Origin of the sequence: Streptomyces sp. NPDC047971 (assembly GCF_040653355.1) — a bacterium.
Taxonomy (GTDB): Bacteria; Actinomycetota; Actinomycetes; order Streptomycetales; family Streptomycetaceae; genus Streptomyces.
Genome location: NZ_JBEZNW010000001.1, coordinates 225,675 through 341,017, shown reverse-complemented (window position 1 = coordinate 341,017; position 115,343 = coordinate 225,675). Strand labels below are relative to the sequence as shown.

General features: G+C 72.7%; 85 protein-coding genes, 1 tRNA gene and 2 pseudogenes (1 of these 88 only partly in view). 39 read left to right on the top strand and 49 right to left on the bottom strand.

Features of this window, described 5'->3' with window-relative positions:
• The 4 genes in view from AB0D99_RS01460 to AB0D99_RS01445 are tightly spaced (at most 4 nt apart) and all read right to left on the bottom strand, a layout consistent with a single transcriptional unit that may run on beyond the window.
• Positions 1-400, bottom strand: partial view of an FAD-binding oxidoreductase gene (locus AB0D99_RS01460; protein WP_362355585.1) — the start only. The gene continues 941 nt to the left of window position 1, outside the view; only the first 400 of its 1,341 coding nucleotides appear in the window; it begins with the start codon at positions 398-400; the stop codon falls past the left edge of the window.
• A complete protein-coding gene (locus AB0D99_RS01455; protein ID WP_362355583.1) occupies positions 397-1,101 on the bottom strand; it encodes a transporter in 705 nt (234 codons plus the stop codon). Before AB0D99_RS01455 ends, AB0D99_RS01460 begins: the two co-directional genes overlap by 4 nt.
• Positions 1,102-1,105: 4 nt before the next feature.
• Entirely contained in the window at positions 1,106-1,702 is a 597-nt protein-coding gene (locus AB0D99_RS01450) for a TetR/AcrR family transcriptional regulator (protein ID WP_362355581.1), read from the bottom strand.
• Entirely contained in the window at positions 1,699-2,970 is a 1,272-nt protein-coding gene (locus AB0D99_RS01445) for a saccharopine dehydrogenase NADP-binding domain-containing protein (RefSeq protein WP_362355579.1), read from the bottom strand. Before AB0D99_RS01445 ends, AB0D99_RS01450 begins: the two co-directional genes overlap by 4 nt.
• A 224-nt stretch (positions 2,971-3,194) precedes the next feature.
• Between AB0D99_RS01445 and AB0D99_RS01440 the strand changes: the two genes are divergently transcribed.
• Complete coding sequence (locus AB0D99_RS01440; protein WP_362355576.1) at positions 3,195-4,550, top strand: NAD(P)/FAD-dependent oxidoreductase; 1,356 nt, start codon at positions 3,195-3,197, stop codon at positions 4,548-4,550.
• A gap of 88 nt (positions 4,551-4,638) precedes the next feature.
• On the opposite strand, the gene AB0D99_RS01435 is transcribed toward AB0D99_RS01440, so the two are convergent.
• The 8 genes and pseudogenes from AB0D99_RS01435 to AB0D99_RS01400 all read right to left on the bottom strand — a co-directional run bounded on the left by AB0D99_RS01435 (position 4,639) and on the right by AB0D99_RS01400 (position 14,407).
• On the bottom strand, positions 4,639-5,532 hold the full coding sequence (locus AB0D99_RS01435) for an MBL fold metallo-hydrolase (protein WP_362355574.1): 894 nt from the start codon (positions 5,530-5,532) through the stop codon (positions 4,639-4,641).
• A gap of 55 nt (positions 5,533-5,587) precedes the next feature.
• Positions 5,588-7,303 (bottom strand): aldehyde dehydrogenase family protein, encoded by a 1,716-nt coding sequence (locus AB0D99_RS01430; protein ID WP_362355571.1) that lies wholly within the window; start codon positions 7,301-7,303, stop codon positions 5,588-5,590.
• Positions 7,300-8,856 (bottom strand): GMC family oxidoreductase N-terminal domain-containing protein, encoded by a 1,557-nt coding sequence (locus AB0D99_RS01425; protein ID WP_362355569.1) that lies wholly within the window; start codon positions 8,854-8,856, stop codon positions 7,300-7,302. The genes AB0D99_RS01430 and AB0D99_RS01425 overlap by 4 nt, the downstream gene beginning before the upstream one ends.
• Entirely contained in the window at positions 8,853-9,785 is a 933-nt protein-coding gene (locus AB0D99_RS01420; RefSeq protein WP_362355567.1) for an alpha/beta fold hydrolase, read from the bottom strand. The genes AB0D99_RS01425 and AB0D99_RS01420 overlap by 4 nt, the downstream gene beginning before the upstream one ends.
• Positions 9,782-11,302, bottom strand: a complete 1,521-nt coding sequence (locus AB0D99_RS01415) for an NAD(P)/FAD-dependent oxidoreductase (RefSeq protein WP_362355565.1) — start codon at positions 11,300-11,302, stop codon at positions 9,782-9,784. The genes AB0D99_RS01420 and AB0D99_RS01415 overlap by 4 nt, the downstream gene beginning before the upstream one ends.
• A 77-nt stretch (positions 11,303-11,379) precedes the next feature.
• Positions 11,380-12,585, bottom strand: a pseudogene (locus AB0D99_RS01410) (acyl-CoA dehydrogenase family protein); the annotation flags it as partial.
• A gap of 2 nt (positions 12,586-12,587) precedes the next feature.
• A complete protein-coding gene (locus tag AB0D99_RS01405; protein WP_362355563.1) occupies positions 12,588-13,631 on the bottom strand; it encodes a phosphotransferase family protein in 1,044 nt (347 codons plus the stop codon).
• Complete coding sequence (locus tag AB0D99_RS01400; protein ID WP_362355560.1) at positions 13,631-14,407, bottom strand: SDR family oxidoreductase; 777 nt, start codon at positions 14,405-14,407, stop codon at positions 13,631-13,633. The genes AB0D99_RS01405 and AB0D99_RS01400 overlap by 1 nt, the downstream gene beginning before the upstream one ends.
• Positions 14,408-14,542: 135 nt before the next feature.
• On the opposite strand from AB0D99_RS01400, the gene AB0D99_RS01395 reads away from it, so the two are divergent.
• On the top strand, positions 14,543-15,175 hold the full coding sequence (locus tag AB0D99_RS01395; RefSeq protein WP_362355558.1) for a TetR/AcrR family transcriptional regulator: 633 nt from the start codon (positions 14,543-14,545) through the stop codon (positions 15,173-15,175).
• Positions 15,176-15,242: 67 nt separating this feature from the next.
• Here the strand turns inward: AB0D99_RS01395 and AB0D99_RS01390 are convergent, their stop codons facing one another.
• Together AB0D99_RS01390 and AB0D99_RS01385 are read right to left on the bottom strand one after the other, a co-directional pair.
• The gene (locus AB0D99_RS01390) at positions 15,243-16,778 is read right to left on the bottom strand and encodes an AMP-binding protein (RefSeq protein WP_362355555.1); all 1,536 of its coding nucleotides are present in this window, start codon (positions 16,776-16,778) and stop codon (positions 15,243-15,245) included.
• 135 nt (positions 16,779-16,913) lie between these two features.
• Positions 16,914-18,164, bottom strand: a complete 1,251-nt coding sequence (locus AB0D99_RS01385; RefSeq protein WP_362355553.1) for a saccharopine dehydrogenase NADP-binding domain-containing protein — start codon at positions 18,162-18,164, stop codon at positions 16,914-16,916.
• Between the two features lie 397 nt (positions 18,165-18,561).
• Between AB0D99_RS01385 and AB0D99_RS01380 the strand changes: the two genes are divergently transcribed.
• From AB0D99_RS01380 to AB0D99_RS01365, 4 genes are all read left to right on the top strand, one after another.
• Positions 18,562-19,536, top strand: a complete 975-nt coding sequence (locus AB0D99_RS01380) for a nitronate monooxygenase (protein WP_362355551.1) — start codon at positions 18,562-18,564, stop codon at positions 19,534-19,536.
• Between the two features lie 43 nt (positions 19,537-19,579).
• Positions 19,580-20,467, top strand: coding sequence for a crotonase/enoyl-CoA hydratase family protein (locus tag AB0D99_RS01375; protein WP_362355549.1), 888 nt, complete (start codon positions 19,580-19,582; stop codon positions 20,465-20,467).
• 254 nt (positions 20,468-20,721) lie between these two features.
• Entirely contained in the window at positions 20,722-21,012 is a 291-nt protein-coding gene (locus tag AB0D99_RS01370; RefSeq protein ID WP_362355547.1) for a hypothetical protein, read from the top strand.
• Positions 21,009-22,607, top strand: coding sequence for a transporter (locus tag AB0D99_RS01365; RefSeq protein WP_362355545.1), 1,599 nt, complete (start codon positions 21,009-21,011; stop codon positions 22,605-22,607). Before AB0D99_RS01370 ends, AB0D99_RS01365 begins: the two co-directional genes overlap by 4 nt.
• 47 nt (positions 22,608-22,654) lie before the next feature.
• Here AB0D99_RS01365 and AB0D99_RS01360 read toward each other — a convergent pair whose 3' ends face one another.
• Positions 22,655-22,963 carry a hypothetical protein gene (locus tag AB0D99_RS01360; RefSeq protein ID WP_362355543.1) on the bottom strand — a complete coding sequence of 103 codons (309 nt, stop codon included), beginning with the start codon at positions 22,961-22,963 and terminating at the stop codon, positions 22,655-22,657.
• Positions 22,964-23,103: 140 nt separating this feature from the next.
• On the opposite strand from AB0D99_RS01360, the gene AB0D99_RS01355 reads away from it, so the two are divergent.
• A complete protein-coding gene (locus AB0D99_RS01355; RefSeq protein ID WP_362355541.1) occupies positions 23,104-23,247 on the top strand; it encodes a hypothetical protein in 144 nt (47 codons plus the stop codon).
• A 50-nt stretch (positions 23,248-23,297) separates the two neighbouring features.
• Here AB0D99_RS01355 and AB0D99_RS01350 read toward each other — a convergent pair whose 3' ends face one another.
• Complete coding sequence (locus AB0D99_RS01350; protein WP_362355539.1) at positions 23,298-24,077, bottom strand: MerR family transcriptional regulator; 780 nt, start codon at positions 24,075-24,077, stop codon at positions 23,298-23,300.
• A gap of 307 nt (positions 24,078-24,384) precedes the next feature.
• Here AB0D99_RS01350 and AB0D99_RS01345 point away from each other — a divergent pair, with 307 nt between their 5' ends.
• The 8 genes from AB0D99_RS01345 to AB0D99_RS01310 all read left to right on the top strand — a co-directional run bounded on the left by AB0D99_RS01345 (position 24,385) and on the right by AB0D99_RS01310 (position 35,012).
• Positions 24,385-25,605 carry a saccharopine dehydrogenase C-terminal domain-containing protein gene (locus AB0D99_RS01345; protein ID WP_362355537.1) on the top strand — a complete coding sequence of 407 codons (1,221 nt, stop codon included), beginning with the start codon at positions 24,385-24,387 and terminating at the stop codon, positions 25,603-25,605.
• Positions 25,606-25,698: 93 nt separating this feature from the next.
• Positions 25,699-27,207 (top strand): APC family permease, encoded by a 1,509-nt coding sequence (locus AB0D99_RS01340; RefSeq protein ID WP_362355535.1) that lies wholly within the window; start codon positions 25,699-25,701, stop codon positions 27,205-27,207.
• A gap of 1 nt (position 27,208) precedes the next feature.
• Positions 27,209-27,625, top strand: coding sequence for a universal stress protein (locus tag AB0D99_RS01335; protein ID WP_362355533.1), 417 nt, complete (start codon positions 27,209-27,211; stop codon positions 27,623-27,625).
• A 254-nt stretch (positions 27,626-27,879) separates the two neighbouring features.
• Positions 27,880-29,289, top strand: a complete 1,410-nt coding sequence (locus tag AB0D99_RS01330; protein ID WP_362355531.1) for a family 2B encapsulin nanocompartment shell protein — start codon at positions 27,880-27,882, stop codon at positions 29,287-29,289.
• Between the two features lie 98 nt (positions 29,290-29,387).
• The gene (locus tag AB0D99_RS01325; protein ID WP_362355528.1) at positions 29,388-30,665 is read left to right on the top strand and encodes a family 2 encapsulin nanocompartment cargo protein terpene cyclase; all 1,278 of its coding nucleotides are present in this window, start codon (positions 29,388-29,390) and stop codon (positions 30,663-30,665) included.
• 14 nt (positions 30,666-30,679) lie between these two features.
• Complete coding sequence (locus AB0D99_RS01320; protein ID WP_362355526.1) at positions 30,680-31,564, top strand: geranyl diphosphate 2-C-methyltransferase; 885 nt, start codon at positions 30,680-30,682, stop codon at positions 31,562-31,564.
• 222 nt (positions 31,565-31,786) lie between these two features.
• On the top strand, positions 31,787-33,109 hold the full coding sequence (locus AB0D99_RS01315; RefSeq protein ID WP_362355524.1) for a cytochrome P450: 1,323 nt from the start codon (positions 31,787-31,789) through the stop codon (positions 33,107-33,109).
• A 79-nt stretch (positions 33,110-33,188) separates the two neighbouring features.
• Complete coding sequence (locus tag AB0D99_RS01310) at positions 33,189-35,012, top strand: ABC transporter ATP-binding protein (protein WP_362355522.1); 1,824 nt, start codon at positions 33,189-33,191, stop codon at positions 35,010-35,012.
• 21 nt (positions 35,013-35,033) lie between these two features.
• Here AB0D99_RS01310 and AB0D99_RS01305 read toward each other — a convergent pair whose 3' ends face one another.
• The 4 genes from AB0D99_RS01305 to AB0D99_RS01290 form a co-directional block, all read right to left on the bottom strand.
• The gene (locus AB0D99_RS01305) at positions 35,034-35,831 is read right to left on the bottom strand and encodes a hypothetical protein (RefSeq protein WP_362355520.1); all 798 of its coding nucleotides are present in this window, start codon (positions 35,829-35,831) and stop codon (positions 35,034-35,036) included.
• 199 nt (positions 35,832-36,030) lie between these two features.
• On the bottom strand, positions 36,031-37,092 hold the full coding sequence (locus tag AB0D99_RS01300; RefSeq protein WP_362355518.1) for a serine protease: 1,062 nt from the start codon (positions 37,090-37,092) through the stop codon (positions 36,031-36,033).
• A gap of 53 nt (positions 37,093-37,145) precedes the next feature.
• A complete protein-coding gene (locus AB0D99_RS01295; RefSeq protein WP_362355517.1) occupies positions 37,146-42,749 on the bottom strand; it encodes a trypsin-like peptidase domain-containing protein in 5,604 nt (1,867 codons plus the stop codon).
• Positions 42,750-42,883: 134 nt separating this feature from the next.
• Positions 42,884-43,780 (bottom strand): DNA/RNA non-specific endonuclease, encoded by an 897-nt coding sequence (locus AB0D99_RS01290; protein ID WP_362355515.1) that lies wholly within the window; start codon positions 43,778-43,780, stop codon positions 42,884-42,886.
• A 105-nt stretch (positions 43,781-43,885) separates the two neighbouring features.
• Here AB0D99_RS01290 and AB0D99_RS01285 point away from each other — a divergent pair, with 105 nt between their 5' ends.
• Positions 43,886-44,698 carry a caspase family protein gene (locus AB0D99_RS01285; protein WP_362355513.1) on the top strand — a complete coding sequence of 271 codons (813 nt, stop codon included), beginning with the start codon at positions 43,886-43,888 and terminating at the stop codon, positions 44,696-44,698.
• 22 nt (positions 44,699-44,720) lie between these two features.
• On the opposite strand, the gene AB0D99_RS01280 is transcribed toward AB0D99_RS01285, so the two are convergent.
• The 6 genes from AB0D99_RS01280 to AB0D99_RS01255 form a co-directional block, all read right to left on the bottom strand.
• Entirely contained in the window at positions 44,721-47,729 is a 3,009-nt protein-coding gene (locus tag AB0D99_RS01280) for an AAA family ATPase (RefSeq protein ID WP_362355511.1), read from the bottom strand.
• 204 nt (positions 47,730-47,933) lie between these two features.
• Positions 47,934-49,631 carry a S8 family serine peptidase gene (locus tag AB0D99_RS01275; protein WP_362356033.1) on the bottom strand — a complete coding sequence of 566 codons (1,698 nt, stop codon included), beginning with the start codon at positions 49,629-49,631 and terminating at the stop codon, positions 47,934-47,936.
• An 865-nt stretch (positions 49,632-50,496) separates the two neighbouring features.
• Positions 50,497-51,366 carry a GNAT family N-acetyltransferase gene (locus tag AB0D99_RS01270; RefSeq protein WP_362355509.1) on the bottom strand — a complete coding sequence of 290 codons (870 nt, stop codon included), beginning with the start codon at positions 51,364-51,366 and terminating at the stop codon, positions 50,497-50,499.
• Between the two features lie 361 nt (positions 51,367-51,727).
• On the bottom strand, positions 51,728-52,633 hold the full coding sequence (locus AB0D99_RS01265; RefSeq protein ID WP_362355507.1) for a hypothetical protein: 906 nt from the start codon (positions 52,631-52,633) through the stop codon (positions 51,728-51,730).
• Complete coding sequence (locus AB0D99_RS01260; RefSeq protein WP_362355505.1) at positions 52,630-53,637, bottom strand: SPFH domain-containing protein; 1,008 nt, start codon at positions 53,635-53,637, stop codon at positions 52,630-52,632. Before AB0D99_RS01260 ends, AB0D99_RS01265 begins: the two co-directional genes overlap by 4 nt.
• 52 nt (positions 53,638-53,689) lie before the next feature.
• On the bottom strand, positions 53,690-54,346 hold the full coding sequence (locus AB0D99_RS01255) for a MerR family transcriptional regulator (RefSeq protein WP_362356031.1): 657 nt from the start codon (positions 54,344-54,346) through the stop codon (positions 53,690-53,692).
• A gap of 115 nt (positions 54,347-54,461) precedes the next feature.
• Between AB0D99_RS01255 and AB0D99_RS01250 the strand changes: the two genes are divergently transcribed.
• Positions 54,462-55,079 (top strand): DUF4188 domain-containing protein, encoded by a 618-nt coding sequence (locus AB0D99_RS01250; protein ID WP_362355503.1) that lies wholly within the window; start codon positions 54,462-54,464, stop codon positions 55,077-55,079.
• Positions 55,080-55,100: 21 nt separating this feature from the next.
• On the opposite strand, the gene AB0D99_RS01245 is transcribed toward AB0D99_RS01250, so the two are convergent.
• Together AB0D99_RS01245 and AB0D99_RS01240 are read right to left on the bottom strand one after the other, a co-directional pair.
• Entirely contained in the window at positions 55,101-56,273 is a 1,173-nt protein-coding gene (locus AB0D99_RS01245; RefSeq protein WP_362355501.1) for a DMT family transporter, read from the bottom strand.
• A 386-nt stretch (positions 56,274-56,659) separates the two neighbouring features.
• A pseudogene (locus AB0D99_RS01240) lies at positions 56,660-57,388 on the bottom strand (phosphatase PAP2 family protein); the annotation flags it as partial.
• 148 nt (positions 57,389-57,536) lie between these two features.
• Here AB0D99_RS01240 and AB0D99_RS01235 point away from each other — a divergent pair.
• The 3 genes from AB0D99_RS01235 (at position 57,537) to AB0D99_RS01225 (ending at position 59,879) form a co-directional block, all read left to right on the top strand.
• Positions 57,537-58,151 (top strand): TetR/AcrR family transcriptional regulator, encoded by a 615-nt coding sequence (locus tag AB0D99_RS01235; RefSeq protein WP_362355499.1) that lies wholly within the window; start codon positions 57,537-57,539, stop codon positions 58,149-58,151.
• A gap of 29 nt (positions 58,152-58,180) precedes the next feature.
• On the top strand, positions 58,181-58,555 hold the full coding sequence (locus tag AB0D99_RS01230) for a DUF488 family protein (protein WP_362355497.1): 375 nt from the start codon (positions 58,181-58,183) through the stop codon (positions 58,553-58,555).
• A 73-nt stretch (positions 58,556-58,628) separates the two neighbouring features.
• Complete coding sequence (locus tag AB0D99_RS01225) at positions 58,629-59,879, top strand: cytochrome P450 (protein WP_362355495.1); 1,251 nt, start codon at positions 58,629-58,631, stop codon at positions 59,877-59,879.
• 16 nt (positions 59,880-59,895) lie between these two features.
• Here the strand turns inward: AB0D99_RS01225 and AB0D99_RS01220 are convergent, their stop codons facing one another.
• Entirely contained in the window at positions 59,896-60,366 is a 471-nt protein-coding gene (locus tag AB0D99_RS01220) for a DUF309 domain-containing protein (RefSeq protein ID WP_362355493.1), read from the bottom strand.
• 138 nt (positions 60,367-60,504) lie between these two features.
• Here AB0D99_RS01220 and AB0D99_RS01215 point away from each other — a divergent pair.
• Positions 60,505-60,578, top strand: a tRNA-Pro gene (locus AB0D99_RS01215).
• A 101-nt stretch (positions 60,579-60,679) separates the two neighbouring features.
• Here the strand turns inward: AB0D99_RS01215 and AB0D99_RS01210 are convergent.
• The 5 genes from AB0D99_RS01210 to AB0D99_RS01190 form a co-directional block, all read right to left on the bottom strand.
• Positions 60,680-63,268 carry a SpoIIE family protein phosphatase gene (locus AB0D99_RS01210; protein WP_362355491.1) on the bottom strand — a complete coding sequence of 863 codons (2,589 nt, stop codon included), beginning with the start codon at positions 63,266-63,268 and terminating at the stop codon, positions 60,680-60,682.
• Positions 63,269-63,508: 240 nt separating this feature from the next.
• The gene (locus AB0D99_RS01205) at positions 63,509-65,953 is read right to left on the bottom strand and encodes a SpoIIE family protein phosphatase (RefSeq protein WP_362355489.1); all 2,445 of its coding nucleotides are present in this window, start codon (positions 65,951-65,953) and stop codon (positions 63,509-63,511) included.
• Positions 65,950-68,064, bottom strand: coding sequence for a SpoIIE family protein phosphatase (locus tag AB0D99_RS01200; RefSeq protein WP_362355487.1), 2,115 nt, complete (start codon positions 68,062-68,064; stop codon positions 65,950-65,952). The genes AB0D99_RS01205 and AB0D99_RS01200 overlap by 4 nt, the downstream gene beginning before the upstream one ends.
• A 243-nt stretch (positions 68,065-68,307) precedes the next feature.
• Entirely contained in the window at positions 68,308-69,219 is a 912-nt protein-coding gene (locus AB0D99_RS01195; RefSeq protein WP_362355484.1) for an oxidoreductase, read from the bottom strand.
• Between the two features lie 136 nt (positions 69,220-69,355).
• A complete protein-coding gene (locus AB0D99_RS01190) occupies positions 69,356-70,846 on the bottom strand; it encodes an MFS transporter (protein WP_362355481.1) in 1,491 nt (496 codons plus the stop codon).
• Between the two features lie 185 nt (positions 70,847-71,031).
• On the opposite strand from AB0D99_RS01190, the gene AB0D99_RS01185 reads away from it, so the two are divergent.
• From AB0D99_RS01185 to AB0D99_RS01170, 4 genes are all read left to right on the top strand, one after another.
• Positions 71,032-71,472: a MarR family transcriptional regulator gene (locus AB0D99_RS01185; protein WP_362355478.1), complete on the top strand. Its 441-nt coding sequence runs from the start codon at positions 71,032-71,034 to the stop codon at positions 71,470-71,472.
• Between the two features lie 152 nt (positions 71,473-71,624).
• Complete coding sequence (locus AB0D99_RS01180; protein WP_362355475.1) at positions 71,625-72,713, top strand: substrate-binding domain-containing protein; 1,089 nt, start codon at positions 71,625-71,627, stop codon at positions 72,711-72,713.
• A gap of 42 nt (positions 72,714-72,755) precedes the next feature.
• Positions 72,756-73,535 (top strand): ATP-binding cassette domain-containing protein, encoded by a 780-nt coding sequence (locus tag AB0D99_RS01175; RefSeq protein ID WP_362355472.1) that lies wholly within the window; start codon positions 72,756-72,758, stop codon positions 73,533-73,535.
• Positions 73,532-74,809, top strand: coding sequence for a sugar ABC transporter permease (locus AB0D99_RS01170; RefSeq protein WP_362355469.1), 1,278 nt, complete (start codon positions 73,532-73,534; stop codon positions 74,807-74,809). The genes AB0D99_RS01175 and AB0D99_RS01170 overlap by 4 nt, the downstream gene beginning before the upstream one ends.
• A gap of 154 nt (positions 74,810-74,963) precedes the next feature.
• Here the strand turns inward: AB0D99_RS01170 and AB0D99_RS01165 are convergent, their stop codons facing one another.
• From AB0D99_RS01165 to AB0D99_RS01155, 3 genes are all read right to left on the bottom strand, one after another.
• Positions 74,964-78,449 carry a DUF4132 domain-containing protein gene (locus AB0D99_RS01165; RefSeq protein ID WP_362355466.1) on the bottom strand — a complete coding sequence of 1,162 codons (3,486 nt, stop codon included), beginning with the start codon at positions 78,447-78,449 and terminating at the stop codon, positions 74,964-74,966.
• A 77-nt stretch (positions 78,450-78,526) separates the two neighbouring features.
• Positions 78,527-79,453 (bottom strand): ketopantoate reductase family protein, encoded by a 927-nt coding sequence (locus AB0D99_RS01160; protein ID WP_362355463.1) that lies wholly within the window; start codon positions 79,451-79,453, stop codon positions 78,527-78,529.
• Entirely contained in the window at positions 79,450-80,013 is a 564-nt protein-coding gene (locus AB0D99_RS01155) for a helix-turn-helix domain-containing protein (protein WP_362355460.1), read from the bottom strand. The genes AB0D99_RS01160 and AB0D99_RS01155 overlap by 4 nt, the downstream gene beginning before the upstream one ends.
• 67 nt (positions 80,014-80,080) lie before the next feature.
• Between AB0D99_RS01155 and AB0D99_RS01150 the strand changes: the two genes are divergently transcribed.
• The 4 genes from AB0D99_RS01150 (at position 80,081) to AB0D99_RS01135 (ending at position 84,909) form a co-directional block, all read left to right on the top strand.
• Positions 80,081-81,328, top strand: coding sequence for an ROK family transcriptional regulator (locus AB0D99_RS01150; protein WP_362355457.1), 1,248 nt, complete (start codon positions 80,081-80,083; stop codon positions 81,326-81,328).
• 259 nt (positions 81,329-81,587) lie between these two features.
• Entirely contained in the window at positions 81,588-83,057 is a 1,470-nt protein-coding gene (locus AB0D99_RS01145) for an ABC transporter permease (protein ID WP_362355454.1), read from the top strand.
• 43 nt (positions 83,058-83,100) lie between these two features.
• On the top strand, positions 83,101-83,811 hold the full coding sequence (locus AB0D99_RS01140) for an ABC transporter ATP-binding protein (RefSeq protein ID WP_362355451.1): 711 nt from the start codon (positions 83,101-83,103) through the stop codon (positions 83,809-83,811).
• A 375-nt stretch (positions 83,812-84,186) separates the two neighbouring features.
• Positions 84,187-84,909, top strand: coding sequence for a CDP-alcohol phosphatidyltransferase family protein (locus AB0D99_RS01135; RefSeq protein WP_362355448.1), 723 nt, complete (start codon positions 84,187-84,189; stop codon positions 84,907-84,909).
• On the opposite strand, the gene AB0D99_RS01130 is transcribed toward AB0D99_RS01135, so the two are convergent.
• The gene (locus AB0D99_RS01130; protein WP_362355445.1) at positions 84,890-85,372 is read right to left on the bottom strand and encodes an adenylyltransferase/cytidyltransferase family protein; all 483 of its coding nucleotides are present in this window, start codon (positions 85,370-85,372) and stop codon (positions 84,890-84,892) included. The two genes, AB0D99_RS01135 and AB0D99_RS01130, sit on opposite strands and share 20 nt — an antisense overlap.
• Positions 85,373-85,565: 193 nt before the next feature.
• Between AB0D99_RS01130 and AB0D99_RS01125 the strand changes: the two genes are divergently transcribed.
• From AB0D99_RS01125 to AB0D99_RS01115, 3 genes are read left to right on the top strand one after another with little or no spacing between them, the layout of a single operon-like run.
• Positions 85,566-86,771 carry a glycosyltransferase family 4 protein gene (locus AB0D99_RS01125; RefSeq protein ID WP_362356029.1) on the top strand — a complete coding sequence of 402 codons (1,206 nt, stop codon included), beginning with the start codon at positions 85,566-85,568 and terminating at the stop codon, positions 86,769-86,771.
• Positions 86,768-88,498, top strand: a complete 1,731-nt coding sequence (locus AB0D99_RS01120; protein WP_362355442.1) for a lipopolysaccharide biosynthesis protein — start codon at positions 86,768-86,770, stop codon at positions 88,496-88,498. The genes AB0D99_RS01125 and AB0D99_RS01120 overlap by 4 nt, the downstream gene beginning before the upstream one ends.
• Positions 88,495-89,736 (top strand): hypothetical protein, encoded by a 1,242-nt coding sequence (locus AB0D99_RS01115; protein WP_362355439.1) that lies wholly within the window; start codon positions 88,495-88,497, stop codon positions 89,734-89,736. The genes AB0D99_RS01120 and AB0D99_RS01115 overlap by 4 nt, the downstream gene beginning before the upstream one ends.
• On the opposite strand, the gene AB0D99_RS01110 is transcribed toward AB0D99_RS01115, so the two are convergent.
• The gene (locus tag AB0D99_RS01110; protein ID WP_362355436.1) at positions 89,709-91,214 is read right to left on the bottom strand and encodes a hypothetical protein; all 1,506 of its coding nucleotides are present in this window, start codon (positions 91,212-91,214) and stop codon (positions 89,709-89,711) included. The two genes, AB0D99_RS01115 and AB0D99_RS01110, sit on opposite strands and share 28 nt — an antisense overlap.
• 159 nt (positions 91,215-91,373) lie before the next feature.
• Between AB0D99_RS01110 and AB0D99_RS01105 the strand changes: the two genes are divergently transcribed.
• Positions 91,374-91,910 carry a WcaF family extracellular polysaccharide biosynthesis acetyltransferase gene (locus AB0D99_RS01105; protein ID WP_362355433.1) on the top strand — a complete coding sequence of 179 codons (537 nt, stop codon included), beginning with the start codon at positions 91,374-91,376 and terminating at the stop codon, positions 91,908-91,910.
• 5 nt (positions 91,911-91,915) lie between these two features.
• On the top strand, positions 91,916-93,049 hold the full coding sequence (locus AB0D99_RS01100; RefSeq protein ID WP_362356027.1) for a glycosyltransferase: 1,134 nt from the start codon (positions 91,916-91,918) through the stop codon (positions 93,047-93,049).
• Here AB0D99_RS01100 and AB0D99_RS01095 read toward each other — a convergent pair.
• The 3 genes from AB0D99_RS01095 to gmd all read right to left on the bottom strand — a co-directional run bounded on the left by AB0D99_RS01095 (position 93,028) and on the right by gmd (position 97,720).
• Positions 93,028-93,708, bottom strand: coding sequence for a hypothetical protein (locus AB0D99_RS01095; RefSeq protein WP_362355430.1), 681 nt, complete (start codon positions 93,706-93,708; stop codon positions 93,028-93,030). The genes AB0D99_RS01100 and AB0D99_RS01095 overlap by 22 nt on opposite strands.
• A gap of 79 nt (positions 93,709-93,787) precedes the next feature.
• Positions 93,788-96,508 (bottom strand): LamG-like jellyroll fold domain-containing protein, encoded by a 2,721-nt coding sequence (locus AB0D99_RS01090; RefSeq protein ID WP_362355427.1) that lies wholly within the window; start codon positions 96,506-96,508, stop codon positions 93,788-93,790.
• 198 nt (positions 96,509-96,706) lie between these two features.
• On the bottom strand, positions 96,707-97,720 hold the full coding sequence (gene gmd / locus AB0D99_RS01085) for a GDP-mannose 4,6-dehydratase (RefSeq protein ID WP_362355424.1): 1,014 nt from the start codon (positions 97,718-97,720) through the stop codon (positions 96,707-96,709).
• A 125-nt stretch (positions 97,721-97,845) separates the two neighbouring features.
• Between gmd and AB0D99_RS01080 the strand changes: the two genes are divergently transcribed.
• Complete coding sequence (locus tag AB0D99_RS01080) at positions 97,846-98,811, top strand: GDP-L-fucose synthase (RefSeq protein WP_362355421.1); 966 nt, start codon at positions 97,846-97,848, stop codon at positions 98,809-98,811.
• Positions 98,812-98,830: 19 nt separating this feature from the next.
• Here AB0D99_RS01080 and AB0D99_RS01075 read toward each other — a convergent pair whose 3' ends face one another.
• A complete protein-coding gene (locus AB0D99_RS01075; RefSeq protein ID WP_362355418.1) occupies positions 98,831-100,252 on the bottom strand; it encodes a sugar transferase in 1,422 nt (473 codons plus the stop codon).
• Between the two features lie 698 nt (positions 100,253-100,950).
• Here AB0D99_RS01075 and AB0D99_RS01070 point away from each other — a divergent pair.
• Together AB0D99_RS01070 and AB0D99_RS01065 are read left to right on the top strand one after the other, a co-directional pair.
• The gene (locus AB0D99_RS01070) at positions 100,951-102,480 is read left to right on the top strand and encodes a glycoside hydrolase family 71 protein (RefSeq protein ID WP_362355416.1); all 1,530 of its coding nucleotides are present in this window, start codon (positions 100,951-100,953) and stop codon (positions 102,478-102,480) included.
• A gap of 54 nt (positions 102,481-102,534) precedes the next feature.
• A complete protein-coding gene (locus tag AB0D99_RS01065) occupies positions 102,535-103,005 on the top strand; it encodes a hypothetical protein (protein WP_362355413.1) in 471 nt (156 codons plus the stop codon).
• A gap of 4 nt (positions 103,006-103,009) precedes the next feature.
• Here the strand turns inward: AB0D99_RS01065 and AB0D99_RS01060 are convergent, their stop codons facing one another.
• Positions 103,010-103,432: a DUF350 domain-containing protein gene (locus tag AB0D99_RS01060; RefSeq protein WP_362355410.1), complete on the bottom strand. Its 423-nt coding sequence runs from the start codon at positions 103,430-103,432 to the stop codon at positions 103,010-103,012.
• 187 nt (positions 103,433-103,619) lie between these two features.
• Between AB0D99_RS01060 and AB0D99_RS01055 the strand changes: the two genes are divergently transcribed.
• Positions 103,620-104,150, top strand: coding sequence for a DoxX family membrane protein (locus AB0D99_RS01055; RefSeq protein ID WP_362355407.1), 531 nt, complete (start codon positions 103,620-103,622; stop codon positions 104,148-104,150).
• Positions 104,151-104,396: 246 nt separating this feature from the next.
• Here the strand turns inward: AB0D99_RS01055 and AB0D99_RS01050 are convergent, their stop codons facing one another.
• Complete coding sequence (locus tag AB0D99_RS01050) at positions 104,397-105,551, bottom strand: peptidoglycan recognition protein (protein WP_362355404.1); 1,155 nt, start codon at positions 105,549-105,551, stop codon at positions 104,397-104,399.
• A 461-nt stretch (positions 105,552-106,012) separates the two neighbouring features.
• On the opposite strand from AB0D99_RS01050, the gene AB0D99_RS01045 reads away from it, so the two are divergent.
• On the top strand, positions 106,013-110,200 hold the full coding sequence (locus AB0D99_RS01045) for a bifunctional nitrate reductase/sulfite reductase flavoprotein subunit alpha (RefSeq protein ID WP_362355401.1): 4,188 nt from the start codon (positions 106,013-106,015) through the stop codon (positions 110,198-110,200).
• Between the two features lie 96 nt (positions 110,201-110,296).
• Here AB0D99_RS01045 and AB0D99_RS01040 read toward each other — a convergent pair whose 3' ends face one another.
• From AB0D99_RS01040 to AB0D99_RS01025, 4 genes are all read right to left on the bottom strand, one after another.
• Positions 110,297-110,692: a helix-turn-helix transcriptional regulator gene (locus AB0D99_RS01040; RefSeq protein WP_362355398.1), complete on the bottom strand. Its 396-nt coding sequence runs from the start codon at positions 110,690-110,692 to the stop codon at positions 110,297-110,299.
• Between the two features lie 118 nt (positions 110,693-110,810).
• Positions 110,811-111,314, bottom strand: a complete 504-nt coding sequence (locus AB0D99_RS01035; RefSeq protein ID WP_362355395.1) for a molybdopterin-dependent oxidoreductase — start codon at positions 111,312-111,314, stop codon at positions 110,811-110,813.
• A 133-nt stretch (positions 111,315-111,447) separates the two neighbouring features.
• Positions 111,448-114,255 (bottom strand): molybdopterin-dependent oxidoreductase, encoded by a 2,808-nt coding sequence (locus tag AB0D99_RS01030; RefSeq protein WP_362355392.1) that lies wholly within the window; start codon positions 114,253-114,255, stop codon positions 111,448-111,450.
• Positions 114,252-115,076 (bottom strand): FAD binding domain-containing protein, encoded by an 825-nt coding sequence (locus AB0D99_RS01025; RefSeq protein WP_362355389.1) that lies wholly within the window; start codon positions 115,074-115,076, stop codon positions 114,252-114,254. Before AB0D99_RS01025 ends, AB0D99_RS01030 begins: the two co-directional genes overlap by 4 nt.
• Between the last annotated feature and the right edge of the window lie 267 nt (positions 115,077-115,343).

The following is a 115,343-nucleotide window of genomic DNA, read 5'->3' as shown; positions in this document are numbered from 1 at the left end:
GTGAGACGGCGGCGAAGCAGTTGCCCACGGGCTCGTAGTCGCAGTCGATGTCATGGGTGTCGATGAGGTCTTCGACGTAGCGGGCGGCGTTCTCGGAGAGCCGCACCATCCCGGGCATCCTCCCGCGGTACAGCAGGTTCAGGAGCTGGAGGTCGCCGCCGGGAGCACTGGCCAACTGCCCGGCGTTGCGGGAGCTGGAACCGTACCCGCAGAACTCCGCTTCGAGGAGCACCACGTCCCGGCCGCGTTCGGCCAGCCGCAGGGCGGTCGCCATACCGCCGAGACCGCCACCGACGACAGCGACGTCGCAGGTGAGGTCCTCCTTCAGTGGCGGGAGGATGTCGGCCGGCGGATCGACCCATCCGCTGAAGGTGGAGCGCTCCACTCGGTCGGTCCTCACCTGGACTCCTCTCCCGCAGTGCTCAGCGAGGTCGGGACGGGCACGGTGCCCGTCGTTCGGTCGTGCCGGTCCAGGGCCCGGTACGCGAAGAAATACACGAACATCTGGGTGCCCCAGGTCGCCAGCGCGGCGGTGGCGAAGATCGTGCGGTGCGCGTCGTCGCCGGGAAGCGGGAAGAAGTCGTAGGTGACCGCGATGACGGCTCCCGCCACGGTCGCGAGCCCCGCCCAGACGGCCGGACCTCTGGCGCCCGCGTTCCACACCCGCCACGCGAAGTAGATCAGGAACGGGGTGGTGAGGGCGTTGACCGTGACGAAGAAGATCGCCGGGCCCAGGTGGAACGCGTGGCCCCCGAACCCGCTGAAATAGAGGCCGGCCACGGTGGCCAGGGCGAACGCCGCGATGTCGGCGACCGGAGACGGCTTGTACCGATGGGTCACCCGCAGCAGGCCCATGACCAGGATGAGGGTGATCCCCACCCCTCGGGAGAACGTGTCGAAGAAGAACACGAGGCGGGCCTGCGGGTCGGCCTCGTCCCCACCGCGGAGCGCCCAGACCAGGAAGTTGACGCCCGAGGTGCCGACGATCATCCATTCCAGGCCGAGCAGGTGGTTGCGGTACCGCCGGAGGAACCTCCAGCCGCAGAAGAAGCCCGCGAAGATCATCCATAGATCGGCTGCTATGAAGAGCGCGCTCTTCATGGTCTCAACTCCCCCCGTACAGCGCCGAGAACCAGATGTTGTAGAGCACGTCGACGACGCGCTGCACCTCCGGATGCGGCTCCTTCGAGAACGCCTGGGTCAGATAGCGCTCGTCCATCCAGACGAGGGCGCGGGCCGTCTCCTCGACATCGAGATCCGCCTTGATCAGCCCGGCGGCCTGGTCGGCGGCGATGCGCGTGACGGTCGCGTCGATGAATCGCTGGACCAGGGCGTTGTAGGCGGCCTCGACCGTGTCGTCGCTGCCGGCCGCTTCCGAGAGCGCCCGGAGCACGGGGCCGTGCTTCGCGTAGACCTCGGCCAGGCCCCGGAACGCCGACTTGGCGTCGTTGGTCAGGTCGACACCCACCAGCCAGCGGTCGATCATCCCGCTGAGCTCGAGGCCGATCTTCTCGACGACGCGCAGTGCCAGGTCGTGACGGTCGCGGAAGTGGACATAGAAGGCCGGTCGTTTGAGCCCGGTCCGGCTCATGACCGCGTCCACCGTCATCTTGCGGAACGGCCGCTCGCGGAGGAACGCCTCCGCCGCGGCGAGGATCTCGCGCTCCGACTCCTTCGGGTCGTGCTTGGGCCGACGGCTCATGACCGCACCGCCTCGACGACCTGGTCGAGCGACGAGGCGCGGCCGGTCCGCGCCAGTGCCGCGTAGAACTCCTCCGGCTTCGCCCAGTCCTCCGGCGCGAGGACGCCCGCCAGGTCGCCCAGCTCGTCGAGCGCGAGCACCATGAACGCCGCGGTCGCCGATCCGGTCCCCGCCGCCATGCTCGTCCACGGCGTGCCCGGCCCGCTGACCGGGACGCGGCGAACCGAGGTGACCTGCCTTCCGTCGCGCCTGCCGGTCACCTTCACGTAGTTGATCCCGCGGAAGTCGGGGTGCTTCTTGCGTGCCGCGGCCGCGAAGTACCTCAGTACGTCACCCACGGCGATCTCACCCCGGCGGATCGAGCCCCACAGCCCCGCGAGGGCGTGCCGCCACACCTTCGGCGAGCCCGACCTGTCGGTGATGACGGCGTTGACGAAGTCGATGGCCTCATCCATCGAGATCCTGCCTTCCTCCACCGCGACGGCGACACCGCGCATGACCCCGCTGACCGGCGGCGGGTCGAGCGCTCCCAGGACACGGATGCGGTCCGCGCCGGGCCATCGCCGCGGCATGGTCACCGCTTCCGGATGGGCGCACTCGTACAGCCGGTACGCGGAGCCGAACGAACCGCCCAGGTCGAACACATCTGATTCCACGAACGTCTGGTGCGTGACCTCCCGTCCGTTCTCCCAGGTCCGGCACGGTCCGGCGAAGCCCCGGATCGCGTGATCGAGCACGGCGCGCCCGAACTCGACCGGACCCTCGTCGCCGGTCGCCCAGCCCACGTCGATCCGGTCGACGGTGTCCATGTCGCGGGCCGCGTCGGCGGCCATCACATTGGTGAGGCCGGGGGACGCGCCGCAACCGACGAAGATCGGAACGCCGGCTGCCTTCGCCGCCCCGTCCATCTCCAAGGCCGCCCGCGTGCTGGCTTCGTCGTCGTCGAGATCGAGGTAGGGAATCCCCTTCTCGATACACGCCTCCATGACCGGTTCCGCCGTGCGGATGTACGGCCCGGCACCCAGTACGACGAGGGCGGCACCCTCGATGGCCGTACGAAGGGCGACCCCGTCGAACAGGTCGAAGGACCCGGAGCTCGCCGACCCGGGGGGCAGGCTCGCGACCAGTGCGTCAAGGGCGTCGGGCCGGATGTCGTACAGCTCCAGCTGCCATTCCGCTTCTCCGGCGGCTTCGGCGAAACGCTCGATCGCGACCCGACACATGTCACCGGCCGCGCCGATGAAGACAATCCGTTTCTGCGTCGTCATGGGGCGAGGCTAGGTCCGTACTTACACGGAGTCAATGACATCGTGTAAGTGACTGCGATTGCTCGTGCGCCCAGGAGTGGCCGGTGGCCGGGGGCTGTCGTGGGGCGCAACGGCTACGGTATTCTCGAAGTCGATTCGAATTCGAGAGTAGAGGCGACGCCGTGGCGAGAGGCACCGTTCGCACGTCGCCCGCGATGACAGACAGGCAGAAGGAGTCGCGAGTGATGGCCGCAGCGCACGATGGGGACGAGAAGACCTGCGACGTCGTGGTGGTCGGCGCGGGGATGTCGGGTCTGATGGCGGCCACGACCCTCGCGGACAAGGCCGATGTCGTGGTCCTGGAGGCGGAGGACCGGCCGGGCGGACGCGTCGAGACCGTCCGCAAGGGCGCGTACTGGATCAACGTCGGGACCCAGTTCACCGAGGGGACCGGGCCGTTGATCGACGCCCTCCACCGGCACGGCGTCGAGATGGGATCCCTGGCCGACACGAGCGTGGCGCTCTTCCTCAACGGCGTGCTGGTCGACGCGTCCGACCCCTTCGCCCTCATGTTCCGCACGCGCATGAGCTTCATGGACCGGGTCGGCCTGGCGCTGGTCGGTGCCCGCGTCCTCTCCGCGGCTCCCTTCCTGGAGTCGGAGAGCCGCCTCGCGAAGAAGGTGCGGGCCAGGCTCGACAAGCGGCTCGCGTCGGACCTCCTGCGCGGTGTCCGCTCCGAGTCGACCCGGGCCGTGGTCCGCTCCTGGTCGGCCCAGTGGATGGGGTGCGAGCCGGAGGAGACGGCCGCGACCCAGCTCGTGGTGTCGATCGGAATCGCCCTGACGGACCCGGCGAAGGTGCCGAACTTCGCCCTGCCGGTCGGCGGCAACCAGACCCTGACCGACACCCTGGCCGCGGACCTCGGCCCACGCCTTCGGCTCGGGTCGACCGTCCGGTCCGTCGAGAAGAGCGGGGACGGGGTCGTCGTGGAGTACGTCGACGCGGGCGGCCCGGCGCGGATACGCGCCCGACGCGCCATCGTCTCGGTTCCCGGCGACATCGCCTCGCGGATCCTTCCCGGGCTTCCGCGGACGCACCGTGAGGCTTTCGACGACATCCACTACGGCCGGTACGTGATCGTCGGCTTCTTCACCGAAGAGGAGGGACCTCAGCCCTGGGACGGTCTCCTCGGCGTATCCACGCCGCAGCTCTCCTTCCAGGCGATGTTCAACCACGCGGCCGCCCTGCGCAAGAGCGGCCCCCGGAAGCCGGGCGGCGCGCTGGCCTGCTTCGCCGGCGGCGCGTCGGCCGACGCCTTGTTCGAGCTCTCCGACGAGGAGATCGTCGCGCGGTTCTCCCAGGACCTGATCTCGGTCTACCCCCAGCTCGACGGGAAGCTGGGGGAGGCGACCGTGCGACGCCACCACCGTGTGGTGCCGTTCTGGGCACCCCGCGGGCGGGAGTCGTTGCCGACGCTGCGCGACCCCCTCGGACCGATCCACCTGGCCGGCGACTACCAGCTCGACATGCCGTCGCTCGCCGACGCGGCGACATCGGGCGAGAACGCGGCGAAGGCGGTTCTCGCGAGCCTGGGACGCTGAGCCCGGGGCCGCCAGGCACACACGGACGTGCGGCGGGCCGCCCTCTCCAGCGGGAGAAGGGCGGCCCGCCGCACGTCCGTCCCCTGCGCTACGTGGCGCGGAACCGCCCTGGTTCGACCTCCAGGACCTGGCCCGAGCCGACCAGCCGGTCCAGATGCCGCGCCGCTGTCCGGCGCTCCACGGGCAGCACCTGGGGGCCTTCGACATGAGGGCGGTAGACCAGGCGGTGACCGGCGATCTCGTCGACGGTCCGCGGCTCGGCGAGGAACGCCAGAAGGGTCGCGTCGCGCCGGGCCGTCACGCCGGCGAAGGCGTCGAGGCGTTCGGCGAACTCGGCGGCGCCCTCGATCACCCCCTTCTGGTGGGCCGTGCCGTACCAGCGGGCGTCGATCTCACGGCAGCGGCGCATCGACGCCTCGAAGTCGGTGAGGCTGCTGCCGACATCCCCGTAGTAGGGGCCGAACGACGTCAGGTCGATGTCCGCCACGAACAGGAATCCGTCCGGCTCGATCAGGAAGCCGCAGTGGCCCGCCGTGTGGCCGGGCAGGTGCACGACGGTCACCGTGCGGCCACCGAGGTCGAAGACGGTGCCGTCCTCGAAACCCGTGGCCTCCGTCCGGTCCCGGACGTGGAAGCGCTCGCGCAGCATCCGCTCGGTCTGCGCGGCGGAGTCCGGAGGGAGGCCGAACCCCTCGACCATGGCCGCGCGGGATCGCAGCGCGGCCAGGTCCCTCACGTGGACGTGGACGGGGACCTCGTACTCGCCGAGACCGGCGACGTGGTCCTCGTGGGCGTGGCTCACGAGGACCACGTCGGCGGCCGGCGCGGTGCCGACGAGCGACAGCGACGGGTCGACGACCAGCGTCTCTGCGGAGCCGCGGACGAGCACCGAGTTGGCGTGGGGATAGGCGCCGCGCTCCGCGCCGACCAGCACGGTGACGCCGCCGCCGTACCCCGTCTCCGTGAATCCGGTGCTGGGCAACGTGCGAACTCCTTCGTGTGCGCGGACGACGGAACGCCGCGTCCGGTGGCGGGCGTCAGCCGCGCAGCGCGGAGGCGAAGATCCTCGGCAGCGCGGTCCATCGGGGCTCGGCGGCGAAGTCGGCGAGGAGACGACCCGTGGTGGCCGCGGTGCGGTTGGTCACGAACCACGGGGGCTTCGGGGACAGCGTCATCCTGCCATGGAGCAGGGCCCGGGGCGCGGGATGGAACGGGCCCCGCACGACGGTGCGTTCCGGGCCGTCCAGCAGCAGCGCGTTGTGCACGACGCCGATGCCGCTCTGCACGTCGTCCACGGTGTGGCCGGGGAAGGCGCCCCAGGGGGCCGTCGCGGTGAGATAGCCGACCCCGGTCCACGCGTTCAACGCGATCGTTCCGTAGCGGAGTTCGGCGATGGCCTCCTCCAGCGCGGGGCCGAGCACGGCGATCGTGCCCGGGTGCGCGATCAGGTTCGCGCCGAGCGTGCCGGTGAGGTCCTCGTTCGCCGTGCGGACCGCCGCGGCGAGGAACTCGCGGGCGTCGCCGGGGAGCTCCAGGACCGCCAGGACGGGGGAGAAGGACTCGACGGTCAGGGCCGGTCCTGGCGCCGCCGGGTCGAGTCCCGTGATGAGCACACGGCCCGCGCCGACGCGCTCGGCGCCTTCGTACGCGTCGAGCGCCCGGGCGACCCGGTCGTCGCTGCCCGGATAGTACGCGGGGCGGGCGGGAGCGTCGGCCAGAGCGGCGCGCAGATGGGCCAGGAAGCGGTCCTTCTGCGGCCAGTCGGAGCTGACCAGCACCACCTGGCTCGCCACGCAGTTGTAGCCGCCGTTGTGCAGCTTCTGCGTCGCGACGTGCTCGGCCTGGTAGCGCAGGTCGGCCTCGGACCAGCCGCCCGGCAGCACGATCGTCGGGGAGACTCCGCCCAGTTCGCTCGTGACCGGCTTGTCGAGCAGCGGTGTCCCGGCCCTCTTCCGCGCGGCGCCCTCCTCGCCGGTGCCGAAGACGATCGCGTCGTGGGTCGCGGCGCTTCCCGTCATGTGGACATGGGCGACCTTCGGGTGCCGCACGAGGTGCGCGCCGACGTCGGCGCCGCCGGTGAGGATCCGGACCGCGCCGAGTTCGATCAGCGGCGCGAGGACCTCGCCGAAGACGGCGAGCAGCCCGTCCGTGACCGGGTTGAGCTTCAGGGCCACCACGCGGTTGTTCGCGTACAGCTCGTAGAGCACGTCCAGGATCGGGATCGAGGTGATGTTTCCCGCGCCGAGCACGACACCCACACCGGCCGTCTCGGCCGGGCGCCGGAGCGCCAGGCCGGCGCGGTCGGCCACCGTCCGCCTCGTGACGCCGGGCGGCATCCACACCTCGGCGCTGAAGCCGTTCAGCAGAAGGAGGTCCCAGACGCTGTGCGGCAGGACGCGGACCGTGACGCGGTCGCCGGGCGCCCGGCCGAAGGAGAACCCGTCGACGGGGCTGCGGCTCTCCTCCAGGGCCTCGATGCTCGCGGCGAGCGCGCCCAGGCCGGTCAGCACCGGATACGGGCCGGTGATCCACTCCTCGCCCACCAGCGGACCGTCCTCCGCGAGCCCCTTGTACGCGGCGGCGGCGCGCACCCACGCCTCCGCCCGCGCGGCGGTCGCCGCCCGCATCCGCTCCAGCAGTTCGCGTCGCTTCGCGCGGTCGCAGGCGGCCCAGGCCGCCTCGCCGCGGACCAGTTCCTCGACGGCACGGTCGATCTCCCGCACGCGATCGGAGGAGGGCGCGGACGTCGTCATCGGACGCCCCCCTTGATGAGGTCGGCCGCCTTCTCCGCGGCCATGACGGTGGGGGCGTTGGTGTTGCCCCGCGGCACCGACGGGAAGACGGAGGCGTCGACGACCCGCAGGCCCGCCACGTCGTACACCCGCAGCTCGGGGTCGACCACCGTGCCGATCGCACACGTCGACGTCGGGTGGAACAAGGTCTGCCCGGAGCGCCGCGCCCAGTCGAGAAGGCCGGCGTCGGAGGACGATTCCGGTACGTCGAAGGGCTCCGTGACCAGGTCGGCCACCGCCGGCCGCGCGGCGATCTCCAGGGCGATCCGGATGCCGGCGACAAGGGCGGCCCGGTCCTCGGCCGTCGTCAGGTAGTTGTGCACGATCCGCGGCGCCGCGTCGGGGCGCGGCGAGCGGAGAGTCACCGCGCCGCGGCTCGTCGGGGCGAGAACGCACGGGCCGAAGGAGAAGCCGTGCCCGGTGGGCGCGCCGAGTCCCTCCTGGTGGAAGAGGACGGGAGCGGCGTGGAACTGCACGTCCGGGGCTTCCAGTTCGGGACGGCTGCGGAAGAACCCGCCCGCCTCGCCGACGTTGGACGTCAGCGGGCCGCGGCCCTCGCCCTGCAGCAGCGCCGCGTTCTCCGGGGTCGCCGCACCGAGCAGGGACTCGGCGTCCGTACGGAAGTTGAGCAGGGTCATGTAGTGGTCCTGCAGGCCCTGTCCGACCGGCAGGTCGCGGACGACGCCGATCCCGAGGGCGGACAGGGCGGCGGCCGGTCCGACACCGGAGAGCATCAGCAGCTTCGGGGACTCGTACGCCCCCGCGGAGAGGATCACCTCCCGCTCGGCCCGGACGAGCTCGACCCCTCCGCCCCGTTCGATCTCGACCCCCGTCGCCCGGCCGCCCTCGATCACCACGCGGTGGGCGCGGGCCGAGGACAGCACGGTCAGGTTCGGGCGGTCGAGGGCGGGGTGCAGATAGGCGACGGCGGCGCTGCACCGCAGTCCGCCGCGCTGCGTCACCTGGTAGCGTCCGACGCCGTCCTGCGTGGGGCCGTTGAAGTCGTCGTTGGCCTTGTGCCCGGCCTGCTCGGCCGCGCGCACGAAGGCGGAGGCGAGCGGATGCCCGGACCTGCCGTCGCTGACCGTCAGCGGCCCGCCCACCCCGTGGTAGAGGTCCTCGCCGCGCTCGTTGTCCTCCGCGCGCCGGAAATACGGCAGCACGTCCGAGTACGACCAGCCGGTGGCTCCGGCCGCGGCCCAGCCGTCGTAGTCGGCGCGGTTGCCCCGGATGTAGATCATCGCGTTGATCGAGCTGGAGCCGCCGAACACCTTGCCCCGGGGCAGATACGTCCGCCGTCCGCCGATGCCCGGTTCCGGGTCGGAGTCCAGGTCCCAGTCCAGGCCGGACTTGAAGAGCTGCGGGAACGCCGCCGGGACGTGGATCTCCTGCGCGGTGTCGGGGCCGCCGGCCTCGATCAGCGCGACCCGCGCGCCGGGGTCCTCCGAGAGCCGCGCCGCGAGCACGCAGCCCGCGGATCCGGCGCCGACGATGACGTAGTCGTACATGTTCATCCCGTCCCTTGAATGAGGAATCCGTGGTGACCCAGGACCCGCGTGAGGAAGTCGAGCTGGTCGGCGAGGGCGCGCCGCTGTCCCGGTCCCGCGTAGACGTCCAGATGGTCCACGGGGTACTCGTGCAGCTCCGCCCGCCGCCCGGCCTTGCGGGCGGTCTGGCGCGCCGCGCCGGGTGGTGCGATGCGGTCCTCCGTGCCGATCTGCACGAGGATCGGGCAGGGCAGACGGCCGACGAAGGCGGTGGGCCGGTTGAGACCGACCTTCAGGGCCGCGCGGGCGCGCACCTCGTTGCGGAAGGTGGGGCCGGCGAACGACGCGCAGATCTCCCGCGCGCGCGGGATCCCCATCATCGCCGGCTCGCCCGGTTCGGCGACGACGGGGAGGTGGTGCGGGGGCCGCGCGGTGACGGCGCGGGCGGCGTCACGCAGCCCGTGCCCGGCCAGGCGCAGCAGCCGGCCGACCCCGGCGCGGCGCACGACGTGGGCGAGCGAGGCGAGGCCGTCGGTCACGGGCGTCAGGGAGACCACCGCCGCGACCCGCGCGTCCTGGGCGGCGACGACGAGGGCGTGCCCGCCCGCGTACGACACGCCCCACAGCGCGATCCGGGCCGGGTCGACGCCGGGCAGCCGCCGGGCGGCCGCGAGGGCCGCGTGGTAGTCCTGCCGCTGGCGCCGGACGGAGACGTCCTGGCGGTGCCTCCCGCCGGAGTCCCCGAAGCCGCGGTAGTCGAAGACGAGCGTGTCGATCCCCGCCTCGGCGAAGCCTTCGGCGTAGTTCAGCAGGCCGCTGTCGCGGGTGCCGCCGAAGCCGTGCGCCATGACCACGCAGGGCCGTCCGCCGGGACCGGCCAGGGAGTCGTTCGTGGCCGGCACGTGCCAGGCGGCGCAGCGGACGCCCCGGCTGACGAAGGTGATGTCGCGCCTCATCCCGCCGCCCCCGGACGCGACCCCGACGCCACCGGGCCAAGGGAGGTGAACCGGAGCGCGCCGTCCTCGACCGGCCCCTCGCGCAGCCGCTCGACGTCCCGCTCGTACGCCATCTCCACCGTCCACGGGCCGCTGGTTCCCGCCCTGGGGAACTCCCCGATGCCCCGCAGGACGTAGTTCGAGCTCAAGTCCATGTACGGCACCCGCGCGGCGGCCGGGTCGTCGTGGACGGCTTCGAAGGTGTCGTGTCCGTGGGCGTCCATGTGGTCGAGGAGCCGGCAGAAGTGCTCGCAGACCAGGTCGACCTTGAGCGTCCAGGAGAGGTTGGTGTAGCCGAGGGCGAAGACGAGGTTCGGTACGCCGGAGAGCATCATCGCCTTGTACGCCATGGTGTCCGAGGGCCTCGTCTCGCGGCCGTCGACGGTCAGCCGGATCTTGCCGAAGGGCGCCATGGCGAGTCCGGTCGCGGTGACGACGACGTCTCCGGTCAGCTCCTGGCCCGACCTCAACCGGATGCCGGTCCTGGTGAACCGGTCGACGTGGTCGGTCACGACCGAGGCCCGCCCGGCCGAGATCGCCTTGAACAGATCGCCGTCCGGCACCACGCACAGCCGCTGGTCCCAGGGGTCGTACCGCGGTGTGAAGTGGGTGGCGACATCGAAGTGGCGGGGGAGTTGCCGGCGGACGCCGGCGATGAGCAGCCTGCGCATCAGCTTCGGCATGCGCCGGCTGGCCTTGTAGACGCCCCGCGTGACCATGATGTTCTTGCGCCGGACGATCCGGTGCGCCCGCCGGTGGCCGACCAGTCTCCGCAGCGCGACGGCCACGGAGTCGTGCGCCGGGACCGAGAACACATAGCTCGGTGAACGCTGCAGCATCGTCACGTGGCCGGCCGTGCGTGCCATCGAAGGGATGAGGGTGACGGCCGTGGCGCCGCTGCCGATGACGATGACGCGCTTGCCGGCGTAGTCGAGGTCCGCGGGCCAGTGCTGGGGATGGACCACGGTGCCGGCGAACTCCTCGATGCCGGTGAACTCCGGTGTGAATCCGGCGTCGTGGTCGTACATGCCCGTGCCGAGGAACAGGAAGCGTGCGGTGAAGCGCGCCTTCTTCCGGCTGCCGGGCTGGTGGGCGGTGACGGTCCACCGTCCTGTCGCGGAGGAGAACTCCGCGCCGACGACCCGGTGCCCGAACCGGATGTGCCGGGCCAGCCCGTGCTCGGCGACCGTCTGCCGCAGGTAGTCGAGGATGAGGTGTCCGTCGGCGATCGACTTGCGGTGGGTCCACGGCCTGAAGCCGTAGCCGAAGGTGGGCATGTCGGAGTCGGAGCGGATGCCGGGGTAACGGAACAGGTCCCAGGTGCCGCCGACCGCGTCGCGGCCCTCCAGGATCACGAAGGACGTGCCCGGGCGGCGGGTCGTGAGCTGGGCGGCGGCGCCGACGCCCGAGATCCCGGCGCCGATGATCAACACGTCGACGTCGGTGGGAGTGGTCCGGCTTGTGGTCGTGTGGGTCACGGGTGGCTCCTGGCCGCGGTGGGGAGGGGCTGTGAGGGGTCGGCGCCCGCCGGTCGGCCGCCGCCGGCCGCCGACCGGCGCCTCAGCTCGGCGCGGGCGAGGGCGTTCCTGTGCGCCTCGTCGGGGCCGTCGGCGAAGCGCAGGGAGCGGATGCCGGCGAAGGCGCGGGCGAGCGGGAAGTCCTGGGACAGACCGCCGGCCCCGTGGATCTGGATGGCCTTGTCGAGGATCCACTGGACCGTCCGGGGCGTGGCGATCTTGATGGCCTGGATCTCGGTGTGGGCACCCTTGTTGCCGACGGTGTCCATCAGCCAGGCGGTCTTGAGGACGAGGAGGCGCAGCTGCTCGATCCGCACCCGGGATTCGGCGATCCACTCGCGGATCACGCCCTGGCGGGCGAGCGGCTTGCCGAAGGCGACCCGTTCCTCGGCGCGGGCGCACATCAGCTCGATGGCCCGCTCGGCGACGCCGATGAAGCGCATGCAGTGGTGGATGCGTCCCGGGCCGAGGCGGGCCTGCGCGATCGTGAATCCGTCGCCCTCCCCGCCGATGAGGTTCGCTGCCGGGACCCGTACGTCGTGGAAGACCATCTCGGCGTGGCCGCCGTGGTCGTGGTCGTCGTATCCGAAGACCTCCATGGCCCGCCTGATCTCGAGGCCGGGGGTGTCGCGGGGGACGAGGATCATCGACTGCCGCCGGTGCCGGTCGGCCTCGGGGTCGGTCCGGCCCATGACGACGAAGACCCGGGCGTTGGGGTTCATCGCTCCGGTGATCCACCACTTGCGGCCGTTGATCACGTACTCGTCGCCGTGGCGGACGATCGAGGTGGCGATGTTGGTGGCGTCCGAGGAGGCGACGTCCGGTTCCGTCATCGCGAACGCGGAGCGGATCTCCCCGGCGAGGAGCGGCTCCAGCCACTCCTTGCGCTGGGCCTCGGTGCCGAACATGGACAGGACTTCCATGTTGCCGGTGTCCGGCGCCGCGCAGTTGAGGGCGGCGGGCGCGAGCTCCGGGGAGCGGCCGGTGATCTCGGCGAGGGGCGCGTACTGCAGGTTGGTGAGGCCGGCGCCCTCCTCGCCGGGGAGGAAGAGGTTCCAGAGGCCACGGCGGCGGGCCTCGGCCCGGAGATCGCCGAGCACCGGGACCGAGTCCCAGGCCCATCGGTCGTCGAGGGCTGCCAGCTGCCGGTGGAACACGGTCTCGGCCGGGTGGATGTGACTCCACATCAGGTCGTGCAGGTTCTCGCGCAGCAGTTCGGTGCGGGGGTCGAAGGCGAAGTGCATGATCAGTGTTCCTTGAGTGCGGCGAGTCCGGCGTCGAGCAGTGGATGGATCGCCTCGCCGATGCGGTCGAAGCCGGGGCCGACCGTCTGCCCGCTCAGATGGCGGAAGTGGATGCCTTCGAGGATCGCGGCGAGTTTGAAGGCGGCGAGGCCGAGGTGGAAGCCGAGGCCGCCGAGGTCGCGTCCGCCGCGGGCGGCGTAACGGGCGATGATCTCCGCCTCGTTCAGGAATCCGGGCGCGTCGCCGGCGTCGGGGGCGACCTCCGGACCGACCAGTCGGGCGAGCCGGGTGTAGAGCAGCATCAGCGCCAGGTCGGTGACCGGGTCGCCGACGGTGGCCATCTCCCAGTCGATGACGGCGCGCGGCCGGTCGTCCCGGTCGACCAGGACGTTGTCGAGCCGGAAGTCGCCGTGGACGACGCCGGGGCGGGCGGCCGCGTCCATCGCGGGTGCGCGTGACTCCAGTTCGGCGTGGAGCGTGACGGCGGCCGGCAGGTCGCGGGTGTACGAGGCGGCCATCTGCTTGCGCCAGCGCGCCACCTGCCGGCCGAGGAATCCCTCGGGGCGGCCGAAGCCGCCGAGCCCGACGGCACCCGGCTCGACCGTGTGCAGGTCGGCGAGGGTGTCCACCAGCGCGCCGGAGATCCGCCGCACCCGCGCGGGGCCGAGGGGAGCCAGGTCCGCGGCCGTGCGGTACGGCCGGCCGTCGACCGCTTCCATGACGTAGAACTCGGCGCCGAGGACGCCGGTGTCGAGACAGAGGCCGTGCAGTCGTGGCACCGGGACCGGGGTGTCGGCGAGCGCGGCCATCACCGCGTACTCGCGTCCCATGTCGTGGGCGGTGGCCAGCACGTGGCCCAGGGGCGGCCGGCGCAGGATCCAGGAGGACTCGCCGTCGGTGAGACGGTACGTCAGATTCGACTTGCCGCCGGTGATCAGGGTGGCCGACAGCGTGCCGACCCGGGCCGTCGGCACGGTCTCGGCGAACCAGGGAAGAAGCCGGGCGAGGTCGAGCCCCGGGGTCGTGTCCGCCTCGCGCGCTCCCATCAGGCACCGCCCGCGGCCGCGAGACCGCCGTCGACGACCAGGGTGCGCCCGGTCATCCAGGCTGCGTCCCCGGAGAGCAGGAACGCCACCACCCCGGCGATGTCGTCGGGGGCTCCGAGCCGCGCCAGCGGATACTCCGCCGCCACCGCGTCCTCCCGTCCCTCGTAGAGAGCGGCGGCGAACCTCGTCTTCACCACGGCCGGCGCGACCGCGTTGACCCGGACGCGCGGGCTCGTCTCGACGGCCAGTTCCTTGGTGAGATGCATCAGCATCGCCTTGCTGGCGCCGTACATCCCGATGCCGGGCTCGGGCCGGATGCCGCTCAGCGAGGCCACGTTGACGACCGCGCCGCCGTGTCCCGACATCCACGCCCGGTAGGTCTTCTGGGCCCATGACAGCGCGGAGAGGACGTTGACCTCGACGATGTCGCGGGCCACCTCGGGATCGAGTTCCATCAGCGGCCCGTACACCGGGTTGATCCCGGTGTTGTTGACCAGCAGGTCGGCGCCGCCGAAGGTGTCGAGTGCCCGGGCGATCACCTCGTCCTGGTGGACGGTGTCCGCCGCGTGACCGGCGACGCCGAGCGCGTGGCCGGGGCCGCCGAGCGTGGCGACGGCCGCGGCCAGGGCGTCCGGCCTGCGTCCGGTGATCACCACCTTCGCGCCCTCGGCGACCAGGCGCTGGGCGATCGCGAGTCCGATGCCCCGGCTGGCGCCCGTGATGATCGCGGTCCGTCCCGCGAATCTCTCGGCCATGACGTCCGACCTCTGGGCCATGGGCTTCTCCGTTCCGTTCGGCTCGCCTGCGTCCGTAATCGATTTCGATTCGACTTCGAGTTTATGAGGTGTTCAGGGTGTGTCAATACGTGACGAGGGGGAAGGTCGGGTCGCGAACTGATACGATCTCGAATCGTGTTCGATAAAAATGCGACAAGCCGGACCCCGGCCCGCCCGGCCGCCCAGCGTCGTGGGCTGGAGCGCAGGAAGGCGATCCTCGACGCCGCCGAGACCCTGCTCGCCGAGCAGGGCTACGAGGCCGCCACCCTGAAGGCGACCGGCGAGCGCGCCGGCATCCCGATCGCCTCGATGTACCACTACTTCGCCGACCGGTACCAGGTCGACGCCGAGCTGCTGCAGCGACACCTGAACGAGCTGGACCGGCTGATCGGCGCCACGCTGGCCGAACCCAGGGCGCGGACGCTGCGCGAAGCCGTCGACATCATGATCGACCTGCTCCTCGACTACCTCCGCCGCCACCGCAGCTGCACGGAGCTGTGGTTCGCGGGTCGTCACGCCACGCTCGACGAGATGGTGCGCGCCTTCGACGAGGCCCAGGCCGAGCGGCTCTGGCGCCACCTCGTCGAGCAGCGCCTGCTCTCGGCCGACACGCCCCTGCTCCCCCTGCTCCTCGCCTTCGAGATCGGCACCCGGCTCTTCGACATCGCCTTCCGGCGCTCGCCCGCCGGGGACGAGGCCACCATCGACGAAGCGCGCCGCCTGGTCACCGCGTACCTGGAGACGTACGTCTCCGAGGGCACGCGGTGACGGCGCCGCCGTCCACGGGCGACCCGGCCGGCGGTCGACGCAGCGGCACGGGCGGCGCGGCCGGCGGCTAACGCAGCGGGTCGCCCCACCGCACCTGGTCGCGCAGCCGGTTCTTGAGGAGCTTGCCTCCGGCGTTGCGGGGCAGCGCCTCGGTGACGACCGTGACGTACTGCGGAACCTTGAAGTCGGCGAGCCGGTCCCGGCAGTGTGCGATCACCCCGGCGAGATCCATCTCCGCCCGGTCGCCGAAGAGGACGGCTCCGACCTTCTCGCCCATGACGTCGTCGGGCACGGCGAGGACGGCGGCGTCGGCGACACCGGGAGCGGAGAGCAGCACCGCCTCGACCTCCACGCTGGAGATGTTCTCGCCACCGCGGTTGATGATGTCCTTGATCCGGTCGACGATGTGCACGCGTCCGGCCTCGTCGACCCGGACGATGTCCCCGGTGTGCAGCCAGCCGTCGGTGATCGCCTCCGCCGTGGCCTCCGGCCTGCGCCAGTAGCCGGTGGTCACCGTCACGCCGCGGACCAGCAGCTCACCCGTGTACGGGTCCTCGCCGATCGGGGCGATGCCGAGGTCCACCGACGGGACCGCGTACCCGACGGAGTCGGCGTGGTCGGCGGCGTCCCGGTCCGGCAGGACGGTGATCAGCGACGCCGTCTCCGTCATGCCGTAGCCGTTGATCACGGTGGCCGCGGGGAAGGCGTCCTTCAGCGAGCGCACGAGCGACGGCGCGATCGGAGCGCCGCCGTACGCCAGCCAGCGCACCCCGGAGACGTCGGCACCGGCGAAGGCCGGATTCCGCAGCAGCAGGGAGTACACCGCGGGCACGGTCACCAGGAACGAGATCCGTTCCTCCGTCAACGCCGCCGTGAGCCGCGGCAGATCGAGACTCGGCATGATCACCGATGTGCCGCCGAGACAGGCGGCGACGACGAACTGCGCGTTGCAGCCGGTGACATGGAACAGCGGCACCGAGATCAGGGTCCGCAGCTCCGGGCCGGCGTCCCGGGGGATGCCGAGACAGCGGATCAGGTTCTCGGCGTTGGTCACGAACGCCTCGTGCGTCGTCGGCACGCCCTTGGGGCGCCCGGTCGTGCCCGAGGTGTAGAAGAGCGCGGCCACGTCCACCGCGTCGAGATCGGCGGTGACGTACGGATCGCCGTCCGGCAGCGGGGTCCCGTCCGCCAGGTCGGCCTTCACGCCCGCGTCGGCCAGGACGAACTCCACCTCCGGAGGCGCCGACCGGGTGTTGACCGCCACGGCGACACCCCCGGCCATCACGGTGCCCCAGAAGGCGAGGGCCCAGTCCGTGCCCGCCTGACAGCGGATCGCGACCCGGTCCCCGGCGGAGACGCCGAGGGCCCGCAGCCCGCCGGCCACGCGCGTGGCGCGCCGCCACAGCTCCGCGTACGTGAGGCGGTCCCCGCCGAGTTCGACGACCGCTTCGGCGTCGGGGCGGATCTCGACGTGGGTGCGGAGCGCGTCGAGCAGCGTCGCGGGCGCGTCCGGGTACCGGGGGGAAGCATCCCCCTCCCTCGCCAGGCCGTCCTGGGAGAAGGGGTTGCGCGAACGCGGGACAGGAGTGATGGGGCGGGGCATCTCGGCGGCTCCAGAACGGGGGCGTGGCGGGCGCGCACGCGGGGTGGGTGGTGGCGACCAGGGCATCACCGCTCCGGGACCTCCCGAGTACGCGGCCACGGTGACGCCCTGGTCGGGGTCGAGTCGGGAGCGTCCCTAGCGCACCGACTCGACGATCTCGTAGCGCGGCGTGCCCACGCGCTCCAGGGCGGTGTAGAAGTCCTCCGGTTCGGCCCAGTCCTCCGGCGCGAAGGATCCGGCGCGCTTGCCGGCCTCGTCGAGTGCCAGCACCATGAACGCGGCGCAGGAGGTGCCCGTCACGGTCGCCATGCTGGCGACGAGGTACGACCCGGGCCCGCTTTCCGGCGTACGGCGGACGGCGACGGCCGGGCGCCCGTTCCGGGTGCCGGTGACGCGGGCCAGCAGCCCGCCCCGCCAGGTGTAGCGGCGGCGGAGGGCGGATGACCCGAGGAACGTGAGGAGTTCGCCCGCGCCGCTCTCGCCCCGGCGGACCTGGGAGATCATGCCGTTCAGGGCGTGGCGCCAGCCCGTGGGAGTTCCGAAGCGGCTCTTGACGATCGCCATCATGAAGTCGACCGCCTCGTCGGAGGTCATCCGGCCCGACTCGATGGCCTGGCCGAGCCCCTTGACGAGGCCGTTGACCGGCGCCGGGTCCATGCCGCCGAGGCAGCGGATGCGCCGCGCCTCGGGGAAGCGACGGGGCATGGTGACGGGCTCGGGGTGGGCCGTCTCGTACAGCAGGGTCTCGCCCAGGCCGCCGCCCATCGGGGCCGATCCGGTCTCGACGTACGACGGGTGGGTGACCGGCCCGCCGTTCTCCCACGTCAGGCAGTCGCCGCCGGCGATGTGCATGAGGTGCTGGATCACCGCCCGGCCCACGTCCGGTCGCTCGTCCCCCACGGTCCAGAACATCTCGATGTCCTCGACGGTGTCCAGCTCGCTCGCGGCGTCCACGGCCAGCACGTTGCTCATGCCCGGGGAGGCGCCGCAGCCGATGTAGAGCGGAATGCCCGCCTCCTGGGCCTTGTCGGCGAGGCTCAGGGCGTGCTGGGTGCTCTCGACGTCGTCGTCGAAGTCGAGGTACGGCACCTTCAGCTCGATGCAGGCCGTGATCACGGGCTCGGAGGTGCGGATGTACGGTCCGGCTCCCAGGACGACGAGGGCGGCGCCGTCGATGACGCCGAGCAGGGCGTCACGGTCGTAGAGGTCGAGCCGCCGGACCTTGACCCGGCCGGCCGGGAGCCGCTTGACGAGCGGCTGCAGCAGTTCGGGCCGGATGTCGCACAGGACGAGCTCGAAGTCGCCCCCCGCCCGCGCGAAGCGTTCGATGGCGACCTTGCACATCTCGCCCGCGGCGCCGATGAAGACGACCCGCCGCGCCGTCATGCGACGACTCCGGTCTCGAGCACCACGACGTCGTAACAGTGGGTCATGACCCGCTCCGTTCTCTTGCCGTCGCCGGGCACGCGCGGCGACCTCCGTGTCGCGTACGGCCGGGAGGACCGAGCGCGATATTCGATGTCGAATCGATTTCGAGTTTAACTCCCGGCCCCTCGCCGTCAAGGCCCCGTCCTCGACGAGGTCGACTCGCCGCGGGTGGACGGGTGGGGTCGTCGGCCGGTGCGCCGTCAGGGCCTTGACAACTCCGCGTCGCGCGGTTCTAAACTCGAAGTCGATTCGAAATCGAATCTCGTCCCGACCCGCCAAGTCGACGGCGACACCAGGGCGCCGCGTGACGCGTACGGCCGCAGAAGAACGGAGAGGGCCCTGGCCGGCCCAGCTCATGATCTCGACGACCTTCACCGAACTGTTCGACGTGGACCACCCGATCGTCTGTGGTGGCATGACCGGAGTGGGCACGGCGGAACTCATCTCCGCCGTGGCCGAGGCGGGCGCGCTCGGGTTCCTCACGGCGCTGACCCAGCCCACCCCGGAGGCGCTGGCGCGGGAGATCGCCCGGTGCCGTGAGCGGACCGACCGGCCCTTCGGCGTCAACCTGACCGTCCTGCCGACCCTCAAGCCGGTGCCCTACGCGGAGTACCGGGCGGCGATCATCGAGAGCGGCGTACGGGTCGTGGAGACGGCCGGCAGCAATCCCGCCGAGCACGTGGCCGACTTCAAGGCGGCGGGCGTCAAGGTGATCCACAAGGCGGTGGCCGTGCGGCACGCCCTCAAGGCGCAGAGCCTCGGGGTCGACGCGGTCAGCATCGACGGCTTCGAGTGCGCCGGACACCCCGGCGAGGAGGACATCCCCGGCCTGGTCCTCATCCCGGCCGCGGTGCGACGCCTGGACATCCCGGTCATCGCCAGCGGCGGCCTGGCGACCGGCGACGGCCTCGCCGCCGCCCTCGCGCTCGGCGCCTGTGCCGTGAACATGGGCACCCGCTTCGTCGCCAGCGCCGAGGCCCCCGTGCACCAGAACGTCAAGGACCAGATCGTGGCCAACGACGAACGGGCCACCCAGCTGGTCTTCCGCGAGTTCGGGAACACCGGCCGGGTCGCGCGCAACGCGATCTCGGAGGAGATCGTCGCCCGCTCGAAGCGGCCCGGGGCGGCCTTCGAGGACGTCGCCGAGCTGGCCTCGGGCGTCCGGGGCCGCACCCGCGTGCTCGAACAGGGGCACATGGACGACGGCCTGTGGTGGGCCGGCCAGGCGCAGGGGCTCATCGAGTCGGTGGCCACCTGCCGGGAGATCGTCAGCGGCATCGTGGCCGACGCCGAGAAGACCATCGCCCGGCTCGCCGACCTCCGCGGCTGAGCCCGGCCGACCCGCCCACGTCACGAAGCAGGAGCAACCCCCGATGACCTGGACCACCCTCCACCACCACGTCGACGACGGCGTCCTCACCGTCACCCTGGACCGGCCGGGCCGCCTGAACGCCTTCACGCCGGTCATGGCCGGGGAGCTCGAGCGCACCTTCACCGAGGTGAACGAGGACGACGACGTGCGCGCCGTCATCGTCACCGGCGCGGGCAGGGCGTTCTGCGCCGGCATGGACCTCGACTCGGACGGCAACGTCTTCGGGCTCGACGAGTCCCGCACCCCCACGCTCGCCGACATGAGCGATCTGCACAGCCCGGACATCAGCCGGGTCAGGGACACCGGAGGCCGGGTCACGCTGGCGATCCACGCCTGCCGGAAGCCCGTGATCGCCGCGATCAACGGCCCCGCCGTGGGGATCGGCGCGACCATGACGCTCGCGATGGACGCCCGGCTGATGTCGACCACGGCGCGCTTCGGTCTCGTGTTCGGCCGGCTCGGCATCACGCCGGAGGCCGCCTCGACCTGGTTCCTGCCCCGTCTTGTCGGCATGCCCAAGGCCCTGGACCTGCTCTACTCCGCCGAGATCCTCGACGCGCGGGCCGCCGAGGACGCGGGTCTGGCGAACGGGGTCCACGACCCCGACCACCTCGTGAAGGAAGCCCGCGCCCAGGCCGACCGCTGGACGCTCGGCCGCTCGCGGGTGGCGACCGCGCTGACCCGTCAGATGACCGTCCGCAACGCGAGCCTGGAACGCCCCGAGGACGCGCACCGGGTGGAGTCCCTGGCGATGTTCTACTCCAGCATCGGCGACGGGGCCGAGGGGGTCGCGGCCTTCCGCGAGAAGCGCCTCCCGCACTTCACGGGCCGAGCCTCCGACATGCCGCCGTTCTACGACGAGTGGATCGCCACCGCCGAGCACGACTGACGGCGCGGAGCCGTCCCGCCCCGGTCGCCGGGGCCGCCGCTCCGTACGCCGTACCCGGCGGCCGAGGCCGCCACGACATACCCCGGTCGCCGGGGCCGCCACGCCGTACCCCGTTCGCCGGGGGCCGCCACTCCGTACCCGGTCGCCGGGGCCGTGACGCCGTACCCCGTTCGCACCACCGGCCACGGCGTGGGCCCCTGGCCGATCCGCCGTACCCGTCCGCTTCCCTCACCCGCTCACTGCCCGGAGGCTCCGTGCGCTCCCCATCCGCCCCGGCCGCGGCCGGCCGGCACGTCCGGCGGACGTTCCTGACACTCAACGCGGTGCCCCTCGGCATCGGCGTCGTGCTGTCCTGCTCCACCGCGCTCACCGCCGTGCAGGTGTACGGCCGGCTCACGCTCGGCGTCGTCTGGGGCCTGGTGCAACTCGCCGTCTTCCTCGGCAGTGTGTGGTGGTACGAGGACCGGTCCACTCGCCTGGCCGAGCCGCGAAGGTCCTCCAGCCCCGCCTCCGCGAGGCAGGAGCCGGGGGCGGTGACCCGGTGACGACGTCGCTCCTGTTGGGCGCGGGCGTACTCGATCCGGTCGGACCGGCCGCCCGTGCCCCCGTGATCAGCGCCTTTCTGGTCTTCATCGGGCTCTGTCTGCTGTGGGTCTTCACCCTCGCGAGTCCGGACGAACGCCCGGACAGGCTCCACACCGCCGACCGCTCCCTCTCGCCGCTCCTCAACGGCCTCGCCCTGGCGGGCGAGTACGTCACCGTCGTCACCCTGTTCGCGGCTTCGGGGGCGATCGCCCTCTTCGGCTACGACGGACTGGCCTCCGCCGTCGACAGCGTCCTCGGGCTCGGTGTCCTGCTCCTGCTCGCCCGCAGGATCCGGGACAGCGGTCACTACACGCTCGGCGGACTGTTCTCCCTGCGGGCCTCGGGCCAGGGGCCCCGCACCGCGGCGGCCGTGGTGACCCTCGCCATCGCGGTGCCGCTGCTCGTCGTCCAGCTACGGGCCGCCGGGATCAGCGCCGCGCTGCTGATCGGCATGTCGAGCGACACGGCACAGGTGGCCTGCACCATCTTGATGGGCTGCCTCGTGGCCTGTTTCGCCGCGGTGGCCGACCTGCGAGGCACCAGCTTCGTCCAGGCGATCAAGGTGCCCGTCACCCTCGTGACGCTCGTGGTGGTCGCCCTGCTCGCCCTGAAGAAGTTCTCGTGGGAGCCCGCCGGCCTCCTCTCGGCCGCGGTGGAGCGCAGCGCGAATCCGGACGGGTATCTGAGCCGGGGGCTCTGGGCGCACACGGCGGGCCTCGGTCCGCTGAACACGATCAGCGACCACATCATCGTGATCCTGGGCATGGCGATGATGCCGCACCTGATCCTGCGTGTCGCCGCGTCGCGCGACGGGCAGGCGGCCCGACGGTCCACGAGCATCGCCGCGGGGCTGACGGGCGTCTTCTACGTCCTCCTCGTCCTGGTCGGTTTCGCCGCGGCGGCCGTGGTCGGCGGAGCGGCGATCGGGGCGGTCGACGCGAACGGACAGGCGGCCCCGATCCTGCTCGCCTCCGGCGTCCTCGACCACGGGTCCACGGCGCGCGTCGTCCTCATCACCGTCGTGGCCTGCGTGGCCTTCCTCACCGTGCTGACGGCGGTGAGCAGCCTGACCTTCGCCGCCGCGGTCAGCCTCACCCACGACGTCCTCGCCCGGGCGAAGCGCCCTCTCTCCGAGACGGGGCAGGTGTGGACGCTCCGTACCGCTGTCGCCGTCCTGTGCGTGGGCGGGGTGACGCTGTCCGCGTCCGTCCACCGCTATCCCGTCGAGTTCCTGGTCACCTTCTCGCTGAGCGTGGCGGCGACCTGTGTCTTCCCGGTGCTCGTCCACTCCTTCTTCTGGCCGCGGTTCGACCATCGGGGACTGGTGTGGTCGGTGTACGGGGGACTGGCGCTCTGCACCGTCCTCACCTTGTTCTCCCCGACCGTCTCCGGGACTCCGTACGCGCTCTGGCCGGACGTGGACCTCGACTGGTACCCGCTCCACAGTCCGGGGGTGGTCTCGGTCCCGGCCGCCTTCCTGCTCGGGTGGCTGGGCAGCAGGAAGCCGGCGGAGGTGGCCGGGCGCCGTTCGTCCCGGCCGCGCGCGGAGGTGTGAGGGAGGGGGCGGTGGGAGCGGCTCGGCGCGGGGGACCGGTGCGCGCCTCAGACCCGCTCCCACCATCCCAGAGCCAGGACGATGCCCTTCTTGAGGGAGCACCCGAAGCCGTGCCCCCGGAGGCCGAAGAAGACCGAGGCGAGCGTGGCCGTCGCCGCGGTCGCCCCGATGACGGCGATGCCGATCTTCCAGGAGATGAAGAATCCGAGGAGCAGGGCCGGGATCAGCATGATCAGGCTTCCGACGGTCGCTTCCCGCAGGACCCGGCTCCAGCTGGCCTTCTGCCAGGTCCGCGCTCTGCGGGAGTACCCCTCGAGGGGGACGTGACGGGTGGTGCCACAGGCTTCGGTGCTCATCACGATCGCTCCCGGGAGGGGTGTGACGATCTCGCCCGCTCACTCACCGGCGGGCCGATTAGATCTCGATTCGAGTTCGAGTTTAAACTCTGGCGAGAGGCTGTCAAATCCGCCCGTACGCGACCTGGAGGGAAGCCGCCATGAACACCGAGGATCACCGCACGGACCGGGCGGGCGAGAGGTGGAAGCTGAGGGGCGCCGCATGGCGCGTGGCCTTCTACGTGCTCGGCGCCTACCTCTTCCTCAACGTGGTGGGCGCGCTGAGCGCGCACGCGCACCGGTGAACCGGCCGTGACGGAGGGGCCGGCCGCCTCGTGTGACCGCCCCGGGGCGGTCACACGGGAGCCCCGAACAGGTCGGCCGCCATCCCGGAGGCGCCCTCCGGGGCGCGTACGTCCAGTCGGAGGCCGTCGGGCGTCAGGTGCAGAGTGAAGTCGAAGAACGCGCAGCAGCTCTGCTCCGCCACCGCCAGCTCGGCGATCCGCCCCGCGAGGACGGGGTCCGCCGGGAACGAGAACCGCAGGCCGTCCTCGATCGTCTCCTGCTGCCGCGCCCTCGCGACCAGCGCTCTCCACCGCTCGGTGCGCTCGCCCAGCTCCCGGCCGTCGAGCGTGCAGCTCACCGGGGCGTCCCGCCACGCCTCCGCGCCCGGTTCCGGCGCGGAGGCGATCGGCCGGAGCTCCACCGGTACGGGCCCGGGTTCCGTGGGCCGGGCCGTCGTGCAGCCGCACGCGGGCCCGCACGGGCCCTCCGGTGCCGGCCCCGACAGCGCGGCGTGGACCTCCGCCAGGTGATCGGAGAGGGTGCGCAGCTCGGCGACCCGCTCGGTCGTCTCCCTCATGCGGTCGGCGAGCAGGGGCAGCATCCGGGCCCTGACCGAGGCGCATGCCCCCTCCTCCCGGACGCGCAGGAGGTCGCGGATCTCCCCCAGGGCGAGGCCCAGCAGCTTCGCGGAGGAGATGAACGCCAGCCGCTCGACCGCGTCCTCGCCGTACACGCGGTATCCGGAGGCGGTTCGCGCGGCGGACAGGAGCCCCGCCGTGTCGTAGAACCGCAGCGTCGTGGCCGGGACGCCCGAGCGTTCCGCCAGCTGCGAGATGCGGTACGTGCTCATGTACTCGACGCTAGACCTTCCACCCCACTCGAAGGTCAAGGCGAGGGGCGGAATCCCCCGGCGGAGGAACCGTCCCGTGGGGTCCTCCTCCGCCCGGCCCCCACCCGCACCGCGTCCGGACCGGCGGCGCCGGCGACCGGTGACCCGAAGCGCCCTGGTGGGAGGCGTCGGGCCGTCGGTGGCCGCCGTGCGGACCTGACGTCATCATCGGGACGAGGGACACGCGCCTCGCGCGCCCCTCGTCCGCCGATGCCGATCTCCCGCCGACCGGGCCGAGCCCCGAGGCGGAGCGAAGGAGTGCTGCACCATGCGCATCCTCATGGTGGGGGCGGGAGGTGTGGGTACGGCGATCACCAGGATCGCGGCCCGCCGATCCTTCTTCGAGCACCTGGTCGTCGCCGACTACGACCAGGCCCGGGCCGAGTCGGCCGTCGCCGCCCTCGGGCCGGACGAGCGCCGCTTCACGGCGGCTCGGCTCGACGCCTCGGATACGGACGCGGTGCGCGCCGCCCTCGCCGAACACCGCTGCGACGTCCTGCTCAACGCCACCGACCCCCGGTTCGTACTGCCCCTCTTCGAGGCCGCGCTCGCCGAGCGCGCCCACTACCTCGACATGGCCATGTCCCTGTCCCGGCCGCACCCCTCGCGCCCGTACGAGGAGTGCGGTGTGAAGCTGGGGGACGAGCAGTTCGCCCGATCGGCCGAATGGGAGGCGGCGGACCGACTCGCCCTCGTCGGCATGGGCGTCGAGCCCGGCCTCTCGGACGTCTTCGCCCGCTACGCCTCCGACACCCTCTTCGACGAGATCGAGGAGATCGGCATCCGCGACGGCGCCGACCTCGTCGTCGAGGGGTACGACTTCGCCCCCTCGTTCAGCATCTGGACCACGATCGAGGAGTGCCTCAACCCGCCCGTCGTCTACGAGGAGGGGCGCGGCTGGTTCACCACCGCGCCCTTCAGCGAGCCGGAGGTCTTCGACTTCCCCGAAGGCATCGGCCCCGTCGAGTGCGTGAACGTCGAGCACGAGGAAGTGCTCCTGGTCCCACGGTGGCTGAACGCGCGGCGCGTCACCTTCAAGTACGGACTCGGCGACGAGTTCATCGGCGTCCTGCGCACCCTCCACAAACTCGGTCTCGACCGCACGGAACCGGTGAGCGTGGAAGGCGCCACGGGCAGGGTCGCCGTCTCCCCGCGGAACGTCGTCGCCGCCTGCCTGCCCGACCCGGCGACCCTCGGCGACCGGATGCGCGGGAAGACGTGCGCGGGCACCTGGGTCAAGGGAACCAAGGACGGACGGCCCCGAGAGGTGTACCTCTACCACGTGGTCGACAACCAGTGGTCGATGCGGGAGTACGGCTCCCAGGCCGTCGTGTGGCAGACCGCGATCAACCCCGTGGCCGCGCTCGAACTCGTCGCGACCGGCGCCTGGCAGGGCCGTGGCGTGCTCGGCCCCGAGGCGATGCCGCCGCAGCCCTTCCTCGACCTGCTCACGGAGTACCAGGCGCCCTGGGGCATGCGCGAGCAGTGACCCGATCGGCCGTCTGCACATGCAGGTCGGGTCGAGCCTTCCTACGATGAACTCGTAGATCTCGCTGTTCTGGCTCGTCGGGAGCGAGGGGACATGGCCGCAGAGGATTCCGCGCCCGCCGGGCGCCCCGTGGGTCTGAAGGCCAACGCGATCGGCTTCGTCGACGCGCTCGTCATCGGGCTCAACTCCACCTCTCCCGCGTACTCGCTCGCGGCCGTCATCGGCCCGATCGTCGCCCTGGTCGGCATCTACGCGCCCGGCGTGATGTTCGCGTCGTTCGTCCCGATGCTGCTGATCGCCTCGGCGTTCTACTACCTCAACAAGGTCGACCAGGACTGCGGCACGACCTTCTCCTGGGTCACGCGCGCCATGGGCCCCTGGGCCGGCTGGCTCGGCGGATGGGCCATCGCGATGACCGGCGTCCTGGTCGTCGGCTCGCTCGCCGACGTGGCCGTGAGCTTCGCCCTCCTCGCCTTCGGGCTCGACAGCTGGGTGGACAACACCTTCGTCCGTCAACTCCTCACCGTGCTGCTCATCCTGGTGATGACGGCCGTGTGCGTCATCGGCACCGAGCTGTCGGCGAAGGTGCAGAACGTCCTCATCCTGGCCCAGGTCGCCTGCCTGCTCATCTTCGTGGGCGTGGCCCTCTACGCCGTCTACAACGGCACCAGCAAGTACCCCTCGGTCGAACCCGAGTTCAGCTGGCTGAATCCGTTCGGCGCCGGAGGGGCGGCGCTGACCAGCGGATTGCTGCTCGGCGTCTTCATCTACTGGGGCTGGGAATCGGCGGTCAACCTCACCGAAGAGGTGAAGGACTCCGCGAGCGCGCCCGGCAAGGCCGGCCTCTGGTCGACCGTCGTCCTCCTGGTGACCTACGTGTCCGTGGGATTCGCGGTCGTCGCCTACGCCGGTCCGACCTTCCTGTCGGAGAACGCAGGCGAGGAGGAGTTCATCTTCGCCCAGCTCGCCGGGGACGTCCTCGGCGGCTGGGACTGGGTCCTGCTGCTCGCCGTCTCCACCTCGGCCATCGCCTCCACCCAGACCACCATCATCCCGGCCTCGCGCACGGCCCTGTCCATGGCGCGCCGCCGGGCGCTGCCCGCGCACTACAGTCACATCAGCCCGCGCTTCCGCACCCCTGACGTCAGTACGTGGTGGGTCGCCGGCATCGCCATCGCCTGGTACCTCGTGGTGAGCCAGATCAGCGAGAACGCCCTCTTCGACTCCCTCACCGCGCTGTCGCTGCTGATCTCCTTCTACTACGCGCTCACGGGCCTGGCCTGCGCGGTCTACTACCGGCGCCATCTCTTCGAGAGCGCCCACAACTTCCTGCTGATCGGCCTCGGCCCCCTGGTCGGTGCCGGACTGCTGGCCTGGCTCCTGGTGCGGTCGGTCTCCGACATGGCCGACCCGGAGAACTCCTACAGCGGCACCTCGTGGTTCGGGCTCGGCCCGCCGCTGGTCATCGGCATCGGCATCGCCGTCGCCGGTGTGGTCATCATGATCGTGTGGCGCCTGAGGTCCCCGGCCTTCTGGCGCGAACGCCCGAGCGTGGCCGACCCCGAGCTGGTCCACGGCCACGGCCATGCCAAGGAGTCCTGAGATGTCGGTCGTTCTGGGCTACGACGAATCCCCCGGCGCCGCCCGGGCCCTGCGCATCGCGGTCGAGGTGGCGGCGGCCTTCGACGAGCGACTCGTCCTGGTCTACGGCGCGGCCGCACCGGGCCCGACGGGCGAGGAGTACGCCTCCCACCGCGAGGCCATCCGCCAGGCCGGCCGGACCGGCCTGGAGCACGCGGTCACCGAGGCCGACCGGGCGGGAGTGCCGACCGTCGTCGAGGTGATCGACGAGAAGCCCGCCCAGGCCCTGATCGAAGCGGCGAGCCGGCACTCCGCGCGCGTCATCGTGGTCGGCAGCTGGGGCGAGAGCCCGATGCGCGGCGCCCTCCTCGGCTCGACGCCCCACAAGCTCCTGCACATGTCCACGGTCCCCGTCCTCTGCGTCCCCCCGGAGGAATAGGCGCCGGACCGGCCCGGGTGCGTGCGCTCTCGGCCATGCGGTCCGGATGTCATCGTTCGGCCCGATAAACACCCCGTGGAACAAGATCACTGTTTCGAGGTAATACCCACGGCCGTACGCGGCGAGCCGGGCGTACCGGGCGTTACTGTTCCCCGGGATCTGGACGGATTCCCAGAGGTTCGTCCCCCTTTCTTCCTCACTCGTGGCCGGCGCGCGTCCGCCGTCCGTCACCCTTGCCAAGGAGAGCTCGCCCGATGACCGTTGAGACCAGGGCGGAAGCGCGACCGGAGCCGACTCGGCAGTCCCTCAGCACCGCGGCTGCCCGCAACCTCGCCACCACCACCAAGTCCGCCCCGCAGATGCAGGAGATCACCTCCCGCTGGCTGCTGCGGATGCTCCCCTGGGTGGAGACCAAGGGCGGCGCCTATCGAGTGAACCGGCGGCTGAGCTACACCGTGGGCGACGGTCGCATCGACTTCGTCCAGGACGGCGCCACCGTCAGGGTGATCCCCGGAGAACTCGGCGAACTGGCCATGCTCCGCGGGTTCGACGACCTGGAGGTCCTCACCGCGCTCGCCGACCGGTGCGCCCAGCGGGACTTCCGCGCCGGCGAGGTGCTGGTGGAACGCGGCACCCCCGCCCTGCAGATCCATCTGATCGCCCGCGGCCGCGTCAACCAGATCTCCGTCGGCAAGTACGGCGACCAGGTCGCCGTCGCCGTCCTCGCCGACGGCGACCGGTTCGGTGACCACGCGCTCCTCGACGGCCAGGGCACCTGGGACTACACCGCCACCGCCGAGACCGCCGGCACCCTGCTCACCCTGACCCGCGCCGACTTCGACGCCGTGCTGGCCACGGCGCCGAGCCTCCACGCCCATCTCCAGCGGTTCAACTCGCTGCCCCGGCAGCGCCAGAACCGCCACGGCGAGGCGGAGATCGCGATGTCCGCCGGCCACGTCGGCGAAGTCGCGCTGCCCGGCGCCTTCGTCGACTACGAACTCACGCCGCGCGAGTACGAACTCTCCGTCGCCCAGACGGTCCTGAAGGTCCACACGAGGGTCGCCGACCTCTACAACGGGCCGATGAACCAGACCGAGGAGCAACTCAAGCTCACCATCGAGGCGTTGCGCGAGCGCCAGGAGTACGAGCTGATCAACAACCGCGAGTTCGGTCTGCTCCACAACGCCGACTTCAAGCAGCGGATCCAGCCCCACTCCGGCCCGCCCACCCCGGACGACCTCGACGAACTGCTCTGCCGCCGGCGCGGAACCAAGCTCTTCCTCGCCCACCCCCGGACCATCGCGGCGATCGGGCGCGAACTCAACGCCCGCGGCGTCTACCCGGACCACGTCGACCTCGACGGAGAGCGGGTGCTGGGCTGGCGCGGCGTCCCGATCCTGCCCTGCGACAAGATCCCCATCAGCAGGGACAACACCAGCTCGATCCTGGCCATGCGAACCGGTGAGGACAACCAGGGCGTCATCGGCCTGCGGCAGACCGGGCTTCCGGAGGAGTACGAGCCCGGCCTGTCGGTGCGCTTCATGGGGATCGACGAGCGGTCGATCATCTCGTACCTGGTCACGACCTACTACTCGGCCGCCATCCTCGTGCCCAACGCGCTCGGCGTGCTGGAGAACGTGCAGATCGCCCGCAGGCACGACTAGAGCACCCGTCCGAGCGCCGCGCAGGCCCGGACCGGACCGGGGCAGGGCGAGCAGCCCGGGCTCCGGGCACCCCCACCCACCTCACCAAGGAGCTACGGATGCCCGATCCGGGGCCTTCCCCTCTGCAGTCGGGCCTGCCCGCGGCCGCGACCGGCTTCGGGGCCCACGTCATCGACCACGCCCGAACCCTGGCCACCGGTCTCGAATCCGTCGTCGCGGCCGAGGCGGCCGTCGCGGCGGACGCCGTCACGGACCCCGTCGTCGACACCCCGCCCCCGCCGCCCACCCCCGCGTTGGACCGGATCCTGCGCGGCCCGACCGGACTGGGTACCTCCGGCCTGTACCTGGGCCTGCGCGAGGAGCCGCCGGCGCCGCCCGCGCCCGAGGCCCCGGTGGAGGGCATGCCGATCCCGGGCCTGTACCACCACCCCGTAGCGGAGCCCGATCCGGTGCGCGTGGAGGAGGTGAGCCGACGCATCAAGGCGTGGGCGCTGGACGAGGTCGACCTCTATCCCGAGGACTGGGAGGGCGAGTTCGACGGCTTCTCCGTCGGCCGCTACATGGTCGCCTGCCACCCTGACGCCCCGACCGTCGAGCACCTGATGATCGCCACCCGGCTGATGGTCGCGGAGAACGCGGTCGACGACTGCTACTGCGAGGACCACGGCGGCTCGCCCATCGGCCTCGGCGGGCGCCTGCTGCTCGCGCACACCGCCCTCGACCCCCTGCACACGACGAAGGAGTACCAGCCGGATTGGGAGGAGTCGCTCCACGCGGACGCCCCGCGGCGCGCCTACCGCTCCGCCATGGAGTACTTCGTACGGCAGGCCACGCCCTCCCAGGCGGACCGGTTCCGGCACGACATGGCCCGGCTGCACCTGGGATACCTCGCCGAAGGCGCCTGGGCCCAGACGGACCACATGCCCGAGGTGTGGGAGTACCTGGCGATGCGGCAGTTCAACAACTTCCGCCCCTGCCCCACCATCACGGACACCGTCGGCGGCTACGAACTGCCCGCGGACCTCCACGCGCAGCCGGCCATGCAGCGCGTCCTGGCGCTCGCCGGCAACGCCACCACCATCGTCAACGACCTCTACTCGTACACCAAGGAACTCGCCGGCCCCGGCCGGCACCTGAACCTGCCCGTGGTGCTCGCCGAACGCGAGGAGCTCTCCGAACGGGACGCCTACCTCAAGGCGGTCGAGGTCCACAACGACCTCATGCGCGACTTCGAATCGGAAGCCGCAGCCCTCGCCGCCGCCTGCCCCGTCCCGAGCGTGCTGCGCTTCCTCCGGGGAGTCGCCGTGTGGGTCGACGGCAACCACCACTGGCACCGGACCAACACCTATCGATACAGCCTGCCCGATTTCTGGTAAGAACGGAATCATCTGTGACCAGCACCGAGTTCACCACCGTCAACGGCATCTCCGCCTTCGTCCCGGGTCCGGCGACGCCCTATCAGAGTGACATCGCCCGTTACTGGAACAACGAGGCCAGGCCGGTGAACCTGCGCCTCGGCGATGTGGACGGCCTTTACCACCACCACTACGGCATCGGCGACATCGATCACGCGGCTCTCGGGAACGCCGAGGACAGCGAGTACGAGAAGAAGCTGATCGCCGAGCTCCACCGACTGGAGTCGGCGCAGGCCGAGGTCCTCCTGAACCACCTCGGCTCCATCGGCGGCGACGACACGCTCGTCGACGCCGGTTGCGGCCGGGGCGGCTCGATGGTCATGGCGCACCAGCGGTTCGGATGCAAGGTCGAGGGCGTCACCCTGTCGGCCAAGCAGGCCGAGTTCGCCAACCGGCGTGCCGAGGAGCTCGGCATCAAGGACCACGTGAACGCCCGCGTGTGCAACATGCTCGACATGCCCTTCGAGACCGGCGCGGCCGCCGCCTCGTGGAACAACGAGTCGAGCATGTACGTCGACCTGGAGGACCTCTTCGCCGAGCACTCCCGCGTTCTCGAGGTCGGGGGCCGCTACGTGACCATCACCGGCTGCTGGAACCCGCGTTACGGCCAGCCCTCGAAGTGGGTCTCCCAGATCAACGCGCACTTCGAGTGCAACATCCACTCCCGCCGTGAGTACCTGCGGGCCATGGCCGACAACCGGCTGGTCCCGCAGGCCGTCATCGACCTGACTCCCGAGACGCTGCCGTACTGGGAGCTGCGCGCCACGTCCTCCCTGGTCACCGGGATCGAGGAGGCGTTCATCAACTCCTACAAGGACGGCTCGTTCCAGTACGTCCTCATCGCGGCCGACCGGGTCTGACCGGCCGTCGCACCGCTGACCGAAGGGGTCGGGCCCGTCAGGACCCGGCCCCTTCGGCACGTCCGAGACCCTGAGCGGGGAACGGTGAGCCGGCGGCCGCGAGCCGGCCACCGTGGGCCGGGAGCCGGTGGAGGGCGCCCGGTGCCGAGGCGGTCTGTCGCCCCTCGCGCCCGCACCCCTACAGTGCGCGACGACGCGCCGTCGCCGAACAGGAGCAGACCCGTGGCCACCCCCGCCCGCCCCTCCTCCCCTCCGAGCCCGTCCCCCTCGGCGCGCCGGGTTCCCGAACTGGACCCCGCCCTGGTCGCGCGGTGGCAGGCCGGGGGAGGGGAGCTGGTCGACCTCTTCGCCGAGGCCCGTGAACGCCTCGGCGGCGTCGCCGCGTTCCGGCTCGGCCCCCGCCCCACCGTCCTCGTCACCGCCCCCGAAGCCGTGCGGCACGTGCTCGCGCTCCACCCCGAGCGCTACGTCAAGCGTTCGCACCGCGCCCGACTGCTCATCGGCGACGGCGTCCTGGCCGCCACGGGCGCGAGCTGGCAGCGGCAACGGCGGCTGCTGCAGAACCAGTTCACCGGCAAGGGGATGCGCCGCTACGAGCAGCGGATCACCGCGGCCGCGCGGGCCGGCGCGGCGCGCTGGGACGCGTACGCCCGCACCGGGCAGGTCTTCGACGTCGGCGAGGAGATGCGCCGGTTCGCCCTGGACACCATCTGGCGGTCCCTGACCGGCCACCCCCTCGACCCCGGCACGGAGCGCGAACTGGCCGCCGTCCCCACGGTGGTGGCCGCGCTCCCCGGCCTGCCCGCCGACTCGGCCGACGCGCGGGGTGCCGTCGCCGACGAGCTCGCGAGGATCGACGCCGTGGCGAGCCGCGCCATCGCCGCCGTCCGCGACGGCGATGCGGGACCCGAGGGGCCCGGCCTGCTGCACGTCCTCGTCGAGGCGGCCGGAACATGCTCCGCGTACACCGACCGGCTGATCCGGGACGAGCTGGTCACCCTCCTCGTCGCCGGTCACGAGACCACCGCCACCACGCTGACCTGGCTCCACCTCCTGTTGGACCGGAATCCGCACGCGCGGGAGCGGGCGCTCGCCGCGGGTCCCGACGGTTCACCCGAACGGCGGCAGGCGCTGCAGGCGCTCGTCAGCGAGACGCTGCGCCTCTATCCGTCCGCGTGGATGCTGCCGCGCAGCGCGGCGCGGGACGACCTCCTGGCCGGATACGAGATCGAGGCCGGGACCGACGTACTCGTCTCCCCGTACCTCACACACCGGGACCCCGAACTCTGGGACGACCCCGAGCTGTTCGACCCCGCACGCTTCACCACCCCCGGAAGGCGACCGGCAGACCCGGGGGGCTACCTCCCGTTCGGTATCGGTCCCCGGGCCTGTCTCGGCCTGCAGTTCGCCCTCCGCGAGTCCACCGTCCTCCTCGAACACCTGCTGCCCGCCCACACTCCGCGCTTCCAGTCCACCCCGACCCGGACGGCCTACGGCATCACCGTCCGCCCCGACGGCCCGACCCCCGCGACGGTGGATGGCTAGAAAAAACGCTTGGACCGCGCGGTCGCCCCCACGGGACACTGCGGATCCTGTCCTACAGGTCCGACAAAGCAGGGTTGGGATGGGATTGCCAGAATCGCGCAAGGGTTCGCCGGGCAGGGGTCCGGTCCTCCTCGCACTTCGCTACTACGGGCGGGAGCTGGCCCGCCTCCGATGGCTGACGCTGCCCGCCATGCTGCTCCCGGCACTGGGCAACATCGGAATCTTCTACATCGCGCCGCTCGTCGTCGCGAAACTCGTCGGCCGGATCGTCGGCGGCGGCCGGCACACCGACATCGGCGCGATGCTGCCGTACGTCCTCGGCTTCGCCGGCGTGCTGCTCCTCGCCGAGCTGCTCTGGCGCATCGGGCTGCACTGCCTGAACCGCCTCGACGCCCGCGGCATCGAGCAGCTGTACGTCATCGGCATGGACGAACTGTTCGCCAAGGACGCCGCGTTCTTCCACGACAACTTCGCCGGATCGCTGACCAAGCGGGTGCTGAGCTTCGCCTCCCGCTTCGAGGAGTTCGTCGACACGCTGACCTTCTCGGTCATGGGCAGCTTCGTGCCCCTGGTCTTCGCCTCGGTGGTGCTCTGGCAGTACGCACCGCTGCTCGTGGTCGGGCTGCTCGTGATGATCACACTGGCGGCGCTCTGCGTGACGCCCCTGATCCGCCGCCGTCAGGCACTCGTCGCCCAGCGCGAGGAGGCGATCGCCCGGGTGTCGGGGCACGTCGCGGACAGCCTGATGAACATGGACACGGTCCGGGCCTTCGCCGCCGAGAAGCGTGAGGCCGCCGAACACCGGTCCCGCGTCGCGGAGTCGCGCCGCCTCACGCTGCGTTCATGGGACTACGGCAACCTGCGCATCGACACGCTGGTCGCGCCGATGTCCGTCCTGACCAACACCCTCGGTCTGCTGCTCGCCCTCGTGCTCGGCGCGGGCGACCACGGCGTGGAGGCGATCATCGTCACCTTCACCTACTACGCCAACGCGACGCGGATCATGTTCGAGTTCAACCAGATCTACCGCCGCATGGAGAGCTCGATGACGGAGGCCGCGCAGTTCACGGAGCTGCTGCTGACGCCGTCGACCGTGCTCGACCCGGTGCATCCGGAGCCGCTCAGTCCGGAGAAGACCGCCGACGTCCGCTTCGAGCGGGTGACCTTCGCGCACGGCGGCGGGCAGCCGCTCTTCGAGGGGCTCGACCTCGCCGTGCCGAGCGGGGCGAAGGTCGGTCTCGTCGGCCGGTCCGGCGGGGGCAAGACCACGCTCACCCGGCTGCTGCTGCGCATGACGGACATCGACGCCGGCCGCATCCTGATCGGCGGTCAGGACATCAGCAGGCTCTCCCAGGCCGATCTGCGCGGCATGATCGCCTATGTGCCGCAGGATCCGGCGATGTTCCACCGGACCCTGCGGGACAACATCGCCTTCGCCAGGCCGGACGCCACCGACGCCGAGATCCGGCGAGCGGCGGAGGCGGCCCACGTCACGGAGTTCGCGGACGCGCTTCCCGAGGGCTTCGACACCATGGTCGGCGAGCGTGGCGTGAAGCTCTCCGGCGGGCAGCGCCAGCGCGTCGCGCTCGCCAGGGCGATCCTGCGGGACGCGCCGATCCTGCTCCTCGACGAGGCGACCAGCGCGCTGGACTCGGAGAGCGAGATCCTCGTCCAGGACGCGCTGTGGCGGCTGATGGAGGGCCGGACGGCGTTCGTGGTGGCCCACCGCCTGAGCACCGTCGCCACCATGGACCGGCTGGTCGTCCTCGACCGGGGACGGATCGTGGAGCAGGGCACGCACCAGGAACTGCTCGCGACGGACGGTGCCTACGCGAAGCTGTGGCAGCACCAGTCGGGCGGATTCCTCGACGACGACCCCGCCCGGGCGGTCGACCTGCTCTGAACCGCGTTCCGTACCGGGGCTCTAGAGGTTCAGACAGACCACGAGCAGGCAGAGCTCCGGCGGAGACGCCTCGGCCGGAGCCGTCGGCACGGTCCCCGGCTGCGACGCTCCCGAATCCGCCGGGACCTCGTCCGATCCGTCGGCCCCTTCCGGGGCCGCCGGAGCCTGCGTCCGCGCGGGGCTCGTGTCCGCCGGCCCGGTGTTCGCGGGTCCGGAGCCGGGCGAGCCGGTCCGGCCCCGCGGAGCGGGCGTGACCGTCGTGCGCGGCGCGGAGGTCGTCTCCGGCCGGGGCGCCGGCACGGTGGTGCGGAGGGAGGCCGTGGTGTGCTGCTGCCGGGAGACGCCGGGCGCGGACGGCTGCGTGGACGCCGGGGGCGCGGTGTCCCGTGGGGCGGGCGGTATCGCGGTCGGGCGCGGGTCCTGTGCCGTCTCCGCGTCGGTGCCCGTGCCCGGGTCCTCCGGTGCCGTGGCCGCCTGCGCCCGATCGCCCCCCTGCCGGTCCATCGCCGAGACCGTCAGACCGCCGCCCACCAGGGCGAAGGCGGTCGCCACCACCGCCCGGCGCCTGCTCTTGCGCCAGCGCTCACGCTGGCGTCGCCGCGCGGCGCGCCCGTCGGGCGAGGGCGGTTCACCCGTCGGATCCCCGGCCATGTCCGGCCACGGCACCTCGTCGTGGCCGGCGAGGGGCGCCGCCGCGGGCGAGGCGGGCACGAAGCGGCCGTGGTCGGTGACCGGGGCGATGTCCGGGGCGTAGGCGCCGCACCCGGGGCACACCAGGGCACCGTTGAGATGCCGGCGACACGAGGAGCAGTAGTCCATCTCGGGTCTTCCTGAGTTGACGTGCCGCCGACCCACCGGGCCGCGGTTCGGTCGCGTTCGCGAACGGGATCGAGCGCCACGCAACGCTAACGAAGCCCTCGAAAGGCTGTGCGCAGCCCGTGTGAGGCTCCTGTGGGGATTCGCCGGGGAGCTGCGACGGGCTCGTGCCGGGACTCGGGTGATCGTGCGGGGACGCGCTTCAGACCCAGTTGACGTCGGCGCGGGCCAGCAGGGGGTCGTCGATCAGCTCCCAGAGCGGTACGGCGAAGTTGCCGAGGCGGTAACGGCCGCCGAAGTGCAGGCCGAGGACGCGATGGTCCGTCAGGTCGAGGACCGGGGAGCCGCTGTTTCCGCCCAGGGTCGAGCAGTCGTGCTTCATCACCTGGCCGCCGGGGGTGAACTCGGTAGCCGTGCCGGGCTGGAGGCGCTTCACGTTGTAGACGTCCATGAAGATCCGGCGCATCGACTCGGGTTCGTTGCGCCGGCCGTCCCAGGCCGGGTAGCCGATCACGTACACCGGCCTGCCGGGGACATTCGCGGGTGCGTCGGCGGCGACCGCGAGCGGGGTGGGGAGCGTGCCCCCGTCGGGCGGGGCGACGCGGAGCAGCGCCATGTCGACCTCCGGATGGACGCCGATCACCTCGGTGACCTCGTACGGGGGCGGGCCGGCGACCGGCTCCGGCGCCGCGGACAGCTCCTCGCCCGGGTCGACGCGTGCGGACATGCCCTGCTGGAAGGACCAGCCGGCGTTCTCGGCGCGGGTGAACTCGACGGCCACGTGCCGGTTGGTCATCACGGTCGTCGGACCCACCAGGAAGGCCGTCCCGACCCAGTCCAGACTCGGGTGGCCGGTCACCTCGACACGGCCCACGCGCGCGATCGACTCGCGGATCGCCTCCCGGCCCGCGTCGAGCACGGACCAGTCACCGTCCTGCGGGGCGAAGTCCTGTCCCTGCACCAGGATCGCCGGCCTGCCCTCCAGCAGGACGATCGCCTCCACCCCGAAGTACTCGTCCTCGTCGATCTCGTCGGCGCGGCCACCGGCCAGCTTCTCGAGTCCGGTGACGCCCGCCTCCAGCACACGGGCCCGTTCCTCCTGCGCGAAGCGGGAGATCTGCTCCGCCGGAGCCTCGTCCGGCGGCAGCTCCTCCACCGACTCGGAGATCTCCGCCTCCAGGTGCCCGCGCACCCGTGCGGCGACACCGCGCAGATCGTCGAAGACCCGCTCGGGATCGGTCGCGACCGGTGATCCGTTCCGCATCTCCCGCCACCTCCTCCTCACTTCCTCACGGCGCTCGCCTCACGCGGCGGTGCTCACGCGGCCCACTCGTGGTCCTGCGGGGCCGTCGCCGACTGCGCCCGGGTGATCTCCTCGTACAACTCCACGCTGTTCTCCCGCAGATGGGCCAGGATCCGGCTCATCTGGGTGCCGACGTTGACGAACGCCGTCTTCCTGCCCTGGAATTCGACCTCCTCCATCCGGCGGGTGCCGCGGTGGAGCGCCACCACCGTCCAGTCGTCGGTGAAGACCGGCGAACCGGACGAGCCGCTGCGGGTGTCGGTGAAGTAGCGCACGTCGCGGTCGTCCGCCTGGAAGACGAGGTTGTTGCGCAGCGCGACCCGCTTGGGCTGGCCGCCGGGGTGCTGGATGATGTTGACCGCGACCGGTTCCGTACCGATCGTCAGCGGCGCGGTCGCGATCCTCAGCAGCGGCCGGGGCGGCAGCCCTTCCGAGAGCCGCAGGACCGCGTAGTCCAGCGCCTCGTCCCAGGCGAGCAGGGCGCCCGCCGTCACCTCCTCGGTCTCCGTCTCGTCGGCGCCGTAGTCGAAGCGGGAGCGGGAGTTGGCCACCTGGAGACGGAGGTCCTCCTCCGCCACCCTCGGCCGGGCGCCGGGCGTGCGGGTACGGGCGTTCACCACGTGGTGGTTGGTGATCAGCAGCCCCGGTGCGATGATCCAGCCGGTACCGGCATGCGGGTAGGCGGGCTGCTGGGGCCGGCCGGACTCGTACGGCGGAACCTTCAGGCGGGCGACCGAGGAACCGGCCAGGACACCGCCGTGCAGGAACTCGAACGGCACGGTGTCGTCCCGGAAGATGATCTCCTCCTTGGTCTCGCCCGGCATCATCTCCGGCGGCAGGTCCGGCTCTCCCGCGGCGTCACGCGCCACGTCGTCCAGGGCGCGCTGGAGCACGGTCAGCGGGCCCGCCTCGACGGTCTGGGCGATGGCGTTGCGCAGCCAGACCTCCAGCGGCACCGTCCCGTCGATCAGCCGTTCCACCTGGTTCATCGTGTGCAGGTCGGAGTGGAGCTGCCGCAGCGGGGTGTCCATCGTCGGCAGGCTCGCCCGGAAGTGCGCGGTCGTTCCCGCGAAGAGCAGCGGCCGTACGGTGTTCTCGGCGAGCCCCGCCTCCAGGGCGGCGTTGCGGACGCGCACGACGTCCTCCGCGGAGAGGTACGGATCGGTGCGGACCGCCGCTTCGGCCGCGTCCGGCGGCGGTTGCGACCACAACCCCGTCCCGCTGCCTCCGGGTTCCTTGATCGGCCCTCGCGCGGGGGAACCCGCGTCCATGGCGGCCGCGACCCCCTCCACCAGATCGCCGCTGCGGTCGCTGAGCATCAGCGCCCGCCACGCGAGGCTGTCCAGCGTGCCGCGCCGGTGCGCCTCCCACAGGGCCTGTTCGACCGTCCCGTACGGCCGGCCGCCCGAGGGCGCGTCAGGGGAGCCCGCGGCACGGGAGCCCGCGGCTCCGGCCGGTGGCGAGGCTCCTCCCGCCGCCGATTCCAGGATCCGGGTGAGGGGTTCGCGCAGCTGGGGCTCGTCGACCATAGCGGTCTCGATCCAGCGGGAGAGCGCGTCGACCACCGCCTCGTCGTCGGCGGGGAGACCCACCAGGCGCAGGGTGTGTTCGAGGAGCTGCGGATCGACCCGGGACGCCGTGGCCGCCGCGGCCCGGGCCAGGGCCGGCTGCCGGGCCAGCTCCGCGTCCGGCATGCCGCGCAGGGCGCCGGCGAGGCGGGTGTCCGTCTCGGTGGAACCCTCGTCGGAGAGCACGGCCAGCCGCGACCTGGCGACCAGGACGCCCATCGACTCGTGGGCGAGGCCGAGGCCGCCCGCCAGGTCCTCCGCCTCCTGCAGATCGCGGTCGGCCTCCGCGAAGTCGCCCGCGTCCTGGGCGAGCCGGGCCGAGACCTGCAGGAGCTCCAGCCGGGTCTCCGCGCACCCCGCCTCCTCCGCCCGGTCCACGGCCGCCTCGGCCGTCTCCCGGGCCTCGGCGAGCCGCCCGGACCTGGCCAGCGTCTCCGCCAGGAGGCCGTGCAGCCTGCTGCAGGGCGTCCAGGGCCGGCGCTCGGCCAGCCGCTCCGCCGCCGCCTCGACGTACCCCTGCGTGAGCAGGTCCTCCACCTCCCGGGCGGCGATCCGTTCCCAGTCCTCCTGGTCGGCCTCGGCCATGATCCGGTCCGGTACGTGTCCGCCGATCCTCCCGAGCAGGAAGGCGGCCGAGCGGGCGGGCATGTCGCGGTCGGCCCCGGCCAGGTGGGCGGAGACGCCCGACTGCCAACGGCGCTCCACCACACGGGGGTTCTGGCCGAGACGGAGCCGGTGGTAGATCTCCTCGGCGCGTGCGGCGGGGCCTTCGCGGGCGGAGTAGAACTCCACCGCCCGATGGTCGACGGCCCGCATCAGATCCGTACGGGCGCTGTCGGAGAGCCGCAGCATGATCGAGCGCAGATCCGTCCGGTGCCGTACCGCCTGCGGCCCCGCCGACTCCATCAGGTCGGCCCGCGAGACCAGCCGTCCGAAGAGCACGCGCGCCTCCTGCGGCGAGGCGACCCGGAGTCCCGCGGGCTCCGCGAGGACGTCCTGGATCAACTCCGGGGTGATGACCCGCAGCGCCAGACCGGCCTGCACCAGCATGCGGACCGCGTCGTCCGCGATGTGCTTGAGGATGCGGTCGTACAGCGTGCCCTGGATGAGCATCTGGTCGACCTGGTGGTGGAACCAGCGCTTGCGCGAGGGCAGGCTCGACAGGAGATCGGCGAGCGACTCGGACCGTTCCCCCAGGACGACCGCGGTCCGTGCCGCCAGCTTCAGGCTGAGGGGGTGCCCGCCGACCCGGTCGGCGAGGTCCCGGGCGACGGCCTCGTCGTCGACGCCGGAGGCCATCAGCAGGTCCACGGCGGCCTGCTGGTCGAGTTCGCCCAGCTCCATGGTGCGGGGGGTGAGGACCCTGGCGGGGTGGTCGATGGGGGCCCGCCCCGAGACGATGTACCGGAGCCGCGGATAGGCGGCGCGAAGGGCGGTCCAGATCGCCCACATGCGGCCGATGACCGGCGAACCCCGGTACTGCGCCTCCTCGAAGGAGTCGAGGGCGATCACCAGCGGCGGGTCCGTCGCGCCCGCCGGGCCGCGTACGGCCTCGGCGACGAGCTCGGCGACCTGGCGGGCGAGCTCCTGCTCACGGGCGCTGGCCCGCGAGTGGAAACCGGCGGAGTAGTCGCGGCCGAGGGTCGCGCGGGTGGTGGACAGCTGGAACAGCTCGTCCAGCTGGTTCCGTTCGCCCCGCTGGGAGGCCGCGGTCTCCTCGCACTCGTCGGCGAGCGCGCCGAAGGCCGCGCGGTGGCGGGGGTACTGGATGCCGAGCTGGCGGGCGAACTCGGCGATCATGGTGGCGGGTTCGTGGATGGAGAGCGTCGGGCGCTCGAAGTCGATGAAGACGAAGGGGAATCCGGCGGGGGAGTCGTGCAGGCTCTCGACGAGGAACTTGGCGAGCAGCGTGCTCTTGCCGACGCCGCCCACGCCGTGGATGAGGACGGGCGGCTCCGCCGGTTCGGCGGGCAGGGCGATGTAGGCGCGCAGGGAGTCGAGTTCGCGCTGCCGTCCGTGGACGGTGTCCCGGATCAGCCGTTCCAGCGGCTGGAGCAGGCGCGCCCGCTCCAGCCGGTGCTGCACCTCGTCGACATCGGGCAGCCCGGTCGTGCCGGGGACCCGGCTCAGCCAGAGCACGGCCTGAAGCGTGTCCGCGAGCGCCTCGACGTCGTGAGGCCGGGCGGGGTCGGGAACGGTGGCGGGCGGGGCGTGAGGGGTGCCGGAGAGGTCACGGGCGACCGCGGACACCCCGGGACGGGCTCCGGCGGGGTCGTCTGCCACGGCGGAAGGGGCCGAGGGCGCCCCGGGCCGGTCCGGACGGCCGCCCGGCGCGTGCGTGGCGGGTGCCGGTTCGTCCGGTGCCGGTGCCGGTGTCGGTGTCGGTGGGGCCGGTGGGGATCCCGACCGGTCCGGCGGGGGCCCCGGTAGCTCCGGTGCCGCTGCCGACCGGTCCGGCGCGGGTGCCGGCTGCTCCGGCGCGGTGGCGGGCGGAGCTGCCACGGGCTGGGACAGCTCGGCGGGCGGAGCTGCCACGGCCTCGGGCGGCTCGGTCGGCGGAGCTGCCACGGGCTGGGACAGCAGGGCCAGCGCCGTGCGCTCCGGCCCCGGGCCCTCCGGGACGAGCCCGATGTTGGCCGCCAGGGCGCGCCGTGCTTCCTCGGGGCCCGCGAGTCCGCTCAGTGTCAGCTCCCGGACCTCCGGCTTCAGCGTCCAGGACGGGGTGTGGTGCGAGGGCAGGGCGGTGCAGTCGTCGACGAGGGCCAGGGCCGCCCGCCCGGTCGGCCGGCTCTCGTCCGGCAGCCGCAGCCGGGTGGGGTCGAACGCGTCGAGCAGGCAGGCCGCCTGCCGGTAGGCGGTGCGCAGTCCGGGCGGCGCGGGAGGTGGCGATCCGGCGGTGTCGCGCATGGCCCGGTGGAGCACCCCGGTGAGGTCGCCGCCGGGGGCGAGGGAGCGGGAGAGCCGTACCGTCTCCTCCACGGCCGTGCACACCCGGCGCATGTAACTGTCCCGTGAACCGGGGGCGTCCACCGCTCGGAGGACCTCCGTCACCGCCACGTCCACCAGGGCCGGTATCGCGGCGGCGTCCGACGCGGGGCGCTCCTGGGCGAAGAACTCCGCGAAGAATTCGCGCAGATCGTCCTCCCCGGCGACACGGGCCGTGTCCCGGCACTCGTTCTTCCTGATGTCGTAGGGGAGTTGGCGCATCGTGGGCGAGTAGCCGAGCAGGACGAGCCGGGGCACGGCCGCCTGCCGTGCCGGTGTGTGCTCGTAGACGGCGAGCGCCAGCTTGCCGATGCAGTCCCAGACGTCCGTGTTCGGATCGAGTTTGTCGCATTCGTCGAGGACCAGCCAGAAGCGCTCCTCCGCGGCGGTCGCCCGGCTCACGATCCGGTGCACGGCGTCGTCGATCGCCGGCAGTGGATCGTTCAACTGTGTGGGATTCAACGGCGTTCGGTCCGCGCCGGGGGGTGCCACGAAGTCGTCGAGCCGCTCCACCAGGCGGGCGGCCGTCGAGGTGCGCGAGAGGGTCACCCGTACCGGACGGAAGCCGCAGTGCTGCCCGAGGTGCCGGATGAGGTGGTACGAGTACGAGCGCCCGCTGTCGGGCTCGCCGTCCACGACCAGGACGGTCTGCTCGGGGTCGGCGACGAAGGCGCGCAGCTTCTCGCGCAGCTCGTGCCGGTCGATGAACACCTCGGTCCCGTTGGCGAGGACGAGGGTGCGGAAGGGGTCCTGGGAGGAGCGCAGCACCGCCTCGTCCTCCCGCAGGCGCGTCAGCAGGATCCTCGCCTCGGCGATGCCCGCGCCGGTGAGGCCGTCGGCTCCGGCCAGCACGTCGAGCAGCCTGCGCTGGTGGGCGACGTCCCGGCGCGCGGCCCTGACCAGCTGCCGCGCGTTCTCGTCGCGGTCCGGAGTGAGCTCCAGATCCGCGACGAAGTCCTGCGAGAGGCCGCTGTGCCGCAGCCGGGTGAGGGGATCGGGGGTGTCGAGGAGGTACTCCCGCACCCAGCTCGTGACGAGTCCCCATTCGGTTTCGCTGAGCGGCATACGGCACCTGCCCGGCCGTCCCCCGGGAAGCCGGGGACTGACTGACTGACTGACTGAAACCTGCCAGAACAATCGTTTCACCGGGCAGGGACCGTGGCAAACGGGCGATCCGCGGGCGCGGCCGGCCGGTCGGGTCAGCCCTGCATGGCGATGTCGTCGAAGGTCTCGAGACGCCGCCAGCGGTCCTCCGGCGCCCGCGTCACCGGCATCAGATCGACATCGGGCAGCGGTCCGAACTCCAGCTCGGTGATCTCCGCGACGTCCGACACCGGCACCTGGTAGGTCCGGAACGGGCCGAGCGGCGGCGGCGCGCCCGCCTTCGCCCCGGCCAGCGCCCGCTCGGCGTCCCGGCTCAGATCGGGGCTCTGGTCGAGGACGTACGCGGTCGAGGCCAGCGCGCCGTCCTGCATGAACGCGGCGACCTTCCAGAACCGCAGCGGCACCTGCACGCCCCGGTAGGGCGGGTCCGAGTCGTGCAGCACCGGACCCGTGAGCACCGTCAGCTTCCGGTCGAACTCGGCCGCGTGGTCGAGCAGGTAGTTCTCCAGGCCCTGCCAGAGCTGCTTCCCCTGGTTGAAGACGTCCGACTGGGGAGCGGCGTTCGTGTAGTGGAACGTGTCGGTGTTGGCCCGGCCCGCCACCGCCGGCGTCCCCCACACCGGATCGAGCCGGCGCACCAGATGCCCGCGGTCCAGGCTGTTGTTCCGGTAGATGTCGTTGCCCGCCTGGTGTTCCTCGGGCAGCCGCGGATCGAACTCCCACACGTCGTCCCGGGGTACGTCCTCGGCCAGTTGCGAGCCCTCGATGCAGACCGCCGTGGAGGCGGCGAGCCGCCGGTCCGGCCGGAAGACCACGGTGAAGTGGGTGTACGGCAGCGTCACCGTCTCCACCGAGGCGCGGACGGGCAGGGGCAGCGGCACCACGGGACCGAGGAAGTTCTCGTCGTATCCGGTCCGGTCGGCGAGCGAGTCCCGGCGCGGCCCGCCCGCACGCGGGGGTGGTGGAGAGGACGGGGGATCGGTCTGTTTCATACGATGTAAGTACCGCGCATGAAGGGTCGCGCTCGGCACCGGGCCGCAGGCCACTCGATCAGCCGCCCCCGGAGCCTCCCTCCCTCACCCCCAAGGAGGCACGCCATGCCCGCCGGACTGTCCATCCACGTAGGACTCAACAAGGTCGACCCCGACGCCTACGACGGCTGGGACGGTGCCCTCGTGGCCTGCGAGAACGATGCCCACGACATGGCCAGGATCGCCCGCGCCGCGGGATTCTCCGACACCGTCCTGCTGACCGCCGACTGCACCGTGGACAACGTCACCGCGGCGCTGCGGCAGGCGGCGGCCAAGCTCGCCGCCGACGACATCCTGCTCTTCACCTACTCCGGACACGGCGGACAGATGCCCGACGTGACCGGGCCGGACGACGAACCGGACGAACTCGACGAGACCCTCGTCCTGTACGACCGGCAGTTCCTCGACGACGAGCTGCACCAGGAGTTCCGCGGCTTCGCCGACGGCGTCCGGATCTTCGCCCTGCTCGACTGCTGCCACAGCGGCAGCGCCATCGAGCTGCCCGGCGTACCCCGGCCGGAGAACGGAGTCCGGCTGATGCCCGTACCGAAGCAGATGGAGATCTACGAGCGGGACCGCGACTTCTTCGAGCGGCTGCAGCGCTCCCTCCGCCAGGCGGCCCCCGACGGGCAGTCGGCGGGACCGCCCGCGATCCTCATCTCGGCCTGCCAGGACAACCAGGTCGCCTCCGACGGGCCGGTCAACGGGGCCTTCACGGAGGCGCTGCTCGGTGTCTGGGACGAGGGCGCCTTCCAGGGCGGCTACCGGCCCTTCCACCGGGCGATCCAGGGCAGGCTGCCCGCCACACAGAGCCCGAACCTCTACACGACCGGAAGCCCCACGTCCGGGTTCTTGGGCCAGAAGCCCTTCACCGTGTGACGGCCGGACGCCCCGGCCCGCGTCAGCCGCGGAGCGCGGTCGCCAGCTGCGCCCGCGAGCGGACGTCCAACTTCTGGTAGATCCGGGTGAGGCGCGCCTCGACCGTCTTCACGCTCAAGTACAGCTTGGCCGCCGCCTCCTGGTTGCTCGCCCCCTGTCCGACCAGATGGGCGAGCCGCAGCTCCGCGTCCGTCAGTGACGAGAGCGCCGACGGGGCGTCCTCTCCCACGGGCGTCTCGCTGGTCAGGGCCAGCCAGGGCGCCGCCCCCGCGCGCTCGAACACGGCCGCCGCCGACTGGAGCGCGCCGTGCGCCGCCGAGCGTCGACGGCGCCGCCGTTCCACCCGGGCCAGGGCGACGAGCGCCCGGCCCTGCTCCAGCGGGAGGCCGGCCTCGGCGAACCGCTCGGAGGTGCGGGCGAGCAGCTCCGCCGCCTCGTCCGTCTTCCCGCACGCCGCCAGATACTGCGCGTACGCGCGGTCGCAGCCCAGGAGCACGGTCGTGCGGCCGAGCCGCTCGGCGACCGGACGCACCTCGGCCAGCAGCTCCGCCGCCTCCCTGGCCGCGTCGTTGGCGAGCAGGGCCTCGGCCAGCTCCTCGTGCCAGCGCAGCATCGACGGGTCGACGGTCGACTGGGCCCGCTCGTTGGCCTGCACCCGCCGCAGGGTCTCCAGGGCCGAGGCGACGTCCCCGTTCACCAGCTGGACGCGGCCCAGCGCGTAGAGGCTGCGGGAGAGGAAGACCCGGTCGCCCTCCTCCTCCGACGCCTGGACACTGCGCCGGGCGTAGCTCGCCGCGCGCCCGAAGCTGCCGCCGGCCGTCTCCGCGAGCGCCAGCGTGTACCAGGCGGGGCCGGGGGAGAGACCCGCCTCCAGGGTCAGCGCCAGGGACTGCCCCGCGTGCACGAGCGCCGCCGGGCACGCCCCGATCCGGGACTCGATCGCGGCGAGCGTCGAGAACAGTTCGATGGTGTCCTCCACCGAACCGCGCCGCTGCACCAACGGCAGGAGGGCGTTCAGCTGATCGCGGGCATCGGCCAGCCGGTCGTCGAAGAGCGCGTGGCGGATCGTCAGGATCTGTGCGGCATTGCGGATCCCGAGCGGCCGCTCCGCCATCTCCAGGCCGCGGGCCTGGGCGAGCACGGACTCCGCGTCCGACGCCCCGAGCGCCCGGTCCATCCGCGCCTGCACGGTCAGGGCCTGGGCCGCCGTCCGGGGGTCGCCCATCGAGGCGGCCAGCGCGGCCGATTCGACGGCGGCGGCCCGCGAGCGCAGCGGATCACCGTCCGCCAGGACGTACTTGACGGCCAGCCGCAGCAGCACGCCGGCCCGCAGCGCGGTGTCCCCCTCGGAGTCCTCCATCGCGTGGACGTACATCTCGTCGAGGCCGGTGAGGCCCTGGCCCGCGGTGTCGAGGACGGCGAGCCTGGCGCGGACCCGGTCCGACGGGGCGGCGTCCCGTGCCAGCAGATCGGTGGCCGCCCGCATCGCGAGGTCGGCCCGGGCGGCCCGCGCGGCCTCCTCCGCGGCGTCGACGAGCCGCGTGATGCGCTGCGCGCCCTGCTGGACCGGGGTCGACCCGGCGGCGAGCAGGGCCAGTTCGGCGGCGAGCGCGCTGTTGCCGCGGCGCCGGGCGAGATCGGCCGCGGCGGCGACCTCGGCGGCGAGGGCCTCGTCGGGGACGTCGGTGGCGAGAGCCCGGTGCCGTACCGCCTCGACGGAGTCGTCGACGACCTCGGCGAGCGCGGCATGCCCGGCGCTGCGCTCGGCCCAGCAGGCGTCGTGGACCAGGGTGGAGGGGAGCAGTCCGGCCGTGAAGGCGACCGTGCCGTCCTCGGAGAGCGAGACCAGGTCGGCCCGTTCGGCGGCGGCGAGGTCCGCCTCCGCGTTCGGTCTCCCGGCCCGTCGGATCAGCGCCGCCGTCGGACGCAGCGCGAGCGCCGCGAGCAGCAGGGTCTCGCGGACGTCGGGCGGCGCCGTGCCGAGGAGCTGCCGGGCCAGGTCGCGGGCCCGGCCGGAGAGCGTGAGCGCCTCCGCGTGGTGCACCGGGGTGCGGGCGTCGGCCAGTGAGCGGCCCACCGCGAGCGCGAGGCGGGGATTGCCGCCGCTCGCCTTGTGGATGCGGCCGGCCATCCGCGAGGGCAGCCGGTGGTGGATGAGCAGCGCGGCGATCTCGTCGGCGTGGAGTGCGGGCACGAGCAGGATGTCGGCCTCCGACGGCACCCACAGATGGGTGTCGTGGACGTCCTCGGAGCCGTACGCCTCGGGGGTCTCGACCGCGACGACCCGCAGCGCGGGCGGGGCGAGATGGAGGGCGAAGCGCAGCAGGTCCGCGCTGTCGGCGTCGATGTGCTGCACGCCGTCGACGACGAGCAGGGCGGGGCCGCGGGCGGTGAGGGCGCGCAGGATCTGGGCGATGCCGAGGCGCAGGGCGATCGGGTCCCATCCGCCGTCGTGCAGCGGCGCCTCGCGGCAGAGCATGGCGACGGCGGTCCGCTGGGGTCCGGGGAGTCCGTCGAAGACGCCGGAGGCGGTGACCGGGCCGACGGCCGTACGGAGAGCGCCGGGTTCGTCGGTGAGCCCGAGGCCGCCGGTGCCCGTGGCGCCGCCGTCGGAGAGGGGATCGGTGCGCGGCGTGGGGATGCCGTGGAGGCTCGCGGCGGCGGCCTGGCCGGTCGGCGCCGAGGGGCCGGTCGGACCGGCGGCGGTGGGCGTGGTGCCGGCGGAGGCGACGTCCGGCCAGGCCACCGTCGAGGCCACCGAGGCCACGAGTGCGGCGGCCACGGCGCCCGGGATGTCCCGGTCGGCCGGAAGTGTCGGCAGCCACAGGACCGTTTCGCCGCGGGATTCGGCGCGGGCGGCCTCCGCCAGGGCCACCTCGGTCTTGCCGACGCCCGCGGGTCCCGTGAGCAGGGCGCGTCCGCGGGTGTGCAGGACGCGTTCGAGGCGGGAGAGCAGCTCCTCCCGGCCCACCGGTGGCGGTGCTCCTCCCACGCCCGCGGGGCGCAGGGGGAGGTGCGGCGCTGTCGTCACGTGTCCACCACCCTCCGGCACTCGGGCCCTGCCCGTGAGCCCCGTGGGGCAGAGAATACGGAGCGTACGCGCGCAGTCCAGGCCTCTTGTCCGGCATTCGGACAGCCGGACTCTGTCACCACGCCAGGACGCGCCCGTGGTGTAGACCACGAGCGCGTCGCTGACCAGCAATGATGCTGATGTGGGGGGTGGTTCAGGTGGGAACTAGAAGGTGAGGTTCCACGAGTCGATGTAGCCGGTGTCACCCGATGCCACGTCGCGGACCTGCAGCTTCCAGGTTCCGTTGGCGACCTCGCTCGACGCGTCGACCGTGTACGTGGTCACGACGTTGTCGGCGCTGTCGGAGCCGCTGGACGCCTTCAGGTTGCGCACCGTGCCGTCGGGAGCGATCAGGTCGATGACCAGGTCCCCGCGCCAGGTGTGCTTGATGTCCACGCCGACCTTGAGGGCGGCGGGGGCGTTGCCGGTGCGGCCGGTGACGGCGATCGAGGACGACACGGTGGTGTTGTCGGAGATCGTCACGTCGGTCGCGTTGGTGAAGACGTTGCCGGCCGGCGGCGTGGTGGTGGTGACGGCGTTCACGGTCTTCGTGGTGTCGGCGATGCCGGTGCCGCAGCCGCCGGTGCAGGTGCCGGGCAGCGGACGGGCGTTGGTCTTGATCGCGGACTCGATCTCGGCCGGGGTGAGGCTGGTCTTCGCCGACTTCAGCAGGGCGGCCAGGCCGGCGATGTGCGGCGCGGCCATCGAGGTGCCCTGGTAGGGCTTGTAGTTCTCCGCCGACTGCGTCGTCGTGCCCGAGTTCAGCGTGGAGTAGATGCCGTTCTCGGGGGTGGTGACGGTGCCGGGGGTGTCGGTCGCGCGGCGGGTCTCGCCGCCCGGGGCCGCCACGTCCACGATGGAACCGAAGTTCGAGTAGTACGAACGGTTGCCCTCGCGGCTGGTCGAGGCCACGGTGATGACGTTCGAGCAGTTCGCGGGGGTGAAGCCGGACGCGTTGGCGTTGCTGTTGCCCGCGGCGACGACGACGGTGGTACCGCGCGAGACGGCGCCGTTGATCGCGTTCTGGTAGACGCTCGGGCAGGTGGAGCTGGCGCCGCCCAGGCTCAGGTTGATGACCTTGGCCGGGGTGGCGTTGGCGGCGACGCCGGGCACGCTGCCGCCGGACGCCCAGGTGATGGCGTCTGCGATGTCGGCGGAGGAGCCGCCGCACTTGCCGAGGACGCGCACGGGCTGGATCTTCGCGTTGTACGCGATGCCCGCCATGCCCTTGGAGTTGTTGGTGACCGCGCCGATGGTGCCGGCCACGTGGGTGCCGTGCCAGGAGGAGTTGGAGGCCTTGGAACCGAGACCGCACTCGTTGTCGGTCGCGTTCCAGTCGCCCTCGTCCTTGGCGTCCGCGTCACGGCCGTTGCCGTCGCGGGCGTCGGCGGAGGTGGAGATGAAGTCGTAGCCGGCGACGACGTTGGCCGCCAGGTCCGAGTGGGCCGCGTAGCCGGTGTCGATCACGGCGACGGTGACACCGGAGCCGGTCGTCTTGTCCCAGGCGGAGGGCACGTTCATGCCGCCGGTGGCCTCGAAGAGGTCCCACTGCTTGGCGTAGTCCGTGTCGTTCGGGGTGACCGCCATCGCGTACGCGCGGATGTCGGGCTCCACGGAGGCGACCGAGGGGTCGGCGCGGAAGGCGTCCATGACCTCGGTGACGTCCTGCTTCGTGGCGCTGTCACCCAGGTCGACCAGGGCGGCACCACCGGCGAGGCGGCGCTCGAAGGAGAGGCTCTCGCCCGTCTCGGCGCCCTTGGCGGCCGCGTCGCTCTTGGCGGCGGCGTTCGAACCGGCCTCGGCGGTCTTGGACTTGTAGGTGACGATGACCTTGTCGATCGGTGCGCTGGGGAGCGCGGTCATCGTCTGCGAAGCCGGAGCCGGCTTCGGGGTCGCGGCGACCGGGGCGGCGGCGAACGCCCCGGTGGAAGTGGCAGCGGCGCCGACGATGGCGGCGCTCGCGACCACGACGGATATGACTCTCCGCCTGGAACTGTTCAAGGTGTTCCCTTTCGAGCACGACGTAGGTGCGGAGCAGTGGCGGCGGCGCGGGAACGGGGTGCGACGTGGGGTTGCGGTCCACCGGTCCCTGGGCTTGGGGGGCCCGTGCGCCGCCACCGGCGCGACGGCCCGGGTCAAGGCCGTCACCGGCGGACACCACCCTCGCCCCCTCATGCACCTGACAGGCGACCTGATCGCCTGCGGGGTGCGTGGTTCTGGGGATGGGATCTGCCGGTGCGGCAGACAGTAGGGAAAGCCGAGATGAACTCGATACGGGGAAAACCCTTGTCGCCCCCCGAGGGGGGCGGGGGGAGGGGGAGGGGGCCCTACGGGGACGGCAGGGGAGCACCCTCGCCACGGGGCGTCACCGCAGGTGGGAGCGGTGTGGGGCCGGGGCGGCCGCCGGAGGTGACGGTAGGCCCGAGCGGGCGCGACCCCGGCCTCATGGCGGTGGTCACCGCCCGCGCGGGGTCACGGCGTTCGACCGGTCGGACGGTGCGGATCGCCTCGGGTCGGTCGCCTTCACGACAAAGGCGATGATGCCCGACAGGGGAGGCTTTCGGCGCGAGCGGCCTCCGGAGCGAGCGGACACGGAAGCCCTCGGGCACGGGGAGCTGACGCCACGGCCGAAGGGTCCGGGAGTGAGCGGCACGGCGACTCCTTCGAGGCCGCCCCCGGCCGCCGCGGGCCGCACGCCGCGGGCCGGGCGGGACTTCGGCGGCACTCCCTAGCCCAGTTCGAGGGTCGTCACGCCGAAGACGCGGTCCCGTGCCACCGGGCGGATCGCGCCCGTGTACATGCGTGCCGTCTCGAAGGTGGGTTCGAGGCCCCGCTCCTCGGCGAGCCGCGCGGCGATGGGGTTGGCCTCGGGAACGTCGATCGCGATGCCCGGTGCCCCGAAGGCCCGCGCCTCGTACGACAGCGCGTCCAGGAGGGCGGCCGCGTCGGCGGGGGTGTCCGCGAACAGGGGCCCCACGCGCGCCTCGTTCTGGGCCGGCCGCACCACGCCGTAGCCGGTGAGGCGGCCGTCGGTGACCCGGGCGAGCGCGCGATGGCCCGGGGTCGTCAGCCAGGCCGAGAGGAAGCGCGGACGGTCGGCGGGGTGGCACGCGCCGTCGTACGCGGCGAGGGCGGCCGGGTCGACCTCCCCGGCGGGGACCACGTCGGGGGCGGGGGCGTCGGCGGCGGGCTCACCGACGTACCGGGCCGTGCGGTACGCGAGGGAGAAGCCGGAGCGGCGGTAGTTGTCCTGCTGGTCGGGGACCCCGTCGAGCCCGACCGTCCGCTCGCCGGCGTGCGGGAGCGCGGCGCGCCAGGTCGCCAGCCCGTGGCCGAGGCCGCGCAGGTCGGGACGGACGAGGTAGAAGCCCAGGAAGGCGTACCGGTCGCTGTAGTTGACGACCGAGATGGCGGAGACGGGTTCCCCGTCGATCCGGCCGAGAAAGAACCCCTGCGGGTCCTGGGCGAAGAAGGCCGGCGCGTCGGAAGCCCCCGGATTCCACCCCTCCTCCGCCGCCCAGGTGCGCACGAGCTCCCATTCCTGGAGGGTGGCCGGGCCGATGAGGAGGGTGTCGGGGGCGGGAGAGGCGGAGGGCATGGGTGGTCCTTCGACTGCCGGTGGAGCGCGGGGCGATGGGGCGAACCGGACGAAGCGGCCCGATCCTAGCGAGCGCCGAGCGGTCGGAGATCACCCGACGACCAATTCCCGCCACCCACGCCACCTACGGCTCCCGCGTGGCCCACGCGGCGTGTTGCACGCCGGATCGAACGCCGGTCGCACCTGTGCGCCCTGTCGGTCGCCGTCGCGTGCCCCGTCGGTCGGCGCCGCGCCCCGTCCGTCGCCGTCGCGTTCTCCGTTGGTCCGCGCCGCGCCCCGTCCGTCGCCGTCGCGTGCTCCGTCGGTCCGCGCCGCGCCCCGAAGGTTGCCTTCACGGCCTGTCGGCCGGCGCCGGGTCGCCTCAGCCCACCAGCCGCAACGCCGTGCGGGCGACCCCCACCCGTACCGTCTGACCCCAGGTCAGTTCCAGCGCGTCCGACTCCATTCCGTCGCCGAAGGCGACCAGGCGGTCCGACTCCACCGTCAGCCGGAGGGACTGCCCGGAGCTCAGCACGCCCTCCACCCGCGTCGTGCCCGTCGTCGGGGACGGCCAGGCCTCGCGGACGAACCAGGCGAGGCGCGGGTCCGTCGGGACCGGCAGCGGCAGGGCGCTGGAGCGCTGCTGCCAGAGCGAGCGGAGCCAGCCCGTCGCGCCCGTGCCGGTGCCGACCAGGACGCCGGAGGACGCCTGGGGTTCGGCCGCCGGCTCCGGGTCCTCCACGGCGAGCGTGTATCGGGCCGTCTGATGGCCGGGCGGGCCGAGGTAGATCTCGTTGAGGGCGAGGAGCCGCTGCGCGTCGTCGGTGACCGCCTCCACCATCGTCAGCTCGTCCGCCCCCGTCGCCGCCCCCGTCCGCTCCACCGCCGCCAGCAACGCTCGCGCGTCCGCCGCCCGGTGCCGTACCAGGACGCCCGCGTTGCGGCCCGGGTCGGTGTCGATCCCGATGACGGGCTGCCCGTCCAGGTACTTCGCCACGTTGGCCACCAGACCGTCCTGCCCGGCCACGACGACCACGTCCTCGGGGCCGAAGAGGAAACGGTCCAGATCCGCCCGCTCCACCCTGGCCTGTCGCCACTGCAGCGGCACCGCCGCCGCCACCTCTGCCAGCGCCCGGCGGTTGCGCTCGTGCCGCTCCCGCACGTCGTCGATGCTCCGGCCGCGGCTGGAGAGGAAGAACGCGGCCTGCCCGTGCGTACCGTGGCGGGCGAGCAGTGCCTCGTACTCCGACGTGCGGTGCACGAGCACCGCACGCGGCGCCAGGCTCACGACGTGGCCCCGCCGCCGCCCAGCTTCGCCAGGAGACCGGTCAGCACGTCGGGCGAGAGCGTCAGCTGCTCGATCCGGGGCAGGTTCTCCGCCGCCCGGGTCACCGCGAGCGCGTGCAGCGTCGCCGCGTCGACCTCCCCGTGCACCCGGAGCCAGGCCGCCTGCGCGGCCGCCCGGGCCTCGCCGACCTCGCGCGCCGCCTCCGCCTCGGCCCGTGCCAGCCGGACCTTCCGCGCCGCCTCCGCCTCCGCCCGTACGGCATCGGCGGCCGCGCTCTCCTCGGCCTCGCGGCGCGCGTTGGTGCCGCGCTGGTCGACGAGCCGTTCCTCCTGGCGGGCGAGCTCGATCTTGCTCGCGAGCTCGTTCTCGGCGATCGTCCGCTCGCGTTCGACCGCCACCGCCCGGCGCTCGTACGTCGCCCGGTCGGCCTCCTGCTGGATCTGCTCGCGCGCCGGCGTGCGCAGCGCCCGCTCGACCTCCGGCTCCGGACGGATCGCCACCACTCGTACCGCCACCACCTCGATGCCGGTGGCCGGCAGCCGCGGCTCGGCCGCGAGCCCGTCGGCGATCCGGTCCCGCACCGCTGCCACGCCGTCGACGAGGGCCGCGGCGAGCGGGGTGCGGGCCAGGACGTCCAGAGCGTGCTGCTGCGCCGTCTCGGTCAGCAGAGTGGCGATCTGCTCAAGGGGCGCGCCGCGCCACGCGCCGGTGTCCGGGTCGATCGAGAAGTCGAGCCGGGTGGCGGCGGCTTCCGGTGCGCCGATCCGGTACGTCACCGTGGACTGCACGCTCACGTCCTGGAAGTCGGCGGTCCTGGCGTGAAAGGCCATCGCCAACTCCCGGTCGTTCACCGGGACTTCGGAGAGCGCGGCAGACAGTGACCGGTACCAGAAACTGAGCCCGGTCCCGTCGTGGACGAGCCGTCCGCGACGGTGGTGGCGGATGTGCGCGGTGGGCGCGGACCGCAGATGGCGCCAGCCGGCGCGGCGGGTGATGTCGGCCATGGTGGACTCCCCCTTGTCGTCATGATGACGATAGGGGGGCCCTCTCTTTTCGTCAAGATGACGAAAGGGGAGGGTGGGGCGGGGGGATCCCGTACCGGTGCGCCGAGACGTCCTCGTGCGCCAGCCGGCGCAGGGCCAGCAGGATCGGTTCGTAGAGCATCGTGTACGCGACGGCCGCCTCGATCGCCTCCTCCAGGACCGGATGCTCGTCCATCACCGTGTGCTCCTCGGCGGCGATCGGGTGCATCACCTCGGCGTACCGCCGAATGTGCTCGACGCTGCCGCGGTAGCCGAGCGAGCGGAGCGTCACGACCGCCCGGGTCAGCGCGGCGAGCGCCGGCGCCTCCTCGTTCACGCGCCAGCCCATCTCGGAGAGCAGGCCGCGCATCTCGGCGAAGACCTCGTCCCAGAGCGCGCGCTCGGGATCCGTGGCGTCCGGCGGAGAGATCTGGGGACCGAGCATGTACTGGGCGATGCCGACGCGCTCGTGGCGGCCGAAGGCGGGATCGTCCGCCACCGCGAGGACGTCCCGGGCCTGCTGGATCGTCATCCCGCCCACCGTGATGAGCGCCCGCACCAGCCGCAGCCTGCGCAGATGCTCCTCGCCGTACTCCGACTGCCGTGCCGTGACGGGGGTCCCGGGGGGCAGGAGTCCCTCGCGGAGGTAGTACTTCACGGTGGCCACGGACACGCCGCCGCGGTCGCTCAACTCGGAGAGGCGCAAAGACTTTCACCGTTCCCATCGTCTCGACACGGTTACCCGGGAGTTCTACTCTGCCCTCCAAGGATAGTTCAGCTATCCAATAACGGGAGGTGGGTGGACCATGGCAACGGGAACCAGCACCACACGCGCACCGCGGCTCTTCGCCGCGCTGGAGTGGAACCGGGGCGGCGCCGAGGGGCGTGCGGAGCGGCGCCGGGTGCGCCGCGGCCGCTTCATGGCGGCCAACGACGAACCGGTGGCCGTCTTCCTCATCGGGATCCGGGTCAACCGCTGGCGATCGGTCCGCGGCTGGCTGCCCGTCTTCCTGGCCATGCCGGGCATGATCAAGGAGCTCCGCGCGGATCAGGACAGCGGGTTCCTCGGCTACCGGATGCTCCTCGGGCCCTCGTTCGGCGAGGCCACCGTCATCCAGTACTGGCGGAAGGCGGGCGACATCCGCGCGTACGCCGCCGAGTCCGCCCGCAGGCATCGTCCCGCCCAGAGCGCGTACTGGCGGCGGTACTTCGCGAGCAACGGGGCCGTCGGCATCTGGCACGAGATGTACTCGGTCCGGGCCGGCGCGTACCACGGGCTGTACGGGGACATGCCGCCGATGGGGGTCGGCGCGCTCTTCGGTCTGGAACCGGCCGTGCCGGGGGAGAAGGGCGGGTACCAGCCGTCCACAGAACCGATCTTCGCGGCCCAGGTGACGGAGGACCGCCCGCCGTCGAAGACGTGACGGGTGAGACGTGAGGCCCCGTCAGCCCGCGAGCGGCGCGGGCGCCGTCGCGGCCGAGGGCGCCGCCGCGGGCTCGTCGGTACGGGGCGGGGGCGGCGGCTGACCCGGGGCGGTGAGAGCGGCCGGGGGTGATGTCACGGCGACGGCGGGCAGGGGCGCCGACGTCACGGGCGCGGGGGCCGGAACGACCGGGGTCGCGGTGAGCGGAACCGGGGTGACCGGGACCGGGGTTCCCGGGGCGGGGGTGACCGGGATCGTGGTCACCGGGGTCGGGGCGGGTGCCCGGGGCGCGTCGGTCGGCGTCGTGAGAGCGGCTCCCGTACCCGTCGTCAGGAGCACCACGCCCCGCGCCGCCACCACCGACGCGGCGGCCGCGATCAGCCAGCCCCACGCGCCCGCTCGGAAGGTCTCGCCGAGCAGCGCGACGCCGATGACGGCGGCGGCGGCCGGGTTGGAGAGGTTCACCACGGCCAACGGCGCGGCGAGCCCGCCGCGGTAGGCGGTCTGCGAGAGCAGCAGGCCGCCCACCGCGAAGGCGGCTATCAGCACGGCGATCAGAGCCGTCCGCCCCCAGGCCGTCGCCCCGCCCGGCAGCTCCCGCGCGAGCGCGGCGGTCAGCGTCTGCGTCAGGGCGGAGGCCACCCCCGACGCGATGCCGGAGGCCGTCGCATGACCGAGCACCCGCCTCCGACGTGACGTTTCGGCACCGGAGCCCCCGCCGCTCCGTCCGCCCCTGGCGAGGGCGGCGATCAGCAGCGCCGTCGACGCCGCCACGACCAGAGCCTCGTCGAGGCTGAGCGCGTCGCCCGGCGTCGCGGGGCCGGTGACCGAGATCAGGCCGACCAGACCCGCCAGGGTCCAGAACGCGCCGCGCCACTCCGCCCGCGTCACCCGCCGCCCGGCGCAGTACGCCCCGAGCGGCAGCGCCGCCACCAGGGTGAGCGCGCCCAGGGGCTGAACGAGCGTCAGCGGGCCGTAGTGCAGGGCAGCCACGTGGGCCAGCGCGCCGGCCGCGTTCAGGCCGACGGCCCACCACCACTGGCCGCGCGCGAGCAGCGCGCGGAGTGCGTCCTTTCCCCCTCCGGAGGGGGCCGAGGCGGCGAGCCGGGACTGGGCGACCGCGGCGAGGGCGTATCCGGCGGCGGAGACCAGGGACAGCAGTACGGCGAGGACGATGCCGTCGGGGGTGGTCATCGCAGCGCCTCCGCCGGACGGGGTGCGCGGTGCGTCGTGCGGGCCGCGGAACCGGTGGACGTGGTGGACATCGCCCGGGTGGTGGATCCACCTGGTGCGCCTGGTGCGGCCGCCGCCGCGCGCTGCGCCGCCGCCTCCGAGCCGGTGGCGCGCCCCCGAGCGGTGGGCACAGACGTGTCAGACGCGACCCACGCAGCCGAGGTGGCTGACGCGACCGCCATGACCGCCATGACCGACGTGTCCGACGCGGCCGAGGTGGCCGAGGTGGCCGACACGACCCGCCCGGCCGACACGACCGGTGTGGCAGACGTGGCGGACCGGGCCGGACCGTCGGTCTCCGCGGAGGGCCGGCGCGGGTCCGGGCCGTTCTCTCCGGGACCCGGCTTCCTCACGACCGCGAGCGCCAGGCCGAGCAGCGCCGCCGCGGCGAGCGCGTCGAACCAGTAGTGGTTCGCCGTGCCGACGATGACCAGCAGGGTCAGCAGCGGGTGGAGCAGCCACAGCCACCGCCACCGGCCGCGGGTGGCGACGATCAGGCCGATCGCGACCATCGCCGCCCAGCCGAAGTGGAGCGACGGCATCGCGGCGAACTGATTGGCCATCGTGTCCGTCTCGGGGCTCGCGCCGTACACCGACGGACCGTAGACCCGTGCGGTGTCGACGAGTCCGGACGCGGCGAGCATCCGGGGCGGTGCCAGCGGCATCAGCAGATGCAGGGCGAGCGCGGCGGCGGTCAGCAGCGCGAGGACGCGGCGCGACCAGACGTAGTGCGCGGGGCGGCGCCAGTAGAGCCAGGCGAGGAAGGCGATCGTGGCCGGGAAGTGCACGGCCGCGTAGTAGGTGTTCGCGGCCCGGACGAGCGGCTCGCCGTGCAGGAGCAGCGCCTGCACGGAACCTTCGCCGGGCAGATGGACGGCCCGCTCCGCGCTCCATACCCGGTCGGCGTTGTGGAAGGCCCGGAGCTCGTGGCCGTTGGCGAACAGCCGCCCCGACTTGTAGACGAGGAACAGGGCCGTGACGAGCAGCAGCTCCCGCACCAGCGGTGGCCTCGGGGTGTTCGGGGTAGCGGTCGGCCCCGGTCCTGTGGGACGTGTCCCGCGTATCCCGGCAGCCATGGCCCGGCCCCTTTTTTCCGTCATTTCGGCAGCAAACGGAGGAAGCCTAGATCCGAATCAATCGAGACGCAAGCGTCTCGATACGTTTGCGTCTCGATTGTGCACCCCCTACTCTCGTATGTGCAGAGAGCTGTCCGGGAGGAACGGGATGTCCACACAGGCCGCCACCGCCGCCGCCCGCCGAGGGAAGATCACCCCGGAGCGGGAGAGCGAGCTCTACGAGGCCGTTCTCCGCCTCCTCCGTGAGGGCGGCTACGACGCGGTGACCATGGAGGGCGTCGCGGCCCGCACCAAGTGCGGCAAGGCGACCCTCTACCGCCAATGGGGGACCAAGCCGCGGCTCGTCACCGCCGCACTCGCCAAACAGCGCTGCGTCGTCTTCGGCGGCATCGACACCGGCTCGCTCGCCGGCGACCTCCGGGAGGCCGCCCGGCTGGCCGCGACCCGCCGCGACCACGACGCCGAGCTGATGGAGGCCGTCAGCCAGGCGTACGTCCAGTACCCCGATCTGCGCGAGGCCCTCCGCGAGACCGTCATCAGCCCGGAGGTCGCGGCCCTCGACACGATCCTGGAGCGGGCCGTCGAACGCGGCGAGGTCTCCGCGGACAACGCGGCCATCGGCTTCGTCGCCCCCTGCTTCCTCGGGATGCTCCGCATCGAACGACTCTTCGAGGAACGCTTCGCCGACGCCTCGACGATGCGCGTCTTCGTCGACTCCGTCCTGCTGCCGGCGCTGCGGCCGGCGGAGGGCGCCGAGATGTGACCCCCGGCGGCCTCCGGCACCCTGGACCCATGCCTGCCGCTGCACCCGACGTCCGCGTCCGACGGATCTACGAGGAGCCCGCACCCGACGACGGTGTACGGGTCCTCGTCGACCGCCTCTGGCCGCGCGGCCTCGCGAAGACCGACGCCCGCATCGACGAATGGCCCAAGGCGCTCACCCCCTCCTCCGAACTGCGGCGCTGGTACCACGGCCCGGACGGCGCGTACGACGAGTTCTGCCGGCGGTACGAGCGGGAGCTGGCCGAACCCGCCGCCGCCGAGGCGCTCGATCGGCTGCGCGCCATCGCCGCCGAGGGCCCCGTCACCCTCCTCACCGCCGCCAAGGACCCGTCCGTCAGCCACACTTCCGTACTCCTGCGTGCCCTGAACGCCTCCGGGGCATAGTCAGAATCCGCGGTGCCGGTCACCATGTGTCGACCGCACCGAGTTCCGCACCTTCCCGTCCCGGAGGAGCCGCGTGGACCTGCCGACGCACGCACGTCACGAACTGCTCGACGCGTTGCAGCGCGACCCGTACCCCCGCTACGCCCAGGCGCGACGGACCGCGGGGCTGACCTTCGTCCCCGAACTCGACGCCTGGCTGGTCGCCAGGGACGCCGACGTCCGTGAGGTGCTGCTGCGCCCGGAGGACTTCTCCTCCGCACAGTCGCTGCGTCCCGACGTCAGCCCCCCGGCCGCCGTCTTCGGGGTCCTCGCCCGCGGCTACGGCAACCGGCCCACCGTCGTCTCCACCGACGGCGCCGCCCACCGCCGCCACCGCGCCCCGATCAACAGCGGCCTCTCCGCCGCGCGCGTCGCTGCCCTCGCGCCGTACGCCGCCGAGGTCGCCACCGGCCTCGTCGACGGCTTCGCCGCCGACGGCCACACCGAGCTGATGACCTCCTACGCCCGCAGGCTGCCCGGCGCCGTCATCGGCCGGCTCATCGGCCTCGAACCGGAGGACGTGCCCGTGGCGGTGCACGGAGGACACCGCGCCGAGCAGCTCCTCTTCCGGCCGATGGCCGAGGACGAACAGCTCGCGGCGGCCGAGGACGTCGTCGCCCTCCAGCACCTCCTCGACCGCTACGCCCGCGAGCGGCGCGCCCAGCCGCGCGACGACCTCTGCTCGGCGATGGTCGCCGCCCTGGCCCCGGACACCGGCCTCGGCCCGGGCCCCCGCGAGCTCACGGACGACCAGCGCAACGAGCTCGTCGCCAACCTCCAGAACCTCCTCATCGCCGGACACCTCACCACGACGGCCCTGATCGGCACCGCGCTCTTCCATCTGCTGCGCCGACGGGACCAGTGGGAGCTGCTCCTCGCCCGGCCCGAACTCATACCCGGGGCGGTGGAGGAGGCCGTCCGCTTCGACACCGCCGTCCAGGGGTTCCGCCGCACCACCACCCGGCCGGTCGTCCTGGCCGGCACCGAACTCCCCGCCGGCGCGACCGTCTTCGTCGCCTACGGATCCGCCAACCGCGACGAGACGCGCCACGAGGACCCCGACGTCTTCGACGTCACCCGCCCGGCGACACCCACTCGCCACGTGGGTTTCGGCCACGGCGCGCACGGCTGCCCGGGCTCCCAGCTCGCCCGCACCCAACTCCGCCTCACCCTGGAGCTGTTCGTCCGTCGATTCCCCGGGCTGCGACTGGCGAAGGACCAGGACGTGGAGATGCGGCCGACCCTGATCCACCGCTCTCCACGGGAACTCCACCTCACCTGGTGACGCCCGGGGCGCCGGGCTACTCGGGCAGCAGGCGCGGCGCCTCGGTCGCGGCGTCGGTCACACGGTCCGCACGGTCCGCCAACTCCCGGGCCCACCGCACGAGCCCGCCGACGTCGACTCCGTACGGATCGGGCTGCCCGGAGATCCGGTCGGCCCCGCGCAGCAACAAGCGGGCCCCGCCGGGTCCGTTGCCCCGCGCGGCATGGGTCAGCCCCACGGCCAGCTGGGCGAGCCCCTGCCACAGGTCCCGCTCCTCGGAGGGGCCGGACTTCCACGCGTCCTCGAAGACCTCGTGCGCGTGGAAGGGCAGCCCCGCGTCCAGCAGCCGCTGCGCCTCACGGAGCGTCTGCGCCGGAGTCCGCACCACCCCTTCGGGCTGCCGCGGCACCCCCTCCGCCCCGTGCGGCAACGGCCGCCCCAGCCCGTCCCGCGGCCGCGCGCTGCGCGCCCGCCCCTCCTCGTCCCGGTCCCTCGGCGTCCTGTCCACCCGCCCATTCTCCCTTCGACTGCCCGGCCTGCGGGTATGCCACCGACCAGCGGGCGCGGCCGCGTCCAACGGCCCCGCGAAGTGAGGTAATGTTCTCTTGCACGCCGTCACCGGGGAGACCCGGGGAGGGCCGGGCACCGGGACGTGGCGCAGCTTGGTAGCGCACTTGACTGGGGGTCAAGGGGTCGCAGGTTCAAATCCTGTCGTCCCGACTCGTGAGAGTCGTCGGTCGAGGGGCCGTTTCAGAGCGATCTGAGACGGCCCCTCGACCGTTTCCGGCGTCCTGCTCCGAGGAGCGCGGAACAGCCGCGGTCTAGGAGAGGGCACCGTCGGCGGGGGGCAGGACCTGTTCGGCCCAGATGACCTTGCCTTCCGGTGTGTAGCGGGTGCCCCAGTGCTCGCTGAGCTGGGCCACGAGGAAGAGTCCGCGGCCTCCCTCGTCCGTGGTGGCGGCGTACCGCAGATGCGGGGCGGTACTGCTGCCGTCCCACACCTCGCAGGTCAGCGTGCGATCGCGCAACAGACGGACCCGAACCGGCGCGGCGGCGTACCGAATGGCGTTGGTGATGAGCTCGCTGAGGATCAGTTCCGTGGTGAAGGCGAGCTCCTGCAGGCCCCACTCCTCGAGTTGCTCGGCCGCCAGGTTGCGCACCGCGCCGACCTCGCTCGGGTCGAACGGCACGTCCCACTCCGCGACCCGGTCGGGGCCCAGAACTCGGGTCCGGGCGATGAGGAGCGCGATGTCGTCGGACGGCCGGCCGGGGAGCAGGGCGTCGAGCACGGCGCGGCGGCTGGCGGCCGGGTCCCGGTCGGGGTGGCTCAGAGCCGTGCGCAGCTTCTCGACGCCCTCCGCGATGTCCCGACTCCGCTCCTCGACCAGCCCGTCGGTGTACAGGGCGAGCTGACTGCCCTCCGGCAGGTGCATCTCCATGGTTTCGAACGGCATGCCCCCCAGCCCCAGCGGGGGGCCGGCCGGCAGTTCCGAGATCGTCGTCGTGCCGTCCGGGGCGACCACGAGCGGGGGCATGTGCCCTGCCCGCGCCATGGCGCAGGTCTGGGAGACCGGGTCGTAGACGGCGTACAGGCAGGTCGCACCCAGCACGCCGCCGTTCGGGGCGGTGCTGTCGCCCTCCTCGTCCATGCGCTGCACGAGGTTGTCGAGACGGGCGAGGAGCTCGTCGGGCGGCAGGTCCAAGGAGGAGAAGTTGTGGACGGCCGTGCGCAGCCGCCCCATGGTGGCCGCGGCGTGCAGGCCGTGCCCGACGACGTCCCCGACGACCAGCCCGACCCGGCTGCCCGGCAGCGGGATCACGTCGAACCAGTCGCCGCCCACCCCGGACTGGGCGGGCTGGTAGAAGTGCGCCACGTCCACGGCGCTCTGCTCGGGCAGATCCTTCGGCAGCAGGCTGCGCTGGAGCGTCACGGCGAGATGGTGTTCGCGGGTGTAGCGGCGGGCGTTGTCCATCGTGACCGCTGCGCGGCCGACGAGCTCCTCGGCCAGGGACAGGTCGTCCTCGTCGAACGGTTCCGGCTTCTGCGACCGCCAGAAGTTGACGATGCCGAGCACGACCCCCCTGGCCTTCAGCGGAGCCGCGATGAGCGAGTGGATGCCGTAGGCGACGATCTGGGACGTCCGCGACGGGTCCTGGGCATGCCAGCCCGGCGCGTCATGGAGATCGGGTACGAGTTCGGCCGTGCCCGTACCGTAGCCACGGGCCTGCGGTGTGGACGGGAGGAAGTCGATCAGTGTGCCGAGCGGGTACAGCGGGTGATCGGATCGGATGCCGCTGACCGCCGTGCGCCGCATGTCGGCGCCCGGGCCGGGCTCGTCGCCGTCCAGTACGGGGTCGGCCAGGTCGACCGTGACGAAGTCCGCGAACTGGGGAACGGCGACGTCGGCGAGTTCCTCCGCGGTGCGCACCACATCGAGCGTGGTACCGATGTCGCCTCCGGCGTCGTAGAGCAGTTTGAGCCGCCTGCGGGCGGTCTCCGCCCGGCTGCTCAGGACCCGCATCTCGGTGGAGTCGCGGATGGTGATCGCCGAGCCCTGCGGGCGGCCCCCGGGGAGCGTGGGCCGCTGATTGACCACGAGCAGCCGGTCCCCCGCTTCGAGGACCTCGTCGGTGGCCACCCGGCCGGACAGCAGCAGTTCCGCCATGCGGCGATCCATGCCGACCTCGTCGACGGGTCGTCCCTCGGCGTCGTCCGGCAGGCCGAGCAGCCGTCCGGCCTCGTCGTTCGCCAGGAGCAGTCGTCCTTCGCCGTCCGTGATCAGCACCCCTTCGCGGACGGAGTGGAGCACCGCGTCGTGGTGCTCGTACATCCGGGTCATCTCCTGGGTGCCCAGCCCGTGGGTCTGGCGGCGCAGTCTTCGGCTGATCAGCGCCGTGCCGACGGTGGCCAGAGCCAGACCGATGGCGATGGCCAGCAGGATGACCGGAAGCTGACGGTCGGCGATTCCCGTCACGTTCTCCACCGTCAGACCCGCCGAGACCAGGGCGACGACCTCGCCCTGGGGAGAGGTGACCGGGACGATCGCCTGGATCTCCTTGCCGAGCGGCCCCTCCACGCTCTCGGTGTGCACCTGGCCGGCGAGCGAGGGCTCGATGGTGCCGACGAAGCGCTCGCCGATGCGGTCGGGCTGGGGGTGGCTGTAGCGGATGCCGTTCGTGTCCATGACCACGATGAAGTCCACGCCCGCGTCCTTGCGTGTCTCCTCGGCGAGAGGCTGCAGGATCGCGGACGGGTCCGGCGAGCTCAGCGCTTCCTGGAGGCCCAGCGAGTTCGCGAAGGTCTGAGCGACGGAGACCGACCGGTTGCGCGCCTCACGGTCGATGTCGTACCGCGACTGCAGCACGAGCGCCAGCAGGGCCCCGGCGGCGAGCAGCACCACGATCGCCACCTGGAGGACGAATACCTGTCCGGCGACGCTTCCGAATCTTCTGCCTAGGTTCGGCCGCACGAGTACGCCGGGCACGAGAGACGAGACGGGCTCACAACCCCAGTTGTAGCACCTCCCCGCGGCCGCAGCCCCTGGCGTTCACGGTACGCATCGGAGCCACGACACACGGTCCCCGCCGCCGCGGGGGCGTTGATCCCCGCTCGGGGAGGGGAGCCCCGCCGCTCCGGCCGGGGACGGGTTTCAGCCGGTGACCGGCGGGAACTCCTGTTCCGCCCAGATCGTCTTGCCGTGGCGGCTGTAGCGGCTGCCCCAGCGCGTGGTGAGCTGGGCCACCAGGTACAGACCGCGGCCGCCCTCGTCGGTCAGCCGGGCGCGGCGCATCCGTGGGTGGGTGGCGCTGGGGTCGGAGACCTCGCAGATCAGCCGGCCCGCGCGGATGAGCCGTACGTCGATCGGGCCCCCGGCGTACCGGATGGCGTTGGTGACCAGCTCGCTCAGCACCAACTCGGTGGTGAAGACGAGGTCTTCGAGCCCCCAGGCGCGCAGCCGCGCCGTCGCCGCCTCCCGTACCGTGCCGACCGCCGCCGGGTCGGCGTCGATGCGCCAGGAGGCCGCGTCCTCGGCGGCCACGGCCCGGGTGCGGGCGAGCAGCAGGGTCACGTCGTCCCCGAGCCCGTCGGCCGGGCGGCCCGCGACGATCGCGCGGCCGAGTTCGCGCAGCGGACGCGCCGAGGAGCCGGGACGGGCCAGATGAGTGGCGAGTTCGCGCATGCCCGCGTCCATGTCGCCGTCCCGGCCCTCGATCAGACCGTCGCTGTACAGGGCGAGGACACTCCCGGGTGCCACGTCGACCTCCGTCGTCTCGAAGGGGAGGCCGCCGACGCCCAGGGGAGGGCCCGGATCGACCGGGAGGTACGACACCCGGCCCTCCGGGTCCGCCACGGCGGGCGGCGGATGCCCGGCGGACGCCACCGTGCACCGCAGCGAGACCGGGTCGTAGATCGCGTAGACGCAGGTCGCGCCGGTGGGGGAGGAGGGGTTGCCGATGTGCCAGCCGTCCTCCAGGTCGTCGTCGGCGTCGCCTCCGTCCGCCCAGTCCTCGCCCTCCTCGTCGAGGTCCGTCCCGCCCGGCTCGGCGAGCAGTTGGGCGACCAGGTCGTCGAGGTGGGTGAGCAGCTCGTCCGGTTCGAGATCGAGATCCGCGAGGGTGCGTACGGCCGTGCGCAGCCGGCCCATCGTGGCCGTGGCCGCGAGTCCGTGACCGACGACGTCCCCGACGACCAGGGCCACACGGGCGGAGGAGAGCGGGATCACGTCGAACCAGTCCCCGCCGACGCCCCTCGTGGTGTCCGCGGGAAGGTACGCGCCCGACGTCGTCGCCGCGACCGTCTCCATCTGCGTGGGCGGCAGCATGCTGCGCTGGAGGCCGACCGCCGCGCGACGCTCACGGGTGAAGCGGCGGGCGTTGTCGAGAGCGAGAGCCGCACGGTCGGCGATCTCGCGCAGCAGCTCCCGGTCCGCCGTCTCGTACGCGCCACGGCCGTCGTTGCGGCCGAGGGACACGCGGCCGAGCACCATCCCCCGCGCGCGCAGCGCGGCCGCCATGGTCATCCGGTAGCCGCCGACATCGGGATCGGCACCGTCGTCGACGGCGACGAGCCCGACGTCCGCCGGGGCCGGGCCGCCGCCGGCCGCGGACAGCCCGGCCACGGCGGTACGCCGCAGCAGCAGCCGCCCCTCCCGGTCGGGCACCGGCTCCTCGCCCAGGGAGACCGCCTCCGCGATCTCCACGACGGCGAGGTCGCCCAGGCCGGGCACCAGCGCGGCGGCCAGCTCCCTGCCGGTGTCCCTGACCGACAGCGAACCGCCCACGCTCGCCGTGGCGCGGTGCAACAACGCCAGCCGCTCGCTCGAACGGTGCTGCTCGGTCACATCGGTGAAGAGGGCGGTGACCCCCAGGACCTGCCCGTCGGGTGCCTGCAGCCGGAACGCCGAGATGGCGATGATCACCCCTCCGGAGGGATCCTCGATGGTCCGCAGGAGCGCCTCCACGCGGATCAGCGGCCGGCCCGACGCCAGGACCTCGCGCAGCTTCTCCTCGACCGCCTTCGCGTCTCCGGGCCAGAGGAAGTCGCCCAGACGCCGGCCGCGCAGATCGGTCGGCACGCCGGTGTACGGCAGGAGGTGGCTGTTGGTCCGCAGCAGCCGCAGCTCGGAGTCGAAGACGGCGAGCCCCACCCGGTCCTGGAGGAACAGCTCCCGGATGAACGCCTGGTCCTGGTGCCAACTGACGGCCTCCGCCGCCGGGGTGACCAGGACGAGGCATCCCGCCCCCGTCCCCACTCCCGCCGTTCCGTCCTGCTCGCCCACGTGGGTCGGCTCGCCCACGTCGGTCAGGTCGAACGCCTGGAAGACGACGTGCGCCGCCTCGCCCCGGCCCGTGCGCAGCACCGCCTCGCCTCCCCGCGCGCCGCGCGCGTAGCCGGCCACCAGCGCCGGCCAGGCCGCGGGGTCCGCGAGGAGGGCGCGCGCCGACAGGCCGACGACATCGGCGGCGGGCCGGCCGAGCAACGCCCCGGCCTCCGGAGTCCAGCCGCTGATCCGCCCCCGGCTGTCGAGCAGGGCGCCGACGGTGCCCTCGGGGAACGGTGGCAGGCCGGCACGCGGAAGGCGCGAGTCGTTCACGGTGCCTCCTCCTCTCGATCGCTCCCGGTGCCGGACGGGGGCTGGGCCCGGGCGATCAGAAGAGCGACGTCGTCGTGGTCATCGGGGCCGCGCAGCGCGCCCAGGAGCAGGTCACAGGTCTCCTCCAGGGGCAGGGAGGACTGGCCGAGCAGGTCGGTGAGGGCCGCGAGCCGGACATCGATGTCCTGGTCACGGGTCTCCACCAGCCCGTCGGTGTACAGCACCAGTTCGTCGCCCGCGACGAACGGGATCTCGACGGTCTCGAAGGGGACGCCGCCGACTCCCAGCGGCGCGCCCGTGGGAAGGTCGAGCAGGCTGGGAGCCCGGCCCACGGGGACGTGCACGGGCGGGGGATGGCCGGCGTTGGAGACGCGGCAGCTTCCGCGAAGCGGGTCGTGCACGGCGTAGACACAGGTCGCCATGGCGTCGTCCAGATCCGCGATGATGCGGTCCAGGTGGGTCAGGACCACGGCGGGTTCGAGTCCGAGTCCGGCCAGCGTGCGGGCCGCGGTGCGCATCTGACCCATGGTCGCCGCGGCGTTGATGCCGCTGCCCATCACATCGCCCACGACCAGGGCCGTCCGGCCGTCCGGCAGGGGGATCGCGTCGAACCAGTCCCCGCCGACCTCGACCGCCGCGGAGGCGGGCTGATAGCGGTAGGCCACGTCGAGCCCGTTCAGCCGGGCCGGACCGTGCGGCAGCAGGTGGCTCTGCAGGGCGAGGGCGGCCTGGCTCTGCTGGCGGTACCAGCGGGCGTTGTCGATGGCCACCGCCGCCCGGGCCGCCAACTCCCCGGCGAGCAGGACGTCGTCGCGGTCGAACGGCTGCGAGTTGCGCGCGCGCTTGAGGTCGAGCACGCCGAGGACCACGCCACGGGCGCGCAGGGGGACGGCGAGATAGGAGTGGATACCGGCCTGCCGCAGGAGTTCGACGGCGGAACCCGCGCGGGCGATGCGCGGAAGGTCGCCGTCCGTGACGTGCTGGACGAGAACCGGGCGGCCGGTGCGGGCACACTGGGTCACCAGCCGCTCGGTGCCGTACCGGGCCGGTGTGCCGACCGGGTCCGCGGCCTCCTCCGCCGGCGTGGCATACGCGGCCTTCACCGCGAGGGCGCGGAACACGGCCGGGCCCGAGGCCCTCGTGCCTCCGGGGTGCGGACCGGCCAGGATGTCCTCCAGGACGTCGACGGCCGCGATGTCGGCGAACTCCGGCACCACCAGATCCGCCAGTTCGTGAGCGGTCAGGTCCAGGTCGAGCGTGGTGCCCACGCGCTCGGACGCGTCGGCGATCACCGCCAGGCGACGCCTGGCCCGTGCGGCCGCCCGCGCGGCGTGGTGCTGGTCGGTGATGTCGACGACGGAGGCGGCGACCCCGAGGACGCGGCGCCCCGAGGTCTCCAGGCGGTACAGCGACATCGACCAGACCTGCTCCTTCCCGTCGGAGCGGACGGCGCCCCGGACGTTCCTGGAGAGGACGGGAACGCCGGTCTCCAGCACCTCGCGCAGCACCGGTTCCAGTTCGTCGGCGTCCGGCGAGGTCACCGCCTCGCGGAAGGTACGGCCCAGGTAGCTGGCGGCGGTGCGCCCGTCGATGCGTTCCAGTGCCGGGTTGACCAGCACGAACCGGAGATCGGGGTCCAGTACGGCGAGTCCGATGGGGGAGTGCGCGACCAGCCGCGAGGACAGGGCGAGGTCCTGCTCCACGCGCCTCGCCGTCGCCGCGTCCGTGGCGAGGCCGAGGGCGTAGAGATGTCCTTCGTCGTCCTGGAGCCGGGTGTTGCGGAACTCGACCGGGATCGTGCGTCCGTCCTTGTGACGTGCCGAGATGACACCGGCCCAGGGCCCGCCGCCCGACATGACCCGGGCGAACAGGGACAGCACCTCGTCCCGCTGGTCCCCGGAGACGAGCAGCGGCGCGGCCGGCCGGCCCAGCGCCTCGGCCGCCGCGTATCCGAAGATCGCTTCGGCCTGCGGGCTCCAGAGGACGACCCGCCCGGTCGCGTCCACGACGACGGCGGCCACGCCGAGTACGTCGAGGAGCCCGCCGGGCTCCACGGCGAGCTCGTCACTCGCCGGGTCCGGGCCGGCAGGGGGAAACGCCGCCGCGCTCATCCAGACCGCATCCCTCCTCCACCCCGCAGCCACTGCTGCACCTCTACGGAGCGGTCGCACGGGTCCCCTCCATCATCCCGCCGCGGGAACGGACCGCCAGTCGTCGGCCGCCGAGGTGCGCCCGTCCGGTGAGGTGGGCGCCCTCCGTGACGTCTCGCGGGTTTCCGGTCGGCGAGGGCCGGTCGGGCTTCGGGCGGGGGACGGCCGGACGGGTTTCCGGCGGGGGACGGTCGGCCGGGAGGCTCAGGCGCCTCGCCGGTGGAGCGCGTTCAGGACGTCCAGCTCGTCGGCGGTGAGCCGCAGGGAGCCCGCGGCCACGTTCGCGGCCAGGTGTTCCGGGCTGCCGGTTCCGGGGATGGCGAGGACGTGCGGGCCCTGGTGGAGCGTCCAGGCCAGCCGTACCTGTACGGCACTCGCCCCGTGCGCCCGTGCGACGGCGAGCAGCTCGGCGTGGTCGGTGCCGCTGCCGCCCGTCTCCCGCCGGGTGCCGGCGATCGAGTAGAACGGCACGAACGCGACGCCCTGCTCGCCGCAGTCGCGCACGAACGTGTCGTACTCGGGCCGGATGCCGATGCCGTACTGGTTCTGGACACAGACCACCGGCGCGATGGCCCGGGCCTCGGCGAGGTGTTCGGGGGTGACGTTCGAGACGCCCAGGTGCCGGATGAGGCCGGCGTCGCGCAGCTCGGCCAGCGCACCGAAGCGTTCCGCGATCGAATCGGTGCCGAGGACGCGCAGGTTCACCACGTCCAGGTGGTCCCGGCCGAGCTGGCGCAGGTTCTCCTCGACCTGGCCGCGCAGCTGCTCGGGCGTGGCGTGGTCGAGCCAGTCGCCCGAGGGGCCGCGGCCCGGTCCGACCTTGGTGGCAATGACCAGGTCGTCCGGGTAGGGCGCGAGCGCCCGGTTGATCAGCTCGTTGGCGGAGCGCAGCGAGGAGAAGTAGAAGGCGGCGGTGTCGATGTGGTTCACGCCGAGCTCGACGGCGCGGCGCAGGACGCCGATCGCCCGGTTCCGGTCGCTCGGTACCGCTCCCGGCGCGAAGGCCGTCCCGTCCTGTGTCAGAAGCCGCATCGCGCCGAACCCGATCCGGTTGATCTCCAGATCGCCGAGTTTCCAGGTGCCGGCCGCCGCCGCGTGGATCGTCTTTTCGGTCATGCGCGGAATGATCCGCCCGAGGCGGCAAGCCGGGCCATTGATTAAGTCATGGGCGAATCCATCGGTGTCCGCGGCGCGTCGCCGCTCAGGGCGGCGGCCTCGCCCGGAGGGCGCGGCCGCCGCCGGTGGTCCGTCGTCAGGCTGTCGCCGCCACGGTCGCCTTCTCGGCGGTGGGCAGGTTCACGGCCTCGGCGCGGGGCTCCCGCCGGGTGCGCAGCCCCACCCGGCCGATGACGGCCACCAGGGCGAAGGCCGCGGCCCCGATCCAGAAGGTGAGGGTGAAGCCGGACTCGGCGGGCAGGGCGGGAGCGCCCGCCGGGAGGTGCTCCAGCGTCCGCGAGGCCAGGATCGTGGTCACCACGGCGCTGCCGATGGCGCTGCCGGTGGAGCGGGAGATGGAGTTGATGCCGTTGGCGATGCCGCTCTGCTGGGGCGGGACGCTCGCCATGATGACGGCCGGCATCGCCGCGTAGCCGAAGCTGACGGCCGCGCCGACCACCACGCCCGCGCCGATCACCGAGACGGTGTGGGCGTGGTCGAGGGCGAGCCAGCCGAAGCCCACGGCGCCGAGGCCGGCGGCCAGGACCAGGGCCGTCCGCGGCCCGCGGCTGCGGACCAGCCGGCCCCCGATCGGCGAGGCGAGCAGGGAGACGATCGCGCCGGGCAGCAGGAACTCCACGGAGGCGCGCAGGATGGACGCGCCGAAGCCGTAGCCGGTGAGCGCCTCGGGCATCTGGACCAGGTAGGAGACGCCGAGGAAGTTCGCGAACATGCCGAATCCGACGAGGACGCCGGCCAGATTGGCCATGAGCACCGGCCGGTGGACGAACATCCGCATGTCCACGAGGGGTTCGCGGACCTTGAGCTCGGTGAGGACCCAGACGGCGGCCATGACGGCGGCGCCGACGAAGCTTCCGAGGGTACGGCCGGAGGTCCAGCCCCACTCCTGGCCCTGGGAGATGGGAAGCAGAAGCAGCAGCAGGGTGAGGCCGAGCGTGAGCGCGCCGAGGAAGTCGGTGCGTCCGCCGGTCTTGTGGCGGGTCGCGGGCACGAGGAGGACCACCGCGAGCAGGGCGAGGGCGGCGAAGCCGGTCGCCATCCAGAAGGCGCTGCGGTAGTCCGCGCCGGATCCGGAGGTGAGCAGGCCGGTGGCGACGAGCGCGAGGCCGCTGCCGAAGGCGAGGGTGCCGCTGACGAGCGCCATGGCGCCGGGCAGTTTCCGCGGACGGACCTCCTCGCGCAGCACGGAGAGCGCGAGCGGGAAGATCGCGGTCGCGGCGCCCTGCAGCACACGGCCCAGGACCAGCAGCGGGAGCGAGGTCGCGAGGGCGGCGATGACGGACCCGATCACCATGACGCCGAGGACCGCGACCAGCGTCGGCTTCTTGCCGTGCTGGTCGCCGAAGCGGCCCAGCAGGGGGGTGAAGACGGCGGCGGAGAGCAGCGTGGCGGTGGTCACCCAGCTCACCTCGGCGGTCGAGGCGCCGAGGTCGTCACGGATGAGGCCGAGGATCGGGACCGGCAGGGTCTGCATCATCGACACGACCATGGCCGCGAGGCTCAGCGCGAGGATGACGACCGTCTCGCGCCGGGGCCCGGTGGTGGGGGCGGGAGTGGAGGGGCTCATGTCGGGAGGACCTTCTCAGTGCTTCGGAGTGCTCGGCCTCGGAGCGCTCGGCTGCGGAGCGCTCCGGGTGCTTCAGGGCGTGGATGTTTGATGTCATCAAGCAACTCGATCGACGGTAGAGGTAGATAGTTCAGGTGGTCAAGTAAACAATTGATAATGTCAAGGATCTTGCGTACGCTCGAAGCGTGAGCACCACGACCCCCGGAACCCCCACCAAGCTCCAGCTCCTGGAGCTCCTCGCCGCCATCGGTTCGGCGCAGTGGCGGGACTTCGCCGCCGCCGCGGCCCACCACGGCCTCACGTCGATGCAGGGCAAGGTCCTCGCCCAGCTCGACACCCCCAAGCCGATGCGCGCGCTCGCGACCCTCCTGGTCTGCGACGCGTCGAACATCACCGGCATCGTGGACCGCCTGGAGGGTCGTGGGCTGGTTCGCCGCGAGCCCGACCCCGCCGATCGCCGGGTGAAGAACGTCGTGGTGACGGACGAGGGCCGAGAGGTCATCCGGCGCGTCCGCGAGGAGATGCAGGCGACCCACGGCGCGCTCGACACCCTCGGCGACGAGGATCGCGTGGCCCTGTACGCCCTGCTGGAGCGGCTGCGTCCGGGCATGGAGGAGCGCGCCTGAGGCGCGGTCGTGGTCCGAGGGGTCCCGTCCGGGGCGACGTCACCCGCTTGCCGGTGCCTGGGTTGCGGCTAATGTCGTATTAAGGCCATGTCTGCACCCCCGTTTCCGCGCTCTTCGGGCGAGAGGGAAGGGGGCGTACGGAAGGAGCCCCCATGTCCCGCACATTGCGCGGCGCGATAGCCCTGGTCGGGGCCGCCGCCCTCTCGCTCGGCGCCGTGGCGACCAGCGGCGCGGCCCAGCCGGGTGAGGGGAGCGCGAAGCAGGAGATCAAGATCGGTCTGCTGCTGCCCGAGAGCAAGACCACGCGCTACGAGAAGTTCGACCGGCCGTACATCGAGCAGAAGATCAAGGAACTGGCGCCCGACGCGCAGATCGACTACTACAACGCGGCCGAGAGCGCCACCACCCAGCAGCAGCAGGTCAACACCGCGCTCGCCAAGGGCGACCAGGTGCTGATCCTGGACGCGGTCGACGCCAAGTCCATCCAGTCCTCGGTGCAGAAGGCCAATGAGGCCGGTGTGAAGATCGTCGCGTACGACCGTCTCGCCCAGGGACCCGTCGACGCCTACGTCTCGTACGACAACCGCAAGGTCGGCGAGCTGCAGGGGCGGGCACTGCTCGACGCGCTCGGGGACAAGGCCGACACCGGCCAGATCGTGATGCACAACGGTTCCCCGACCGACCCGAACGCCGCCGAGTTCAAGGCCGGGGCCCACTCCGTCCTCGACGGCAAGGTGAAGATCGGCAAGGAGTACGACACTCCCAACTGGGACCCGAACAACGCCAACCAGCAGATGTCCGGCGCCATCAGCGCCCTGGGCAAGGACAACATCGTCGGCGTCTACTCGGCCAACGACGGTCTGGCCGCCGGTATCTCCACCGCCCTCCAGGCATCCGGCATGAACGTGCCGCTGACCGGTCAGGACGCCCAGCTCGACGCGATCCAGCGGATCCTCCTCGGAACACAGACGATCACCATCGAGAAGCCGTACAAGCCGGAGGCCGACGCGGCCGCCACGATGGCCGTCGATCTCGCCGAGGGCAAGGAGCTCCCCGCATCCCTGACGCCCACCACCGTCACCAGCGGCAGTGGTGAGAAGGTGCCGTCCCTGCTGCTCGAACCGGTCGTGGTCGACAAGGACAACATCAAGGACACGGTCGTCAAGGACGGTCTGTACACGGTCGACGAGATCTGCACTCCCGCCTACGCCGCAGCCTGCGAGGAGGCCGGACTCCAGTAGCCGTAGCGGCCCGTCGGGGGCGTGCGGAGGAGGCGGTTGAAGGTGCCGGAAGGACCTGTGCTCACGCTGCGGGGGATATCCAAGCGGTTCGGCGCCGTCCAGGCGCTGTCGGGATTCGACCTGGAGGTCCACGCCGGCGAGGTCGTCGCGCTCGTCGGCGACAACGGCGCCGGGAAGTCCACCGCGGTCAAGGCGATCGCCGGGGTGAACCCGCCCGACGAGGGCGTCATCGAGTGGGACGGCCGGAAGGTCAGCATCAACCGGCCCCACGACGCCCAGAACCTCGGCATCGCCACCGTCTACCAGGACCTGGCGCTCTGCGACAACCTCGACGTCGTCGGCAATCTCTTCCTCGGCCGCGAACTCAAGCGGTTCGGCGTGCTCGACGAGGTCGGGATGGAGCAGCGGTCCCGCGAACTGCTCAACACCCTGTCCATCCGCATCCCCAGCGTCCGCATCCCCGTCGCCTCCCTCTCCGGCGGCCAGCGCCAGACCGTCGCGATCGCCCGTTCCCTGATCGGCGAACCGCGGGTCGTCATCCTGGACGAGCCCACCGCCGCCCTGGGCGTGGAGCAGACCGCCCAAGTCCTCGACCTGGTCGAACGGCTCCGCGACCACGGACTCGGGACGATCCTGATCAGCCACAACATGGTGGACGTGATGGCGGTCGCCGACCGGATCGCGGTCCTGCGCCTCGGCCGGAACAACGGGTTCTTCGACAAACGCTCCACCACCACCGAGGAGATCATCTCCGCCATCACCGGCGCCTCCGACAGCGCCGTCACCCGCCGCCAGGCCCGGAAGCGGGAGGAGGAGCGATGAAAAGGGACCGCCGCCCCGACGACTCCTCCAGCCAGGAGCCGGCCTCCGACGCGATGCCCGCCGTCGACACCCGCCTGCTCGTCCGCGAGGAGGGGATCCGCGGATACCTCGGAGAGTTCCGGCGCAAGCTGCGCAGCGGTGAGCTGGGGTCGCTGCCCGTCGTCATCGCCGTGATCGTCATCTGGACGGTGTTCGGCAGCCTCGACAGCGCCTTCCTCTCGGCCCAGAACCTCTCCGACCTCAGCCAGCAGATCGTCGGCACCGGCATGATCGCCGTCGGGATCGTCTTCGTCCTGCTGCTCGGCGAGATCGACCTGTCCGTCGGCTCGGTCAGCGGCCTGTGCGCCGCCATCTTCGCCGTGCTCAACGTCCTGAACGGCATGAACGAATGGCTGGCGCTGCTCGTCGCCATCGCGGGCGGAGCGGCCGTCGGGCTCATCCAGGGCTTCTTCTTCGCCAAGGTCGGCGTGCCGGCGTTCGTCGTCACCCTCGCGGGCAACCTCGCCTGGAACGGCCTGATGCTCCAGGTGCTCGGCACCAGCGGCACCGTCAACATCCCCAGCGAGAGCATCGTCGCCGAGCTCTACTCGACCATCTTCCACAGTCCTGCCGCCGCCTACGTGACCGCGGCGGTCGGCGTCGGACTCTTCCTCGCGGCGGCGCTCCTGGACGCCAGGCGCCGGCAGGCCGCCCGGGTGCCGTTCCGCCCGATCGCCGAGATCGTGCTGCGTACGGTCGTCATCGCCGCGATCGCGTTCGTCGCGGCCTACATCCTCAACCAGTACCAGGGCCTGCCCCTCGCGCTCCTGATCTTCCTGATCCTGCTGGTGGTCGTGGACTTCGTCCTGCGCCGCACGACGTACGGCCGGCAGATCTTCGCCGTCGGCGGCAACATCGAGGGCGCGCGCCGCGCCGGCATCAGCGTGCCGTTCATCCGCATGACCGTCTTCTCGATCGCGGGCACCATGGCCGCGGTCGGCGGTCTCTTCCTGGCCGGACAGATCCAGTCCGCGAGCCAGACCTCCGGCGGCGGCAACCTGCTGATGAACGTCATCGCGGCGGCCGTCATCGGCGGCACCAGCCTCTTCGGCGGACGCGGCTCGGTCTGGTCCGCCCTGCTGGGCGCCCTGGTGATCGGATCCATCCAGTCCGGGATGAACATCATGGGCGTCAGCAACGCGGTCCAGTTCATGATCACCGGTGCGGTGCTGCTCGCCGCCGTGGTCGTCGACTCCCTGTCCCGCAGGAGCCAGAAGGCCGCGGGCCGGGCCTGAGCGCCCCCCGAGAACGGCGACGTGTCCCGCCCGGCACGCCCACCGGCAGCGGCCCGCCGACCGGCGCCGTCGGCCCGCGCGGCCGGCGGCGCCCCCGCTCACCGGACTCCCGCCTCGCAGGGCCTCCGCCGCGGCGGCCCTGCGAGGCGGACGGTCACGAGGTCAGGGCCGTCAGATCGGCCAGCAGCTCGGACACGGTCACCGGGTCGAGGTCCGCGAACCTCAGCCGGTACTCCCGGCTGCCCCAGTGGTCGCCCGGCTGCTTGTCCAGCCAGACGGTCTCCAGCGTCTGCTCCGGGAACATGTCGACCACGCCCACCGCGATGCCCTCCTTCAGAGCGATCACCAGGTAGCACTCGGGGCCGACGCGGCGCGAGAACCAGCGCTCCACGCCCGCGTCCTGCGGCTCGCCACGCTCCCAGCCGCGCTTCTGCAGCCCCAGCAGCTTCCCGACCGGCACGGTGACGCCCTCGAACCGGGTCAGGCGCGCTCCGCCGGCCTCCTCCTCCGTCACCGCGAAGACCGGTCGCCCGAGCTGCGGGAACGGCTGCGCGACGGCGAGGCCGGCGAAGAGCTCCGACCAGGTCGCGACCACGCCGTCACCCAGACACAGCGGGTGCCCGAGCGAGACCGAGGCGTCGTCGGCGACGGGCACCGTCCCGCCGCCGGCAGCCGCGTACCCACGGTCCTCGGTCACCCGGAACGCGGTGACCGTCCCCTCCTCCTCGGCGAGCCAGACCAGCCGGCGCACCAGGTGCCCGACCAGCGGATGCTCCACCAGCAGCTGCCGGAACTCCGCCCCGGTCCAGGCGCGCCGGGTCACCATCGCCTCCTCCAGACGGCGCATCTGGTCCGAGGCGAGCGTCCGGGCCTCCTTCTTCAAGGCGGCGTACCGCTTGCGCTCCGCCGGAGCGAGCTCCGCGTCGTCCCCCGCTCCGGGCTTCGGCAGATCCTTGAGGAGCCTGCCGTCCTCGTCCCGTACGAACGGCTTGAGCCGCGCGTCGAAGCCGACCGTGAAGCGACGGGGGCCGTAGTCGACGACCGTGCTCCCGTCGGCGTCCAGGCCGAGGTCCGGCACCAGACGGTCCGCCAACTGTTCACCGGTCAGCCCCAGCTCGGCGGCGACGGCGGCGATCTTCTCCTGGGCGCGGAGCTTCAGCGCCTTGAATCTCACCCGCTGGGCGACACCGTGCAGATGGAGCAGGGCGGCCTCGGTGCCGATGGCGGCCAGCACGTCGAGCCCTTCGACCGCGCGCCGGTGCGCCCCCTCGCCCGGCCAGGCCCGGATGACCGGAGTGAGCGCGCGGACCGTGTCGTCGTCCCCGAACCAGCCGAGCGCATGCAGCGCCCAGGCGTCCTTCGGGGGCATCCCGGCGAACCGCCACTCCTCGAACAGCGCCCAGGCGAACGCCGCGAGGGAGCCCGGATCGCACAGCTCCCGGACGGCGGCCACACCGGGATACACCCTCTCCGGCTTTGAGAGCGCCAGCATCGTGAGGACGTGTGCGACGGCGGTCGGCGGGAGCGCGCCACCGGAGGCCGTGAGGAGCTGCGGAAGGACGAGCGGATCGGCCCAGGCTCCCGGCTCCGGCATCCGCGCGGGCAGTCCGGCGGCCAGCGGATCCGAGGCGAGCAGGATCTCGATCGCCTCCAACGGCTCCCGGCCGTACTCCGCCGCCGCCTTCCGCACGGTGTCCGCGCCGTGCGCCGACGCGATCAGCCGCAGCGCGCCCTCGGCGGCGGTCCGCGCCGCACCGGGCTTGCCCAGGGCGTCCGGGACCAGCAGCCGCGCCGCGTCGGCACCGTGCCGCACGAACCAGGCGGTGGCCGTCCTGCCCGCCGTCTTGAGCCGGTCCAGCCAGTTCGCCATCAGCCGGGCGACGGCGGGATCCACGAAGGGCATCAGGATCGGCGCCAGCGCCGTCGGCTGGCTCGCGGCGCTCCGCAGGACCGCGGGGAACGCGGCGAGTTCGTGCCGGGCCACGAGCGGCTTGAACGTGTTCTCGCCGTCGTAGACGCCGCCGCCCTCCCAGTCGGCCAGCAACGGCCGGACCAGCTCGACGGGGCCGTGGGTGAAGACCGCGATGTCGTACCAGGAGTTGTGCGTCCCCCGGCGCATCTGCTCCACCATCTCCTCGAGCGGCCGGTACGGCTGCCAGGCCGTGACCCAGGACTCGGCCGTCGTCCACAGCGCCCGCTCGCCCGACTGCCACACGAGGCGGGTGTCCGCCGGGGGGACCAGCCCGGTCACCACCCGCGGCGTGACCACCTCGCGGGCGCGCGTCCACGGCGGCGACGCGAGCAGCTCCGGCAGGGAGCCGGGGTCGATCTCCTCGGCACGGCCGTCCGGCCCCGCGAGCGGCTCCACCACCTCGGCGACCTCCTCGGGAAGGCCGGGCAGGAGCGACAGAGCCGTCTCCCGGTGGGTGGCGACATGTGCCGTGAGCAGCCGCCGGGCCAGGGCGGCGCGCTCGTCGTCACCGCGCGCGGCCTCCGCCAGCAGACGCAGGGCCCGCGCGGGGAAGCGCCGTGTGGCAGTGACCAGGGCGGCACGCACGTGCTTGTCGTCGACGCGGTCCACCAGATGACGGAACGCCACGTCCGAGGGCAGTGCGGCGAGCGCGGCCGCCATGGCCTTGGTGCCGTCCGTGTCGATGTACTGCCGGTTGAGCTCGTTCGCGACGAGCGACGCCATGGCCGCTCCCACGCCGTCGGCCACGGTCGCGACGACCGCCGGACTCCAACCGCGCCAGCCGAGGTCGCCGCGGTCGCCGAACAGGGCGAGTTGCTCCGTGGTGCCGAGTGAACACAGCAGCATCAGACGGACGCCGGAGTCGGCGGGCCCGGAGAGCCCCGCGAGGCACTCGTCCACCCACTCCTTCTCCGAGGGAACGAGGAACGCCACCCCGATCGCCCGGTTGACGCCGTCGCGGCGCCCGGCGAGTGCCTCGACCGCGGCGCGGTACGTGGCCTCGTCCGCCTCGGCCAGCAGGGCCCTGATCCGGGCGAGGGCTCCCCCCGTGACGCCCTTCACCCAGCCGCCGGAGCCCTCGGGGTTCGCCTCCACCGCGACCAGCTGACTGCGCTCGCCCCGCCCCTCCCATGCGTTCCGCGTCTCCTGCAACTCGATGGCGGCACAAGCGGCGAACGGCAGCCCGAACTCCGCCGTCCAGGCGTCCGCGACCAGTTCGTAGCTGCCGTGATCGGCGTTGAGCAGGCGAGCGAGCACCGCGGCGCCGACCGCGTTCCGCTTGCCCGCCTGGTGCGCGCGGGCCGCCTCGACGAGCCGGGCGCCACTCCGCGAGGAGCGCAGCGCCCGCTCGATCGTCTCGGCGTCCCCCGCGAGCAACGCCCGGAGCCGCGCCGGCGCGCGGAGGTCGACCGCGTCCACGGATCGGCGGACGCCTCCCCGCCGCAGATACAGGTGCCGCTGCCACGCCGCGGGCATGACGAAGGTGTTCTCGTTCTCCGCCGCGGCCTCGACCAGATACGCCCGCGCGGCTTCCGGAGAACCGAACTTCTTCACACGCGTCCGTCCTTCGGTCCCCGAGCCCCCGAACCGCACGGTCACCGACGCGCCTTCGGCAGCGGCCGCCCAGAACGTGTCCGAGCCGTCCGCGAAGTACTCCCAGCGCCGCACGGGCCGTCCCCTCTCCCCGAAATGATCAGTGATCCGCACACTAACGGGGGCCTCTGACAACGGGATCGGGCACGGGTTCAGACGGTGGACAGCACCCGTTCCTGGTGGACGCGCAGGTGCAGCGTCGCCAGGTCCAGGAGGGGGGTGGGCACGGACAGCGCCCGGGCCCTCGCCACCAGATCGCCGAAGAGGTGCTCGACCTCCGTCGGGCGACCGGCCACCAGGTCGCGGTAGAGCGAGGGCACCATCGAGGACCCCTTCGCGGTCACCAGGCCCAGCGTCGCGGCCCGTTCGGACTCCGGTACGGGATGGCCCGCCGCCGCGGAGACGGCGGCCGCCTCCGCCAGGACCGCCGGCCCCAGGTCCGCGCCGCCGGGGACGGCGGTCACCTCGCCGACCGTTCCCCGCATCAGACCGGTCACCGCGCCGAAGGTCGTGATGAAGACCCACTTGTGCCACATGGAGGCCATCACGTCCTCGGGCACGAGGGTGTCGACGCCCGCCCCGCTCAGTACCGCACGGATCTTCTCCACCCGCGGCGAGCGGGACCCGTCCTGCTCACCGATCGTCAGATGGGCGATCGGCGCCAGGCGGACGATGCCCCCGTCGTCGTCGAGGGTGGTGACCACCTTGGCGACACCGCCGAGGACGGGCGCGGTGCCGAAGCGCGCGTTCAGGGAGTCGATGTGGGCGAGCCCGTTGAGGAGCGGCACGATCGCCGTGTCGGGGCCCACGGCCGGGGCGATGTCCTCGACGGCCTGGTCGAGCGCGGTGGACTTCACCGAGAGGAGGACGAGGTCGTACGGGACCGTCAGCTCGTCGGCCGTGAGCAGCCGAGGCTCCACGGACCACTGCTCGTCCCGGCCGGTGACGCGCAGACCGCGCTCGCGGAGCACGGCGGCGCGGCGCGGACGGACCAGGAAGGTGACGTCCTGTCCGGAGCGGGCGAGCAGGGCTCCGAAGTAGCCTCCGGTGGCTCCGGCGCCGACGACCAGGATCTTCATGAGTGCGGACCTCTTTCGGGGGGTGGGATCGCGGACGGGACGAGCAGCGGTCTGAGCAGCCGGTGCGGGCGGGCGAGCGCCACGGTGACCGGGTCGTCGTCCTCGGCGGGGGGCGGGAGTCCGGGGCCCGGGGCCACGAGGATGTCCCGGGCCTCGACCGGCACTCCGCAGCCGGTGCAGCGGCCGTCCCCGGTGAGGGGGGCGTCGTCGTCGACGTGCCGGAACACACGGCGCGGCCCGCCGCCCGGGGCGTAGAACTCGTCGCCCCAGGAGGTGAGCGCGCGGACGGCGGGCCAGAGCGCCACGCCCTTGGAGGTGAGGCCGTAGACCTCACGGCGCCCGGCGTCCGGGAGGCGCTGGAGCACGCCGGCCCCGGTGAGGGTGGTGAGCCGGTCGCTGAGGACGGCGCGCGGGAGACGCAGATGGGCGGCGAACTCCCCGAAACGGCGGACCCCGAAGAAGGCGTCCCGGACGATCAGCAGGGTCCAGCGCTCGCCCACGACCTCCATCGAACGGGCGAGGGCGCAGGTCTGACCGCTGTAGTCGCGCGGGAGGGGCATGGCACCGACGGTAGCGCAGAGAGTTCGGTGGTTGAACCGATTTCGCCGGGGTTAGGCTCGGCGCACGATGAAGAACACTCCGGGGACCGGGGACGCGCACCCGGCGGCACCCAAGGCCGACAAGGCGAGCGTGCGACGGCACAACCTCAGCCTCGTCCTGAGGACCGTGCACGAGGCGGGCGAGACGACCCGGGCGGCCGTGGCCGCCCGCGTGGGACTGACCCGCGCCGCCGTCTCCTCGCTGGTCGAGCACCTCCTCGACCAGGGCTTCCTGAGGGAGTCGGGCAAGACGTTCAGCGGGCAGGCGGGGCGGCCGGGCACCGTGCTCAAGGCCGCGGACACCGGACCCGCCGGGCTCGGTGTCGAGGTCAACGTCGACTACGTGTCGGTGTGCGTCGTCGACCTGGCGGGCACCGACCGGCTCCGGATCACCGAACCCCTCGACAACCGCGCGGCCGGTGCCACCGAGGTCCTGGGGCGTGCGGCCCGGATGGCGGCGAGGGTCCTCGCGCGGGCGGCGGAACGGGACCTGCACCCGACCGGAGTACGCCTGGCCCTGCCGGGTCTCGTCTCCTCCGGGACCGTCCACCAGGCCCCGAACCTGGGCTGGAACCGCGTCGAAGCCGACCGGATCTTCGCCGCCGCGCTCACCGCCCTGCGCCCCGGGCGTCCCGGACTGCGGGTCGCCTCGGACAACGAGGCGAACGCCGCGGCGCTCGCCGAGCTGTGGTTCGGCGCGCTGGGCGACGTGCGGAGCTTCGTGCACCTCACCGGGGAGATCGGCGTCGGCGGGGCGATCGTCGTCAACGGCGAGCTGCTGCGCGGCGCGCACGGGTTCGCCGGCGAGATCGGCCACATGGCGGTCGACGCGGAGGGGCCGCTGTGCCGCTGCGGCTCGCGCGGCTGCCTGGAGCAGTACGCGGGTCAGTCGGCGCTCCTGCGGGCGGCGGGGCTCGCGGAGAAGGCGGAGTCCGGGGCGTCGGGCGTCGAGGAGTTGGCGCGCCGCGCGGCGGCGGGGGAGGCGCGAGCGGTGGCCGCCGTGGAGAAGGCCGGCCGGACGCTCGGCCTCGCGCTCTCGGGCGCGGTGAACCTGCTCGACCCCGAAGTCGTCGTCCTCGGCGGGATCTACCCGCGCCTGATGCCCCGGCTGGGCCCCGCCGTCGACGCCGAGCTCGCCCGCCGCGTCGTCTCCGGCCTCTGGACCCCCGCGGAGGGCCGCCTCCGCGCGGCCTCCACCTCGGCCGACGCGGCGCGCGGAGCGGCGGCCGTCGTCATCCGCGACGTCCTGGCGGACCCCTTGTCGTACGGCCGCTGACCCCGGCACCGGGGCGGAACACACGCCCCCGGACGCACCCGCACGGTGCGGACCAAGCCGCCCGGATCCACGCCTGGCCGGCGGACCGTCCCGGTCGTCCTGACGGGCGTGGGCGAGCTGTTCCAGGTCCCCGGCGGGGACGCGAGGCGACCGCGGCCCAGCCGGCGCGTCACGGGGCGCCGGGTGCGATGACCGACTCTCATGCGCCTCTCACGTGGGGCTTATCCGGCCATCACCACCCCTGCCTAGCTTCACGCCCATGTTCTTCACCTACCTCCGGCGCGAGCTGCGCCGTCGCAGAAAGGCGGCGCTCGTCGTCGCCTCCGGGCTCGCGCTCGGGATCGCGCTCGTCATCGTCGTCAACTCCGTGGCCTCCGGGATGCAGCGGGCGCAGACACGGGTCCTCGAGTCCCTCTACGGACTCGGCACCGACCTGACCGTCACCAAGGCCCGCGAGCAGACCGCCGAGGGCGGGCAGGCGCAGCGGCCGCGGTTCGAGTTCGACGCCCGGGGCGACGACGAGGAGCAGAGCAGCGACCGGCTGATGGTCCAGGGGTTCCAGACCCTGCCCGCCTCCACCGTCGACACCGTCGCGAAGCAGAGCGACGTCGCCGAGGCCGTCGGCGGTCTCAGCCTCGTCAACCTGAAGATCGACGGCCAGTTCCGGCGCGGCGAGGTCAGGCAGGACACCCGGCAGGCCCAGCCCGGCGGCCCGGGCGGCGGCAACGGCGGGGGCGGCGGCACCGTCGAGGGCGGTGGCGCGGCCTTCGACGTCAACTCCTTCACCCTCTACGGCACCGACGTCACCGCCCCCGGCCTCGGCCCCCTCACCACCTCCACGATCTCCAAGGGCCGTACCTTCACGGCCTCCGAGACCGAGGCCAAGGTCGTCGTCGTCGACAGCGCCTACGCCAAGCAGGAGGGACTCGACGTCGGCGAGACCCTCACGGTCAAGGCGGTGACGTTCCAGATCGTCGGCATCGCCACCGCCGACAGCGGACAGTCCGCCGCCCAGGTCTATCTGCCGCTGAAGCAGGCCCAGATCCTGTCGGACTCCAAGGACAAGATCACCACCGTCTATGTGAAGGCGACCGACTCGACGAGGATCGACGCCGTCAAGGCCGCCATCCAGAAGAACGTCTCCGGCACCACGGTCACCACGTCCGCCGACCTCGCCGAGACCGTCTCCGGCTCCCTCGACACCGCCGCCGACCTGGCCACCAACGTGGGCAGGTGGCTCTCGTACGCCGTGCTCGTCGCCGCCGTGCTCGTGGCCGGCCTGCTGACCTCCTCCGCGGTCAGCCGCCGGGTGCGCGAGTTCGGCACGCTCAAGGCGCTCGGCTGGGAGAGCGGCCGGGTCACCCGCCAGGTCATGGGCGAGGCGCTCGTCAACGGCCTGCTCGGCGGCGCGCTCGGCATCGCCGTGGGCCTCGGCGGCGCCTACCTCGTCACCGCCGTCAGCCCCACGCTCACCGCCGAACTCGGCGCCGGCGCGCTGAACGGCGGCGGCCCCGGCGGCGGTCGGATGCTCGGCGGCCCCGGCATGACCGCGGTCCGCGAGGGCGCCGCCGGCAACACCCTCGACATCGCCCTCACCGCCCCCGTGAGCGTCACCACCGTCGGCCTCGCCGTGGTCCTCGCGCTCGGCGGAGGGCTCGTCGCCGGCGGCTTCGGCGCATGGCGCGCCTCGCGGCTGCGCCCGGCGGACGCCCTGCGCCGCGTCGAGTAGCCGCCAAGCCCGAACCCTCTTCACGTATCGCAGGAGTTGCACCATGTACGAACTCGCAGGCGTCACCAAGCAGTACCGCAGAGGCCAGGAGCGGGTCGACGCGCTCGCCGGGATCGACCTCACCATCAGCGAGGGCGACCGGCTCGTCATCCAGGGGCCGACCGGCGGCGGCAAGTCCACGCTGCTCCAGATGCTGGGCGGACTCGACCGGCCCACGGCGGGCAGCGTGATGCTCGACGGAGTCGACCTGGCGAAGCTGCCGGAGAGCCGGCTGACCCGCGTCCGCAGCCAGAACATCGGTTTCGTCTTCCAGTCCTTCAACCTCATCCCCACCCTCACCGCTCAGGAGAACGTGGAGACCGCGCTGGTCCCGATGGGCCTCAAGGCGTCCCAGCGGCGCGGCATGGCGGCCGAGGCGCTGGATTCCGTCGGTCTCGGCGAGCGCCTCAAGCACCTGCCGTCCGAGCTCTCCGGAGGCCAGCAGCAGCGCGTCGCGATCGCCCGGGCCCTGGTGAAGCGGCCCAAGGTGCTCCTGGCGGACGAGCCGACCGGCAACCTCGACGAGTCGATGCGCGACGAGATCGTGGAACTGCTCGAAGGGCTCTGGAAGGAGCACGGACTGACGTTCGTGATGGTGACGCACGACAGCGCGATCGCCCGTCGCGCCCCGCGCCTGGCGACCATCCGCAAGGGCCGGATCACCCTCAAGGAGAACCGTCGCGCCGAGGCCGTGGAGACGTCGCCGAGCTCCTGACCGCATGACGGCCTCGTGCGCGGTGATCACGATCGGCCATTCCCGGCGGGCGCCGGCGCCGACTCCGGGGCCGGCGTCGGCGCGCCGGAGCCCGGAATCCGGCGCGCCTCCGGCTCGGCACCCCGCTCCGGGGCGCGCCCGCCCACCCGCGCGGTCCCGGACCCGTACCGGCTCCGCGGAGTCCGGCCGGGGCCGGGGCCCGGGCGCCGGGGCCGTCGGCGGCGGCAGCGCGCCCCACCGCGGCCGGTGACTCGTTCTGCACGGTCCGGGACCGGCGCCGGCCCCCGCCCCTCCCGGGGCCTGCGATGATGTGCGCCATCATCACGTACGGATGTACGGCTTTCGACCGTACGCGACAATGACCCGGGGGGGTTCGTGGGAACGATCGGGACCGCGCTGACCGAGCTGAGATCCGCGCAGAAGTCCGCGAAGGGGGTCTCGCTCTACTCGCGGTTCGTCAATCGACCCGTCGGGCGGTACCTCGCGGCCGGCTCGTACGCCGCCGGACTGACACCGAACCAGGTCACCCTGATCAGCGCCGCCTTCAGCTTCGCCGCCGTCGCCGCGGTGGCCCTCTGCACGCCGTCCTGGACGCTCGGCCTGCTGATCTGGCTCGGTCTCGCCGTCGGCTTCGCCTTCGACTCCGCGGACGGGCAGCTTGCCCGCCTGCGCGGCGGCGGCAGCCCGGCGGGGGAGTGGCTCGACCACGTGGTGGACTGCGCGAAGATCACCGCCCTGCACCTGGCCGTACTGATCGCGTTCTACCGCCACCCCGAGTACTTCGGCACGACCACCGACGGCTGGCTCCTCGTCCCCCTCGGATTCCAGCTCGCCGCCGTCGTCACCTTCTTCGGCGGGCTCCTGACCGAGAAGCTCAAGCCGCGTCCGGCCCCGGGCACACCGGCGCCCCAGCCGTCCACCCTGCGGGCCGTGGCGCTGCTCCCCGTCGACCACGGGGTCTTCTGCCTGGTCTTCCTGCTGCTCGGCGGCGGTTCCGTCTTCCGCTGGAGCTACACCGTGCTCGCCGTCGCGAGCGCGGTGTTCCTCCTCGCCTTCCTCGCGAAGTGGTTCCGCGAGCTCAGCGCAGCCCCTCGCTGACCCCGCCCACTCCCGTCCCGGGCTCGGCCTCCTGCGTCAGGAGGTCGAGCGCACGGCGGAGCTGGGTGCTGGAGGTGTGCATCGTGTACGGGAAGTAGACGATCTCCACGCCCACCCCGGCGAAGTCCCGTTCCAGACGGTCTCCCTTGGGCGTACCGCGCCAGTCGTCGCCCTTGAACAGCACGTCGAACCGGACCTGCTTCCATGTCTCCAGCTTGTCCGGCACGGTCTCCACGAAGGCGGCGTCGACGTACTTCACGTTGCGCACGATCTCGAGACGCTCGACCAGCGGGATCATCGGACGCCTGCCCTTGGCGCGCTCGGCCATCTCGTCCGAGACCACTCCGGCCACCAGGTAGTCGCACTGAGAACGGGCGTGCCGCAGGATGTTGAGATGGCCAATGTGGAAGAGGTCGTAGGCGCCCGGCGCGTAGCCGACTCGGTACGGCCGTCCATCGGTCATGAGTGAAACCCCCCAGGTGCGTTCGCGCTCCCCAGCGCGAAGGAGTTTCCGACGATAGCGTGCACGTTCCGTTGAGAGTGAGTGAACGACTAGGGTGAGAGCCGGTTCACGTACGGGGGAAAGGGACGTTCGCGTGGGGGAAGCGACAGTGGGGAACGACGGCGGCACGCCGGTGACCCGGCGCAGGCTGCTGATGGTGTCCACCAACTATGCGCCTGAACACGCCGGAATAGGCCCTTATGCCACCCAGATAGCCGAGCACTGGGCGGCACGCGGCCACGAGACGCACGTCCTCGCCGGAATGCCGCACTACCCCTCCTGGTCCCTCGATCCGGCCTACGCCGGTGCCTGGCGCCGCACGGAGCGGCGTTCCGGGGTCGTGGTGCACCGCAGGCGCCACACCGTCCCGCCCCGCCAGACCGCGCTGAAGCGGGCCGCGTTCGAGGCGAGCGTGCTGGCCCACGGCCTGATGGCGCCTCCCTCCATGGGCCGGCCCGACGCGGTCCTCGCCCAGATGCCCAGCCTCGCCGGCGGCATCATCGGCGCCCGCCTCGCGACCCGTTGGCGGATCCCGTACGTCCCCGTCGTCCAGGACCTGATGGGCGCCGCCGCCGCGCAGAGCGGCATCCGCGGCGGCGACCGGGCCGCCGCGCTGGCCGGGCGCGCCGAGACGTACGCCCTGCGCAGGGCCGCGCTCGTCGGCGTCATCCACGAGACCTTCGTCGACAAGGTCGCCGCCATGGGCGTCGACCGCCGTCGCATCCGGCTCGTGCCCAACTGGTCGCACGTGGCCGGCCCCACGACGCCCCGGGCGGAGACCCGGCGGCGACTCGGCTGGTCCGAGGGTGAGACCGTCGTCCTGCACTCCGGGAACATGGGCCTCAAGCAGGGGCTCGACGTGCTCGTCGAGGCGGCCCGGCGCGACCCGAAGATCCGGGTCGTCCTCCTCGGCGACGGCAACCAGCGCGCCCATCTGGAGCAGCTGGGAACCGGGATACCCAACCTGGACTTCATGGAGCCCGTCGGGGACGACGAGTTCCCCGACACACTCGCCGCGGCGGACGTCCTCGCCGTCACCCAGCGGGCCTCCGTCCTCGACATGAGCGTCCCGTCCAAGCTGACCTCGTACTTCGCGGCCGGACGCCCCGTGGTCGCCTCCGTGGCCGCCGAGGGCGGTACCGCCCTCGAAGTGCTGCGCTCCGGTGCCGGCGTGCTCGTACCGCCCGAGGACCCCGACGCGCTCCTCGCGGAGATCCGTAGACTCGGGGACGATCCGTCGGCAGCCGACGCGCTCGGCGCCCAGGGGCCCCGCCATGTCGAGGCCCATCTGACCCGTGCGGCCGGACTGGCCCGGATCGACGCACTGATCGACGAGGCTCTGGGGGGTCCGAGCACGTGACACACACGCACGTCACCGCGGTGGAGGACGACGAACCGGAGCTGCTGCGGGACCAGTTCCGCCAGCTCCTGCGCTACCGCGCGATCATCGCCGGCGGGATCGGGATCGGTCTCCTCGGCGGTGTCTGGTTCGGCCTGTCCAACGCCGACACCTACGTCGCCACCAGCCAGGTGGTGCTGCGCGCCCCCGTGAACGACCCCTTCAACCCCAGCGTCTCGCAGGACAAGACGCTCAACATGGGGTCCGAGCGGCAGACCGCGCTCAGCAGCAGCGTCGCCGAGCAGGCGGCCAAGAAGCTCGGCTGGACCGGCACACTCGGAAAGCTCCAGAAGGACCTCCAGGTCACCAATCCGCCGCAGAGCCAGGTCCTCCAGTTCACCTACACCGCGGACTCGCCCCAGGCCGCGGCCGACCGCGCCAACGCGGTCACCCAGTCCTACCTCGACCTGCGCAAGAAGCAGTGGACCGACCTGCGGGCCACCATGCTGGCGGGCCAGCAGAAGCAGCTCGACGAGGTCGCCAAGAAGCACGACCAGAAGACCAAGGAAGTCGACCGGATGGCCGACGGGGCCGCCCGGGACAACGAGTACGCGGTCAAGACCAACCTGCTCAACCGGATCAACGAGCTCGACGCCCGGATCAGCCAGCTCAAGTCCCTCGACATGTCGGCCGGCACCGTCATCCGTACCGCCACCGCGCCCGGTTTCTCCGACGGACCCGGACTCACCATGAGCCTCGGTCTCGGCGCCCTCGTCGGCGTGGCGCTCGGCCTCCTCGCCGCCTGGGTCCGGCTCGTCTTCGACCCCGCGCCCCGCTCCGCCGGCGACGTCGCCCGCGCGGTGCGCGCCCCCGTCCTCGGCACCCTGCCGCGCGGGGCGACCGACGTCCTGCTCGCCGACGACCACACGGACGCCCGGGTCGCCGAGGAGTACCGCTCCGTCGCCTTCCGGCTCGCCTACGACCAGCGCTTCGCCGACCGGCGTCGCCTGCTCGTCGTCGCCCCGCGCGGCTCCAACGACGCCGCCGTGGCGGTCGCCTCGCACCTCGCCGCCTCCTTCGCCGAGACCGGCAAGGACGTCCTCCTCATCGAGGCCGATCTGCGGACCCCCACGCTCGCCGGACGGCTCCGCGCCCACGCGGCGGCGGCGCCCCGGTGGAGCCACACGGGGGAGAGCGAGGAGAACGGCTGGCCCGGACGCCGCCAGCTCTCCGTCGACGCGGGCGAGTCCGGCTCGTTCGGCCTGGTCCCCGGTGAGCGGGTACGGAACGTGGCCCGGGCCCTGACGGCCCCGACGGTCACCCGCCTGATCGCCGAGGCCGACTCGCCCAACGCGACCGTCGTCGTCCTCGCCCCGCCCGTCCTCAACTACGCGGACGCGCTCGCCCTCGTGGACCGCGTCGACGGCGTCCTCATCGTCTGCGACCCGCGCGGCGTCCACCGCACGGACCTCCAGCGCATCCGCGAACTCATCGCGGGCGCCGGCGGAACGGTCCTCGGCGCCGTGGTCCACACACCGGGCGGCAAGAGCCGCGTCGGCAAGCAGGCGGCCGGCCGGCGCGGCGGCGGCGGACGGAGCAGGCAGCCGGCCCCCGCGCCCTCCCCCGCCGAGGAGTTCACCCCCGAGCCCGAGCAGGTGATCCAGGGCGACGGCTCCGATACCGTCACCCTGCGCTCGCTGCGCGCGGAGGACCTGCGGAGCGGCGACATCCGCGCGGGCGACCGTTGAGGCGAGCCGCCACGGTCGCCGCCTCGGTCCTGGACCAGGCGGCGGCCAGCCTCACCAACATCGCCGTCCTCGTGATCGCGGCGCGGCAGTCCACCGCGGACGGCTTCGCCGCCTTCTCGATGGTCTACATCGGCTTCACCGTGCTCCTCGGCCTGGGCGCGGCGTACGTCGGACAGAGCGTCGTCCTGGAGAAGGGCGAGGAACACGAGGTCGGCGCGGCGGCCCGGTCCGCCGTCACCTTCACCGCCCTCGCCTCCACGGTCGTCGCGCTCCCGCTGCTCGCCGCGGGCGCGGCCGTCGGGGGCGACACCGGCCCCGCGCTGCTCGCCCTCGGCGCCGTCCTGCCGGTCGTCCTCGTCCAGGACGGGCTGCGCTACGCCTTCTCCGCCCTGCGGCAGCCGCACCGCGCGCTGGCCGCCGACGTCCTCAGGCTCGCCTGCGCCGTCCCCGCGCTCCTCGTCCAGCCGCACGGCTCCTCACCGGCCCGGCTGGTCCTCGTCTGGGGCCTGTCGGCGCTGCCCGCCGTACTCCTCGGACTCGCCCTGCTCCGGCCCTTCGTGCGCGGCCGGCCCGGCGATCCGCGCCGCTTCCTGCGCAAGGACCACCTCGGCCGGCGATTCGTCGTCGAGTTCGCCGTCGGCAACGGCTCGAGCCAGCTCGCCGTCCTCGGCCTCGGACTCTTCGCGAACCCCCTCGCCGTCGGCGCGCTGCGCGGTGCCTCGACCCTCTTCGGCCCGCTCAACACGCTCTTCACCTCGGTCAACGCCTTCGGCCCGCCCCTGCTGGGCAGGGCGGGCTCCCGACGCGCCACCGTACGGGCGGCCATCGGACTCGCCGCCGTCCTCGCACTGGTCGCGCTCGGCTGGGCCGCCGCCCTGTACGCGCTCCCGGAGCGGGTGGGCCGGGGACTCCTGGGCGACACCTGGCGGTCCGCCGCGGAGCTCCTGCCCGCCACCGGCAGCCAGTACGCCGTGATGGCGGCGGGCACCTGCGCCCTGGTGACCCTGCGGGTCCTCAGCCCGCGCGCCACGCTCTCCGTCCAGGTCGTCTTCTCGCTGCTCTCCGTCGCGCTGATGCTCGGCGGGTACGTCCTCGGCGGCGCCGCCGGCGCGGCCTGGGGCCTGGCCGCGGGCTCCGCGCTGAAGGCCCTGGCGGCCTGGACCCGTGTGACGCGAACCCGCCCCGGAAGAGTCCCCGAGCAGCGGGACGGTCAGCGGAGCGCGGCGCCCTTGTCCTGACGCCAGGTGGTCACCAGGGCGACGCAGATCAGCGCGATCGCCACCCGGCCCGACGCCTGCAGCAGCGGACCGCGCAGCAGGATGAAGGAGTACCCCGCCACGAGGGGCACCACCAGGGAGATCAGACTGCCCGGTGGCGCCCTGCGGGTGCCCCGGCGGGCGAACCTCCCGTCCACCCGCGCGGCGGCGTACCCCATCCCCATCATCCCGGCGCCCATGCCCACGGCCCCGAAGTCGATCCAGAGTTCGGCCCACACGGGGGAGGAGAGGTTGGTGTTCACCGTCCCCATCCACTGGCCGACCATCACGCCCGTGTCGCGCGGCTTGCCCGGCCACACCGAACGCGGCACGGCGAAGAGCACGGATCCGGCCAGCTGACGGCCGTAGCGGTGCCGGCTTCCCGAGTTCACCAGCGTGATCGTGTTGGCGAACATGCCGACCTGGTCGTAGTCCTTGAGCGCCAGCGGCTCCAGGACGGACGTGGTCTCCACCGGACGGTAGTTCTTCTCGTCGTAGCGGAACCGGTCCGAGAAGGGGAAGACGATCAGGGCCATCACCACCCCGAGACTCAGCGCCGACCGGTACATCGCCGCGCTCACCGGGAAGACGGTGAACAACAGCGAGAACATCACCGTGAGGAACCAGTACCGGGGATTCGAGATCGGGTTGTTCACCACGCAGTTGAGCAGCACCAGCGCCAGGAACACGGCGATCACCATGGGCCGGCGCCTGGCCCGCCGCGAGGTGACCAGCCAACGGCAGTACACCAGCAGCGCGAAGAGCGCGGGGACCGTGCCGAAGCCGCGCAGGAAGGCCTGTCCGGCCTGCGAGTCGGCCTGCGAGACCCCCGCCTCCTCGATTCCGGCGATGATCTCCTGACGGCTGGAGAAGAACACCGCGGGCCCGCCGAGCTTGACGACGAACAGCCCGCTGCACGCGAAGGCCAGCAGCACCAGCAGATACAGCCGGCGCCGGTGCACCAGCGCCGGACGCTCCTCGCCCCGCCCGGAGCCTCCGGGCCGGCCCCGGGCCAGCAGCGACCCGAGGTCGAACGCCGCGCAGCCGACCAGGACCAGGGCGACCGCCGTCGTCAGATCGGAGCGCGGGCCCACCACCGGGGTCGGCACCCGGCCGAGCACGGCCTGCGCGAGCGGCGCCACACCCATCGCCATGTAGACGAAGAGCCAGAACGAGCCCTGCAGCAGCTTGCGCCGACGGGTGAGGATCATGGCCGAGAGCCGGGCCCCGGCGTACATGGTCAGCGCGATCTGGAGGTAGTACGCGGCATCGTGCACCCCCGCGCCCGGCTGGATCGCCACCAGCAGCGGCAGGAACACCGTGAAGCCCAGCACCAGCGGGATCGACAGGGCCCGCGACAGGAGCGTGCGCGGGGAGACCGGGGGCGCGAGCAGCAGGGGCGGGGGCGGAGTCGGCGCAGGGCGCGGCTCCGCCGCCGTACCGCGTACATCGGTCGTCATACCGCCCCCTGGATCCCCGGACTTCCGGCCCCCGGCGCACGAACGCGCCACCCTCGGAAGGTCACTTCGCGGCAGTCTACCGACGCCCTCCTGTCACCTTGCGTCAACCGTTAGTCTGAACCTCTCGGCGCCAGGGGAGGCGCTGTTGGGGGTGGACTCATGCGGAATCTCCCGGCCTTCACGCTGGCCGGATACGACAAGGGCCGCGGCAAGCTGACGCAGGCCCTCTGGTTCGCGGTGATGAACACGGTCTTCATGGCCTGGTTCTGCCCGGCCAGGCTGCGGGTCGCGCTGCTGCGGGCCTTCGGCGCGACCATAGGCGACGGCGTGCTCATCCGGCACCGGGTCAGGATCCTGTGGCCGTGGAAGCTGACCGTCGGTGACCACACCTGGATCGGCGAGGGGGCCTGGCTGCTCAACCTGGAGCCCGTCACGCTCGGCGCGCACGTCTGCGTCTCCCAGGAGGCGCTGCTCTGCACCGGCAGCCACGACCACCGCGCCTCGGACTTCCGCTACCGCAACGCGCCCATCACCGTCGAGGACGGCGCCTGGGTCGCGACCCGCGCCACCGTCCTCGCCGGGGTCACCGTCGGCCGCCACGCGGTCGTCGCGGCCGGCACGACCCTGCACAAGGACCTGCCCGAGCTCACGCTGCACACGGCCGACGGCCGCCGTCCGGTCCCGGTGCCCGCGTGAGCGGCCTGCGCGTCCTGCACGCGGTCACCCTGCACAGCCCCACCCACGCCTTCGGCGGACCCGTCAGGGTGGCGGTCAACCTCTGCCGCGGACTGGCCGGACGGGGCCACCGGCCACGCCTGGTCGCCCTCGGCGACGGCTTCGGCGAGACGCTTCCGACCGAGGTCGACGGAGTGCCCGCCCGGTTGTACCAGGCCCGCTCGATCCTGCCCCTCGGCTTCAGCGGCATCACCTCGCCCGCGCTGGTCGCCGGGGCGGGCGCGCTGGTCAGGGACGCGGACGTGGTCCATGTCCATCTCGCCCGCGATCTGGTCACCCTGCCCGTGGCGCTGGCGGCCCTGCGGGCCGGCCGGCCGCTGGTGCTCCAGACGCACGGCATGGTCGATCCGAGCGAGAAGATCCTGGCCAGGATCCTGGACGCGGTCGCGGTCCGGCGCGTGCTGCGCGGCGCCTCCGCCGTCCTCCATCTGACGGGACGCGAGCGGAGGGACCTGGACGCCGTCGTCGGCGGGCCGCTCGACCGGGCCGTACGCCTGGTCAACGGCGTACCCGCCCAGGACCCCCGCCCGACACCGACCGGTCCGCCGCGCATCCTGTACGCGGCACGGCTGCAGGCCCGCAAGCGCCCCACGGACTTCGTCGCGGCCGTTCCCGAAATCCTGCGCCACCACCCCGACGCCACGTTCGTCCTCGCCGGTCCGGACGAGGGCGAACGGGCGGCCGTGGACGCCCTCGTCGACGAGCTGGGCGTCGGCGACCGGGTGGAGCGTCCGGGACCGCTGTCGGCCGAGCGGATGCTGGAGGAGCTGCGCAGGGCGCACGTGTACGTGCTGCCGTCGGTGGACGAGCCGTTCCCGATGTCCGTCCTGGAGGCGCTGTCGGTCGGGACCCCGGCCGTCGTCACGGACACCAACGGCCTCGCCCGTGACATCGAGGAGGCGGGCGCGGGACGGGTCGTCACGGACGCGGCGGGCATCGCCCCGGCCGTCACCGCGCTGCTGGACCGCCACGCGAACGACAGCGCCTCCGTGGCGGCCCGGAAGCTGGCCACGGAGGCGTTCTCGATGGAGGCCGTCCTCGACACCCTGCTCGGGGTGTACGAGTCCGTCCGGGTGGATCAGGCCGGCAGCCAGGCGTAGCAGGAAGAGGAGACGAACTCCGCCGTCCCCGCGGGGACGGCGGCCTTCACCGGGCCCTTGGCGCCGAGCGCCGGACCCGAGGCGAGCACCTTCCCGTCCTTGCCCAGGGCCCGCCAGGTGCACGACGGGTCACTGGTCAGCGCCCGGTAGGTGCCGGCCTTCGGCTGGGTCACCGTGCCGTCGGGGAAGCCGGTCCGCGCCGTCGCGAGCAGCGGCTTCTGCGCCGGGCAGAGATGGTTCACGGCGGCCTCGGCGTCCGGGATGTCCCCGGCCACGAGGGCGCCCACCGCGGCGTCCTTGTCCCGCTTGGCGGTGCGCTCCAGACGCTGGCAGGACTCCTCGCCGGTCTGGAGCACCGCGGCCGGATCCGTGTTCTTGGGCACCCGCCCGCTCAGGTACTCCTTCTGCTGCGTGGTGAACGAGCCGGTGACGGGTTTGAGTTCGGCATCCGGGACGACCGGTCCCTTGGTCGGGCTCGGGGTGGGGCCGGTGGGCTCCGCCTCGGCCTGCCGGTCGGGCACGACCGCCGAACGCGTGGGCGTCGCCGCCCGCGGAGCGCCGTCGGAGCCGTCACCCCCCGAGGAGCAGGCGGCCAGGGTGAGCAGAGCGGTCAGCAGGGCCGCCGCCGCTGCCGGGCGCCGGTGAAGAGGGCGACGCATGGGGAACTCCCGTGGTACGTCGGATGCGGGGCCCGGCCGACCGGGCCCCGCATCCTGGATGGACGGTTCAGCGCACCGGCTACGGGGCGCCGAAGGTGAGCACCAGCTGCGGGGTGCCCTCGGCGGCCGACGCCTCGGACGACCAGAGCCACAGCGGGTCGGTCCCCGTGCTGGTCAGCGCGACGCTGTACGAGCCGCCGAGCGCCGCCTGGATCGCCGAGGTGTTCAGCGCCGCCGAGTAGACGGCGGAGCCGTCCGTGGCGCCGCTGAGCGTCCCGATCGGGCTGCCCGCGAGCGCCGGGCGGTTGGTGTACGTCAGGGCCGCCTCGGTCCACGCACCGGTGACCGGGACGACGGACTGGGAGTCGACCGAGCCGGAACCCGCCGCCGTGGAGGTCTTCACCGCGAGCCGGGCGCTCTTGAGGACGGTGCCCGCCGGGGCCGCCGGCAGGGTGAACCGCAGGTAGGACTCGTACGCCGCCGTTCCGCGCACGGCCAGCGAGCTGGACGTGCCGTAGTTGGTGCCGGGGGCGCCGGCGTTGGCGTAGGTGTCCTCCGACGCGGTCACCGAGGTGACCGTGTCGGCCGGGGCGGAGGCCAGGCTGTGGTGCTTGGCGACCTGCGCCGCGGTGAGCGCGGACGGGTAGACCGCGGCCTCGTCGAGCTGGCCCGCGAAGAAGGTGCTCGTCGGACGCAGCGGCCAGCCGGAGAGGTTGTCCGCCCCGACGTGCCAGTAGCCCGGGTACTGCTGGTTGGTGGTGACGTTGTTCGACGCCAGCAGCTTGCCGTCGACGTACAGCTTCATGCCGTCAGGACCCTGGGTGCCGACCGCGTGGTGCCAGGCGCCGTTGTTGTACGAGCCCAGCGAGGTCAGGGTCCGGGCCGAGCCGGTGTAGACGCCGAACACCACGTTGCCGGTGTTCGTCATGTACAGGTGCTTGTCGTAGCTGCCGCTGTTGCGCGTCGTGTTGTTGCCGAAGCCGATCAGCTTGCCGCCACGGTTCGTGGTCGTCTTGAACCACGTCTCGACGGTGAACGAGCCGGTCACGTCCTGGCGCCGGTCGCTGTGGATCTGCTCGTCCGTGCCGTTGAGCGTGACCGCGGTGGACGCGCCGCTGACGGCGGCCGGGGTCTGGCGCAGGGCCGGAGCGTTGACGAAGAGGCCGCTGTTGTTCCCGTTGGAGGAGTCGGCGGCGTACGGCGTGCTCGACTCGTCGAAGCGCCAGTAGAGCCCGGCGCCGTCGGCGATCACCTGGGAGGCGTACGGCTCCGGCGAGGTCGGGACCGTCACCGTCGACGTCGCGGACAGGGCGCTGGTGTTGCCGTCCGCGTCACCGGCCGTCACCCGGTAGGTGTAGGTCTGGCCCGGGGTCACGTTGGTGTCCTTGAACGAGACCTGGGGGCGCGACCAGTGCAGCGAGTCGCCCTGGAGGGTCGCGATCGGGGTCGCCCCGCCGTTCCGGTAGACCTTGTAGGTCAGCGTCGAGTCGTCCAGGTCCAGGCTGGAGCGCCAGCGGACCTGCACCGCGCTCGGGGTCACCGCGGCGGCGCTCACCGTCGGCACGGTCGGCGCGCCGGTGTCGGGACCGGAGGCGAAGCGGGTGAGACCCTGCGCCGGGGCACCGTTGGTGGTGGTGAACTCGCCGCCCACCCAGAGGTACTTGGTGGAACCGGTGCCGGAGATGGCGAAGGCGCGCGGACCGATGCCCTCGCCGATGCCGTCGTTGGTGTCCGGGAACCAGCCGAGCTTGCCGGTGGACGTCGTCGGCTGGGCGAGCAGGTGGTAACGGCGACCGTCGGGGAACTCGCCGACGCTGGAGCAGTCGTGGGCGTGCGAGGCGCTGTAGAGCACACCCTCGTAGGAGCGGACCGCCTGGGTGGCGCCGAGGCAGGTGTCGCGCCAGCGCTGCTCGAAGTCGGAGAGGTTGAGGGCGATGCGGCCGTCGAAGACGCCACCGCCGGTGCCCTCGTTGCCGGTGTAGAAGCCCGTCGCGTCCGTCTCGATGTCCTTGACGACGGAGTTCTGCGGGATCCAGCCGTTGGGGTACGCCTTCGTCACGGCGCCGGTCGTGGAGTTCACCACGGCGAGCGCGTGCGAGTTGGCCCCGTTGACGGTGAAGAAGTCGCCGCCGAGCAGTACGTGCTGCCCGTCCGGGGTGACCTCGATGGCCCGGCCCGGCTCGTCGGCGTTCGCGGTGAACGGCAGCAGCGCGCCGGCGGTGGTGACGGCGGCGAACCGCTGTCGGGTCTGCCCCTCCACGGTGCCGAAGTCGCCGGCCGCGTAGACGGTGGTGTCGGTGACGGCGAGCGCCCGCACGGTGGCGGGGAAGCTCGGCGTGAAGGCCGCCTTCGGCGTGCAGGTGGCGATGTCGATCGCGGCGAGGCTGGACACCGGCGTGCCGTTGACGGCGCCGAAGTAGCCACCCGCGTACAGCGTCTTCTTGTCCGGCGAGACCACGAGGGTCCGCACGGTCGCGGTGCCGCTGCCGACGGTGAATGAGAGATTGCAGGCGGTGGGCGCGCCCGTCGCGGCGTCCAGCGCCGCGAAGTTGACGGCCCCCTTCGGAGTGCCGGCGCCGCCCTCGGGCGGGCGCACCTCGGAGAAGGTGCCGCCCACGAAGACGGTGTCGTTCGCCTCGGCGAGTGCCCAGACGATGCCGTTGGTCTGCCAGGTCGGCAGATCGTCCGCGGTGAAGGCCACCGGCGGCGTCAGGGCCGCGGCCGTCGGGGCCAGAGAGCCTCCGGCTCCGGCCGCGACGGTCAGGACGAGGGCAGCAGTGAGCCCCCAGGATCTACGCATGTTCCCCCCAGGCGTGATAGCCCAGTCAATGTGGCGAGAAGTGGTGCAACTGCCATCTGATGAATGCGAACTGTACGACGAAGTGACAAGCGTGAGAGCCGTTTTGGCCAATCCACTACCTTGCGTACTCGCGCACATCGTGGCGAACGGCCGCCCCGGCTGTCTCACCGGAGCGGCCGCGAGAGAGAGAAGTGCAGGTCAGCGGTCTATTCGGACCGTCGCGCCGGCCAGCTGGTCCTCGACGAGACGGATGTCGGCGTCGACCATGATGCGTGCCAGCTCCTCCACCTGAACCGTGGGCTTCCAGCCAAGGAGGTCCCGCGCCTTGCTCGCGTCGCCGATCAGGGCGTCGACCTCGCTGGGGCGCTCGTACTTGGGGTCGTAGCGGACGTGCTCCGACCAGTCCAGCCCGGCGTGGCCGAACGCCGTCTCCACGAACTGCCGTACGGTCGCCGGGACTCCGGTCGCCACCACGTAGTCGGTCGGCTCGTCGCACTGCAGCATGCGCCACATCGCGTCGACGTACTCGGGGGCGTACCCCCAGTCGCGTACCGCGTCGAGGTTGCCCAGGTACAGCCGGTCCTGGAGTCCGGCCTTGATGCGGGCCACGGCCCGCGTGATCTTGCGGGTCACGAAGGTCTCGCCGCGGCGCGGCGACTCGTGGTTGAACAGGATACCGTTCACCGCGAACATGTCGTACGCCTCGCGGTAATTGACCGTGGTCCAGTAGGCGAAGACCTTGGCGGCGCCGTACGGGCTGCGCGGGTGGAACGGCGTCTGCTCGTTCTGCGGCGGCGGGGTGGCGCCGAACATCTCGGAGGAGGACGCCTGGTAGATCCGGGTGTCGACCCCGCTGGCCCGGATGGCCTCCAGGAGCCGGAGGGCGCCCAGGCCCGTCACGTCGCCCGTGTACAGCGGGGCGTCGAAGGAGACCCGCACATGGGACTGCGCGCCGAGGTTGTAGACCTCGTCGGGGCGGATGTCGCGGAGCAGGTTCACCAGCGCCACCCCGTCCGAGAGATCGGCGTGGTGCAGCACGAAGGAGCGGTTCGCCTGCTGCGGGTCCTGGTACACGTGGTCGATGCGCTCGGTGTTGAAGCTGGACGACCGACGGACGAGGCCGTGCACCGTGTAGCCCTTGGACAGCAGCAGTTCGGCCAGGTACGAGCCGTCCTGTCCGGTGACTCCGGTGATCAGTGCGGTCTTGCTCATGCGTGGTGCCCCTCCCGAACGGACCGGCCCCCAGCCGGTCCGTAACTTGCGGATATGAAGTGATCCGAGTCGTAAATCCGGATCTGGTGTACTGCGGTCCCTGTCGGCCTGGCATGATCCGGGCCATGAATGAATCGACGACCGCCCCGACGGAAGCCCCGTCGTATCTGCCCGAGCGGGCCCGGATATTCGTCGCGGGCCACCGCGGCCTCGTCGGCTCCGCGATCGCCCGCAGGCTGACCGCGGACGGGCACGAAGTGCTCACCCGGACCCGTGCCGAGCTCGATCTGCGCGACGCGGCCCGGACCGCGGACTATCTCGCCCGGACCCGCCCCGACGCCGTCGTGCTCGCCGCCGCGAAGGTGGGCGGCATCATGGCGAACAGCACCTACCCCGTGCAGTTCCTGGAGGAGAACCTCCAGATCCAGCTCGCGGTCATCGCCGGTGCGCACGCCGCCGGGGTCGAGCGGCTGCTCTTCCTCGGCTCGTCCTGCATCTACCCGAGGCTCGCGCCCCAGCCGATCCCCGAGGACGCGCTGCTCACCGGCCCGCTGGAACCCACCAACGAGGCCTACGCGCTGGCCAAGATCGCCGGCATCGTGCAGGTCCAGTCGTACCGGAAGCAGTACGGAGCCGCCTACGTCTCCGCGATGCCCACGAACCTCTACGGGCCCGGCGACAACTTCGACCTGGAGACCTCGCACGTGCTCCCGGCGCTGATCCGGCGCTTCCACGAGGCCCGTGAGGAGGGCCGCGAGGAGATCGTGCTCTGGGGCTCCGGAAGCCCGCGCCGGGAGTTCCTGCACGTCGACGACCTCGCCGCCGCCTGCGCCGTGCTGCTGCGCGGCTACGACGGCGACGAGCCGGTCAACATCGGCTGCGGCGAGGACCTCACCATCCGGGAACTGGCCGAGACGGTGGCCGAGGTCACGGGATACCAGGGCAGGATCGCCTGGGACACGAGCAAGCCCGACGGCACCCCGCGCAAGCTGCTCGACGTGTCCCGGCTGACCGGGCTCGGCTGGAAGCCCGCCGTCGCCCTGCCCGACGGCATCGCCGCCACCTACGCCTGGTGGCGGGAACAGAACTGACGTCATGCGGCCCGGCCCGTCAGTACGCTCCGCGACCGTCGACGACGGCGCGGAACGTACGGGCCATGACATCGACATCGCTGGTGAACGACCAGTTGTCCACGTAGTGGAGGTCGAGCTCCACCGTCTCGTCCCACGACAGGTCCGAACGCCCGCTGATCTGCCAGAGCCCGGTCATCCCGGGCCGCACGGCGAGCCGGCGCAGCTCCACGTCCCCGTACCGCGCCACCTCGTCCGGCAGCGGGGGACGCGGACCGACCAGGGACATCGAGCCGAGCAGGACGTTGATCAGCTGCGGCAGTTCGTCCAGCGAGGTGCGCCGCAGCAGCCGCCCCACCCGGGTCACCCGGGGGTCGCGGCGCATCTTGAACATCAGCCCGTCGTGCTCGTTGGCCTGCGACAGCTCCGCCTTGCGGGCATCGGCGTCGAGGAACATCGTGCGGAACTTCCACATGACGAACGGGTTCCGCCCCTGGCCCACCCGCACCTGCTTGTAGAACACGGGTCCGGCCGAGGTGAGCTTCACCGCGGCGCCTATCCCGAGGAAGAGCGGGGAGAGCGCGAGCAGCCCGAAGGCCGCTCCGGCGCGGTCCATGACGGACTTCAGGAACTGCTGCACACCGCTGCGCACCGGTGGCGCGACCCGGAGCAGCGCCATGCCGGCCGCCGACGTGGTCTCCAGACGCTTCACGGCGAACTCCACCAGACCCGGGGCCAGTGCGAGTTCGGTACCCGCGTCGTGCAGCCCCCAGGAGAGCCGCCGCAGCCGCTCGCCCGCCATCAGCGGCCCGGCCGCGACGAGGACGACATCGGCCTCCAGCTCGCGGGCGGCGGCCAGGACCGGCGTGGTGTCCCCGTCGGCGGCCTCCGGCATCGGCACGCCGAGGCGGGTCGCCACAGGAGCGCCGGTGCGGACCGGCCCGTCGCCGACCGCGACGATGCCGACCACCACGTACGGGTGCTCGGTGCGTCCGGCGAGGTGCTCCGCGACGTCACCGGCGGCCGTGGGCTCACCCAGCACGAGGACCCGGGTGACCACCTGGGCCTCGCGGCGGGCCGCGACGAGGTGGTGCCAGGTCAGCTTCGAGCAGATCAGGGTGAGGACGGGAGCCGGCAGCAGCGCCGCGAGGCAGAGCAGCGCCGGGTGGTGCAGGTCGGCGGCGGCGCGCAGCACGGCGAGCACCCCGAGGAGGATCAGCCAGTCGTGCAGCACGGGCAGACTGCCCCGTGACTCGCCGAGTTCCCGGCGGGCGTACCGCCTCCGGAGCGCGCGGACCCCGGCCCAGCACAGGGCCGCGACCACGGCGCTGAGGTGCGCGTACGGCTGGCGCTCGACGTCCATGACCAGCGCCGTGGGCACGCCCACGCCGAGGACGTCGACGGTCAGCGCGACAGCCGGGTACCAGCGCGCCTTGGCGCGTGGGTGCGGCGGTGTCGCCACGGGACCGGTCGCGGTCCCCGCAGAGTCTGTCTCAGTTGTACGGGCATGCCACATGTACCCCCCAGGCACGTTCGACGTGCGTCAGCCCGTTCGTCGACCCCCTGATCGATGAACATGTGTCGCAACGCCCGGAACAGTACGACAAAGACGCGCACGTCCGCTGCTGTTCACACGAACGACCTCAGAAGGTGACGGCTCATTCATCTCGTGACATCGGGCCCGGGGCGGACACAGTCGTTCGCATGATACGTCCGTGCGACGCGAGTTGACGCACGTGAGGCCAGGTGACGCCGGGGTGGGGGTGTGCCGGAAACCGCGGAAGAAATTCGGGACGACGGCAGGGGAGAGGGCCGCGGTTGTGTCCGAAACCACACCGAAGGGAAGCCCCCCGAGGGCAGGGGAATTGCGTCCGGGGCGGCGGGACCGGAGGTCCGGGCCGCGCCGCCGCCCGCTCGACGGTCCGTTCGCCGGGCCCTCGGCACCGGCGAATTCGACGCGCCGCGGTCCGCTATGCGGAACGGGCCGGGGGTGGCCTCAGCCGCCGGTCACCTCGCCTGCCGGGCCGCAAGCGGTACGAGGCGCCCCGCCACGGCCGGTTCGGCGCGCCCCGGACGGTGGTTGTTCCCCCGCCCGCGATCGGTTGTACTACTGCCAGCCCGCGGGCCCCGCGGCAGCTCCGACCGACCCAGAGGACGCCCATGCCGGACAAGCCGCCAGCCCGGACCCATCGGGCACCGGGCCGACGCCGGCTGCTCCCCGGACTCGCCCTGGGCGTGCTGCTCCTCGGCGCCTGGGCCGGCATCGGCACGGCCGGCGTACTCCGCGGCGCCGCCCCCGCCGAGCCCGCCTCGGGCCGCCCGGCCGCGTACAGCACCGCCCTTCCGTTCGACCTGCCCCCGACCCGCGAACTGCGCCGCTCGGGCAAGCTCGTCTTCGCGCACTACTTCACCCCGTACCCGCTCTCGCTGGACAACCAGCCCGCGGACCGCGACTACTACAGCCGCAACTACCTGACCTCCGAGGGCGAGAAGGGCAAGCACCGGGCGTACGGAGGGCTGCTGCGCGACCGACCGCTGCCGGTGGCGCCCGAGAAGGGGAACTGGCAACTGACCCACCTGCGCCAGGAGATCCGGACCGCGCGCGACGCCGGGCTCGACGGATTCACCCTCGACCTGCTCTCCGAGAGCGGACGCAACCGGGACCGCGCCGACCTGCTGCTGCGGGCCGCGAGCGAGGAGGACCCCGGCTTCCGGATCCAGCTCATGCCCGACATGACCTCGCTGCGCACCACGCCCGCCTCGCTCGCCGACACACTCGCCCGGCTCGCCCGTCACCCGTCGGCCCACCGGCTGGCCGACGGCAGGCTCGTCGTCTCCCCCTTCAAGGCCGAGGAGAAGGACCCCGCCTGGTGGCGGTCGATGATGCGCGAGCTGGAGAACCGCCACGGCATCCGCACCGCGCTCGTCCCCCTCTTCCTGGACTTCACCCCGAAGCACGAGCGGTACGCGGCCATCAGCCACGGCTTCTCCGAATGGGGTGCCCGCAGCGCCAACAGGCAAGGCGGCGCGAGCGCCGCGGCGGACCGTGCCCACCGGCTCGGCAAGATCTGGATGCAACCCGTCTCCGTGCAGGACGCCCGCCCCAACCAGGGCGTGTACGACGAGGCGGGGAACACCGAGACCCTGCGGGCGAGCTGGGGAGCGGCCATCGACTCGGGAGCCGACTGGGTCCAGCTCACCACCTGGAACGACTACTCCGAGGGCACCCACTTCGCACCCTCGCTGCACAACGGCTACGCCTACCTGGACCTCACGTCCTACTACCTGACGCGCTTCAAGACCGGAGCCTGGCCCAGGATCGTCCGCGACACGCTCTATCTGACCTCACGCGTCCAGTTCGTCGACGCCGCCCCGTCCACGGCGCGCCAGCCGCGGCTGATAGAGCCCCGCAACGGCACGGCGACGCCCCGGGACACCGTGGAGGTCCTCTCCTTCCTCACGGCACCCGCGCAGGTGCGCACGACGACCGGCACCACCGACGGTGCCTACCGGGCGTCCTCCGGCGTCCAGGCCCACCTCCTGCCGCTGCGCACCGGCCACAGCTCCGCGACCGCCGTGCGCGCCGGGAAGACCACGACCACGGTCTCGACCCGCTACCCGGTGCGCCGCCCGATCGACCGGCAGGACCTGCAGTACTACGGGGTGACGAGCGGCCGCAGTCAGCGCTGACGCCCGACCCGCGGCGCCGGGGCCGCTGTCGGTGGCGGGTCCTACCGTGGGGACATGACGACGAACCGGGGGACGTTCGAGGCGGCGACGGGCGACGGTCCGCCGCCCGCGGAGGGCGAGGCGGAGCAGCGGTCGCGGGAGGTGCGGGCGGCCCTCGACGGGCTGTTGCAGATCCGGCGGCTGACCAACCGGCAGGGCGGCGACCCGCGGGGCGTGCCCGCGGAGTGGGAGCTGAGACAGCCGGTCCGCGCCGTCGCCCTCGCGCTGGAGGCGGCGAGGACGGCGGCCTCGGCGGTGGACGCCGCGGGTGTCCGCGTGGCCACCGGCTATCGGGTGACCGCCGGCGAACGGCCCGGAACCACGGTCGTCGAGTGGGTGGGTCCGCCCGGAGGCGGGGCCGCGCAGCAGGAGGAGTCCGCGCTCACGGACTGCATACCGGTCCTGCGGCGCCTCGGCTGGGAGGCGCTGCTCTACCGGGGGCCGCGCCGCAGACGGTTCCTCGAGGTGGAGCCGATGGGGCGTTGACGGTTCAGGCGATGGACGCGGAGACGATCGCGGAGACGGCGATGTTGCAGGAGGCCGTCACCCAGACCGCCGGGTGCGGCTCGGGGTCGACGAGGGTGGCGCCCAGCTTGCCCGGCGTGACCAGGTCCACGACGAGGAAGGCCACGGCCATCATCACGAGGCCGAGCAGGCCGAACGCGGCCGTGGACGCGAGGCCCTTGCCGAAGTCGTGATAGGTCGTCCAGATCGAGGTGAAGACGATCCCGCCTATGCCGAGCAGGGCGGAGCTGAGCAGCGTCGCCGCGTTGCGGTTCCGCTCCTCCCAGATCTGCCGGCCGAGCTTCCCGGGCGTCAGCAGGTCCACCAGGACGATGCCGAGGATCAGCAGCACCACGCCGAGTGCGCCGTAGGCGGTGGCCCGGCCGAGGCCGTTGACGATGTCGCTCATGGGTTGCCGGCTCCGAGGAGGGAAGGATCGTGAATGATCGCGGTCAAGGACCGGCAAAATGTAGCGCATGCGCCGGCGGTTCCGACCGGGCGGGACGTCACCCGAGTGGAGTACCAGGACGAGGTCCCGGCGCATGCGGCGGTGACAGTGGAAGGTGACCGACGTCCGGCTGACCCGGGAGACCCTGATGACCACCCTGAACCGACGCGACCTCGGGCTTCTCGTACTCCGGGTGGGCACGGGAGCCGTCCTCGCCGCACACGGCACGCAGAAGCTCTTCGGCTGGTTCGGCGGTGGCGGCATCGAGGGCACCGCGAAGGGGATGGAGGCCATGGGCTTCTCGCCGCCCCGCGAGAGCGCGATCGCCGCGGGCCTCGGCGAGGCCGGCGGCGGCGCACTGCTCGCCCTGGGCCTTGCCACTCCGGCGGCCGGCGCCGCCGCGGCCGGAGCGATGGCGGGCGCGGTCGCCGTCCACCTCCCCGCGGGTTTCTTCGCCCAGTCCGGCGGTTTCGAGTACCCGGCGTTCCTCGGCTTCACCGCGGCCGCCATCGGCGTGGCCGGCGCCGGGCGTTACTCCCTCGACCACGCCACCGGACATGTCGTCGACCGGCCCTGGGTCGTCGCCACCGCCTTCCTCGCCAGCGCCCTCGCCGCGGCGGCCGTGGTCGGCCGCCGCGCCCAGGCCCAGGACGAGGCGGCACCCGAACCGGACGCCTAGTCACCCGGGCCCGCCCCGGAACCAGGGACGCGAAGACGCGTCACCCCGGGACCAGGGACGCGACGGCGCGTCACTCCGGGACCAGGGACGCGACGGCGCGTCACCCCCGGACCAGGGACGCGACGGCGCGTCCCCCCGGGACCAGGCACGCGAAGACGGGCCACCGCGGGTGCTCACGGGCGTCCGGGGTGTCTCCTCCGGATCCTGCCGGGCCCGGGGCGTGATCCGGAGGAAGCGCCCTTCTCGTCACGGGCGAGGGCCGACGGGGCCGGCCCTTCGTGCCTGCTCGGCCGCCGCGAGGGCGCGGATGGTGGTCAGGTCCGCGTAGAGGTTGTTGCCGGGGCACTCCGTCGGATAGCCGTCGCGGTGGCCGGAGATCCGGTTCAGGACGACCCTCTGCCCCCTCGCGAACTTGCCGTTGTCGGCGGACGAGGTGAGCTCGGCCGTGCCCGTGGCGTCGTAGCCGTAGAGACCGAGCTTCCACGCCGCGAGGCCCGCGACCGCCGTGATGACGGGAGGCGGGGTCTTCGTCTCGTTGTAGTCGCCGATGACGGCGACACCGGCCGCGTCCGTGTTGAGGCCGTAGGTCTGCGCGCCCACGACGGGCTCGTCGATGCCGCCCGCGCGGCCCTCGAAGACCGTGCCGCACTTGTCGACCAGGAAGTGGTAGCCGATGTCGTTCCAGCCCTGGCCCTGCACGTGATAGAGGAAGATCGCGCGGATGATGTCCGCCGACTGCGCGCACGTGTAGTCGTTGCTCCCGGCCGTGTGGTGCGTGAACACCACCTTCGTGTCCGTCGTGTACTTCGCCGGGCTGAGCACCAGCGACTCGTCGGCGCCCCAGCCCGAGCGCGGCACGACGGCCGGTCGCGATCCCGCGCTCGCCCCCGCGCCCCCGTGCGACGTCGGGGCGGACGCGTCGCGCACCGGGTCCACCAGCTCCACCCGCAGCCCGGCGGGCAGCCCCGACCCCTGACCGCCCCGACCGGTCACCCGTACCTGCACACCGTCGGACGGCCCCGTCCACAGGGGCTGCGTGCCCGCCCGCGCCCCGGCGGCCTCGGTGGCCGTGCCGATCTCGGGCGTGCGCACATCGAGTTCCAGGTCGCGCCAGCCGGACCAGACGCCGGTGACGCGGTCGCGGGTGCGCACCTGCGCCGTGCCGCCGAGCTCGGCCCGCGAGTCCGCCCAGGTGACGCCGACCATGCTGAACGGCGCCGTGCTCCGAGCCGCCAGCGCGCGCCGGGCGGGATCGGAGCCGTCCAGCGCGATGCTCCACACGTCGTGCGGAAGCCGCGCCGCCGCGGGAACCGCCGGGGAGGCGACGCCGAGGCTCGCGAGGGCGACGACGGTCGCCGCCGCGACCCGGGCCGTACGGCGGAGGGGGTGCGGGTCGTTCACGGGGCTCCTTCATGGGCTCGGGACGCTGCGGAGACGGGGAGTCCACTGCCGCGCGCGGTCCGGCCGGCCGCGCCTTCCGGCGCAGTGGATCCGCCGGGTTCGTACACCATCAGATCCGGCTGACCCGACGCCACGAAGACGTCGGCATGGCGGCCTCGATCGCCTCGGTCGGGTCAGCGCCATGCCCCGAATGCGCCGGAGACCGACGGGGCGTGACCGCCGCGTCGGCGGGAGGAGGGGGAGCGCGGTACCTCGGCGCGGGGCCAGGTCCCGGCCATCGGCGGGGCTCACACTCCCTGATCGCGCCCGGTGCGGGCCGTGTAACGCCGTCGGGGCGCGGCCGGTCACGGTCGGGCAACAGGGGCTTCATAAGGTGGTCGGTGACGGGCCCGGCCCGCGGTCCGCCCACGGCGCGACCGCGGGCCGCGACCGTCGATCGACGATCGTGAGGGAGCGTTCCTGTGGCGGAGACGAAGGCCGCGAGCGAGCGGGTACGGACGGTCTGCTCGTACTGCGGTGTCGGCTGCGGGATCGTGCTGGACATCGCCGAGGGCGCCGACGGCCGGCGTACGGTCGCCAGGACCTCCGGCGACAGGAGCCATCCGGCCAACGCCGGACGGCTGTGCACCAAGGGCGCGACCCACGCGGACATGCTGGCGGCCCCGGGCCGGCTGACCACCGCGCGGATCCGCGCCGACCGGGGCGCCGAGCCCGAGTCCGTGGACGTGGACGCGGCCGTCACCCGGACCGCCGCCGGCCTCCGGGCGATCCTCGACGAACACGGCCCCGACGCGCTCGCGCTCTACGTCTCCGGTCAGATGTCGCTGGAGGCGCAGTACCTGGCCAACAAACTCGCCAAGGGGTTCCTGCGCACCAAGCGGATCGAGTCCAACTCCCGGCTGTGCATGGCGAGCGCCGGGACCGGCTACAAGCTGTCGCTCGGCGCGGACGGGCCACCCGGGTCGTACGAGGACTTCGACCGGGCCGACACCTTCCTCGTCATCGGCTCCAACATGGCCGACTGCCATCCGATCCTCTTCCTGCGGATGATGGACCGCGTCAAGGCCGGCGGTGCCCGGCTGATCGTGGTCGACCCCCGGCGCAACGCCACCGCGGAGAAGGCCGACCTGTTCCTGCGGATCCGACCGGGCACCGATCTCGCCCTGCTCAACGGCCTGCTGCACCTGCTGGTCGAAGGAGGCTGGACCGACCCGGACTTCATCGCCGAGTACACCGAGGGCTGGGAGGAGATGCCGGGCTTCCTCGCCGACTACCCGCCCGCCAAGGTCGCCGAGATCACCGGAATACCCGAGGACGACATCCGGCGCGCGGCCCGGTGGATCGGCGAGGCCGGCGCGTGGATGAGCTGCTGGACCATGGGCCTCAACCAGTCCACGCACGGCACCTGGAACACGAACGCCCTGGTCAACCTGCATCTGGCCACCGGCGCGATCTGCCGTCCCGGTAGCGGCCCCTTCTCCCTCACGGGCCAGCCGAACGCCATGGGCGGCCGCGAGATGGGCTACATGGGGCCCGGCCTGCCGGGACAGCGGTCGGTGCTGGTCGAGGAGGAACGCCGCTTCGTCGAGGACCTCTGGGGGATACCCGAAGGCACGCTGCGCACCGAGGCCGGCCGTGGCACCGTCGAGATGTTCGAGGAGATGGCGGCCGGGGAGATCAAGGCGTGCTGGATCATCTGCACCAACCCGGTCGCCTCGGTCGCCAACCGGCGCACCGTGATCGAGGCCCTGGAGGCCGCCGAACTGGTCATCACCCAGGACGTGTTCGCGGAGACCGAGACCAACGCCTACGCCGACATCGTCCTCCCCGCCACCCTCTGGGCGGAGGCCGACGGGGTGATGGTCAACTCCGAGCGGAACCTCACCCTCGTCCAGGGCGTCGTCGACCCGCCCGGGCAGGCGCTCCCGGACTGGCAGCTCATCGCCCGTGTCGCCTGCGAGATGGGCTTCGCCGACGCCTTCACCTACGCGGACGCCGAGGAGGTCTTCGACGAGCTCAGGAGGGCCTGGAACCCCGCGACCGGATGGGACCTGCGCGGCGTCGGCTACGAGCGGCTGCGCCGTGGCCCGGTGCAGTGGCCCGCGGCGACCGCGGACGGACCGGACCGCAATCCGATCCGCTACCTGAACGACGGCGTCAGCCGGCCCCCGGTCGAGAGCCCGGACGGCAGCCGGCCCCGCCTGGTCTTCCCGACCGCGTCCGGGCGGGCGTCGTTCTTCGCCCGCCCGCACCTGCCCGCCGCCGAACTCCCGGACGACGACTACCCCTTCGTCCTCAACACCGGCCGTCTGCAGCACCAGTGGCACACCATGACCAAGACGGGCAGGGTCGCCAAGCTGACCAGGCTCGACCCCCGGCCCTTCGTCGAAGTCCATCCGCAGGACGCCGCCGCGCTCGGCATCACGGACGGCGACGGCGTCGAGGTGGCCTCGCGGCGCGGCCGGGCGGTGCTGCCCGCGGTCGTCACCGACCGGGTCCGGCCCGGTGACTGCTTCGCGCCTTTCCACTGGAACGACCTGTTCGGCGAGTACCTCAGCGTCAACGCCGTCACCAACGACGCCGTCGACCCGCTCTCCTTCCAGCCCGAGTTCAAGGTCTGCGCCGTGACCCTCACCAGGACGACGGCGCCGGCCCCGGTGGCCGCCCTGCCCGTCACCGACGGACGGCAGAGCGCCGCGCCCCCAGGGGACGCGCCAGGGCCCCTGACGACCCCGGCGCACCCGGCGCCGGCCTCACCCGTCGCCGCCGTCGCGGGGCTGCTGGGCCTCACCGAGCTGACTCCTCCGGAGCTCGCGGACCATGAGCGCCGCTATCTGGCCGGATTCCTCGCCGGCATCGCCGCCGCCCCGCCCGGCACGACCGTGCCGCGGCTGCCCGCCGACGCCCCGGTCGCGCCGTCCCACGCGCTGTGGGTCGAGGGCCTCCTGGCCGGCGCGTTCTCCCGGACTCCCGCGCCGGCGGCGGTGACGGGAGAGCCCGCGCCGGCCGCCGCCGCGAGCGGGCCCACCCGGCAGGTCGTCGTCCTCTGGGCGTCCCAGACGGGCAACGCCGAGGCGTACGCCTCCACCATCGGCGGCCGCCTGGCTGACGCCGGCCGGCCGGTGGCCGTCCACAGCATGGCGGAGCACGACCCGGCGGCTCTGTCGTCCGGTACGGACGTGCTGGTGGTCACCAGCACGTTCGGGGACGGCGACGCCCCCGACAACGGGTCCGGCTTCTGGCAGGCCCTCAACGCCGCCGACATCGCCCCCTTGCGGGACGTCCGTTACGCCGTGCTCGCCTTCGGCGACTCCGCCTACGACGACTTCTGCGGCCACGGCCGCCGCCTCGACGAGCGCCTCGCCGAACTCGGAGCCGTACGCCTCCTGCCACGCGTCGACTGCGAACCGGACTACGACGAGCCCGCCGGACAGTGGCTGGACCGGGTGATCCACGCCCTCACGACACCCGCGGAACCGACCGTCACCACGGCGGTCGCCGTCGCGGCGCGGACCGCTCCCGTCCCGCAGCCGACCAGGGCCGACCCCTACCCGGCCCGGCTGTCCGGCAACAGGCTGCTCAGCCTGCCCGGAGCGGGCAAGGAGATCCGCCGGTTCACCTTCGACCTGGGCGAGAGCGGGGTGGCGTACGAGGCGGGTGACGCCCTCGGCGTCTGGCCGGTCAACTGTCCCGAGCTGGTGGCGGAGTGGCTCGCCGTCACCGGTCTGTCCCCGGACGCCGAGGTGGTGCCGCCCGGCTCGGGCCCGATGTCCTTCGCCCAGGCCCTCCACCGCCATCTGGACATCACCCGCGTCACCCCCGACCTGCTGCGCCTGGCCGCCGAACGCACCGGCGACCGGGGGCTCAAGCAGTTGACCCGCCCCGACAACAAGGACGGTCTCGCGCGCTGGACCTGGGGTCGGCAGGCCGTCGACCTCGTCGCCGAGTTCCCGGTCCGGCTCGGCGCCCAGGAGTGGACGGAACGGCTCAAGCGGCTGCAGCCACGGCTCTACTCGATCTCCTCCAGCCCCCTCGCCGACGCGCGCGAGGTCAGCCTCACCGTCTCGGTGCTGCGCTACGAGGGGCCGTCCGGCCGACGGCGCAAGGGAGTGGCGTCGACCTTCCTCGCCGACGCCGAACCCGGCGACGCGGTGCCCCTGTTCGTCCGGCGCGCCGCACACTTCCGCCCGCCGGTGGACCCCGGCACCCCGGCCGTCATGGTCGGCCCGGGCACCGGCATCGCCCCGTTCATGGGCTTCCTGGAACAGCGCCGGGCCCTCGGCCACCACGGCGGCAACTGGCTCTTCTTCGGCGAGCAGCACGAGGCCACCGACTTCTACTACCGGCAGGAGCTGGCGGAGTTCCACCGGCAGGGCACGCTCAGCCGCCTCGATCTGGCGTTCTCCCGCGACCAGCGGGCCAAGGTCTACGTCCAGGACAGGATGCGCGAGCACGGCGCCCAGCTGTGGTCCTGGCTCCAGGACGGCGCTCACTTCTACGTCTGCGGCGACGCGAGCCGGATGGCCAAGGACGTCGACCGCGCGCTGCGGGACATCGCCATGGCCCAGGGCGGGCTGAGCGAGGACGAGGCCGCCACGTATGTGAAACAGCTCGCCGCCGACCAGCGCTACAGCCGCGACGTGTACTGAGCCGGGACGGCCGGGCGTCCGCACGGCGGCGGGCCGCGGCGGGCGCTTCGGCCGCCCCGGCGCCGGTCCGGGCACCCCGCCGCCGGGGACCGCGGGTCAGGCGCGGTCGATGTGCACGCTGGTCGACTTCACCCGGGCGGTGGCCTGCATGCCGACCTCGAGCCCCAGCTCCTCGACGGCCTCCCTGGTCAGCAGGGACACCAGCCGGTGAGGACCGGCCTGGATCTCCACCTGCGCGGCGATGTCACCGAGCTTGACCGCGGTGACGATGCCGGGGAAGGCGTTGCGCGCGGAGGTGTACGAGGCGTCCTCGTCGCCGGTTCCGCCCTGGCCGACCTCGATGGAGAAGGCGGCCAGATCGCGCCCGTCGATGAGCCGGCGACCGCTCTCGTCGCGATGGGTGGTCACCCGGCCGGCGTCGGCCCAGCGGCGGGCGGTGTCGGGGCTGACGCCGAGCAGACGCGCCGCCTGTCCGATGGTGTAGGACTGCATGATCGCCACCGTAGGAGGCCGCACCGCACCGGTGCAACCGCTTCGCGGACCGCCCGGGGCTGACGCCGACGCGCTGCGACGCACCGTCGAGCGGCGCGGGGCCGCGGTGCGCGCCCCGTCAGCCGCCCGTGGTCCGCACGGCTTCCGGCATCCGGCACCTGCCGATCCAGACGCTGGTGACGGCGCTGACGTACCGGGCGCCGCAATGGTCGGTGGGGACGACGAGCTGACAGCCCGCGCCGTCCAGCTCCGTCCCGTCCATGCGGGTGGCGAGCAGGATCGGACCGTTTCCGAACTCGGTGTCGAACTCCGCCCACGAGAGCACGGCGTGGTGCCCGTCCTCGCCGGTGAACGCCGCCAGGAAGCCGGCGCGCTCCTTGCGCCTGCGGGGATCGAAGGCCGGCACCACGGCCTCCATGACCTCCCGCAGCAGCGGGCCGCGGAAGTGGTGTTCCTGCGGGCCGTCGGTCGCGCAGTCGAAGGTCACCGTCGCCTCGTGCTGACCCCAGCGGCCCCGGAGGTCCGCGACGCTCAACGTCAGGGGGCGGGCCACCTCTCCGTGGATGGTGAGGTGGCCCGCGCGCACGGGGTCGGTACGGGGCGGCGCGACGACGCTGCTCATGGGGTTCCCCTTCGGACGGTCGGTGCGACGGCTGACGCCAGTGATACCCACCCAACGTGTCGAGAACCACATCTGCTACGGCTCACGCTCCATCGCCTTGCTTTTGGGAGCTTGATACGGAGAACGCCCTCGACTATTCCGGTGCATCGTCCGAGGCTCGCGGGACGGTGCCCCGCACGCGCTGCCGATCGAGCGCGAGCCAGACCCGGTCACGGGTGACGGGCAGCTCCGTGAACCGGACGCCGGTGGCGTCCCGCAGGGCGTTCGTGAAGGCGGGGGCGACCGGATTGAACGGGCTCTCGCTCATCGACTTGGCGCCCAGCGGGCCGATCGCGTCGGAGGTCTCCATGAAGTGGACCTCGGTGCGCGGCACATCGGCGTACTGGGGGAGCCGGTAGCGGCGGAAGGCGGCGGTCGTCACCTCGCCCCGCTCGTCCACCCGGACCGTCTCGAAGAGCGTCGCCCCGAGGGCCTGGGCGACGCCGCCCTCGACCTGGCCGCGGCACTGCATCGGGTTCATCACCTTGCCTGCGTCGGCCGCGTGCACGCTGCGCAGGATCCTCGTCTCGCCGGTGCCGGGGTCCACCGCGAGCCGGAACCACTGGGCGTTGAAGGCGACCGAGCGCGGGGAGCCGGTCCAGTGGCCGTCCGCCGCCATCTCGTCCAGCTCGCCCTTGTCGTACGCGGCCTCGTACAGCTCCTTGAGGGTCACGACCCGGCCGGCGCAGTCGAACGCCTCGGCCTCCAGCGTGCACAGGTGCCGCGCCACCCCCGTGTGACGGGCGGCGAAGGTCTTCAGGCGCTCCGCGAGCGAGTCGGCCGCCAGCATCACGGCCTTGCCCGCCACCACCGTGCCGGCCGAGCCGAACGCGCCGGTGTCGTGGCGGACGACGTCCGTGTCCGACTGGCGGACCGTGATCCGGTCGACCGTGGTGTTCAGCGCGCCGGCGGTGATCTGCTTGTGCACGGTGGTCGTGCCGTTGCCGAACTCGGCCGTGCCGACCGCGATGTCGTACGTGCCGTCGCGCAACAGACTGACCGTGGCGTCGGCGAAGTGGCCGCCCGGGGGTCCGGTGGCGATCATCGCGACCGCCGAGCCGGTGCCGGTGAGCCAGCCCTCCGGCACGTCCTCGTGGCTGGTGTCCTCGGCGATGGCCTTGCGGACGACGTCCATGCACTGCTTCATCCCGTACGAGCCGATGAAGAGGTCCGGCTCGTGCCCGATGGGGGTGATCATGTGATCGCCGGCGCCGATGACGTTCTTCTCACGCAGTTCGAGCGGGTCCATGCCCAGCTTGAGGGCCAATTCGTCCATCACCGACTCCAGGGCGAAGAGCACCTGTCCCAGCCCGTAGCCGCGGAAGGCGCCGGCCGGGACGCCGTTGGTGTAGACGGAGTACGCCTCCACCTCCTTGTTCGGCGCCTTGTAGACGGCGAACGACTCGCCCACGCTGTGGAACATGACCGCCGGGCCGTGGTTGCCGTAGGCGCCGGTGTTGGCGAGCACCCGGATGCGCAGCGCGGTGAGGGTGCCGTCGGCCTTGGCGCCGATCTTGATGGTGATCGTGAACGGGTGGCGGGTGGTCGCCCCGTAGAACTGCTCGGCCCGGGTGAACTCCAGCTTCACCGGGCGTCGCAGCTTCAGCGCGGCGAGGACCACGATGTCCTCGGTGAGCATCTCCTGCTTGCCGCCGAAGCCGCCGCCCACGCGGCCCGCGACGACGCGGACCTCGTCCTCGTTCAGGTCGTAGAGGGCGCACAGCGCCCGCCGGGTCAGGAACGGCGCCTGGGTGGAGGAGCGGACGGTGATGCGCTCGCCGTCACCCTCCTCCTTGGGTTCGAAGTACGCGACGCTGCCGTGTGTCTCCAGGCTGGCGTGCTGCACGCGCTGCGTCCGGAAGGTCTCCTCGTGGACGACGTCCGCCTGCGCGTATCCCTGCTCCATGTCGCCGATGGTGTGGTGGACCTCGCCGCACACGTTGTTCTCGGCGCGGAAGATCCCCGACTCGGGGCCCTTGGGGTGGATGACGGGGGCGCCCGGCAGCATGGCCTCCTCCGGGTCGGTCACGTACGGGAGTTCCTCGTAGGTGACGACCACGCGGCGGCAGCCCTCCTCGGCGGCCTGCTCGCTGTCGGCGACCACGGCGGCCACCCGCTGGCCGACGAAGCGGACCACGTCGTCCAGGACGCGGGTGTCCATCGGGTCCTCGGTGGGGTGCTCGTGCCGGGCGGAGGAGTACAGGCGGTCGGGTGCGTCGTGATGGGTGAGGACGGCATGCACGCCCGGGACCCGGAGCGCCTCGGAGGTGTCGATGTCGACGATCCGGGCGTGCGGGTGCGGGGAGCGCAGCAGCTTCATGTGCAGCAGCCCCGGCACCTCGACGTCGAAGGTGTACCGGGCGGTGCCGGTGACGACGAGGGGTCCGGCGGGGGCCCCCAGGCTCCTGCCGACCGCCTTGCCCGCGCACGGGCTCTCGGTGTGCTTGACGCCGCGCACCGCGTCCTCGATGGCCCGGTAGCCGGTGCAGCGGCAGAGGTTGCCCTTCAGGGCGCGCGGCAGGTCGTCGAGCTTGCCGTCGTCGTGCTCGGTGCCCCGCTCGGCCTCCAGCGCCGCCGTGGTCATCAGGAATCCCGCGGTGCAGAACCCGCACTGGAAGCCCTGCGCGTCGAGGAACCTCTGCTGCACGGGGTGCAGTTCCCCGTCCGGGGAGGCCAGACCCTCGACGGTGGTGACCGACCGGCCCTCGGCGCGTACCGCCGGATAGAGGCAGCTGTGCACGGGCTCGCCGTCCACGTGCACCGTGCAGGCCCCGCAGTCCCCGGCGTCGCAGCCCTTCTTCACCCCGAACCATCCCCGCTCACGCAGATAGGTCCGCAGGCACTGGCCGGCGCGCGGCTCGTCCTCGAACAGCTCCTCGTTGACCCGGACGTGGAAGCTCATCGTGCGGACTCCTGGGTGAGTTCGCGGCGGATCTCCTCCGCGAAGCGAAGGGCCATGTGCCGCCGCCACTCCGGCAGCCCGTGGATGTCGTCGAACCACTCGTGACCGGCGACGGCCGAGTCGATCGCGCGCCGGAGGACGGCCGGGGTCGGGGGGAGCGGGAACCAGAAGCGGAAGGGCCTGGTCGTGGCGGCGGTGACGGTGACCGTCAGCGACCCGTCCCGCGGGTCGAGCGTGCCGATGACCAGCGCGCCGGAGCGTCCGAGGCCGTAGAGCGACGCCTGCCGGAACGCCGTCCGGCAGTTCAGGGCATCCGCCGGGATCGTGACCGACCGCAGCAGCTCACCCTCGGCGAGGTCCTTGCGTCCCGCGCCGGTGACGAAGTCCGCCACCTTCCTGCGGCGCGGCGATCCGCCCTGGTCGAGCAGGAGGCATTCGCCGTCGAGGGCTGCCGTCAGCGAGATCATGGGCCCGGCGGGCAGGCCGTTGCACAGGTTCCCGCCGACGGTCGCCATGTTCCAGATCTTGAAGGAGGCGAGGAAGGCCCGGCACGACCGCTCGACGAGCCGGGCCGCGCCGGCCGGGAGCGTACGGGCGTACCGGTACAGGCGGGCGACCGTGCAGGTGGCCGCGATCTCCAGAGACCCGTCCGGATGCCGTACCAGCGGCTCCCAGCCCATGCGGCTCAGATCGACGAGCCGGCGGATGTGCGGCTGCGGCTCCGAGAAGAGATAGGTACCGCCGCCGAGCCAGGCGTCCCCCGGCCGCCAGGTCTCGCGACGGCGACCGTCGCGTACGTCGAGCACCGTGTTCAGATCCATGTCCCCATGCCCTTTCGGCCACTTGCTTCCCGCCAGTGAATCCCGGGCGCCGGGGCGCGAACGACTGGTTGCGCACACGGAAAGCGCCATCCGCTCGGGCCGGGTGTTGGTGGATCGACCGAGGGGCGTTCCCCCGCGTCACCCCCGCGCCGACGAATCCGGAACGCGCCTTCACTCGGCGGACGCGAGGGTCCTGAGCCGGGCGTGCGGGCGCGGACGCGCGGGTCCTGAGCCGGGCGTGCGGGCGCGGACGCGCGGGTCCTGAGC

Bases quoted from the DNA above. Each gene is read 5' to 3' on its own strand.
- AB0D99_RS01455 (WP_362355583.1), bottom strand. From the start codon at position 1,101: ATGAAGAGCGCGCTCTTCATAGCAGCCGATCTATGGATGATCTTCGCG.
- AB0D99_RS01450 (WP_362355581.1), bottom strand. From the start codon at position 1,702: ATGAGCCGTCGGCCCAAGCACGACCCGAAGGAGTCGGAGCGCGAGATC.
- AB0D99_RS01445 (WP_362355579.1), bottom strand. From the start codon at position 2,970: ATGACGACGCAGAAACGGATTGTCTTCATCGGCGCGGCCGGTGACATG.
- AB0D99_RS01440 (WP_362355576.1), top strand. From the start codon at position 3,195: ATGGCCGCAGCGCACGATGGGGACGAGAAGACCTGCGACGTCGTGGTG.
- AB0D99_RS01430 (WP_362355571.1), bottom strand. From the start codon at position 7,303: ATGACGACGTCCGCGCCCTCCTCCGATCGCGTGCGGGAGATCGACCGT.
- AB0D99_RS01425 (WP_362355569.1), bottom strand. From the start codon at position 8,856: ATGAACATGTACGACTACGTCATCGTCGGCGCCGGATCCGCGGGCTGC.
- AB0D99_RS01420 (WP_362355567.1), bottom strand. From the start codon at position 9,785: ATGAGGCGCGACATCACCTTCGTCAGCCGGGGCGTCCGCTGCGCCGCC.
- AB0D99_RS01405 (WP_362355563.1), bottom strand. From the start codon at position 13,631: ATGGGAGCGCGCGAGGCGGACACGACCCCGGGGCTCGACCTCGCCCGG.
- AB0D99_RS01400 (WP_362355560.1), bottom strand. From the start codon at position 14,407: ATGGCCCAGAGGTCGGACGTCATGGCCGAGAGATTCGCGGGACGGACC.
- AB0D99_RS01390 (WP_362355555.1), bottom strand. From the start codon at position 16,778: ATGCCCCGCCCCATCACTCCTGTCCCGCGTTCGCGCAACCCCTTCTCC.
- AB0D99_RS01385 (WP_362355553.1), bottom strand. From the start codon at position 18,164: ATGACGGCGCGGCGGGTCGTCTTCATCGGCGCCGCGGGCGAGATGTGC.
- AB0D99_RS01380 (WP_362355551.1), top strand. From the start codon at position 18,562: ATGATCTCGACGACCTTCACCGAACTGTTCGACGTGGACCACCCGATC.
- AB0D99_RS01375 (WP_362355549.1), top strand. From the start codon at position 19,580: ATGACCTGGACCACCCTCCACCACCACGTCGACGACGGCGTCCTCACC.
- AB0D99_RS01360 (WP_362355543.1), bottom strand. From the start codon at position 22,963: ATGAGCACCGAAGCCTGTGGCACCACCCGTCACGTCCCCCTCGAGGGG.
- AB0D99_RS01355 (WP_362355541.1), top strand. From the start codon at position 23,104: ATGAACACCGAGGATCACCGCACGGACCGGGCGGGCGAGAGGTGGAAG.
- AB0D99_RS01350 (WP_362355539.1), bottom strand. From the start codon at position 24,077: ATGAGCACGTACCGCATCTCGCAGCTGGCGGAACGCTCGGGCGTCCCG.
- AB0D99_RS01345 (WP_362355537.1), top strand. From the start codon at position 24,385: ATGCGCATCCTCATGGTGGGGGCGGGAGGTGTGGGTACGGCGATCACC.
- AB0D99_RS01340 (WP_362355535.1), top strand. From the start codon at position 25,699: ATGGCCGCAGAGGATTCCGCGCCCGCCGGGCGCCCCGTGGGTCTGAAG.
- AB0D99_RS01335 (WP_362355533.1), top strand. From the start codon at position 27,209: ATGTCGGTCGTTCTGGGCTACGACGAATCCCCCGGCGCCGCCCGGGCC.
- AB0D99_RS01330 (WP_362355531.1), top strand. From the start codon at position 27,880: ATGACCGTTGAGACCAGGGCGGAAGCGCGACCGGAGCCGACTCGGCAG.
- AB0D99_RS01325 (WP_362355528.1), top strand. From the start codon at position 29,388: ATGCCCGATCCGGGGCCTTCCCCTCTGCAGTCGGGCCTGCCCGCGGCC.
- AB0D99_RS01310 (WP_362355522.1), top strand. From the start codon at position 33,189: ATGGGATTGCCAGAATCGCGCAAGGGTTCGCCGGGCAGGGGTCCGGTC.
- AB0D99_RS01305 (WP_362355520.1), bottom strand. From the start codon at position 35,831: ATGGACTACTGCTCCTCGTGTCGCCGGCATCTCAACGGTGCCCTGGTG.
- AB0D99_RS01300 (WP_362355518.1), bottom strand. From the start codon at position 37,092: ATGCGGAACGGATCACCGGTCGCGACCGATCCCGAGCGGGTCTTCGAC.
- AB0D99_RS01295 (WP_362355517.1), bottom strand. From the start codon at position 42,749: ATGCCGCTCAGCGAAACCGAATGGGGACTCGTCACGAGCTGGGTGCGG.
- AB0D99_RS01290 (WP_362355515.1), bottom strand. From the start codon at position 43,780: ATGAAACAGACCGATCCCCCGTCCTCTCCACCACCCCCGCGTGCGGGC.
- AB0D99_RS01285 (WP_362355513.1), top strand. From the start codon at position 43,886: ATGCCCGCCGGACTGTCCATCCACGTAGGACTCAACAAGGTCGACCCC.
- AB0D99_RS01275 (WP_362356033.1), bottom strand. From the start codon at position 49,631: ATGACCGCGCTCCCCAGCGCACCGATCGACAAGGTCATCGTCACCTAC.
- AB0D99_RS01270 (WP_362355509.1), bottom strand. From the start codon at position 51,366: ATGCCCTCCGCCTCTCCCGCCCCCGACACCCTCCTCATCGGCCCGGCC.
- AB0D99_RS01260 (WP_362355505.1), bottom strand. From the start codon at position 53,637: ATGGCCGACATCACCCGCCGCGCCGGCTGGCGCCATCTGCGGTCCGCG.
- AB0D99_RS01250 (WP_362355503.1), top strand. From the start codon at position 54,462: ATGGCAACGGGAACCAGCACCACACGCGCACCGCGGCTCTTCGCCGCG.
- AB0D99_RS01245 (WP_362355501.1), bottom strand. From the start codon at position 56,273: ATGACCACCCCCGACGGCATCGTCCTCGCCGTACTGCTGTCCCTGGTC.
- AB0D99_RS01235 (WP_362355499.1), top strand. From the start codon at position 57,537: ATGTCCACACAGGCCGCCACCGCCGCCGCCCGCCGAGGGAAGATCACC.
- AB0D99_RS01230 (WP_362355497.1), top strand. From the start codon at position 58,181: ATGCCTGCCGCTGCACCCGACGTCCGCGTCCGACGGATCTACGAGGAG.
- AB0D99_RS01200 (WP_362355487.1), bottom strand. From the start codon at position 68,064: ATGAGCGCGGCGGCGTTTCCCCCTGCCGGCCCGGACCCGGCGAGTGAC.
- AB0D99_RS01195 (WP_362355484.1), bottom strand. From the start codon at position 69,219: ATGACCGAAAAGACGATCCACGCGGCGGCGGCCGGCACCTGGAAACTC.
- AB0D99_RS01190 (WP_362355481.1), bottom strand. From the start codon at position 70,846: ATGAGCCCCTCCACTCCCGCCCCCACCACCGGGCCCCGGCGCGAGACG.
- AB0D99_RS01180 (WP_362355475.1), top strand. From the start codon at position 71,625: ATGTCCCGCACATTGCGCGGCGCGATAGCCCTGGTCGGGGCCGCCGCC.
- AB0D99_RS01170 (WP_362355469.1), top strand. From the start codon at position 73,532: ATGAAAAGGGACCGCCGCCCCGACGACTCCTCCAGCCAGGAGCCGGCC.
- AB0D99_RS01160 (WP_362355463.1), bottom strand. From the start codon at position 79,453: ATGAAGATCCTGGTCGTCGGCGCCGGAGCCACCGGAGGCTACTTCGGA.
- AB0D99_RS01155 (WP_362355460.1), bottom strand. From the start codon at position 80,013: ATGCCCCTCCCGCGCGACTACAGCGGTCAGACCTGCGCCCTCGCCCGT.
- AB0D99_RS01150 (WP_362355457.1), top strand. From the start codon at position 80,081: ATGAAGAACACTCCGGGGACCGGGGACGCGCACCCGGCGGCACCCAAG.
- AB0D99_RS01145 (WP_362355454.1), top strand. From the start codon at position 81,588: ATGTTCTTCACCTACCTCCGGCGCGAGCTGCGCCGTCGCAGAAAGGCG.
- AB0D99_RS01140 (WP_362355451.1), top strand. From the start codon at position 83,101: ATGTACGAACTCGCAGGCGTCACCAAGCAGTACCGCAGAGGCCAGGAG.
- AB0D99_RS01130 (WP_362355445.1), bottom strand. From the start codon at position 85,372: ATGACCGATGGACGGCCGTACCGAGTCGGCTACGCGCCGGGCGCCTAC.
- AB0D99_RS01125 (WP_362356029.1), top strand. From the start codon at position 85,566: ATGGTGTCCACCAACTATGCGCCTGAACACGCCGGAATAGGCCCTTAT.
- AB0D99_RS01110 (WP_362355436.1), bottom strand. From the start codon at position 91,214: ATGACGACCGATGTACGCGGTACGGCGGCGGAGCCGCGCCCTGCGCCG.
- AB0D99_RS01105 (WP_362355433.1), top strand. From the start codon at position 91,374: ATGCGGAATCTCCCGGCCTTCACGCTGGCCGGATACGACAAGGGCCGC.
- AB0D99_RS01095 (WP_362355430.1), bottom strand. From the start codon at position 93,708: ATGCGTCGCCCTCTTCACCGGCGCCCGGCAGCGGCGGCGGCCCTGCTG.
- AB0D99_RS01090 (WP_362355427.1), bottom strand. From the start codon at position 96,508: ATGCGTAGATCCTGGGGGCTCACTGCTGCCCTCGTCCTGACCGTCGCG.
- gmd (WP_362355424.1), bottom strand. From the start codon at position 97,720: ATGAGCAAGACCGCACTGATCACCGGAGTCACCGGACAGGACGGCTCG.
- AB0D99_RS01080 (WP_362355421.1), top strand. From the start codon at position 97,846: ATGAATGAATCGACGACCGCCCCGACGGAAGCCCCGTCGTATCTGCCC.
- AB0D99_RS01070 (WP_362355416.1), top strand. From the start codon at position 100,951: ATGCCGGACAAGCCGCCAGCCCGGACCCATCGGGCACCGGGCCGACGC.
- AB0D99_RS01065 (WP_362355413.1), top strand. From the start codon at position 102,535: ATGACGACGAACCGGGGGACGTTCGAGGCGGCGACGGGCGACGGTCCG.
- AB0D99_RS01060 (WP_362355410.1), bottom strand. From the start codon at position 103,432: ATGAGCGACATCGTCAACGGCCTCGGCCGGGCCACCGCCTACGGCGCA.
- AB0D99_RS01055 (WP_362355407.1), top strand. From the start codon at position 103,620: ATGACCACCCTGAACCGACGCGACCTCGGGCTTCTCGTACTCCGGGTG.
- AB0D99_RS01040 (WP_362355398.1), bottom strand. From the start codon at position 110,692: ATGCAGTCCTACACCATCGGACAGGCGGCGCGTCTGCTCGGCGTCAGC.
- AB0D99_RS01035 (WP_362355395.1), bottom strand. From the start codon at position 111,314: ATGAGCAGCGTCGTCGCGCCGCCCCGTACCGACCCCGTGCGCGCGGGC.
- AB0D99_RS01030 (WP_362355392.1), bottom strand. From the start codon at position 114,255: ATGAGCTTCCACGTCCGGGTCAACGAGGAGCTGTTCGAGGACGAGCCG.
- AB0D99_RS01025 (WP_362355389.1), bottom strand. From the start codon at position 115,076: ATGGATCTGAACACGGTGCTCGACGTACGCGACGGTCGCCGTCGCGAG.